The organism is Sediminivirga luteola (assembly GCF_014639315.1).
GTDB lineage: Bacteria > Actinomycetota > Actinomycetes > Actinomycetales > Brevibacteriaceae > Sediminivirga > Sediminivirga luteola.
On record NZ_BMFY01000005.1, the window covers coordinates 1 to 115,343 of the forward strand.

Sequence of the window (115,343 nt, forward strand, 5' to 3'; positions counted from 1 at the left end):
GCGACTTTGTCGCGGTGGGCGGCGGTGATCAGGGGTCCGAGGTCGGGCTCATGCTTGTTGGTGCCGTCACCGATCCGTAGTTGTTGGATGCGGTCTTTGATTTTCGCGGTGAGGTCATCGGCGATGGTCTCCACGGCGAGGATGACGGAGATGGCCATGCAGCGTTCTCCGGCGGAGCCGTAGCCGGCGTTGATGGCTTGGTCGGCGGCGTGGTCGAGGTCGGCGTCGGGCAGGACGAGCATGTGGTTTTTCGCTCCGCCGAGGGCTTGGACGCGTTTGCCGGTTTTGGCGGCGGTTTCGTAGATGTATTTGGCGATGGGGGTGGATCCGACGAAGGAGATCGACTGCACGACGGGGGAGTTCAGGAGGCCGTCGACGGCGGTTTTGTCGCCGTGGAGGACGTTGAAGACTCCGTCGGGTAGGCCGGCTTCTTTCCATAGGGCGGCGAGCCAGTTCGCGGCGGAGGGGTCTTTCTCGCTGGGTTTGAGGATGACGGTGTTTCCGGCGGCGATGGCCAGGGGGAAGAACCACATGGGGACCATGGCGGGGAAGTTGAAGGGGGAGATGATCCCGACGACGCCGAGGGGTTGTTTGAGGGAGTGGACGTCGATGCCGGTGGAGGCGTTGATGGTGTGGTCGCCTTTGAGGAAGTGGGGGAACCCGCAGGCGAGGTCGACGATTTCTAGGCCGCGGCCGATTTCTCCTGCAGCGTCTGAGAGGACTTTGCCGTGTTCGTGGGTGATGATGTGGGCGAGTTCGTTTTTGCGGGTGGTGAGGAGTTCGCGGAAGCGGAAGATGATGGCTTGGCGTCGGGCCAGGGAGGTGTCGCGCCAGGTGGGGAACGCGGTGGCGGCGGCGGTGATGGCGGTGTTGATGTCGCTTTCGGTGGCGAGGGTGACGTTGCGGGTGTGTTCGCCGGTGGCGGGGTTGTAGACGGGTGCGGTGTTGGTGCCGGTGGTGTGGTGTTCGGTTCCGTTGATCCAGTGCGGGATGAGCGGCAAATCAGACATGAGAGGCCTTTCTCGTCGATGTGTGCCCCTCATGCTAGGAAGCTCACGGCCCGAAGATAACCCGACATGTGTCCACCGGCCACGCCGGAATGCTCCATCTGGCTAGCCGGCGGAGGAGTGAGGGTCGCCGATCAGGCCGGGTCGCGCCCGGCGGCCATGCTCTGCTGAAGCCGTTCCTTGGCGCCGACCAGATGCGTGGTGAGGAGGGCTCGCCAGGCGTCGTCGTCGCCGGAGTCCTTGATGGCGTGGAAGATGCGGTCGTGATCCTCGGCAGCGTTCTGCAGGTCGTCGGCGGGGTGCGGATTGATCTCCGCGAGGGCCGCCAGCGTCGGCTCGAACAGCGTCCACATCGTGCGCAGCCGTTTGCCTCCGCCGGCCTGGTAGAAGAAGCTGTGGAATCGCAGGTCCCACTGCGCGAAGCGTGACTGCGAGTTCTCCGCGGCGGCATCGTGCAGGCCGGCGACGATCCGCTCCAGCTCAGACCAGTCCGCCGCCTTCGCCCGGGCGCGCTCCACGGCGAGCGTCTCCAGAGCGAGCCGGAGCATGTACAGCTCGTCGATGTCCTCGGCGGTCACCTCCGACACCCGGTAGCCCTGGCGGACGGAGTCGGCGAGGCCGTCGACCTCGAGCTGTTTCAGGGCTTCGCGCACGGGGCCGCGGCTGACGTCGTAGCGTTCGGCCAGCACGTGCTCGACCAAGTGATGGCCGGGTTCCAGCTCCCCGCCGAGAATCTTCCGCCGAAGGTCCCGGGCCAGCTGGTCCCCCAGTCGTTCCTGCCGGATCATTCCCCTCTTCCTCACGTCTGCGTGCGCTCTGCTGCTCCGGGGCTCTTGACGGCGTTCCGGGGAGCTGCTTCACTGTACCAAGCGGATAACGGTTAACCGTTTACCGTCATCCGCGTGGACAGTGTCGTCTACTTTCCGAAACGAGGCTCTCAATGGCGAGCGTGGCACAGAGAGGCGCGCGGCCCAGCCGCCGCAGCGTGCTGTCGGCTCTCGGCATCGGCGCCGGCTTCATGACGTTGAGCGGATGCGGGGCGCTGGGCGCCGATGGCGCAGAGTTCAGCATCACCGCCGGGCATGCCACGAGCACCGACCATTTCCATCACAGGTCCTTCCTGAAGTTCAAGGAACTCGTCGAAGAGCGCTCCTCGGGACGGATCGCGGTCAGCGTCTACCCGAACGAGGTGTTCGGCGGGGACCGGGAGCTCATCGAAGCGGTCCAGCTCGGCAACCTCGAGCTCGCGGCGCCGTCCTCCTCCCCGCTGGCGGCGTTCGCGCCGGAGATGAACGTCTGGGATCTTCCCTATCTGTTCGACGACCGGGACCACGCCTATCGCGTCCTCGACGGCGAGTACGGCACGCGCCTGCTCGACGATCTCACCAGGTTCCGGATCAAGGGGCTCGGATACTGGGAGAACGGCTTCCGCAACCTGACGACCAGCGGCCGCACGATCGAGAGCCCCGAGGATCTGCGGGGACTGAGCCTGCGCACCCTGGAGAACGCGGTCCAGATGCGGGCCTGGAACGCGACCGGCGCCAACCCGACGCCGATGGCGTTCGGGGAGGTCTACATCGGCCTGCAGCAGGGCACCATCGACGCCCAGGAGAACCCGCTGCCGCTCATCGAGTCGCAGCGGTTCTACGAGGTGCAGCGCGAACTGGTCATCTCCGAGCACGTCTACACGCCGACGCCGCTGATCCTCAGCAGCACCTTCTTCGACCAGCTTCCCGCCGACCTCCAGGACGTCGTCGAGCAGGCTGGCGCAGACTCCGTGACGTACTGCCGCGAGCAGGCCGTGGTCGACAACGAACGGGCCCGGGAGACCATCGAGGCCGCCGGCGTGAACGTCAGCGAACTGGACGAGGAGACCAGGGGGGAACTCGGGGCCCTCATGCAGGAGGCCGCCGAGCCCTTCGTGCGCAGCATCGTCGGCGATGCCTCGGTGGATGAGCTGCTGGAGACCGTGGAGGCGGAACGATGAGCTCACTCGAATACGCCGCCGGGGACCGAGCCCCCGCACGCAGCCGGCTGAGCGTGGAAGAGTACGTGATCGCCGGAGTGCTGGCGGTGATGGTCGGCATCCTGTTCCTGCAGGTGGTGGCCAGGTTCGTCTTCTCCGATTCGATCTCCTGGAGCGAGGAGCTCGCTAGGTACCTGTTCATCTGGCTCATCTTCATCGGCCTGGGCGCCGTCGTGCTGCGTGCCGAGCACGTCGCCATCGACGCGCTCGTGGTGCGTCTGCCGCAGGTCGCCCGCCGGGTGCTGGCCCAGCTGTGCCATCTGGTGATGCTGGCGGTGAACATCGCGCTGGTGATCAAGGGCGTGGAACTCGCCTACATCATCGGCGATCTCGGGCAGACGTCACCGGCGCTCTCGCTCGACATGTGGGTGGTCTACACCGCGCTCCCGGCCGGGATGGCCGTCGCCAGCATCCGGACCGTGCAGAGCAGCATCCGCCTGTGGCGCGGCGCGGGGAGCCCCGCGTCCGGAGCCGAGCGGAACGAAGGAGGCCGCTGACGATGGAGATCCTCACCCTCACCGGCATCCTCGTGCTCGGTCTCCTGGCCGGGCTGCCGATCGCGTACTCACTCCTGGCAGCCTGCCTGGTGACCATCCTGCTCTTCGACCCGGGTGTCTCCTTCGGCATGCTCACCCAGGCGATGACCACGGTCAACGATTCCTTCCCGATCATGGCCGTGCCGTTCTTCATCCTCGCCGGCATGCTGATGGGCCGCGGCGGGATATCCCGCCGGCTGTTCTCCGTGGCGGTCTCGTTCGTCGGCCACCTGCCCGGTGGCATCGGGGTCGCGGCGGTGATCACGGCGATGTTCTTCTCCGCCATCTCCGGATCGGGCCCGGCGACGGTCGCGGCGGTCGGCGGCATCATGATCCCGGAGATGATCAAGCTCGGGTACTCCCGGCGGTTCTCCGCGGCACTCATCGCCGCGGCAGGCACCATGGGCGTCGTCATCCCGCCCAGCATCCCGCTCGTCGTCTTCGGCGTCACGACCGGCACGAGCATCGGCGACCTCTTCCGGGCGGCCATCCTGCCGGGCGTCCTGATGGCGCTGGTCCTCATCCTGTGGGCGGTGTACTACGCCAGGAGCAAAGGCGTCGCCGGGGCGCAGAAGGCGTCCTGGCGCGAGCGCCTGGGCTCGCTCAACAGCGCCAAGGGCGCGCTGCTGCTGCCGGTGATCATCCTCGGCGGCATCTACGGCGGCGTGTTCACCCCGACGGAGGCCGCGGTGGTCTCGGTGGTGTACGGACTCGTCATCGCTGCCGTGTTCTACCGGGAGATGCCGCTGCGCGGCTACCTCGACTCCTTCGTCTCCGCCGCGATCACCACGAGCGCCCTGATGGTCATCGTCGCCGCGGCTGCCGTGTTCGGCAGGTTCCTGGCGGTGGCGCAGGTGCCGGAGATGATGCTGGCCTTCCTGACCGGGATCTCCACCAATATGGTGGTGATCGTCCTGCTCGTCGTGTTCATGCTGATCCTGCTGGGGACCTTTATGGAGACCATCGCCGCGGTCACCATCACCGCGCCGATCCTGCTGCCGGTCCTGGAGGCCGTCGGCATGGACCCGGTCCACATCGGCGTGGTGATCATCATGGTGCTCGCGATCGGCTTCATCACGCCGCCGCTGGGGGTGAACCTGTTCATCGCCTCGCGTACCGCGAAGGTCTCCGCGGACGAAGCCGTCATGGCGGTGGTACCGGGCTTCACCCTCCTGGTCGCCGCGAGCCTGCTCGTCGCCTTCGTGCCCTTCCTGTCCATGGCCTTCATCACAGGCTGAATCCACCTTCAAGAGAGGACCCGTCATGCCCCACACGACTGCCGCGCCGTTGGAACGGCTGCGCTCCGGCGACACCGTTCACGGGATGTGGATGATGTCCAGCAGCGCCGATCTGGCGAGGATCTCCTCGTCCCTCGGCTACGACTACGTCTGCCTGGACATGCAGCATGGCCTGGCGCGGGCCGAGCACATCATGCCGTTGTCCGACGCCGTCCGCGCCGGCGGCGATGCGATGGTGGTCGCGCGGGTGCCGGACAACCGCTTCACCGAGATCGGCATGCTCGCCGATGCGGGCGTGGACGCGATCATCGTGCCCTTGGTCTCCTCCGCGGCGGAGGCCCGTGCCGCGGCGGAGGCGCTGGACTATCCGCCGCGGGGGCGCCGCTCCTGGGGGCCGACGAACGCGCTCATGCTGGGACACGACCCCGCGCCCGAGCGTGCCGGTGCGCCGCTGCTGTTCGTCATGATCGAGAACACCGCCGGCCTGTCCGAGGTGGCCGAGATCTGCCGCGTGGACGGCGTGGACGGGGTGTACATCGGTCCCTCGGACCTCGCGCTGTCCCTTGGTTCCCTCCCGGGGCCCGAGGAACCCGCGACCACGGAGGCCATCGCGACCATCCTGGCGACCGCCCAGGAGGCCGGCGTGATCCCGGGCATTCACTGCGGCACCGGCGAGGAGGCCGCGGCCCGGCGCGCCCAGGGGTTCCGGTTCATCACCTCGTCCAGCGACATCGGCGCGGCCCGTGCCGCCTACGCCGCGGACCTGGCGGAGGCGGCCGGGGGCGTGGCGCAGGTTCCTGGCGGCGCTGCGCAGGTTCTTGGCGGCGCCGCGCAGGGAGGGGTGCGGTACTGATGCCGAAGGTCGTCATCACCGATCATGAGTTCCCCCACCTGGAAGCCGAGGAGAAGGCGGCGGCGGAGGCCGGGGCGGAGCTCGTCGTGGACCAGGTGACGGATGAGGCCTCCGTCATCGCCCTCACGCGGGGCGCCGATGTGGTCATGCTCTGCTACGCGCCGATCACAGAGGCGGTGCTGGCGGGGCTGAACCCGGGTGCCGTCGTGATCCGTTACGGCATCGGCTACGACACCATCGACGTGGAGGCGGCGACCCGGCTGGGCGTGCGCGTGTGCAACGTCCCCGATTACGGCGCCGCCACTGTCGCGGACCACACGGTCATGCTGATGCTCAGCGTGCTCCGCCGGGTCACCGAGTTCGATGCAGCCATCCGGCAGGCACCGGACGGCTGGGCCGTCGCGGCCCGCTCGGCTTCCATCCCCGCGCTCAGCGACATCACGGTCGGCCTGGTCGGCACCGGCCAGATCGGCCGGCTCGTGGCCGCGCGCGTGCAGGCGTTCGGGTCCCGGGTGGTCGCCCATGACCCTTACGCCGATGCCGGGGTGCTCGCGGGCGAGGGCATCCGGCTGGCGCCGCTGGCGGAGGTGCTGGAGAGCGCGGACGTGCTCTCGCTGCACGCGCCGCTCAACGCCTCGACGCATCACCTGCTGGATGCCGAGGCCCTCCGGCGGACGAAGCCCGGGACGATCGTGGTCAATACCGCTCGCGGCGGGCTGATGGACACGCGGGCCGCTGCTGAGCTGGTCACGGAGGGGCATCTGGGCGGGCTCGGACTGGATGTCTTCGAGACGGAACCGCTGGAAGCCGGTCATCCGCTGCGGACCGCGCCGAGGACTCTGCTGACGCCGCACGCGGCCTTCTATTCGGAGCGTTCGCTGATCAACCTCCAGCAGTATGCTGCTGACGAGATGAAGCGGGCGTGCCTGGGCGAGACGCTGCGATGCCAGGTCAACCGGTAGCGAGGCGGGTTGCCGGCGGAGCTGGGGCGCGCCGTTCCCGTAGCGGAGATATCGCTCCCGCGGTGGAGACGGGGAAGTGCGTCCCCGTTGCGGAGCCGGGGGTGCGTCTCCATCGCGGAATCGGAGGACGCCTCCCCGTCGTGAAGTTGCAGGAATGCGTCCCCGCTGCGGAGACAGAGAAGACGGCGTCGGAGGGGCGCGTCGCCACTGCGGAGCCAGTGGAGCGCGTTCCCGCTGTGGCGCCGGGGGCGCTTGGCTCTATCGCGGTGCCGGGGAAACGGGTCCCTGCTGCGGAGTGGGCGGAACGCGTTTCTACTGTGGAGGCAGAGGATACAGAGAAGGAAGGGGAATCAGGTGACGCTGCTGGTGTTCGGGTCGATCAACGCCGATGTCACCGTGCGAGTCCCCGAGTTCCCCGCTCCCGGTGAGACCATCGCCGGATCGGAGCTGGAGACGGCTACCGGGGGCAAAAGCGCGAATCAGGCGGTGGCGGCGGCGCTCGCGGGCGTCCAGACCGTGTTCATCGGGCGCACCGGCGCCGATGCCCCGGGCAGGGCGGCTCGCCAGGCGCTCGCCGCAGAGGGCGTGGATGTTTCCGCGATGGTCGAAGGCAGTCGTCCCACTGGCACCGCGCTGATCACGGTCCGGCAGGACGGGGAGAACACCATCGTGATCGCACCGGGCGCCAATGCCCAGCTGGGCGCCGATGACTGCCCGCCTGAGCTGCTGGAACGCGCTGAGTGGGTATTGCTCGGGCTGGAGGTGCCGCTGGGGGAGGTCGCCGAACTCGCCCGGCGGGCTCGCGCCGCCGGAGCCCGGGTGGCGCTCAATCTCTCACCCGTGCCGGCGCAGCCGTTCCCGCTGGATGATGTGGATCTGGTGATCGTCAACGAGCACGAAGCGGCGCTGTTGCTGGCGTCGGCGGCTGGCACATCGGGCTCAGTCGGTGCGAGCGGGGGGAGCGAGGCGCGTGATGCGTCGGACTGCGCCAGCAGGTCCGGGGTGATCGGTGCGTCGGACGCGGCCGGTACAAACGGCGCGAGTGGGGTGCCTGGGGTGACCGGCGCGAGCGGGGTGCCTGGGGTGAGCGGAGTGCCTGGGGTGACTGGCGCGAGTGGGACAACCGGGACAACGGTCCCGAAGAGGGCGGACGGCGGCGCCGGGACTGCGCGCAGTGCGCGGTCGGACGACGTTGGACGGTCCTCCGAGCGGGCCGCCGCGATGTCTTCCGAGGCGCGAGCACTGGGCGTGAGCACGCTCGTCGTGACGAGTGGTGCTGAGGGAGCGGTGATCGTCCAGGAATCCGGGGAACGTGGCCACGTCCCGGCTGTTGCCGTCGAGGTCGTCGATACGACGGGTTGCGGGGACGCTTTCGCGGGCGTGCTGGTGGGGCGCCTGGCTGAGGGTGACGACCTGATCCGGGCAGCCGAGCAGGCCAGCCGATTCGCGGCCCATGCCGCTACCGGTGCCGGGGCGCAGTCGTCCTATCCGCGGGACTTCCAGGTGTGAAACCTGTGGTCCCTCGGCCGCGAAACCTGGTGGGTGCGGAGCGTGAAGTCTGCGGGAGTCTGGATGCGAAACTTGCTGGATCTCGGATGCGAGGTCCGCGGGGTTCCGGGCGTGGTGTCTGCGTGATTCCCGGCGTGGGTCTGCTCGTGGACGCCCCTATGTGACGGCCTGGGTCTGAGCGGCGGGCGCTCAGGAAATGGCTGCGTCGATGCCCGTTCACGCATGCATCTGTGCGGGTGCGGGTGTACCGGTGACGGTAGCGCTGCCCGGGACCGTGGCGGTGATGCACGCTACGGGGACAGGCGGGAGAACATCGAGGTCCCTTGGAGGCGGCGGACCGTCTTCCCACGAGCCTTCGTCCCAGAAGTCTTCATCCAACGGCATACCGTGGCGCCCTGACGCCGGACCACGCGGCGGGAAGGCGTCCGGGAACTCACCCAGGACCTCCCCGGCCAGGCCCACCGGCAGTGAATCGATTCCGGTGTAGGTGCTGGGTGGCGTTTCGGCGATGGGACGGTGGTCCACCGGCTCGACCCGGACGACCCTGCCAGAGGGCAGCACCCACCCCCACCGGACGGGGTTGCTGGTGCTGTGACTGTCACTGCTGCCGTCGTCGCTGGTGCGGACCGGTTCGATGATCCCGAGGGTCTTCCATCGATGATGCCGTCGGCACAGACTCCACAAGTTCGAAGCACGGGTCGGCCCGGCCGGCCACGCAGTGCGGTGGTCGGTGTCGCAGTCAGCGGCCGGCACCCGGCACCCGGGCACACTGCAGGTGCCGTCCCGGAACCGGAGCGCAGCCTGGAGGACTCTGGGCGGGAACCTCCCGGCATAGGTGTGGGAGAGCACCTCGCCGCCACCGTCATCGCTGTCGTCGATGAGGAGGCGGTGCCAGAACACCTGACCGCCAGCAGGACTGAGAGCGAGTTCCCGCACCTGGTCTGCCGGGAGCGTCCAGGACCCGTCTGGTGCGGTACCGGGCGCCTGGGCTGTCCCGGCCAGGGTGCCGATGGGGATGGTGATGCCGATATCGACTCGGACGTCCCGCAGGGCTTCGAGTCCCGCTCCGGGCTCGTAGGCCACTCCGGGGCCCTCACCGGTGTGGGTGGCCGGGGCATCGCCTTCGTGGCCGGTGCTACCGGGGCCGGACTGGACACGGAAGCCGGTGCTCCCACCACCGGCATCGACACCACCGGCATCGACGGTGGCGGTGGCGTCCAGGGCGCGGGGCAGCTTTCCCCCGGTCAAGACATCAGCGAGGACATCGGCGCGGGCCTGCTCCAACGTGACACGCGGGAGGGCGGGACGAGGCGCTGTGCCATCGTTCCCGGCCGCGCCGCCGTTGTTGTCCCCGGTCGTGTCGTCGTTCCCGGCCGCACTATCGTTCCCGGCCGTGCTGCCGCGATTGTGCAGGCCACCTGCCTGCTGACCGTGGCGACACTGTTGCAGGAGCCGCTTTCCTGCCCTCGTCAGTGCCTGATCAATCGCGACCGCGTGCATCGTGGGCAGCACGGCCCACAACTCGCTGACCCCGTCATCGCGGTGGTCGATGCATACCCGCCGGCCCTGCAGCGCCTCAGCGGTGCGGTGGGCCTGCGCGTCCGGTTCCCACGACGCGATCCGCCGCTTGATCCAGGCTCGTAGCTGCGCCACGGTCCGGCCGGCAGCGTACGTGGCCGCCTGCGCATCAAGCCTATGCAGGGACTCGGCCCGGGTGAGGGCATTGGCGGCCTCGGCGAGAACATGAACCCGCGCGGCGTCCAGGACGCCGGCCTGGAAGGCCTGCCAGGAGGCTGGTAGCGCCTCACGGACACGGGCCGCCCGGGCCAGCCGGAGGGACGCCTGGCCCTCACTGAGGCCCAGCGCCTGGCCGATCTCATAGATCGCGGCGCCGCGTGCAGCCTGAACCTGCTGTACAGAACCGGAGTGTCCTGTCCCGGCGGCCTGGGCGGCGCTGGCGGCATGTGCGTCGCCGGCGGCCTGGAGGCGGTTGAGGTGACGGTCGTGATTGGCGTAGTCGGCCTCAGCCTGGGCGGCCACGCGATCGAGGTAGTCCAGGGCGTGGGTGAGGATCTGCGCTTCCATCCGAGCCGACGCCCGCTGAAGACGGGCAAGCGTATCCAGCGCATCACCACCGGCGGTGTTGCGGGACGGACTTCGGTTCCCGCGGGCATCGCCGCAGGTCGGACGGTGTTCTCCGCCGGGGCCGCCGTCGGGCCATGCAGCGCCACCCTGGCCGCCATCGTGCCGTGCACCGCCACCCCGGCCGGCACCGGCGCCGGCTGCAGGCACCGCACGAAGCTCCTCGTGCCGGTAGCGATGCGGGGTGTTCGTCATGGTCTTACTGTATGACCCGGCACGGACACTCCCGCGTGCAAGCGGGGTTGTGCCCAGTGATGTCAAGGCTGGTGGTATACAGAACAACGCTCGCGCGTGCAGGCGGGACTGTGCCCGCAACCCCGGCGGAGTCAACCAATCAGAACGTCCAACGGGGAAGAATCTCTCACGGGCAGAGTCTCCAATGGGCAGAATCTCCAGCACGCCAGAATCTCCGTCAGGTTAAAACGTCCAGCACGTCAGAACGTTCATCACACCAGAACGCTCAGGCTGCCAGAACACCGTGCGACCGCAGTAGGCTTGTCGTTCATGACCGGACATGCACCCCTTCCCGACACCGGCGGCAGCGAAGCCGCGCCCAGGGCAGAACGCACCCCCACCGAGCTGGACCGGCTCGCCGAGCAGTGGATGGACGCCCTGCTGGAACTCGAGCCCGAACTCCACGTGGAACTCGGCCGGCCCGGCCGTGAGGGCCAGTACGCCGATCTTTCGCCCGACGGCCACGCCGGCCACGCCGGCGCCGCCCGCCGGATGCTCGCCCAGGTGCGCGCCACCGAACCGGCCGACGAGGTGGACCGGGTCACCCGCGCCGAGCTGATCCGCACCCTGGACCTGGCAGTGGAGCAGCACGAGGCCGGGTTCTGGCAGCGGGACCTCAACGTCATCGCCTCACCGGCGCAGGGGCTGCGAGACATCTTCGACCTGATGTCCACGGACACCCCGGAGGACTGGGAGCACATCGCGCTGCGAATGCAGAACCTCCCGGACGCGATGGACGGCTACCTCGCCTCCCTGCGCGCCGGCATCGAGGCCGGGAACACGCCAGCCATCCGCCAGGTCACCGAGGTACTCGCCCAGGCCCGCAAGCAGAGCGGAGCCGGCAGCTTCTTCGCCGCCCTGGCCGCCCGCGCACCCGAACCGCAGCGGCCCGCGCTGGAGACCGCGGCCGGAGCCGCCATCGGCGCCTATGAGCGACTCGCGGATTTCCTGGAGCACGAGCTCAGCCAGAAGGCGACACCCGCCGATGCCGTGGGCCGGGAGATCTACCAGCTGGCCTCGCGGCACTTCACCGGCGTGGAGGTCGACCTGGAGGAGACCTATGCCTGGGGCGTGGAGGAACTGACCAGGATGGTCGAGGAGCAGGAACGGATCGCCCAGGAAATCCTCCCCGGCGCAGGCGTGGGGGAGGCGATCGCCTACCTGGAATCGGACTCCTCCATGCAGCTGGAGGGCACCGAAGCGCTGCGCGCCTGGATGCAGGAGGTGAGCGACCGCGCCATCGCGGAACTCGGCGCCACGCATTTCGACATCCCCGAGCCGCTGCGCCGGATCGAATGCATGATCGCGCCCACGGACGAGGGCGGCATCTACTACACGCCGCCCAGCGAGGACTTCGCCCGGGCCGGGCGCATGTGGTGGTCCGTGCCCGCCGGAGTCACCCGCTTCGACACCTGGCGCGAACTGACCACCGTCTACCACGAGGGCGTTCCCGGCCATCACCTCCAGACCGGCCTGGCGCTGTACCAGCGGGGCCGGCTGAACGCCTGGCGCAGGTTCAACTGGAACTCCGGCCACGGCGAGGGCTGGGCGCTCTACGCCGAGCGGCTGATGGACGAGCTCGGCTACCTGGGCACGCCCGCCGAGCGGCTGGGGATGCTCGACGGCCAGCGGATGCGCGCCGCCCGCGTCGTGCTCGACATCGGCGTCCACCTGGGGCTGCCCAAGCCCGACGGCACCGGCACCTGGACCGGTGATGACGCCTTCCCGTTCCTGGCGCAGCACGTGAACATGAACGAGGGCTTCGTCCGGTTCGAGGCCAACCGCTACCTCGGCTGGCCGGGCCAGGCGCCCTCCTACAAGGTCGGCCAGCGCGAATGGGAACGGCTGCGCGACGACTGGATCGCACGCAACGGCCGCGACCTCAAGCGCTTCCACGCTGAAGCGCTCGCCCTCGGAAGCGTCGGCCTGGGCACGCTACGGCAGGCGCTGCTGGGTTCCTGAGGGCAGGGCCGGTCTGGCCGCCACGGGCCCTGGTATCGCCCGGTGCTCACTGGTCGACGCCCCGGTATCCGCGCGGCCCGAGCGCTGGCAGGGCTGGTCCGGCCGTCATCGTGCTCGGCTCCTGAGGGCGGGCCCGGTCTGGCCGCTCCCGGTACCCACGGGACGGCCGGAGCGCAGTTCGCCCGGAGCGCCGAGGCGGCGTGGGTCTCTTGCTGCGCGCCTTCCGGACGGTATGCCAGGCTGGAGCCATGGAGATCCAGCAGGCACAGGCCGATGTACGACGGGTCTACTACGGCGGCTCGGTGGGGCCATGGGTGTCATCGGTGCTCTGGTGCGCCGCGGCGGCGGCCGGAACCTGGGGCAGCGACCAGGCGGCGATGGTGACGCTGTTCTTCGGCGGGATGCTCATCATGCCGGTGTCCTTGCTGATCATGAGGCTGGGACCGGGAGAGAACGCCCTGCCCAAAGGGCACCCGATGAACGCGCTGGCCACCCAGACGGCGATGACGGTGCCGATCGGGCTGCTCGTGGCGCTGGCACTGGGCATCTCCGCTCCTCATCTGTTCTTCCCGGCGGCTCTGGCGATCGTCGGTGCGCACTACCTGCCCTTCGTCTTCCTCTACGGCCAGAAGCTCTTCGCCGTGCTGGGCATCCTGATGGTCCTTGCCGGTGTCGTCCTGACGCTCGGGTTTCCCGAGTACGGGATCGCCGGCGGCTGGATCGGTGCCGCCCTGTTGCTGATCTTCGGATTCGTCCTCCACCGCGCGCCCCGCTGAGACGTGAACCGCCCCGCTGAGACGTGAGCCGCAGTCCCGGGCGCCCGGTTCACCGCCCCCGCCGTAGACGTGGCCGGGTTTCTGCGGCCGGAATCCCGGCTCGGCCGTGTGGCCTGCTGTTTTCGCGGTAGGCCCTGCCTGCTTTCTGGGGGTCCCCGCTCGGCTACGTGGCTCGCTGTTTCAGTACTAGAGGTGGCCGGGTTTCTGCGGCCGGACCCCACCTGGCCGCGCGGCTCGCCGTTCCCAGCGGTCGGCGTCGCCGGGCTCCTGAGCGCCGGACTTCCGCCCCTGCTGTCGGAAGCCGAAGCGCCCCGGCGCCATGTGCTGGAGACAAGGCACCTAGACTTCATCCATGAGCACTCATGATCCGCAGCTCGATGAAGCGCTGCGCACGGTGCGGCAGAGCACCGAGTTCTTCGACGCGGCACTGGCACGGCTCGAACGCGCCGAGCACGAAGGCGGGCGCGTTTCCGGGGACGACGTCTACGATCAGCCCAGCCTCCTGCCCGGCTGGCGCCGCCGGCACGTCATCGCCCACGTGGCCGCCAATGCGAGGGCGTTCCTCCGGCTGGCCGAATGGGCTCGGACCGGCACTGAGCACCCCATGTACCCCTCCCGCGAAGCACGCGACGCCGAGATCGAATCCCTCGCCGCGCGGCCCGCTCTCGAACTGCGCTGCCTGCACCGGCAGGGTGCCGCGGAACTGGACGGATGCTGGCGGGACGCCACCCGGCCGGTGTGGGAGGCGCGCGTCCGCACCGCCCAGGGCGCCGACATCCCGTTCTCCGAGACGGTCTGGATGCGGGCCCGTGAACTCTGGCTGCACGCCGTCGACCTCGACGCCGGCCTCGGATTCGAGGATGTTCCGCCGGAGGTCCTTGCCAGGCTTCTTCGCGATATCACCGGCCACTGGAGCAGCCAGGGCGCCGATGACGGCCCCGCGGTCCGCCTGGAGGTGACGGATCACCCTGAGCTGGCTCCCGAGGTCCCCCTCCCGGCCACCGGTGGCGAGCCTGCGCTCGTGCGGGGGACGCTCGCGGCGGTGGTCGGCTGGGCCTCCGGCCGCGATGCCAGTGGCCTCGATGCTGGCGCGGAGGTGCCTGCGCCGCGCTGGCTGTGACGGGGCGCGGCCGCGGCGTCGAAGTGTGCGTGGGTCGCTCGTCCCGGCCCGCATGCTCAGCCGTACGTGTTCTCCCCGAACCGCCGCGGCGCGCTCGGTTCATGAACCCTAAAGCCCTGGTTGAGGAATCCGGGCGGCCTGACTCCCGTGCCGCTCTTGTGCCGTGCGTCGCATCCGCCGATGCTTCTATAGAGGTCCGCGGGCAGCAGGGGAGCCCGCGCAGGGGACGGGAGCACGATGATCGAGAGCGTGGACGAGCATCTTCGCAGGCAGCTGACCGCCTGGGAGGAGGACGACGAGGCCCGTCGCAGCTGGCTCGCCCGGTACACGCCGGCGCATGACTCGCAGCCCGTGCGCAGCTCGCCCCCGGGTGTCGTCCCGACCGGGAAAGGACCCGTTCCGGCGCGCCGGCCGGATGCGCCCATCGCCACGGACTTGCTGCAGGAGTACTTCGACGCGCAGGCCCGCAGCCGCCACCTCGACCTGGCCGCGCGCAGCCTGCAGTCCCAGGGCGAGGGCTTCTACACGATCGGTTCTGCCGGGCACGAAAGCAACGCCGCCGTCGCCCTGGCGCTCCGCCCCACCGATCCGGCGCTGCTGCACTACCGCTCGGGCGGCTTCTACTGCGCCCGCGCCGCGCAGGTCCCAGGCGGCACCCCGGTCGAAGACGTGCTGCACAGCCTCACCGCCTCCACCCGCGACCCGATCTCCGGCGGACGCCACAAGGTCTTCGGCCACGCCGGGCTGTCTATCATCCCGCAGACCTCCACCATCGGCTCCCATCTGCCCCGCGCCGTCGGCCTCGCCTTCTCCCTCGGCCGCGCGAAGGCACTCGGCCGTTCCACGTCCTGGCCGGACGACGCGGTGGTGGTGACCAGCTTCGGCGACGCCTCGATGAACCATTCGACCACCATCGGCGCCCTCAACGCCGCCGGGTACTGCTCCCACCAGGGCGTGCCGCTGCCGCTGCTGCTGGTGTGCGAGGACAACGGCATCGGCATCAGCACCACGACGCCTCCCGGCTGGACGGAGGCCGTGCTGGGAGGCCTCCCCGGCATCGGCTACCTCGCGGCCGACGGCGCCGACCCGGCCCAGGCGCTGACCATCGCCGCAGCGGCCGCCGCCCGGGTCCGCCGGGAGCGCCGCCCGCTGGTGCTGCACCTGAAGACGGTGCGGTTCATGGGTCATGCCGGCTCCGATGCGGAGATCGGCTACCGGTCCACCCGCGACATCCTGGGGGACTACGCCCGCGACCCGCTGCTACGCACCGCCGCCGCGTTGATCGAGGACGGCGCCTCCGCCGGCGACGTGCTCTCCCGCTACGAGGAGATCGGGTCCGCGGTCCGGAAGTCGGCCGAGGCCGTGCACGGAACACCGCGCCTGCGGACCGCCCGCGAGGTCATGTCTCCGCTGACCGCACGGGACCCCGATGCCGAACGCGAGACCGCCGCGACCCGGGCGCCGTCGCGGGAAACGATCTTCGCCGGAAAGCTCCCGGAGGACGGACCCGCGCTGACCCTGGCGGGAAGCATCAATGCAGCCCTCATCGATCTGCTGGCCGCCCATCCCGGTGCGCTCGTCTTCGGCGAGGACGTCGCCAAGAAGGGAGGGGTCTACGGCGTCACCCGGGGCCTGCGGAAACGGTTCGGCGCCCAGCGGGTCTTCGACACGCTCCTGGACGAGCAGACCATCCTCGGCACGGCCCTCGGTGCCTCCCTGGCCGGCCTGCTGCCGATCCCGGAGATCCAGTACCTCGCCTACGTCCACAACGCCGAGGACCAGCTGCGCGGGGAAGCCGGATCGCTCGCGTTCTTCTCGAACGGCCAGTACCGCAACGGCATGGTGGTGCGGATCGCCGGCCTGGCCTACCAGCGGGGCTTCGGCGGGCACTTCCACAACGACAACTCCGTCGCGGCGCTGCGGGACATCCCGGGCCTGGTGCTCGCGGTGCCCAGCCACCCAGCCGAGGCGCCCGGCCTGCTGCGCGCCTGCGCCGGACTGGCCGCGGGCTCAGGCAAGGTGTGCGTCTTCCTGGAGCCCATCGCGCTCTACCACACGCGGGACCGGCAGGAGGGGGACGGCCGATGGCTCGCGCCCTACCGGCCGCCCTCGGCGGACGCCGACGAGTTCTGCCGGGCCCGCCTGCACGGTGACGGCGAGGACCTACTGATCCTCACCTATGGCAACGGCGTGCGGATGTCCTCCCGCGTCGCCGCGGACCTGCGGGCCGAGGGCATCAGCGCCCGGCTGCTCGACCTACGCTGGCTGAACCCCCTCCCGGAGGAGGACATCCTGGCGCAGGCGCGCACCGCCTCCCGCATCCTCATCGTCGACGAGGGCCGGCGCACCGGAGGCATCGCCGAACCTCTCATGGCGCTACTGACCGACCACAGGGTGCAGACGCCGGTGGCCAGGGTGTGCGGAGAGGACTCGTATATCCCGCTGGGCCCGGCGGCCAGCACGGTACTGGTCACCGAGGAACGGATCGCGCAGGCCGCCCGGGATCTGTGCCAGGCGGGCTGAGCGGGCGCTTCAGCGGCGCATCGCTGAGGTGGCGCAGCCACTCGACCGTGGCGTCGGTGACCGGATGCCGGGCGCCGAGCTCCGCGAGATAGCCAACCGCCGCTTCCATCTCGTGGACGCGGCGCGAGGCATGCTGACGGGTGCCGCGCACGAGACGGTCGACGAGGGCCTCGCCGTCCTCCCCCAGCTCCGAGGCGATCTGCCCGCGGATCTCCTCTTCCGCGCCGGCCTCCCGGGCGGCCTCCAGGGACTCGATGATGAGCGCCGCAAGGCCCTTCATGAACACGCTGCGCAGGAGCTTGCGACCGGCCGCGTCCCCCGCGTCGCCGGACACCGCGGTCGCGGGCGTACCCAGTGGCGTCACCGCCCGGACGAACGTCTCTGCGCCGGACCCGGAGGCCAGCAGCGGCGTGCGGCTGCCGGCGCGGGGCACGGGTGCCATCACGGCGACGTCGGCGAAGAGCCCCCGTCCCTCGAATTCGTGCGCGATCGCCCGCTTCTCCTCCGGGGACAGCGTGTTGAAGTCGGCGTAGACGCAGGCGCGTCCGATGACGGCGCAGGCTTCCCGGGCGACCGCGGCGGCCGCGCGGGGGCCCACCAGGCTGATGACGACGTCAGCGCCCTCCAGCGCCTCCGGCAGCGTGGCGCTCTGTTCGACGCCATCCTCCCCGGCGGTGACGAACGGGTCATAGCCGCGCACGCGGGCGCCGGCACGGGAATATCCCGCTGCGAAGAGGCGCCCTGCCTCGCCGAGGCCGAGTATGGCAATCCTGGTCATCCTTGACCTCCCCAATCATGTGTGAACAACATTGTTTACAATAATGCTTGCCGTCGATCGAAAGGAAGAGCATGGCCCAGGAAGCTGTCAGCGAGAAGGCGGGCGCGCCGGTCAGCGATGCGGACCGTGTCGCTGACCGGCTGCGTCAGGCGATCGTCGCGGGAGAGTTCGCTCCGCGGCAGCGGCTCATCGAATCCGATCTCATTGAGATGTTCGGCGCCAGCCGGGGTGCCGTCCGTTCCGCCCTGGCGGTCCTCGCGGTGGAGGGACTCGTCGAGCGGATCAGGAACCGCGGCGCCAGGGTCCGCGCGGTCGATCTGGAGGAGGCGCTAGAGATCGTGGAGATCAGGGCAGCGCTGGAGTCGCTGTGCGCCCGCCGGGCCGCCGAACGCGTGGATGAGGAGGGCGCGAGCCGCCTGCGCGGCATCGCCGAGGTGATGCGCCGTGCCGTCGGCGAGCATGACGCCGAGGGCTATTCGGAGGCCAACCGGGCACTTCACCAGGCGGTACTGGACATCAGTGGGGCAAGGGTGGCCCCGGACATCGTCTCCCGCCTGCGGGCGCAGAATGTCCGCTATCGCATCCGGCTGGCCATGCAGCCCCACCGGCCGGCCGAATCGCTGCCTGAGCACCTTGAGATCGTCGAGGCCATCTGCGCGCAGGATCCCGGCCGCGCCGCGGAGGCGATGCAGGCGCACCTGCGCAGCGTGCACCGCGCGACGAAGGAGTACTTCACCGAAGCGCGCGGGTGAGGGCGCAGGCGGTGCATCCATATTCTGATGCGCATGGGTATTGACGTTCGTTTCCAAGATCGTTAACAATGTTGGTGACCAACTTGTTCGCAAAGGAGCGGCATGTCGAATCACCCCGTACCCAGCACCCGTGCACTCGACCTCGTCAGGGGCGCCTACGACCTCCACGTGCACATCGCCCCGGACGTGATGAAACGCAGGGTGAGCGACCTCGAACTCGCGCCGCGCTTCAAGGAGCGCGGGATGGCTGGTTTCGTACTGAAGTCCCACTACGTCCCCACCGCTGAACGCGCGGCCGTCGTCCGCGCCGTGCATCCAGAGGTCGATGTCCGCGGTGCGATCACGCTCAACGCCTCCGTCGGAGGGCTCAACCCAGTGGCGGTCGAGATCGCCGGCCGGAGCGGGGCCCAGTTCGTCTGGCTTCCCACCGTGGACAGCGACAACCAGCGCAGCTGCCTGGCGGAAGAACCCGAAGGCGCCACACCGCCGATGTGGGCGCAGCTTCAGGAAGACCTCAGATCGGCTGGGATCCAGAGCCCGACGGTCGACGTGCTCGATCAGGACGGAGCCGTCTCGGAGGCGACCCTCCAGGTGCTGACGGTGATCGCCGCGCACGACATGACGCTGGCGACCGGTCACCTCCACGGCGACGAGTCGGCCAAGGTGATCGCGGCCGCTCGTGAACGCGGCGTACGGCGCCTCGTCGTGACGCATCCCGAGTTCACCTCGCAGCGGATACCGGCCGCCGGACAGAAAGAGCTCACCGCTCACGGGGCGTATCTGGAACGCTGCCTGACCACACCGCTGACCGGGAAGGTGGACTGGGACGTGTGGCTGGGGGACATCCGCGCCGCCGGACCCGAGTTCTCGGTGGTGAGCTCCGACCTCGGCCAGCCCTTCAACCCGCCCGTGGAAGACGGGCTGGGAATCGCCGCCGACATCCTGCTGGAGGCGGGATTCTCCGAGGAGGAGGTCCGCCTGATGGTGGTCCACAACTCACGCTGGCTGGCCGGCGCCGCCCCGCTTGAGGACGCCCCGGAATCGCATCGTACGGCTCAGGAGCTCGCATCATGACCGCCGTGCTGGAGATCGAGCACCTCACCAAGGAGTTCCAGCGCGGCGATGTCGCCACCGTCGCGCTGCGGGACTTCAGCCTGACCATCGAACAGGGCACCTTCGTCACCGTGCTGGGCCGCTCCGGCTGCGGGAAGTCCACCATGCTCAATCTGCTCTCCGGCCTGTCCAAGCCGACGAACGGCCGGGTCCTGCATCGCGGAAGCCCGCACACCGGACCCACGCCCGGCATCGGCTACCTCACCCAGAGCGACACCCTCATGCCGTGGCGGACGGTGCAGCGCAACGTCGAGATGCCCATGGAGATCGCCGGCCGGCCCAAGCCGGAGCGACAGGCCGCGGCGGCGGAACTCATCGCGACGGTAGGGCTGGCGGACTTCGCCGACAGCTACCCCCGGGAGCTGTCCGGCGGTATGCGACGTCGGGCGAGCCTGGCCCGGATGCTCGCCAACGGCGCCGAGACCATCCTGATGGACGAACCGTTCGGTGCCCTCGACGCCCAGCTGCGCTCGGAACTGCAACGCGAGCTGCTCCGGTTGTGGACGGCCACGGGTCACACCATCGTCTTCGTCACGCACGATGTGGAGGAAGCGCTGCTCCTCGGCGACCGCGTCGTCGTCCTGGGGCCGCTCGGTGCCATCCTGCTGGACCAGGAGATCGACCTCCCCCGCCCCCGCGACCCGGACGAGACCAAGATCCATCCACGTTTCGTGGAGCTGCACGCCACGCTGGTGCGGGCGCTGAAAGAGGGAGCGCGGCGATGAGCGGCCAGGCGGAGACCCGCGCGGCCCCGGTGCAGGTCAGCGCCAGCGGGCCGGTGAAGGAAGCCCGCCGTCGCAGCTGGTGGGGCAAGCACGGCAGGACCACGACGGTGTGGTCGCTGCGGGTCGCGGCGCTGCTGGCGTTCCTCGTGCTGTGGCAGCTGGCCGGGAACGTCGTCGCCAACCCCATGTTCGTGTCCAGTCCCGTCGCGGTCTGGGAACAGCTCTGGGCGTGGGTGACCGACGGCACCCTGAGCACTCACACCTGGATCACCATCCAGGAAGTGGCCCTCGGCTATGTCATCGGCGTCCTCACTGGGGCGCTCGCCGGTTTTGCGCTGGCCTCGGTACGGCTGATCTACGACGTGTTCGAACCCTTCATGATGGCGCTCTACTCGATCCCGAAAGTGGCCCTGGCGCCGCTGTTCATCGTCTGGTTCGGCATCGGCATCGACATGAAGGTCATCCTGGCCGCGGTGAGCGTCTTCTTCCTGGTCTTCCTGAACACCGCTGCGGGCGTGCGTGACGTGGACCGCGGCCTGATCGACGCGGTACGGCTGATGGGCGGGAGCACCCGCGACATCGCCCTGAAGGTCGTTCTCCCGGCCTCGATGTCCGGCCTCATGACCGGGCTGAAGGTGTCGATCCCCTACGCGCTCATCGGCGCCGTCATCGGCGAGCTCGTGGCCTCGAACCGAGGGCTGGGATACCTCATCAACGACGCCGCCGCCCAGTTCAACACCGCGGGAGTGTTCGCCGCCGTCGTCGTCCTCACCGCTCTGGCCATGGTGCTCAATGCCGTGGTGGGCGCGATCGCCTCCCGGGCCAACAGATGGAAGCCGCTGGACGCCTGAGGGGCCCGCGCGGCCGACAGCACCGCTGATCGGCATCACACCCTGATCCGCTACCACCTCGTACGACCTGATCACGTTTTGTTCACGACTCGATTTCACGACTCGATGGGGAGTTGCACGATGAAACTCAGGACATCCATACGGACCGCGGCCGCAGTCGCCACAGCCATCGGCCTGGCCGCCGCGAGCGGCTGCGCGGGACAGGCGTCTTCCGATTCCGATGTGCTCAATGTGGGGCAGATCAGCGATTCGGTGGCGTTCTTCCCGCTCTACGTCGCCGAGCAGGAGGGATTCTTCGAGGAGGAGGGCGTCACGCTCGGGGAACGTCCCAGGCTGGGCACCGGCGCCAAGCTGGCTGCGGCCCTCACCTCGGGATCCATCGACATCGGCGCGGGCGTCATCACCGATGCGCTCAACCTCGCCGAGAACACCGACGACACCCAGATCACCGGCTCCCTGGTCACCGAGTACTACGTCGACGTCATCACCGCGGACGGCTTCGACGGGCCGCCGGCGGATGCCCCGCTGGAGGAGCGCATCCGCGCGCTCGAAGGCAAGAACATCGGGATCACCGACCCGGGCTCCGGCACGGAGGCGCTGCTGATCTATCTGTTCGACCAGGTGGGGCTGGACGCCAAGACGGACGCGACGCTGGTCAACCTCGGCGCGGTGACGTCCTCGGCCATCGGCGCTATGTCCAGCGGTCAGGTCGACGCGCTGGCGTTCTTCCAGCCCGCCGGGCAGATGGCGGAGGTCGAGGGTGTCGGGGAGATCTACATCTCCCCGCAGCGCGGCGACGTCCCCGATATGGCCGGTGCGCTGCATGGCGTGCTGTTCAGCACGGGCACCGCCATCGAGGGCAAGGGCGAGCAGATCGAGGCCTTCAACCGCGGGATCGACCGCGCCCTCGAGTTCATCGAGACGAACCCGGAAGAGAGCGCGGAACTGCTGTCCTCGTATCTGGAGGGCACGGATCCGGCGGCGGTGGAGGCCTTGGTCGAGATCCTCCCGCAGGAGATGGCCACCTCCGCGGTGGTGGCGCAGGACGCCTTCGACACCGCGATCAGCTTCCACCTGGATTCGGCCCTGATCGCCGAGGCACCGGACTACAGCAGCATCGTCTGGGCCGGGGTCCAGGAGTGACCGCGAACGAGGGGCCGGTCGGGACCGTACGGACCGTGCCGGGGCAGGGAAGCGCCGATGACAGCGATCGAGGAGGACAGATGCCGGAGCGCACGCTTCTGGTGGTGGGCGCGCACAGCGCGGACTTCGTCTGGCGCGCCGCCGGGGCGGTGGCCACGTTCGTCCGGAACGGGGGCCGGGCACATGTGGTGGCGATGTCCTACGGGGAGCGCGGCGAATCCGGCGAGCTCTGGAAGCAGCCGGATCAGACGGAGGAGAACGTCAAGCGGATCCGGCACGCGGAAGCGACGGCCGCGGCCGAGCATCTGGGAGCGTCCTTCGAGGGACTGGATCTCGGGGACTATCCGCTGCGGGCCGATGAGGACGCAGTCGGCAGGCTGGTCGAGGTGATCCGCGAGCTGCAGCCGCGCGTGATCCTGACCCACCCCGACAAAGACCCGTTCAACCCGGACCACCCGGTGGCACGGCAGGCGGTGGACCGTGCCCGGCTGCTGACCTCCGGGGCCGGGGTGGACTCGGCCTTCCGGACGGTCCCGCCAACCGAGTACCTGGCGTTCGAGCCCCATCAGCCGGAGCTGTGCGGCTTCCTCCCGAGCGTCTTCGTGGACATCACCCCGGTGTTCGAGCAGAAGCTCAGCGCCATGGCGGAGATGAAGGCGCAGCGCTATCTGCAGGAGTACTACGCGCAGCGGGCCGAGCACCGGGGCAACCACGCCCGGAAGGTGACCGGCGACAAGTCCATCCGCCAGGCCGAAGCCTTCCAGCGGCTGGTCCCGAACGTGGTGGGCGCACTGTGAACGAGGACGCGGTGAACGCCGATGCCGCTCTGCGCGAACGATTCGCGGGAGTCTCGGTCAGCCACCTCGGCGATGTGATGGACCGGTTGAACGTGGTGGACGGTCGCATCAGGCCGATCTGGCCCGGGTGCCGGCTCGCCGGCCGGGCCGTGACGGTCCTCACCGCCGGCGGCGACAACCGTGCCATCCACGAGATCATCCCGGCACTGAAGGACGGCGACGTCCTGGTGGTGAACGGCCAGGGCGTGACGCATCGGGCACTGATCGGCGAACTGATCGCCGAACGGGCCCAGCGGCGGGGCTGCGCCGGGTTCGTCCTCGACGCCGCGGTCAGGGACGCCGATGAGATCGCCGGGCTCCGCTTCCCGGTGTACGCCCGCGGCGTCATCCCCGCGGGCCCGTACCGCAACGGCCCGGGCCGCAGCGGAGTCCCGGTGGCACTGGGCGGAGTCGTCGTCCGGCCGGGTGACTGGGTGATCGGCGATTCCGACGGGCTCGCCGTGGTGCCCCAGGAAGAGGCCGAGGACATCGTCGCGAAGGCCGAATCGAAACGGGACACCGAGCTTCAGCAGCAAGACGACATCCGCGCCGGGCGGATCGTCTGAGCGCGCTTCAGCGGCCGGACTGGTCACTCGCCCGGGTGGACGAGCCCGGATTCGTACGCGGCGACCACGATCTGCGTACGATCGCGCAGGCCCAGCTTGCTTAAGACACGGGAGACGTGGGTCTTCACCGTCTGCTCCGAGAGGTACAGCTCGGTGGCGACCTCGGCATTGGAACCGCCCCGGGCGATGAGCCGCATCACCTCCAGCTCGCGTTCCGTCAACTGCCCCAGCACGGCGGTGTCCCGTCGCCTGGCCGGTCGGCGGGCGTAGTCGGCGATCAGCGTCCGGGTGACTGAGGGGGCCAGCAGCGCCCCGCCGTCGGCGACCACCCGGACGGCATGGACGAGTTCCTGCGCGGTGGCGTCCTTGAGCAGGAAGCCGCTCGCGCCGGCCTGCAGCGCGGCGAAGACGTACTCGTCCGAGTCGAAGGTCGTGAGCATCACGATGCGCGGATGCTCCCCGGGCATGGCGAACACGGCACGGGCCGCGTCCAGGCCGTTGAGCCGCGGCATCCGGATGTCCATCAGGATCACGTCCGGGTGCGTCCGCCGCACCAGGTCCACGGCATCCGCGCCATCGGCGGCGCTCCCGACGACGCTCAGATCCGGCTGCGCGTCCAGCAGGGCGCCGAACCCCTCGCGGACCATGGCGTGATCGTCGATGATCGCCACGCGCACCGCCGCGCCGGGCGCACCCGCTGTCTCCGTCATGTCCTCACCGTAACCCGCTCGCGCCCGGACCGCGGACCGGCCGCGGGCAGATCACCCGAAGGTCGTACCCGGGTTCACTCCTGCGGGTGATGCGGCGGCGGAGAACCGGTCCCTAGCGTCACGGGCATGTACCTCACTGCGATATCCCTGGCCGTGTTCGCGGCCCTCTTCCTGGCCCTCGGCACGCATCTGCAGCACCACGCCGTCGCCACCGCTCCGCGTGCCGACGGTGCCTCCGTGGGTGCCCGCATGCGGGGGCTGCTGCTCGCCGCACGCAGCCCCCTCTGGCTGCTCGGCCTGGCGCTCATCGGCGCGGAGATCGTGCTGAACGTGCTGGCACTGGGCCTGGGCCCGGTGGCGCTGGTACAGCCCTTGGGTATGCTGTCCCTCGTCGCCGCGGTCGTGATCAGCGCGTTCGTGCTGCGGCGCCGCCTCGGTCTGGCGCCGCTGGCGGCCCTCGCCGGCACCGTGCTCGCCGTAGGGCTGTTCGTCGGCCTCTCCTCCGGCTATGCGCGCCCGCTCGTCCTGGAAGGCGATACGGCCACCCGGCTGGGCGGTCTCATCCTGGTCTTCACCCTGCTCGGTGCCGGCATCGCCGTGAGCTCCGCCCGGCACGTGATGCGCGTGGTCACGGCGGGCGTGCTCTTCGGCTCCGTGGCCAGCGGCGCGCATGTGCTCGCCCACTCCTTCCTGCACGGCGGGCCCTCCGCCCTGCCCGTCGCGGCCTGGTGGACGCTGCTGGCAGGGGTGGCGCTCGGTTCGGCCGCCGGGACCTGGGTGGTGCAGACCGCCTACGCCTCCGGGCCGCCCGAAACCGTGCTGGCGGGCCTCACGGTCGTCGATCCCATCGTGGCCGTCACCATCGGTGCGGGCGTGCTCGGCGAGTACGCCGGCGCGACCCCGGCCGGAAGCGTGGCGCTGCTGGGCACGGCGGCGGCGGCCATCGCCGGCGTCTTCGCCCTGGCCCGGCTGCACCCGTCCGTGCAGGCCGGCCCATCGCCGGGCGGCGCCGCGCTCGCGGCACCGGCGGCACCGGTCTTGGCAAGCGCCGGTACCGGCAAGTCCACGGATGGGGGACGATGATGACGATGACCTCCGACGAAGCCCGGGCGGGCTCCTCCCCGTCCTTCCTCCAGCAGCTCGGCCGTGATTACGCCTACGTCCTGCCCGGCTTCCTCACCTCCCTGCTGGCCTTCGTGGTGCTGATCCCGATGTTCGCCCTCGGCGCCGGCACGCTCGTCATCTGGCTCGGTGCCGTGCTGCTGCCCCTGACCCTGCTCATCGGCTCCGGTTTCGCCGGGCTCTCCCGCGCCCGGCTGCGCATCTGGGGCCGGGCGCTGCCGGCCCCGCGGTACCGGGAGCGTTCGCCCGGTGTGAGCGGCCTGCTCGGTCTGCTGGCCGATCCGCGCCGCTGGCTCGACCTGCTCTTCGAGAGCCTCATCGCCTTCCCGCTGCGCACGGCGGCCTTCACCCTGGCGGTCTCCTGGACTGCCGTGGCGCTGGGCGGCGTGACGTACTGGCTGTGGGGCCACGCCATCCCCGGCGACGAGTACCGGGGGCTGGGCCACCTGCTCCTCGGCGCCCTCCACGCGCTCGGCCTCTTGCCCGGTATGGAATCGAACTACCTGGCGGAGTCCCTGGTGAACCTCATGACGGGATCGGTCTTCCTGGTCACGCTGCCGTTCGTCATGCGGGGACTGGCACTGCTCGACGCGACGGTCACGACGGCAGCCCTCGGGGCGCCCGCCCACGGGTCAGGCCCAGGCGGCGAGCCGGTCGCCACCTGGCCGCAGCGTGCGGGAAGCACCGGCGATACCGCGCCGCGGGAGTGGTCCGCCGATGCCTGGACCTGGCTCGCGGCGGCGGTCGTCGCCGTCGTGCTGCTGGCGGTGGGATGGCCGGTGCTGGCTGCCGTCTACGCGGTGCCGGTGGCAGTGGCGATGCTGCTGGCCCTCGCGCACAGCGGCGCCCTGCTGCTCGCCGTCCGGCAGCCGATGGCCGCCGTGGCCCTCGGCACCGCCGCGGGGCTCGGCGGGGCACTGGCGAGCTACCCCGTCACGGGTCTGCCGTGGCCCTGGCCGGTGCCGGCGATGCTCGCCCAGCTGGTGGTGATGGTGCTCGTGGCGCTGCGGGCGCCCTGGGGCCTCGCACTGGCGGCGTGGGCGCTCCCGGCCGCGGGATCGTTCATGTTCATGCCGTTCCTGCCCGGCTCCCGCGTCGACGGCGCCCTGGCCAACGTCATCGTGCTCGCTTCCGTCGGCGCCGCCGTCGCGCTCGTCGGGGCGCTGCTGCGGCTGTGGCTTCTCAGCCGCGGCGCCTTGGTCGCCGAACGCCGGGTCGGCGCGGTGCAGGAGGCCAAACGGCGGGAACTCGAGGAACGCAACCGGATCGCCCGCGAGCTGCACGATGTGGTGGCCCACAGCATGTCCGTCATCAGCGTCCAGGCCGCCACCGCCCAGTACCGGCTGCCGGGCGTGGACGCGCGGATCGCCCGGGAGTTCGACTCGATCGCCGGGTCGGCGCGGCAGGCACTGGGCGAGATGCGTGCGCTGCTGGCGCTGCTGCGCGGCGCGGACCGTGCACCGCTCGCCCCGCAGCCGCATCTGGGCGATCTTGCCGGGCTCATCGAATCGACGCGGCAGTCGGGCGCACGGATCGAGTTCACCGAGACGGCGGCGCCGGGACAAGACCCGGCGGCGATCCCGCCCGCCACGGGCGTGACCGCCTATCGGATCGTGCAGGAGGGGCTCAGCAACGCCCTGCGGCACGCGCCGGGCGCCGCCGTGCGCGTCCGGGTGGACCTGGACGGCGAGTATCTGAGGATCACGGTGACCAACGGGCCCGTCCGCGCCGAGGACTCGGCCCGTGCCGGCACCGCCGGCGGCGCCGGGCTGGGACTCGCCGGATTGCGGGAACGCGCGGAGGCGCTGGGCGGCAGCCTGGACGCCGGACCCGAGCCCGACGGTAGTTTCACGCTGCGCGCGCAGCTGCCGGCGGGTTGAGGCTAGCTGGGCGCGGGATCAGAGACGCGCGGGGAGGCCGTCGAGCCCGGGCCGACGCTCAGTTCCCAACGTCCCTCCGAGGGTCGCAGCCAGACGACCGCGCCGTTGGCGAGCTTGGGCAGCAGCGTCCCGGTCAGCTGCGCCGTCACGAGCCGGATGAGCGTGCCGTGACAGACCACGGCGATGCCCTCGGCCGGGCCTGACGACATGTCCGGCCCGGGCGGTGTGGACGCCGCATGGCCCGCATCGGCGGCCGTTCCGTGTTCCTGCAGCACTTCCGCCAGGAAGTCCGCGCCGCGGCGGCCACAGGCCTCGGCGTCCTCCAGGCCCGGCACGGAACCAGGCTGGAGCAGATCGTTGAGCGAGTCCCGCTCGGTCCATCCCGTCGACGCGGCGACCTCGCGGATGCCGGGCCAGCGGGCGAAGAGCTCCTCCACCCGCAGCCCCTCGGCCTGGCCGAAGGAGCGCTCGCGCAACCGGGCGCTCAGCTGCGGCTCGGGGCCCAGGGGCGGGCCGGCGGCACGCAGCCGCTGCACGATCAGCCTGGCCGTCTCCTCGGCGCGGCTCAGGTCCGAGGAGAAGCAGGCGCTCCAGCGGACCGGCAGGGCGGCCAGTTCCTCCCCGCGTGCCCGTGCTTCCGCCCGGCCGGTGTCATTCAGCGGGACGTCGGTGCTGCCCTGCATCCGGCTCTCCAGGTTCCACGCGGTCTGGCCGTGCCGGATGAGAGCGACGAGGGGAGTGGTCATGCGGCGTGCTCGCCTTCCTGTCGTGCGGCTGGTGTGCTGCCGGCCGCGGACAGGGGGTAGAAGGTCCCCGCGGTCACGTCCACGCGCACGGCCTGGCCGGGCTGGGGCCGCCAGAGCGCGGTCTCGCAGCTGAACTCCAGCCCGGACCACTCTATCCGCGCCGAGCAGGAGTGCCGGCCGTACAGGCTGGACAGGACCCGGGCGGGGGCGCTCGCTGGGATGAGCGCCGGCGGCGGGTCGTCATCGCCGCTCGTGACGCGGGCTCCGGGACCGGTGGCAGTGCTGGCGTCGCGGCTGGACGGGGCGTTCGTGAGGTGATCGGCTGCGTTGCCGCCTGACGGGGTGTTGCCGGCACCGCCGTTCACGGGGGAGGTGCCGGCCGGAGTTTCGCCGGCGGCATCGTCCGCCGGGGAACCCTCGACGGCGGTGAGGCGGAACTGCTCGGGGCGGACCGCGAGCAGACCGGTCAATGGCGCATTCCGGTTTACCGGACCGTCCGCCGCCGAGCTGCTTGACGCTGGACCGCGTGACGCCGGGCCGCTCGCGGACGTGACGTCCATGCTGGCTTGAGTGCTGTCCGGCGCTCCCGGTGTGATTCGTGCGGCGGGCACCGCGAGGGGCACCTGCTCCGCGTGGAAAAGCCCGTTCTCCAGGCGGCCGCGCAGCAGCGTCGCATCGCCGAGGAACCGGGCCACGAACGGTGAGGCGGGCCGTTCGATCAGCTCGTCCGGCGCGCCGATCTGCTGCAGCCGCCCGCCGTCCAGGACCGCGATCCGGTCGGCGATCGCGAGGGCCTCGCTGCGGTCGTGCGTCACATGCACCACCGTCAGGCCCAGCTGCTTGCTCATCGCCTGCAGCTGCGCGCGCAGATCGGCGCGCAACGGCTCGTCCAGGGCGGAGAGCGCCTCGTCCAGCAGGAGCACCCGGGGCTTCCTGACGATGGCCCGGGCCAGGGCGACCCGCTGCCGCTGGCCTCCCGAGAGCTGCGAGGGCCGCCGGGAACCGAAGCCGCCAAGGCCCACCAGCTCCAGGACCTCCGCGACCCGAGCCCGGCGCTCCGCCCGTCCGGCCCCGGCGAGCTTGAGCGGGTAGGCGATGTTCTGCTCGACGCTCATATGCGGCCACACCGCGTGCTGCTGGAACACCATTCCCAGGCCGCGCCGCTCCACCGGCACGCTGCGTCCGGGGGCCGCGACGACCTCATCGCCGATGAGCACCTCGCCCTGAGACGGCGTGATGAACCCCGCCAGGGTCCGCAGCAGCGTCGTCTTCCCGGAACCGGAGGGCCCGATCAGGGCCATGAACTCCCCCTCCCGGACCTCTAAGCCGATATCGGCCAGGCCCAGGGAGCCATCGGGGTAGGTGACGCTGGTGTGGCGGAAGGTCACGGAAGCCATCGATGCTGCCTTTCGGAGAGAACTGGAGACGGAGCGGGGACAGCACGCCCGTGGGCGATCTCAGCCATGGCGCAGCCCCCGGGTGGCCAGGCCCATACCGCACAGGCCCACCACCGTGACGATGACGGACAGCGCCGCGGCGGTGCCGTAGGCACCGGACTGCTGAAGGTTGAAGATGACCACGCCCAGGGTCTGGACGTTCGGTGCCAGGAGCAGCGCGGAGATGGTCAGCTCGCGCACCGCCGTGAGCAGCACCAGGATGGCACCGGCCCGGGCCGCCGGCAGCGCCATTCGCATCGAGACGTCCACGAAGGAGCGCAACGCGCCGGCGCCGCTGATCCGCGCGGCCTCCTCCAGCGCAGCCGGCGTGGAACGCAACGGCGCCTCGACTGCCTGGACCACGAGCGCCAGGAACGCCATCACATAGGCGCACAGGATCAGCCAGGGACTGTTGAACAGGCCCAGCGACGGCGCGAGGATCAGCCAGCCGACCGCCACGATGATCCCCGGCACCGCCTGGGGCAGCAGCGCGATCTGCCGCAGCGGACCGCTGCCCGGGGTGCGGGCGCGCGTGGCGAGGGTGCCGATCAGCAGGCCGGCGGTGCCGGTGATGAGGGCAGCCCCAGCGGCCAGGGTGATCGAGGTGCGGGCGCCGTCGACGGTCCAGGGGCTCTCCAGGACGCGCTCGAAGTTCGCCAGCGTGACGGTCTCCAGGCTCAGCGGCACCCCCGGAGCCGGGATCAGGGCCTGCTGCAGGAGCGCTGCCAGCGGCAGCACGGTCAGCCCGAGGACCACGAGCCAGACCACCGGCGAGACCAGCCAGGGGGCGGCCAGGGACAGCGGCGCCGGAGCGCTCGCGGACTCGCCCGCTTCCAGATCGGCGCGGCGGCCGGTCCGCTGCATCGCGAACAGGCCGGCGGCGACGAGCAGCAGGAGCAGCACGCCGATGCACGCCACCAGCTGCAGGGGCCGTTCCACCGTCCCCGACTGCACATAGCGGTAGGCGAGGGTCGCCAGCGTCTCGTAGCGCTCCGGGGTGCCGATGAGCGCCGGGATGCCGAAATCGGCGAGGTTCGACACCGCGGTCAGGACGAACGCCGAGAGCAGCGCGGGGCGGATCAGCGGCAGGGTGACGTCACCGAGCACCCGCCGGGTGCCGGCCCCGCTGACACGGGCGGCCTGCTCCATATCGGCGGGGACGCGCGCGGCCGCCGCGGCGATGATGAGATAGGCGACGGGATAGGAGTGCACCGTCAGCAGGAAGATCACGCCGTCGCCGCCGTAGATGTTCCACAGCGGCCGGTCCAGCACCTCGGCCGCGGCGCGGTTGAGCGGGCTCATCGGACCGAACACCCCGGACCAGCTGATGGCGCCGATGAACGGCGGCACCAGCAGCGGGCTCAGGGCCAGGACGCGCAGCACGCGGCGGCCGGGCAGCTCGGTGTGCTCGATCAGCACGACCAGCACGGTGGCCAGCGCCACCGCCGCGAGTCCGCTGGTCAGCGAGGAGACGAGGCTGTTGACGGTGGCGCGGACGACATCGGCGGCGGCCAGCTCCGGTAGCCGTCCCGAGCCGACGCCGATCACCACGACGGTGCCCAGCGGCAGGACGATGAAGAACAGGCAGAACAGCCACAGCAGCAGCGTCAGCCAGCTCGGTCCTCCGCCGTGCCCGCGAGACGAACCGAGCGTGGAGCCGAGCACCGAGCCGAACGACCGGCCGGAGGAACGGCCCGCAGGCCCACCCGGGACCGGGTGAGCCTGCGGGTGCGACCGGAGAGGGATCTCAGCCGATCGTGTTGGTGAAGACATCCAGCGCATCCTCCCGGACGGCGGTGACCTCGTCCAGATCGGGGCTCAGCAGGGACAGTTCGCTCAGCGCCGGCGCGCCCTCCGGGGTGGGAGCGTCCTCGCGGACCGGCAGGTAGTTCTGCTCGGCGGCCAGGGCCTGGCCGCGTTCGCCGACGAGGTAGTCCACGAACGCCTGCGCCGCCTCCTGGTTCTCGCTGGACTCGAAGATGCCCACCGGCTGGTAGACGTAGGGCACGCCCTCGCTCGGGTAGGACACCTCGATGGGGGAGCCGGCATCGCGCAGATCGCGCACCAGGTAGTCCACCACGATCCCGATCGGCTGCTGGCCGGAGGCCACCGCCTGGGACACGGGACCGTTGGATTCGGCGATCACGGGCTCGTTGGCGCCCAGCGCCTCGAACCACTCCTCGCCGAGCCGGTCGTCCAGGTACCAGACGGCCGCGTTGAACGCCGCCGCGCCGGAGACCGCCGGGTTGGGCAGGGTGATCTGCCCCTGGAGCGCGGGATCGGTGAGGTCCTGCCAGGAGGCGGGCGGCGTATCGATCTCACCGGTGTTGTAGGCGATCACGGTCGGGATGATCCGGGTGCCGGTGTAGTAGCCTTCCGGGTCGCGCAGGTGCTCGCCGATGGCGTCCGAGCCGGCCGGCTCGTACTGGGCCAGCAGGCCGTCGGCCTTGTACCCCTCGAAGGTGGGGGCGTCGGCCGCGAGCAGCACATCGGCCTGGATGCCGCCACTGGTCTGCTCGGACTCCAGCCGCGCGGTGAGGTCGCCGGTGCCGGCGCGGAAGGCGTTGACCTCGATGTCCGGCTCGACCTCGTTGAAATCGGCGATGAGCTCGTCCAGCTTCTCCTGCGGCTCGGAGGTGTAGACGGTGATGGACCCGGTCAGGCCGTCGCCGCCTTCGCCTTCGGCGGCGTCGTCGCCGGAGGCGGGCGTGCAGGCGGCGAGCAGGCCGGCCAGGCCCAGGACGGTGCCGCCGGACAGGAGGGTCCGGCGCAGGCTGCGGGAGCGGATGGGACGTGTCATGATGCGTTCCTCTTCGTCAGTAGGTGCTGGCTGGGTGATGTGGGTGTGGCGGTGCGGGTGGACCGGGTTGAGCTTCCGGCCGGGACGGTGAACAACGGCGGTCCGGGGGTGAGGGCGCAGGGCGTGGCGGAGACCCCGTGGGGCCCCAGCTCCACGAAGGAGACCATCCCGGCATCGGCGCCCTGGACCGTCCCGGGCCGGGGGTTCATGATCTGCTGGTAGGACAGTGCCGGCGAGGTCCAGACCGGGATGCCGTGGAAGAGCGCCGATTGCGGGTGGTGGTAGTGGCCGGTGGCGATCAGCCGCACATCGGTGCCGGCGACCGCCCGGGCGAGATCCGGCGGGTTTGCCAGGCCCTGCCCCTTCATGCCCGGCAACGGCGAGGGCACCGGGCTGTGGTGCAGCGCCAGGATCGTGCCGTGGCCGGCCGGGCGCCGCAGTTCCTCGGCGAGCCAGTCGAGCTGGGCGGCGCCGAGCCGTCCCTCGGAGGAGTCCAGGGCGACGATGCGCCAGCCGCGGATCTCCTCGACCGAGTAGTCCCGTCCGGCGTGCCCGGGCAGCAGCCGTGCGGCCTGGCGGTCGTCGTGGTTGCCGAGCACGGTCACGACGGGCGCGTCCAGGGCGCCGGAGAGCCGGGCCAGGCCGGCGGCTACTTCCGGGTACGAGGCCGCCTGGCCCCGGTGGGCGAGGTCGCCGGTCACCAGGATCAGGTCCGGCGCGAGGGCTGCATCCAGGGCGAAGGCGGCGACGCGCTCCAAGCGGGCCGCGGTGTCGATCCGGCCGAACAGGAGCTCCCCGCCCGCCATGGCGTGCAGATCGCTCAGGTGCAGGATGCGCAGGCTGACTGTGCCTGCGTCTGTGGCTGTGGCCGGTGCGGGTGAGGTGCTCATCGGCGGCCCGCCTTGGCGTGCAGGTGTGCCAGGGCCCCGGCGGTGAGACCGGAGGCGCGCAGATAGGCGCCGATGCCGCCGTGCTGCTCCTCGAGTTCGCCGATGACCTCCGCGAGCTGTTCCCGCGGGCTGGCCAGGTGCAGCTCCAGGCTCGCCCGTGCGGTCTGCTCGTCGACGCCCTCGCGGGCGAGTTCCGCCAGGACCTCGGTGCGCCGTTCGGCGGGCATCTGGGCGGCGGACTCCGCGTAGTCGTCCAGGACGGCGTCCTTCGGCGCTCCCGAGGCCAGGAGCGTGAGGGCCACGATCAGGCCGGTGCGGTCCTTGCCGAATGCGCAGTGCACCAGGGCGGGGCCCTCGGCGTTGGCGACCGCCTCGACCGCCCGGGCCAGGGCCCCGGCGCGCTCCCGGGTCAGGAACCGGTAGACGGAGCCGATGGCGCCGACGGTGGGCGGCCCGCCAGGCAGCTGGTAGAGCGGGACGGACACGACGTCGATGCCGTGCCGGGGCGCCTCATCGCCGCGTTCGGCCGGCTCGCGCAGATCCACGATCCGCGTCAGCCCGAGTCCGGCGAGCGTGTCCAGGCCCTCGGGGGTGAGCGCATCCAGCGCGGCGGAGCGTAGCAGCCAGGGGCGGCCATCGGCGTCCGCCCCGGCGATGCGGGTGTTGAAGGTCCCGGGGACTTCGAGTGTCAGCAGCACGTGTGTTTCACCGTTTCATGGAGTATGAAATGCGCGTTCGTGATCATCGTGGGAGCCGATGTTGACGCGCGGGTGAACAGCATCCGGCGTTCCGGTGACGTCTTGGCGAAGGCGCGGGTACTGTGCTCGCCCGGTTGCCTGAGCCGCGCTTAGTTTCACGGTTGTGCACTATTTCCCGGTGAGCTCACGCGGAGTTAGTACACAACCCCGGAGCCATCCCGCTGAAGTCTCGGCCGGGCCCGCATGCGGATGGAAGCTGCCGGGCCCGTGCGAGCGCGAGGTTACCGGGACGGTAGGAGACCGGGTCCTGGAGAGCGCCAGAGGCCCGTCCGTTCATTCCTCGGTGAGGGAGTCCGCGACGACGCTGCGCATCTGCGGCACGGTGCTGTCCCCGCCCTCGACCAGCATGCACAGCGCCTGCAGCGCCGCCATATGGGCCAGCCGGGACTGGAACGGGTCGATCGCGTGGGGTTTGCGCACCGATCCGGTGACCAGCGCGATGTCCGTCAGCCGCATCAGCGGGCTCTGCGTGAAGCTCGTCACCGAGATCATCGTGGCACCCTGCTCCCGGGCGGTGCCGCAGGTGGCCAGGGTGTTGCGGTTGGCGCCGGAGTAGCTCACGGCGAGGCAGACATCGGCGGCACCCAGACCCCTGGCGGTGAACTGCTGGGCCTGGACGTCCGCCGGGGCGTGCACGTTGACGCCCTGCGTGAGCAGGCGCAGCGCCGCGTCCTGCAGCGGGGGCGCGGAGAAGCCGTTGCCCACCATGAGCACGGTGCCCGCCGCGGCGATGGCGCCGGCAGCCTGCTCCAGCGCCCGCCGGTCGAGCATCCTGGCGGCCACGGCGAGGGAATCCTGCGCGGCACTGAAGACCCCGGCGACCGGATCCTCCGCGCCGCCCCCGGCCTCGGCCGGTTCCTGCCGGGCGATCTCCAGGCGGAGATGCTGGAAACCGCTGAACCCCATGTTCTTGCAGGCCCGGACCACCGTCGCGGGCGAGGTGCCGGCCAGCTGGGCCACATCGGCCGTGGACAGCGCGGCGGCCTGGCCGGCGTGCGCGATCAGCACATCGGCGACCCGCTGCTCACTGCTGCCCAGCATGGGCAGCGCGGCGCGGATCTGGGCGAGCACGCCCTCGGCGGGGCCGGCGGCGGGAGCCACCGCGGGAGCGGCCACGGTCGTCTCCGCGGCGGAGTCCGGCTGGGTCATTCCCCGGATTGTAGACCCCGCGGCGAACCGGCAGGTGAACAGCCGGTGACGCGGCCCTCCCGTGAGTGTCCGGGCGGGCCCCTCGTCAGGGGTTGAACGTGGCCGGATGGTCCCCGGTGCGCAGCCCCTGGTCGAGCGCGTCGATCCGCGCCAGTTCCTCGCCGGAGAGCTCGAAGCCGAAGACGTCGATGTTCGCCCGGATGCGCTCCGGAGTGACGGACTTGGGGATCACCACGCGGCCCTGCTGCAGATGCCAGCGCAGGATGATCTGCGCCGGGCTCCTGCCGTGGCGGCCGGCCAGCTCGCCGATGACGGGGTCGGCCAGGACGGCGCCGCGGGCCAGCGGGCTCCAGGCTTCGGTGACGATGCCCCGCGCCGTGTTGGCCTCCTCGGTCTCGCGGTTGCGCAGCGCGGGATGCAGCTCCACCTGGTTCACCACCGGGACCGAGCCGCCCAGGCCGATGACGCGGTCCAGATGCTCGGGCAGGAAGTTGGACACGCCGATGGACCGCACCCAGCCCTGTTCCCTCAGTTCCTCCAGGACCTCCCAGGACTCCAGGTAGGCATCGGTGGCCGGGGCCGGCCAGTGGATCAGGTACAGGTCCACGTAGTCCAGGCCGAGCTTCTCCCGCGAAGCGTGGAACGCCTCCACCGTACGCGCGGCGCCCATGTCGGTGGCCCACAGCTTGGTGGTGACGTAGAGCTCCTCGCGCGGCAGGCCGGTGGCTGCCAGGGCACGGCCCACGCCGTCCTCGTTGCGGTAGATGGAGGCGGTGTCGATGCTGCGGTAGCCGGCTTCGAGCGCGGACTCGACGGCGGACTGGATCTCCTCGTCGGAGACCAGGCAGACGCCGTAGCCCAGCTGCGGGATGGCGGTGCCGTCGCTCAGCTCAATGGTGTCCATAGGACCTCAAAGGTACCGTAGAGCCGTGACCACCGTCTTCCTCGTCCTCCACGTCCTGGCCGCGATCATCGCCATCGGCCCCATCGCGGTGGCGGGGAGCCTGTTCCCGCGTGCCGTCCGGCAGCTCGCCGCGGCCGGGCCGTCCGGTGCCGCGGGGGAGGCTGATGCCGAGGTCCCGGCTGGAACGCTCGGCCGGGCGGAGGCGCTGGCCAATGCCAGGCTGCTGCACCGGATCACGAAGATCTACGCCGTCGTCGGTGCGGCGATCCCCGCCATGGGGTTGATCGTGGCGATCCGGATGAACATCCTGGGGCATGGCTGGCTGCTGACCTCCATCGCGCTGACCCTGGCAGCGGCCCTCGTGCTGGCGTTCCTGGTCCTGCCGCATCAGGCGCGGGTGGTCGAATCCGCCGAGCTGGGGCAGGACGTGGACGCCTCCTCCGCCGGGAGGCTCGCCATGCTGACCGGCATCTTCAATCTGCTCTGGTTCCTCGTCGCGGTGCTCATGGTGGCGCAGCCGCGGCTCCCCAGTCTCTGAACGCCACGAGCCGGGCTCAGCCGTCGATGACGGCGGCCAGCTCGTCCAGGAACGAGGGGAAGTCCGTGCCCCGGCGGACGATGCGCTGCACCGAGTCCCGTTCGCTGAAGACCTCCACGAACTGCTCGAACACGGTCTGGAACGCGTCCCGCTCCTCCGCGGAGAACGCCGCCAGCGCCACCACCTGCACCCGCGACTCGCCCCAGGGAATGGACCCGTCGGCGATGCCGATCGCGATCGCCGTGCGGCTGGCGGTCATCCGCAGCGCATGCGGGACGGCCAGGGCCTCCGTGAACGCGGTCGATGACAGCCGCTCGCGCTCGATGGTGTTCTCGATGTACTCCTCGCCGATCACCCCCTGCTCCACCAGGGAGGCGCCGAGTAGCCGGATGATGCCCTCCTCATCCAGCGCCGGCAGCGGGCGGATGAACGCGCGCCCGTCCAGATAGCGCTCCAGTTCCGCCCGCAGCCTCGCCAGCCGGCGGCCGCGGCGCAACCGGCTCGCCGCCGCCGTGATGCGCTCGACATCGGCGTCGGTCAGGAACGGCGGCACCCGCACCGTCCGCTCGTCCGGCGCCGGCGGATCGATCGTGGTCAGCACCAGATCCGTGCCGATGCTCTTCCAGTCCACGTCGACGCGGGTCTCCACCCCCGTCACCTCGATGGAGGCGCCCAGGGACCGGTCGATCCGGGAACGCAGCAGCTCATGCAGCTCGTAGTAGCCCGGGCAGACGATGGTCGCGGTCAGGACGCTCTCCGCCCGGCGGCTGCGTTCGAGCCGTCCCCCGACGTGCATCGCGATATAGGCGATCTCGTCGTCGTGGATCGAGATCCCCAGCCGTTCGCCGATGTCGCTGGAGATCGACACGGCGACCTCGAAGATCATCGGATACGCGGACTTCAGCGAGCGGGTCAGCGGATTGCGGGAGAACCCGTGCTCCCGGGCCCGGTGCACCAGGTTCTGCACGTGCAGCGCCAGCCGCTGGACGAAATCGGCCTGGTCCAGATCCACCGCGTAGCCACGCGCAGCCCGCGAGACCGCCGCCGCCACCGCGGCCTGGACTTCCCGGTCCAGCGGCACCTGACTTCCCTGGGCCTGCCCCGGTGCGATCACCCGGGTGAGCACGAGCGAGGCCAGATGCCGCAGATCGCCCTGGCCCAGGGCCACCCGCAGATGCCGCTGGGCCAGCCGGTCGATGGTTTCCGCCAGGCGCTGCTGCTCCGGGGCCGGCTCGCCGTGGGTGCGTTCCAGTGCCCGCCCCTGCGCCACGCGATCGGCGGCGATGGCCACGTGCAGCACCGCATCGGCGGAGGCGAACTCGTTCACGTAGTAGCCCAGCTCGCCCAGCTCCGCGACCAGATCCCGCTTGAACGGACCCAATGCCTCCTCCGGCACCGTGCCGGAACCGACCGCCTTGCGCAGCACCTCCAAGTCGAAGGCGCCCTGCTCCATCTCCTCGTGCGCGAGCCGGGACACCAGGCGCCGCTGCGCCAGCTCGTCGCCGGCCAGGCGCGCCCGCGAGCCACTGCGCTCCAGCCTCAGCTCAGCGCCCGCCAGCAGGGACCTCACCCGGGACAGATCCGCCTCGACCGTGGCGTCGCTGACCCCCAGCCGGTCGGCGGTCTCGTAGACGTCGATGCCGTCCCGTGCGCGCAGCAGCTCCCGCACCAGGCCGTGCAGACGGTCCCGCGGCGTCGCGACGGGATCCGCGCGCAGGCCGGCCAGCACAGCGCGGTTGGCCCGGTAACCCGCCGGCCCGGACTCGATGGCGTCGCCACCGGCGGCCCGGGCGTTGATCTGGGCGATATAGGAGCGGACGCTGCGCGGGGTGACCCCCAGCACATCGGCCAGCGCGGCGGCAGTGATCCAGCCCTCGTCCCGCAGCAGGATGCCGATGAGGCGTTCCTGGCGCCGCTTGCTCATCCGGTGTCCCTCCCACATCAGGCACGTCCACCATACCTGTGCGCAGCCGCGCGGACTCTCCCGGCGGCGCGCGGGCTTTCCCACTCCGGAATGGAGATTCCTGCTCGGCGGGGCACTCTCCCGGTGGTGTGTGGGCTTGCGTCGTTCGGAGTGGGGATGCGTGCTTACTGGGGCGCTCTCCCGGCGGCGTGCGGGCTTTCCGCCCGGGCGGAAAGAACCCTGGTTGTCCCATCGGCGTGCCCTGCGGAGAATCTGGGAGGAACAGGAGGAGAACAGATCGATGAGGATCCTAGTCGTGTGCGGCGCGGGAGCGTCCAGTACGTTCGTCGCCCAGCGCATCCGGCGAGCGGCCGCCGAGGCAGCTCTGCCGTACTCCGTCGTCGCAGGCCATGAGGCATCGCTGCCCGCGGACCTCGCCTCGGCCGATCTGGTCCTCCTCGGCCCCCACCTGGCGCAGCGCCTCGACGACGTACGCGCGCAAGCGCGCCCGTTCGGCGCGACGGTGGCACTGCTCCCGGACGGCATCTTCACGGACCAGGACGGCAGCCGCGCCCTGGCCGTGGTCCGGGACGCGGTGACCGGCGCCCAGGTGGAACAGCCAGCAGCACCGAACCGAGCACCGACCCGAAGGGATCTCCCATGACCGCCTCCCGTACCGTGACCGTCGCCTCCTCGCACGGTCTGCACGCCCGTCCGGCCCAGCTCTTCGTCCAGGCCGCCCAGGAGGCAGGGATCCCCGTCACCATCGCCAAGGGCGAGAAGAGCGTCGACGCCGCCAGCATCCTCGGCGTGCTCTCCCTGGGCGTCGACCACGGCGACGAGGTCGTCCTCACCGCCGAGGGCGAGGGGGCCGACGACGTCCTCGACGCCCTCACGGCGCTGCTGTCCACCGACCACGACGAGGCCGCCTGATGACGGACCAGGCAGTGCTCACCGGCATCGGGATCGGCACCGGCCTGGCGTACGGCCCGGTGGCCCGCATGGCCCCCGCCCCGGCCGCACCCGCCGATGAGCCCAGCGAGCTCGGCGCCGAACGGGAGAACGCCCGCGTGGCAGAGGCGATCAAAGCGGTCGCAGCGGATCTGACCGCGCGCGGCGAGGCGGCCGGGGGCTCCGCTCAGGAGGTGCTCAAAGCACAGGCGATGATGGCCGAGGACCCCTCGCTGGCCAAGGCCGTCGCCGCCCGGCTCGACGCCGGGAAGACCGCCGAATGGGCCGTGCATGACGCGTTCGGGGAGTTCATGCGCCAGCTGCAGCAGCTCGGCGGATACCTCGGCGAGCGCGCGGCGGACCTGGCCGATGTGTCCCAGCGGGTCGTCGCGCATCTGCGCGGGCTGCCCGCTCCCGGCGTACCGGACCCGGGCCATCCCTTCGTGCTGGTCGCCGACGACCTCGCCCCGGCCGATACGGCGCTGCTGGACCTGGACAAGGTCCTCGCCCTGGTCACCGTCGAGGGCGGGCCCACCTCGCACACTGCGATCCTGGCCAGGGAGAAGTCCATCACCGCCGTGGTCGGCGTCGCCGGTGCCGGCGATCTGCCCGACGGCACCACCGTCATCGTCGACGCCGCCGCCGGGCAGATCGTGACCGAACCGGACGAGGCGCAGCTGGCGCAGGCGGAGGAACGCATCCGTGAACGCGCCGAGGCCCAGGCCGCGCCCCTGACTCCCGGGGCGCTCGCCGACGGCACCGAGGTGCCGCTGCTGGCGAACCTCGGCTCGCCCGATGGCGCCGAGGAAGCCGTGGCGCTCGGCGCCGAGGGCGTCGGGCTGTTCCGCACCGAGTTCCTGTTCCTCAGCGCGGAGCAGGCGCCCAGCGTCGCCGAGCAGCGGGAGGCCTACCAGCGCCTGCTGGCCGCGTTCCCCGGCAAGAAGGTGGTCGTCCGCGCCCTGGACGCCGGCGCCGACAAGCCGCTGCCGTTCTTAAGCAGCAGCGAGGAGGAGAACCCCGCACTGGGACGCCGCGGCCTGCGCGCGCTCCTGGCCCACGAGGAGATCCTGCGTGACCAGCTGACCGCCCTGGCCGAGGCCGGCGCCGCCACGGAGGCCGAGCTGTGGGTGATGGCGCCGATGGTCTCCACCGTCGAGGAGACCCAGCAGTTCACCGCCCTGACCAGGGAACACGGCCTACGCACCGCCGGCGTCATGGTGGAGGTGCCTTCCAGCGCGCTGCTGGCCGACCGGCTGCTGCCGCACACCGACTTCGCCTCCATCGGCACCAACGACCTCACCCAGTACACGATGGCCGCCGACCGGCTGCTCGGCTCCGTCGCCGCGCTGCAGGACCCCTGGCATCCGGCCGTGCTCCGGCTGATCGCTGAGGTCGGAGCCGCCGGCCGCGCCACCGGCAAGCCCGTCGGGGTGTGCGGTGAGGCCGCCGCCGATCCGCTGCTGGCGGTGGTGCTCGTCGGCCTGGGCGCCACCACCCTGTCCATGACGCCCGCGGCCCTGGCCGACGTCCGGGCCGAACTGAGCCGTCACACCCGCCAGCAGGCGGAGGCCATCGCGCAGGCTGCGCTGGCCGCCGCCACCGCAGCCGAAGCCCGCGAAGCAGCCCGGGCCGCCGCCTGATCCCAGGCCACGGTCCGGTGTCATCGTCATCCCTCACAGCCGAAAGAGAAAGGCACACATCATGACAGCGACGTCAGCCGATGCGAAGGCCCCCGGGTCCTTCCGCATCGGCGTCCAGAAGGTCGGGTCGTTCATGTCGGGCATGATCATGCCCAATATCCCCGCGCTCATCGCCTGGGGCATTCTCACCGCGTTCTTCATCGAGGTCGGCTGGACGCCGAACCCGGCGCTGGAGTCCATGGTCGGCCCGATGATCCACTATCTGCTGCCGATCCTCATCGCCGCGCAGGGCGGCCGCATGATCTACGACGCCCGCGGCGCCGTGGTGGCCGCCATCGCGACCTTCGGCGTGATCGCCGGATCCGACTGGCTCGTCGACCAGTTCAACGCCTCCCTGCCGGAGGGCGCCGACGAGATGGGCCAGGTGCACATGTTCATCGGCGCCATGATCATGGGCCCGCTCGCGGCCTGGATCATGAAGAAGCTGGACGCGCTGTGGGACGGCAAGATCCGCGCCGGCTTCGAGATGCTGGTGAACATGTTCTCCGCCGGCATCGCGGGCTTCGGCATGGCCGTCGCCGGCTTCTTCCTGCTGGCCCCGGTGATCAACTGGATCATGGACGTCCTGGGCAGCGCGGTGGGCTGGCTGGTGCAGAACAACCTGCTGCCGCTGACCAGCCTGCTGATCGAGCCGGCCAAGGTCTTCTTCCTCAACAACGCGTTCAACCACGGCGTGCTCACGCCGCTGGGCATCGCCGACGCCGCCGAGCACGGCAAGTCCGTGCTGTTCCTGCTGGAGGCCAATCCGGGACCCGGCCTGGGCCTGCTGCTGGCGTTCACCTTCTTCGGCGTGGGCGCCGCCCGCGCCACCGCGCCGGGAGCGGCGATCATCCACTTCTTCGGCGGCATCCACGAGGTGTACTTCCCCTACGTCCTAATGAAGCCGGCGCTGCTGCTGGCCGTCATCGCCGGCGGCGCCACGGGCGTGGCGACCAATGTGTTCTTCGACGCCGGCCTGCGTGCCCCGGCCGCGCCCGGCTCGATCTTCGCGGTGATGGCGCAGACCGCCTCGGGCAGCTACCTGGGCGTCATCCTCTCCGTGGTCCTCTCCGCAGCGGTCACCTTCGCCGTCGCGGCGCTGATCCTGGCCGCCAGCCGCAAGCGCGACCTCGCCGGCGAGGACGAGTTCACCGAGGCCGTCGCGAAGACCCAGTCGAACAAGGGCAAGGAGTCCAGCGTGCTCGCCGGCCTGGCCGGCGGCCAGGGCACTGATGCCGGCACGGCCACCGCCACCGCGATCCGGCCCATCGAGACGATCATCTTCGCCTGCGACGCCGGCATGGGCTCCTCGGCGATGGGCGCCAGCGTGCTGCGCAACAAGATCAAGAAGGCCGGCATCGAGGACGTGACCGTCACCAACAAGGCGATCTCGAACCTGGACGGCTCCGCGGACCTGGTCGTCACCCAGGTCCAGCTGACCGACCGGGCCCGGGAGAAGGAGCCGGAGGCGGTGCACGTCTCGGTGGACAACTTCATGAACTCGCCCAAGTACGACGAGGTCGTGGAGATGGTGCGGCAGCAGCGCGAGCAGCAGCAGGACGGCTGAGCGCATCGCGTGAAGTCCGCCGCTGCCCGGCGCGGGACCAGGCAGCGGCGGACGCATGCGGTAAGGAAGTAGGTACGACCGCGGGTGCCCGCGGGCACCGACGACGACAGCCCGCGAGGGCACGTGATAGGGGAGAGACATCATGGCAGGCGAGATCCTCGGCATCGAGCAGGTACGGATCCATCCCGGTTCGGCCACCCAGGAAGAGGCCATGGCGGAGGCCGCCGGGCTGCTGCAGGCGGCCGGCGCCGTCACCGGCGACTACCTGGAGGCGATGCGTCAGCGGGAGGTCACCGCGCCGACCTATATGGGCAACGAGCTGGCCATCCCGCACGGCACGAACGAGGCGAAGGAGGCGATCCTGTCCTCGGCGCTCTCCGTGGTCCGCTACGACGGCGGCGTGGACTGGGGCGGCAACCCGGTCACCTTCGTCGTGGGCATCGCCGGGGTCGGGGACGAGCACCTGGAGATCCTCTCCCGGATCGCCCTGCTGTTCTCCGAGGAGGACGAGGTCGCCAAGCTCAAGGCCGCCGGCTCCGCGGAGGAACTGCTGCAGCTGCTCTCCGCGGTCAACGAGGGCTGAGCGCTTTCGCTTGAGGCGGCGCACCAAGGCGGGGCATGCGCGCCGCCAGGGGAGAGGTCAAGGCGGGGCATGCGCGCTGCCGGGTGAGGAATCGAGACGGGTGTGGCCCCGGCGAGGGAGATGAGGAGAGAGATGAAGGCGGTTCATTTCGGCGCCGGGAACATCGGCCGCGGCTTCGTGGGGCTGCTGCTGCACGAGGGCGGCTACGAGGTGGTGTTCTCCGATGTCGCGGCCGGGCTCGTGGACGCGCTCGCAGCGGCGGAGTCCTACACGGTGCACGAGGTCGGGGCCGGCGGCCGCGACCGCGTCGTGACCGGTTTCCGGGCGGTCAACAGCGCCTCCGACCCGGAACTGGTAGCCGCCGAGGTGGCCAGCGCCGACGTGGTCACCACCGCGGTGGGGCCTACCGTGCTGAAGTTCATCGCACCCCATGTGGTCGCCGGGCTGCGTCAGCGCCCCGCCGATGAGGCCCCGCTGCAGGTGATGGCCTGCGAGAACGCGATCGGGGCCACCGATCTGCTCCGCCGGGAGATGGCCACCGCCGCAGGCGAGGACTGGTCCTCGCTGGAGGGCCGTGCCGTCTTCGCCAACACCGCGGTGGACCGGATCGTCCCGGGCCAGCCGGAAGGCGGCGGCATCGACGTGACGGTCGAGCCGTTCTACGAGTGGGCCATCGAGCGGGCACCCTTCGGTGAAACGCCGCCGTCGATTCCCGGCGCGCACTTCGTCGGCGATCTGGGGCCGTACATCGAGCGGAAGCTCTTCACCGTCAACACCGGCCACGCCAGCACCGCGTACCTCGGTGCCCGGGGCGGTGCGGCGACCATCGCCGAGGCTCTCACCGACGAGCGGATCGCCGCCGGCGTCGCGCGGGCGCTGGAGGAGACCTCCGCGCTGCTGAGCGCCAAGCACGGGTTCCCGGCCGAGGAGATGACCCGCTACCGGGAGACCATCCTGGAGCGGTTCCGCAATCCGGCGCTGCCGGACACCGTCCAGCGGGTCGGCCGCCAGCCGCTGCGCAAGCTCTCCCGGCATGAGCGCTTCATCGGCCCGGCCGCCGAGGCCGCCGAACGCGGCCTGGCCGTCGACGGCCTGCTGACCGCCATCGGCGCCGCCCTGGCCTTCCGGGACCCCGAGGACGAGCAGGCGGTGGAACTCGAAGGCCTGCTGGCCCGGCTCTCGCCGGACGAGTTCGTCGCGCAGGTGACCGGCCTGGACGCCGCGCACCCGCTGTACCCGCGGCTGGTCGAGGTGGTCGGGAGGGCGACTGCGGCCGGGTGAATAGGGCGGGGGCCTCGTCCCGCTGAAGGACCCTGGCCTTCTGCATCGGGCGGCGCACGTGCCAAGCTTGGGGAAAGTGCTCACCGCCACACGAAGGAGTGCCGCCCATGGCGACGACCGCCCCCGCATTCACCGGCCATTCGCTCATCGCCGGACAGCCCGCGCCCGGTGAGGAGGGGACCGTCACGGGCTTCGACCCGGCCACCGACGAGGCATTGGAACCGGCCTTCTCCCTGCTCAGCGATGACCAGCTGCGTGCCGCGACCGCAGCCGCCGAGGAGGCGCTCGAGTCATTCAGCGCCCTCGCCCCGGAACCGCACGCCGCATTCATCGAGTCCATCGCCGCCAATATGGAGGCGGCCGGCGAGCAGATCGTCGAGCGTGCGATGGCCGAGAGCGGCCTCACCCGGGCCCGGCTCACCGGCGAGCTGGCACGCACGACGGGTCAGCTGAGGCTGTTCGCCTCAGTCGTCCGGCAGGGCGACCACCGCGGAGTCCGCATCGATCCCGCCCTGCCGGAGCGCACGCCGCTGCCCAGGCCGGACATCCGCCAGCGGATGGTCCCGCTCGGACCGGTCGCCGTCTTCGGCGCCAGCAACTTCCCGCTCGCCTTCTCCACCGCGGGCGGCGACACCGCCAGCGCCTTCGCCGCCGGCTGCCCCGTCGTGGTGAAAGCCCACAACGCGCATCCCGGTACGAGCGATCTGGTCGCCCAGGCCATCACCGCCGCCGTGCAGCAGCACGACCTTCACCCCGGGGTGTTCTCACATGTCTACGGGCCCGGCGCCAAGATCGGCCAGGCGCTCGTCGCCGACCCCGCCATCAAGGCGGTCGGGTTCACCGGCTCCCGCGGCGGCGGCCTCGCCCTCGCCCAGGTAGCGGCATCCCGCCCCGAGCCGATCCCGGTGTACGCGGAGATGAGCTCCATCAACCCGGTCATCCTCCTTCCCGGTGCGCTGGCCGGCGGGGACGCCATCGACGCGCTGGCCCAGGGCTACGCCGGATCCCTCACCGGGTCCAGCGGGCAACTGTGCACCGCCCCCGGCCTCGTGTTCGTCCCTGCAGGCGAACAGGGGGACGCGTTCGAGCAGGCCCTCGCCCGCATCCTCTCCGAAGCCGCGGGGCAGACCATGCTCACGAAGGGGATCGCGGAGGCGTGGACGGCCGGTGCCACGACCCTGGGCGAGCAGGCGCACGTGGAGCGCATCGCACAGGGCACGGACGGGGCCACCTGCAATGCCCCGGCCCCGGTCGTGTTCCGGGCCGGCGCGCAGGAACTGATCGGCAACCCCGTCCTGCACCGCGAGATCTTCGGCTCGGCCTCTCTCGTCGTGCGCTACTCCTCCACCGAGGAACTCGCCCGCGCGCTGAGCGGGCTCGAAGGCCAGCTCACGGCCACCCTGCATCTGGAGAGCGTCGATCACGAGGCCGCCCGGGAGCTGCTGCCCCTGCTGGAGCGCAAGGCCGGGCGGATCATCGTCGGCGGCTGGCCCACGGGCGTCGACGTCGGTCACGCCATCGTCCACGGCGGCCCGTTCCCGGCCACCTCCGATGCCAGGACCACCTCCGTCGGCTCGCTGGCCATCGACCGGTTCCTCCGGCCCGTGGCGTACCAGAACGTCCCCGACGCACTGTTGCCGGAGCCGCTGAAGGAGGGCAACCCGTGGGGGCTGAGCCGCCGCATCGACGGCCGCCTCACGCCACCGGAAGGCTGAGCCGCCCCGGGAGGCCCCGGGTGGTGCTCATGACCCCAGACGCACCCGGGGTCGTCCACCCCGGCCGGGGCCGTCGCGCTCAGCACGGGCGGGAATGATCGGCGCAGCCCGGCATGTTGTCCTCGGTGACCGGCGATTTTCGATGAGAGGGCGGCAATGGCACGTAGCGTGGAGTTCGGGCTCAACACCTTCGGGGCGGTGAGCGTCGATGAGTCGGGAGCCTCGATCGGGCACGCCCAGTCCCTCCGGAACGTCGTCGAGCAGGCGGTGCGCGCCGACGAACTCGGCATCGACGTCATCGGCCTGGGCGAGCACCACCGCGACGACTTCGCCATCTCGGCTCCCGAAGTGGTCCTGGCCGCCATCGCCGCGCGCACCGGACGCATCCGGCTCGCCAGCGCCGTGACCGTGCTCTCCAGCGACGACCCGGTCCGGGTCTTCCAGCGTTTCGCCACCGTCGACGCCCTCTCCGGGGGCCGCGCCGAGGTGATCATGGGCCGCGGCTCGTTCACCGAGTCGTTCCCGCTGTTCGGATACGAGCTCGCCGACTACGAGCGGCTCTTCGAAGAGAAGCTGCAGCTGTGGGCCGAGGTGGTCAAAGAAGGCCCGGTGACCTGGAGCGGCACCGTCCGCGCTCCGCTCGACGGCCAGCATATCTACCCCAAGACCGGGCGACCCGCCGGCGAGCCGATCCCCACCTGGGTGGGCGTGGGCGGCAGCCCCGAGTCCGTGATCCGCACCGCCCGGCACGGCTTCGGCCTGATGCTCGCGGTCATCGGCGGCGAACCCTCCCGGTTCGCGCCCTTCGCCGGGCTCTTCAAGCGCGCCCTGCGGGAGTTCGGGCAGCCGGCCCGCCCCGTCGGCGTGCACTCGCCCGGCCATATCGCCGCCACCGATGCCCAGGCGCGCGAGGAGCTGTGGCCGCACTACTACGAGCAGATGTCCCGCATCGGCGCCGAACGCGGCTGGCCGCCGCCCAGCCGCGCGCAGTTCGAATCCGAAGCCGATGCCGGTGCGCTGTTCGCCGGCAGCCCGGAGACCGTCGCCGCCCGGATCGCTCAGACCATCCGGGACCTGGACCTGGACCGGTTCGATCTGAAGTACGAGACCGGCCGGATGCCGCACTCCCAGCTGATGTCCTCCATCGAGCTCTACGGCACCGAGGTGATCCCGCGGGTGCGAGAGCTGCTGGACGAGAGCGACCGGCGCCGATGATTCCGGGCTTGCGCCCAAATTCCCGGTGAGTTCACCCGGAATTTGCGCGCAAGCCCGGCGGCAACGCTGGCGATGGAGGCGCGGGAACCGGCTGCAAGGGGCTGTTCACGCGCTGTTCGCCGCGGGCATGTCCGCGGCAGGTGCTGGGCTTCGATAGGCTTGGCTCCGTGATCGATCTTCAGCTTCTCAAGGCAGACCCGGACAGGTTCCGCGCCTCGCAGCGCGCCCGAGGCGGCGATGAGGCACTCATCGACGAGGTGCTTCAGGCCGATGTCTCCCGCCGCGCCGCCATCCAGGCGTTCGAGGACGCCCGCGCCGAGCAGAAGTCCTTCAGCAAGCAGATCGGCAAAGCCACGCCGGAAGAGCGTGAGCGGCTCCTCGCTGAGGCCAAGACGCTCTCGGAGCGGGTCAAGGCTCTCTCCGTAGAGGCCGACGAGGCCGAGACCGCCTTCGGCCGCGCCATCGCCCGCGTGCCCAACCTCGTCATCGACGGCGTCCCGGCCGGCGGCGAGGAGAACTTCGCGACTCTCAGGACGGTCGGCCAGCCGCGCGACTTCGCCACCGAGGGGTTCGAGCCGCAGGATCACCTGGCGCTCGGGGAAGCGCTCGGCGCCATCGACACCGCCCGCGGCGCCAAGGTCTCCGGCAGCCGCTTCCACTACCTGGTGGGCTACGGCGCCCAGCTGGAGCTCGGCCTGCTGAACCTCGCCCGCGACGTCGCCATGCGCAACGGCTTCGTCCCCGTCATCACCCCCACCCTGGTCAAGCCCGAGGTGATGGGCGGCACCGGGTTCTTAGGCGAGCACGCCGACGAGGTCTACCGGCTGGAGGCCGACGACCTCTTTCTGGTGGGCACCTCCGAGGTGCCGCTGGCCGGTTTCCACATGGACGAGATCATCGACCTCTCCGAGGGGCCCAAACGCTACGGCGGCTGGTCCTCCTGCTACCGCCGTGAGGCCGGATCGCACGGCAAGGACACCCGCGGGATCTTCCGGGTGCACCAGTTCCAGAAGGTGGAGATGTTCTCCTACGTCCATCAGGACGACGCTGAGGCCGAGCACGAGCGCATGCTCGCCCTGCAGGAGGAGATGCTGCAGCTGTGCGAGCTGCCCTACCGCGTCATCGACGTGGCGGCCGGCGACCTGGGCGACTCCGCGGCCCGGAAGTTCGACTGCGAGGCCTGGGTCCCGTCCCAGGAACGCTACCGCGAGCTGACCTCCACCTCGAACTGCACCACCTTCCAGTCCCGGCGGCTGAAGATCCGCGAGCGGACCGAGAAGGGCACCGTGCCGGTGGCCACCCTCAACGGCACCATGGCCAACACCCGGTGGCTGGTGCCCATCCTGGAGAACCACCAGCAGGCCGACGGCTCCGTGCGGGTGCCCGAGGCGCTGCGTCCCTACCTCGGTGGTCTGGAGGTGCTCCGCTAAGTGACCAGCACACAGGAGAACACCGGGCGGACCGGGACCGGAGTGCCGCCGGTCAGCGCTCCGCACATCATCGCGCTCGACGTCGACGGCACCATCGTCGATTACGACGACCGCCTCTCCGAGCCCGTCCGGGAGGCGGTCCAGGCCGCCGATGCCGCAGGTCACCACGTCACCATCGCCACCGGCCGCGCCGTCAACGGAGCCCTGGACACCGCCAACCGGCTGGGTCTGACCCGGGGCTTCGTGGTCGCCTCCAACGGTTCGGTCATCGTCCGCCTGGACCAGGAGTCCGACACCGGCTGGCGGCTGCACCACGTCGAGTCCTTCGACCCGGCGCCGGCACTGGAGCGGATGCGTGAGGTCGTGCCGACCGCGCTGTGGCTGGTCGAGGACACCGAGCTGGAGCGCTGGACCTCCGGCGCGTTCCCGGAGGGCGAGCTGATGGGGGAGGAAGAACCCCATATGGTCTCCTTCAAGGAACTGCTCACCAAGCGGGCCACCCGCATCGTGATGCGCGCCCCCGAGCTGACCGCCGACGAGTTCCGGCACGCCGTCTCCGAGATCGGCATGCACGGCGTCACCTACGCCGTGGGGTGGAGCAACTGGCTCGATATCGCCCCGGAGGGCATCTCCAAGGCCAGCGGCCTGGAGATCGTCCGGCAGGAACTCGGAGTGCCGATCGAGCACACGGTCTGCGCCGGGGACGGGCTCAACGACATGGAGATGATGGGCTGGGCCAAACGTGCCGTGGCGATGGGACAGTCGCTCGACGTGCTCAAGGCCGAGGCCACCGAGGTGACCGGTACGGTCGAGGAGGACGGGCTGGCCGAGGCGCTGCGCCCCTACGCTGCGCCGCTGGGCTGACGGACGGGCGGCTTTTCGCAGCCGCCCTGCCCGTGCCGTCGCTTGCCCGCCGCCGTGCCGGTGAGATGGCGGGAGTTGCCGGGGTGCCCGCGACTTCACGATCAACCTGACACCTGCGAGTCAACCGTGCAATGGCCGATGCGTGGCCCGGCGCCTACCGGGTGGCGCGGTCTGGCAGCGCGCGGCCGGGGGACGCCCCGCCGCCGCGGTGAAGCGCGAGGAGCTCCTCGAGCACGACGGCGACGCCGTCCTCGTCCACGGCGGGTGCGGTGAAATCCGCCGCCGCCACGGCTTCGGGGTGACCGTCCGCCATCGCGTAGCCGCGGCCCGCCCAGCTGAGCATTTCCAGGTCATTGGGCATATCGCCGAAGGCGACCACATCGGCGGGGCCGACGCCGAGCCGCTCGCAGTGCCGCGCCAGCGTCACCGCCTTGCTCAGACCGGTCGCGGCGATCTCCAGCAGCCCGCTACGGCTGCCCGAATGGCTCGGCTGGGCGATGCCGCGCAGCGACAGGCGGGCGGCGCCGAGCAGATCGTCGGCGGCCCAGCCCTCCGCGCGGCACAGGATCTTCAGCACGGTCGGCCGCTGGGCCAGCACCGGACTCAGCGGGCCGGGCACGGCCTGAGCGGGGGAGCGGGTGCGGAACCCCGGCTCGACGAACAGGCCTTCGAGGGTTTCCAGGCCGAAGAGCATTCCCGGCCAGACGCGGCGCAGCGTGGCGATCGTCTCCGCGGCGTCCTCGGGATCGATGGCATGCACCTCAAGCACGGAGTCCTCGCGGCAGTCGTACACCACCGCGCCGTTGGCGCAGATGACGGTGCCGAGGTCCGGGATCTGCCGGCGGATCGGCTCCAGCCACCGGATCGGCCGGCCGGTCACGGCGATGAACTCGACACCCTCGTCGCGGCAGGCGCGCACCGCCCGCAGCACCCGCTCCGCGATCGGACGGAAGTCGCGGAGCAAGGTGCCGTCGATATCGCTGGCGATCACCCGCATAGAGCTATTATCCGCCTTCTCGTCTCAGCATGCGGTCAGCCTCGCCGAGGCATTCCGCGGCCGAATCGACGTACCGCACGGCGGCCCTCGCCGTTCCGAGCGGGTCCTCTCGCCCAGTGCGGGCCATGGTGGCCGCCTGGGCCGCCGTCGCGACCTGCGTGGCGGCGCGGGAGAGCAGCCGCGGCACATCCGGGATCGCTCTGGCGGCCTTACCGCTCAGCGTCGGTCCCGAGGAGGGGTAACGGTCCTGCGCCTCGCCGCACAGCTCCCGCACCTGGTCGGCCAGGGCGCCCAGGCGGTGGGTCTGGCGCGCCAGGAGCTCACTGGCAGGCGTTCCGGGCTGCGCCTCATGCATCGCCAGCGAGGCCTCGTAGAAACGGTCCACGGCGCGGGTGAACCGGTCGTGCGCCTGCCGCCATAGGCCCTCGCCAAGGGAGGCGGGGCCGGCAGCCGCGGGCGCGCCGGATCCGGCGGAACGGCCGAAAAGCCGTGAGAGCAGGCTCACAGGTAGTGGCCGGTGCCTTCCTCCGGCCCGGCGGGCTGGGGACCGGGCTGCCCGGGCCGCTGCTGCACCATCGTCGGCGGGAGCGCGCCGCGCATCTGCTGGAGCTGCTTCTGGGCGGCCATCTGCTGTGCCATCAGTGCGGTCTGGATGCCGTGGAAGAGTCCTTCGAGCCAGCCGACCAGCTGCGCCTGGGCGATGCGCAGTTCGGCCTCGCTCGGCGGGGCGCCGTCGTCGGAGAACGGCAGGGACAGCCGCTCCAGCTCGTCGATCAGCTCCTGTGAGAGTCCTTCCTGCAGTTCCGTGATGGACCGGCGGTACACCTCGGCCAGACGGGTGCGGCTTGCCTCGTCCAGCGGCGCGGCCTTGACCTCGTCGAGGAGCTGCTTGACCATCGTGCCGATCCGCATCACCTTCGCCGGGGAGGACACCGCGGGTTCATGATGATCGCCGTGACCGCCCTCGGCGCCGTCGTGCCCTGACTGCTGGCCGCCGGCGCCGGGCGCCGTGTCCCCGCCGTCCTCCGCGCCGCCTGCGGGCATGCCCTCCAACGGCAGGTCCGCGGCGTCCTCGTCGTGCTGGCCCGTCATCGGGTTCTCAGACATCCTCGTTCCTTTCTGGCCTCTCCGGCACGCTGAGCAAGACCTTGCCGATGTTCTCCCCGGATTCCAGGATCTGGTGCGCCCGGGCCGCCTGGGCCAGCGGCAGGACCTCATGGATGACCGGGCGGATCGCGCCGGACTCCAGGAACGGCCACACCTGCTCGCGCACGCCGGCGACGATGCGCGCCTTCTGCTCCGGCGGCCGTGCCCGCAGGGTGGTGCCGGAGACGGTGAGCCGCCCGGACATCACGGTGCGCAGATCGATCTCGGTCCGGGTGCCGCCCTGCAGCCCGATGATCGCCAGCCGGCCGTCGGCGGCCAGAGCGGCCAGGTTCCGGGCCAGGTATTTCGCGCCGATCACGTCCAGGATCACATCGGCGCCGTGGCCGTCCGTGATCCGGCGGACCTCCTCGACGAAGTCCTGCTCCCGGTAGTTGATCGCCGCCTCCGCGCCCAGTTCCCGGCAGGCCTGCAGCTTGGCCTCGGAACCGGCGGTGACGATGGGCCGGGCGCCGATGGCCCTGGCGAGCTGGATCACGGCGGTGCCGATGCCGGAGCCGCCGCCGTGCACCAGCAGCCATTCACCGGGCTGCAACCGGGCCTGCTGGACGACATTGGAGAACACCGTGGCGTGCACCTCCGGCAGCGCGGCGGCCTCCAGCAGCCCGATGCCGTGCGGCACCGGGAGGAGCTGACCGGCCGGCACCGCGACCAGTTCCGCCAGCCCGCCGCCGGACAGCAGGGCGCACACCTCGTCGCCCAGCTGCCAGGGAGCACCCGTCGAGGTCAGGGCCTCATCGGCGCCGGGACCGAGGGCCGCGACGGTGCCGGACACCTCCAGGCCGGGGATCTCGCTGGTGCCCGGCGGAGGATCGTAGAAGCCCTGCCGTTGCAGAAGATCGGCGCGGTTCACACCGCAGGCGCGCACGCGGATGAGGACTTCGCCCGGCCCGGGCTGGACATCGGGCACCTCACCGAGCACGAGTTCCTCGGGGCCGCCTGGCTTCCGGATGGTGATCGCCTTCATCGTGCCCATTCTACGGCGGTGCCCTGACAGCCAGCCTCAGCGGCGCCGCACGCGGTGCGCGGCGTAATCGCCGGGGGTGTCGATGTCCGCCAGGAGTTCCGGCGCGACCGGCACCGCCTGGATGCGGGCGTGGTCGAGCAGGGCCCGCACGGGGCGTCCCGCGAGCGGGGCCCCGGCCAGCCGGAGTGCCCGGGCGAGGCTTTCCGGCCGCCATGCGGCGCACAGCGGCTGCCAGCGTTCCCCGTCGGAGGCGAGCACGGCGTCGATCTCCAGCGGTGCTTGCCCGAGCGCGGAGGCCACCGCGGCGAGCGCTTCCCCGGCCCGGGGCATGTCCCCGGCGCAGACGAGCACCGCATCGAGGGCCGGGATCTCGTCCGTGAGCGCTCCCACGCCAGCGGCGATGCCCGGGGCCGGCCCGCCGCCGGCGGGTTCCTCGCGGCACCAGCGCACCTGAGGGGAGTCACTCTTGCGCATCTGACCGGAGGCGCTCCTGGAAGGCGCGTTCGTGCCCGGTACGGACAGGCCGCCGGCGTGCGGGGCGGCTCCTGTGTCGAGGGCCGGGTGGTCGCTGGCGCCTCGCCCGGTGCCATGCGGCCGTGTGTCGTGCGGCTGTGTGCTGTGCGGCTGTGCGTCGTGCGGAGCGCTGTGCGGTGACGTGCTGTGTGCTGGCGTGCCTGGCGGCGGTGCGCTCTGCTGAGTGTCCTGCCGTGCAGCGGGCCTGCGGGGGATGGGCAGCCTCAGGGGTACTGGTCCTCCCGCGGCTGCCGGGATCGGAGGAGAAGGGGGAGTCCTGAGGGTGAGCGCGGAGGGACGCTCCGGCCCGGCGACCGCGATCACCGCCTGCGGGAACGCCTCGCGCACCGAGGCGAGGCATCCGCCCAGCAGCGTGCGGCTGCCCAGGGAGAGCTCCAGCTTGTCCGCGCCGCCCATCCGGCGGGACCGCCCTCCGGCCAGCACGATCACGGCGTACGACGGCGCGCTCATGGGAGTCTCACCGGCCTGTTCTTGGCTCATGGTCTCTTCGCTCACTGTCCCGATGCGCTCAGGCCCCGATGCGCCCCGGCCGATGCGCCGCTGTGCCCAGGCCGATGCGCCCATGGTCATACGCCCGCCCCGATCTGGCGATCCCGGTCCGCCGCCCGGGCCTCGTCAGGCGAACATCCGGAACAGCGGCGAATCCGGGGTCACCCGCTCGATCTCCAGCGGCGAGGCCTCCATCCGGCGCAGCAGCGCATCCAGATCCTCGGCCCGTCCCAGCGTGACGCCCACGAAGGCGGGCCCGGTCTCCGCGCCGTTGCGCTTGACGTAGTCGAACAGGGCGATGTCGTCCTCCGGCCCGAGCACCTCGTCCAGGAACCGCCGCAGCGCGCCGGGCGCCTGCGGGAAGTCCACGATGAAGTAGTGCTTGAGCCCCTCGTGGACGAGCGAGCGCTCCAGCACCTCGCCGTAGCGTGCGATGTCGTTGTTCCCGCCGCTGACCAGGCACACCACCGTCTCACCCGGCTGGATGACCACGGGCCGGCCCGAGCCGGGCCCGCCGATGGCGGCGCTCGCCAGGGCGCCGGAGGGCTCCGCGATGATCCCCTCGGTCTGGTACAGCTCCAGCATCTCGCTGGCCGCGGCGCCCTCGGCGACCGGGCGCACCTCCACGCCCAGGTCGCGGATCAGGCCATAGGTGACGTCGCCGGCGCGGCGCACCGCGGTGCCATCGGCGAAGGGGTCCACATTGTCCAGCTCGACGGGCTTGCCCGCCTCCAGGGCCGCCAGCATGCAGGCCGCGCCCTCCGGCTCCACGCCCACCACCCGCGTGGCCGGCGACTTCTCCGCCAGATAGGCGGCCACACCGGCCAGCAGCCCGCCGCCGCCGACCGGGACCACCACGACATCGGGTGCATAGCCGAGCTGTTCCAGGAGCTCCGCGGCGACCGTGCCCTGTCCCGCGATGGTGCGCGGATCGTCGAAGGCGGAGACCACCATCGCCCCGGTCTGCCGGGCGTACTCGCGAGCCAGCTTGGAGGCGTCGTCATAGGTGGACCCGGCGACCTCCAGATCCACCCACTCGCCGCCGAAGTGCTTGATCCGGCTCTGCTTCTGCCCCGGGGTGGTGCGCGGCACGAAGATCCGCCCGTGGATGGACAGCTCATTGCAGGCCCGGGCGATGCCCTGGGCGTGATTGCCCGCCGAAGCGCACACCACGCCCCGGGAGCGCTCCGACTCGGACATCTGCAACATGAAGTTGAAGGCGCCGCGAATCTTGTACGAGCGCACCGGCTGCAGATCCTCGCGCTTGAGGTACACATGCGCGCCGGACGAGGCCGAGAGCCGGTCCGAGATCTGCAGCGGGGTCAGCGTCACGCAGGAGGCCAGTCGTTCTGCCGCCTGCTGCACATCGCCCGCCGTCACGGCAAGGCTCTGCGTCCGGTCATCCGTTTCGGTTGCTGCATCCATCGCTGCCACCCCTCAATTGTGGCCCCGTCTCCTCCCCGGTCAAGCCGATGAGTCGTTAGAGTCGGGAATATGAACGACGCGGCCGCTCCCGTCCAGCACTTCCAGCGCATCCCCATCGTCGATCCCGAACCCCTCGTCTCCTGCGGCGCCTTCCCCGCCACGGCGGTTCCCGGGGAGGACGTTCCGGTCTCCGCCACCGTGTTCCGGGAAGGCCACGACCTCATCGGCGTGGCGGCCCGGCTGCGGGACGCGCATGGCGCCATCGTCGAGCGCGTGCCGATGTTCCGCACCACCGAGGACGTCGACCGCTACCACGGCGTGCTGCGTCCGGTGTCCGAGGGCATGCACTCGATCGTGATCGAGGCCTGGGCCGATGAGTTCGCCACCTGGCGGCATCGCGCCCGGCTCAAGCTCGCCGCCGGGGTGGACGTGGAACTCATGCTGGCCGAGGGCGTGGACCTCCTGAGCCGGCACCAGGCCGCCACGCCGCTGGAGCCCCGTCAGCGGGAGGCGATCCGCGCCGCCATCGCGGCGCTGGAGGGCAGCGCACCGGCCGAGCCACTGGACCGGCTGGAAGCGGCGCTGAGCGAGGAGTTGCTGGCGGTCCTCGCTGCCCATCCGATCCGCAGCCTGCTCTCCACCTCGCGGGTGCTGCGGCTCCAGGTGCACCGCCGGGCGGCGGGGCACGGCGCGTGGTACGAGTTCTTCCCCCGCAGCGAGGGCGCGCACCTCGACGAGACCACCGGCACCTGGGTGTCCGGCACCTTCGCCACGGCGCGGAAAGCACTCGAGCGCGCCGCGGGGATGGGCTTCGAGGTGGTCTATCTGCCGCCCATCCATCCGATCGGCGAGGTGGGCCGCAAGGGCCGCAACAACACCCTGAACGCCGCGCCCGGGGATCCCGGATCCCCCTGGGCCATCGGATCCAAGGACGGCGGCCACGACGCCATCCACCCGGACCTGGGCGATTTCGCGGACTTCGACGCCTTCGTGGCGCGTGCCGGTGAGCTGGGCCTGGAGGTGGCGCTGGATCTCGCGCTGCAGGCCGCCCCCGACCACCCCTGGGTGCGCGAGCACCCGGAGTTCTTCACCACCCAGCTGGACGGGTCCATCGCCTACGCGGAGAACCCGCCCAAGAAGTACCAGGACATCTACCCGCTCAACTTCGACAACGACTACGAGGCACTGCGGGCCGAGGTCCTGCGGATCGTGGAGCTGTGGATCTCCCACGGGATCCGGATCTTCCGCGTCGACAACCCGCACACCAAACCGGTCCGGTTCTGGGAGTGGCTCATCGCCACCGTGCACGCCACCCACCCGGACGTGGTGTTCCTGGCCGAGGCGTTCACCCGCCCGGCGATGATGCACGCCCTGGCCAAGGCCGGCTTCCAGCAGTCCTACTCCTACTTCACCTGGCGCAATACGAGGGAGGAGATCGAGGAGTACCTGACCGAGCTGCGCGACGAGTCCGGTGCGTTCCTGCGGCCGAACTTCTTCGTCAACACCCCCGACATCCTCACCGAGTACCTGCAGTTCGGCGGGCCTGCCGCCTTCAGGATCCGCGCGGCGCTCGCGGCGACCAGCTCGCCGCTGTGGGGCGTCTACGCCGGCTTCGAGCTCTGCGAGCACGTGGCCCGGCCCGGCGCGGAGGAGTACATCGACAACGAGAAGTACGAGTACCGTCCCCGTGACTTCGAGACCGCGCTGGCCGAGGACCGCTCCCTGGCGCCGTACCTGACCAGGCTGAACGAGATCCGCCGGGCCCATCCGGCGCTGGGGGAACTGCGCAACATCCGCTTCCATGCCAGCGAGGACGACGCCGTGCTGGTCTTCTCCAAACGGAAGGACGACGACGTGATCGTGGTCGTCCTCAACGTCGATCCGCACAGCACCCGCGAGACGATGGTGGATCTGGACCTGGACGCGCTGCGGCCCTATGACCGCCGCCGGGAGCCGGCGCCGGAGCTGCGCGCGGTCGACGCCGCCGGCTCCCCGCTCGGCCAGCCCGGGTTGCCGGAGACTTTCACCGCGCGCGATCTGCTCACCGGGCAGTCCTGGGAGTGGGGCGCCCGCAACTACGTCCGGCTGGACCCGAAAGCGGAGCCGGCCCACATCCTGCATGTCCGCTGGCCACAGCCGTGACCCGGCCGCGGACGTCCGCCGGCCACTGGCGTGGTCGCCGTGGCGCGCACCCCCAGGTGCGGATCGGTAGAGTGACCGGGTAGACGCCGGGAATCGCGGGCGCGGCGACGAGCCCGCACACCCGGCAGCATGCCCGAGCGGAAGGGAGGACTGGAGCAGTGGCGATCAGCGTGGAGCTCGAACGTCTGCTGAGCGGCTGGCTGGCCCGCGCCCCGTGGCGCCCCCAGGACGCCGAAGGGCCGGTGGACGTCGAGGACGCGCTGCCGGTGTCAGCGGCGCCGCTGTTCCTGCGCTCCCTGGACGACGAGCCCGGCGCCGGGCTCCCCGGGACGCAGCAGCCGGCCCGGGTGCAGGGCCTCATCGTCGTCTTCAGCCTGGGGGAGGCCGACGACACCCGGCGCCTGACCGTGCCGCTCACCCTGCGCACGCGGGAAGCCTATGAGCTCCGCCCCCACCTCATCGGCGAGGTGGACGATCTGACGCTCGGCCACTGCTTCGTCTACGACGGTGTCGCCGACCCCGAATTCGTCCGCACCGTGGTCGAACTGGTCGAGGCAGGCGGCCCGGTGCGCCCCGGCGAGATCGCCGGACCGGTCCCCGGCGGCCAGTTCACCGCGGTGACGCTCGACGATCCCGACGCCTTCGCCGAGGCTCCCGCCCGCCCGGCGGCCCAGGCGCCCGGTACGGGCGCCGGTGCCGAGACTGAAGACGAGCTGGACGCCGACGCCTCCGGGAGCGTCCCGATCCCCGCGCCGCCCCAGGCCCCGCCGCGCATCGGCCGGGACACCCCTGAGGAGACGCACGACGAGGGCCTGCGCCTGGAACTGCGCGGCGGCCAGCGGGCCAACTCCAGCGCCGTCCTGCATCGCACCGGCCGCCCTCCGGTGATCGTGAAGGTCTTCCGGACCGTCGAGCCGGGCCGGAACCCCGCCGTCACGGTGCCGGCCGCCCTCTCCGGCCGCGGCAGTGCTGTCGTCCCGGAAGTCCTCGGCTGGCTGCAGGGCTTCTGGTACGACACCGAGTTGCTGCAGGAGACCTTCGGCCAGCTCATCCTCGTCTCCCGGTTCCTGACTGGCAGCACCGACGCCTGGACCGCGGCACTGACCGCCGCCCGGGCCGCCGCACCCGGGCAGGGGAGCAGCGAAGAGAGCGAGGAAACGCCTGGGACCGGCGGCTTCACCGAGCAGGCACGGCACATCGGCGCCGTGGTGGCACGGATGCACCGTGACCTGGCCCAGGAGTTCGGCGCCACCGTGCACACCCCCGAGCATCTGCGCGAGGCGATCGCCGGATGGCGATCCCGGGTCGAATGGGCCCTCGCCCGCGTGCCGGTGGCCCTGGCACCCCTGGCAGCGCCGCTGCGGAAGCACCTGGCCGCGCTGGAGGAACTTCAGCCCGGGACGTTGCAGCGCGTGCACGGCGGACTCGACTTGAGCGCGCTGCTGTTCGCCGGGGAGGACACCTCCGTGGTGAACTTCTCCGCCGACGCCTCCGGCCCCCAGCTCCCGGCCGAGGACCTCGTCGGGCTGCTGCGCAGCATCGACCGGGCCGCGGGACTGGCCCGCCTGGAACGCACCGGGGCGCTCGGCGGTGACGCCGATGCGGCAGCCCTGGGTCTCGTCGGCGCGCACGAACTCGACGCCCTGGCCCGCAGGGTCGCCGCCAGCCCCGAGCACGCCTGGTCCGCCGCGACGCAGGAGGCGCTGCTGGGCGGATACCTGCAGGAGGCCGCCGGCACAGAGGATCCGCTCGGCGTGGAGCCGGGCCATCCGCTGCTGCGGGCCGTGCTCGTCGACCGCCTGCTGAGCGAGGTGGTGGACGAACTCCGCAACCGGCCCGCCGGCCTGGAGATCCCGCTCGCCGCCCTGGCCCTGCTGCTCCAGCCCGAACGGTTGGAGGACACGCCGGACACGACCGGGGACGGTGAGGCGGAGGCAGCCGGAGACGGCGTGAACGAGGACGCCGGCGAGGCGTCTGGTGATCCCGGCGAGGCCGGAGACGACGTCCGGGAGGGATGACAGCATGAGCGAGCACGCCACGGATGGACCGGAACCGGCCGGCAGGGTGGACAGCGGGCTGCTGAGCACCGTGGCCGCGGGAACGCACTGGGCGCCGCATGATGTGCTCGGCGCCCATCCCGCCGCCGACGGCTCCGTCACCATCCGCGTGCTCCGGCACCTGGCCCAGGCCGTGGAGATCGTCATCGGCGACGGCGACGGCGACGGCGGCGAGGGCAGGGCCGTGCCCTTGCGGCACGAGCAGGACGGCATCTGGACTGTGACGCTCCCGGCGGTGGAGGCCGCTGGGATGCCGCCGGCCACCGCGGTCGTGCCGCCTTACCGGATCCGCGCCGCCTACCCGGACGGCTCCGTCCGGCTCGACGACGACGCCTACCGGCACCTGCCCACGGTCAGTGAGCACGATCTGCACCTGTTCGGCGAAGGCTCCCTGGAACGGCTCTGGGAGGCACTGGGCGCCCGTCCGATGGTTCACGGCGGCGCGGAGGGCACAGCCTTCTCGGTCTGGGCGCCCAATGCCCGGGCCGTGCGCGTGATCGGCGATTTCAACGCCTGGGACGGCCGGGAGACGGCGATGCGCAGCCTCGGATCCTCCGGCGTCTGGGAGCTGTTCGTCCCCGGCGTCGGCGACGGCGCCGTCTACAAGTTCGAGATCCTCCCCGCTGAGGGCGCCTGGCTGCAGAAGGCCGATCCGATGGCCCGCCGGACCGAGGTGCCCCCGCGCACCGGGAGCATCGTCACCGCCTCGCAGTACGAGTTCCGGGACGAAGCCTGGCTGCGGCAGCGCGCGCAGCACGATCCCGCCCACGGGCCGATGTCCGTCTACGAGGTGCACCTGGGCTCCTGGCGGCCGGGCCTGGGATACCGCGAACTCGCCGATGAACTGGCCGCCTATGTGACCGGACTGGGCTTCACCCATGTGGAGTTCCTGCCGGTCGCCGAGCACCCCTTCGGCGGTTCCTGGGGGTATCAGGTGACGTCCTACTACGCCCCCACCAGCCGCTTCGGCCACCCCGACGACTTCAAGGCGCTGGTCGACGCCCTCCACGCGGCAGGCATCGGCGTCCTCCTGGACTGGGTGCCGGCGCATTTCCCCAAGGACGAGTGGGCGCTGGCCCGGTTCGACGGGCAGCCCCTGTACGAGCACCCCGACCCCAGGCGCGGCGAGCACCCGGACTGGGGCACGCTGATCTTCGACTACGGCCGCCGCGAGGTGCGTAACTTCCTCACCTCCAACGCGCTGTACTGGCTCGAGGAGTTCCACATCGACGGGCTGCGGGTGGACGCCGTGGCCTCCATGCTCTACCTGGACTACTCCCGCGAGGACGGGCAGTGGCTGCCCAATGAGCACGGCGGCCGGGAGAACCTGGAGGCGATCGACTTCCTGCGGCACGTCAACGGCCTCGTCGCCGCCCGGCATCCGGGCACCGCGATGATCGCGGAGGAGTCCACCGCGTTCCCGGGCGTCACGGCGCCGGGTGAGCACGGCGGGCTCGGATTCACGCTGAAGTGGAACATGGGCTGGATGAACGACTCCCTCAGATACGTCTCCCGGGATCCCATCCACCGCGCGCATCACCACCACGATCTGACGTTCTCCCTGGTGTACGCGTTCTCCGAGCGCTATCTGCTGCCCATCAGCCACGACGAGGTGGTGCACGGCAAGGGCTCCCTGCTGCGCAAGCTCCCGGGCGACCGCTGGCAGCAGCTGGCCGGGCTGAGGGGCTTCCTGGCCTACCAGTGGGCGCATCCGGGCAAGCAGCTGATCTTCATGGGCACGGAGTTCGGGCAGGAGGCCGAGTGGTCCGAGCAGCACGGCCTGGACTGGTGGCTCACGGACGATCCGCGGCACTCCGGGGTGCAGCGGCTGGTGCGTGACCTCAACGCGCTCTACACCCGGTGCCCGGCGCTGTACGAACGCGATGCGGATCCGCTGGGCTTCCAGTGGCTGGAGGGCGCCGATGCGGAAGCGAACGTGATCTCCTTTGTCCGCTGGGACCTAGGCGGACGCCCGCTGGTGTGCGTGGTGAACTTCTCGGGGATCACCCGGGAGGGCCATGCGATCCCGATGCCGGCCACAGGCAGCTGGGCCGAACGCGTCAACACCGATGCCGAGATCTACGGCGGTGCCGGAGCGGGGAACCTCGGCCGGGTGCACGCCGTCGACGGCGGCTTCAACGGGTTCCCCGCCCACGCGCGCCTCACACTGCCCGCCTTCGGCGCCTTGCTGCTGGAGCCGCTCGTCCCCGGGGAGCGAAACGCCCGGCGGCCGAGCCGTCGTAGTGAGTTGGCAGCCGACGGCTCGCGGCTGACGGCGGTCAGCTGACGGCTGGCCGGAAAACCCCCGCTGTTTCGAATTCCCACGGCTGATCAGCGGGGGTGTCAGCGGGGGATTTTGGATGTGGGTTTTCGAAACAGCCGTGGGAATTCTGCTCAGCGGCAGGGGCTAGGGATCCGGCGTCGTGGCGAGGACGTCCAGCGACCCGGAACGCACCCGCTCCACCGGCACCCCGAGCTCCCGGGCCAGAGCCCGCCATAGCCCGGCCGTCGTCGTATAGCCGATCTGCCGCGCCACTTGGGCGGCCGGAACGCCCGCGAGCAGCTGGGGGACCGCCTCGTTCAGACGGGCGCGGGTGCGCCAGGAGACGAAGGAGAGGCCAGTCTCCTCCCGGAACAGCCGCTGCGCTTGGCGGGCGCTGATGTACTGGCCTGCCGCCAGGGCGCCGAGTGGCAGCGGGGAGTCCACGCATGCCTCGGCGATGCCCCGGGCGGCGGGACTCGTGGGTACGGGCACGGGGAAGCGGACGCCCTGGGAGCGGCGCACGGCGCGGCTGAGCTCCAGGCGGCAGGCCGCCAGTTGCTCTTCGGTGCGCGGCCCGGCCACCAGGACCGAGTTGACCACGGCGGTGATCGTCTCACGCCGGCCGAGCGGTACGACTGCGGTACAGGGCCGGCACGCGGGCACCAGCATCGGCCCGAAGACCGCAGTGCCTTCTTCCTCGACGCGCATGGCGTGCGGCACCGCGAGATCGAGCCAGAGGCTCTCCCGTTCGCGCAGCGGGAACTCCCGGCCCGCTGCCGTGACGACCGCCGCGCCGCTGACCACGTGAATGAGGTGGGGAACGTCGTGGGAGTGCTCGGCATGGCCCAGGAACCGCTCGGCGTTCTCCTGGACCACGGCGGCCAGGGAGTGGTGTGCCATTCTCGGCCCTCCCGTGTGCTCCGGGACGGGCCCGGCTGTTCGTTCGTCTCATCTGCGTCGTCGCCCGTCCGTCGGGCGGTCTTGCTCGGCTTTCCCGCCGCCGGGGCGGCCATGTTCGCCCGGTAGTGCCGAAAACCTGTCGCACTGGGCACGGTCCCTGTCCGTTCCGTCCGCGCCGGGATGCCTCTTGGAAGATTAGCCTCGCCTTAAGAGATGCGAAAGCCCCGGTCCTGCGATAGCCGCTGCCGGGCCGAGTGGCGGGCGCTCCGCGTGCCGCTCTCACTGCCAGGAGGATGACGATTCACGTGACCAGACAGCTCCTCGCCGCCCTCGCGGCCACAGCGCTCCTGCTCTCCGGCTGCGGCCAGGCGGGCGGTTCCGGCGCGGGCGGATCCGCCGAATCCGCGCGGGCGGGAGCCGGGGACGCATCGGCGGCCGGGACGCGCACGGTGAGCACCGCGGAAGGCGAGGTGGCGGTGCCGGCCGATCCCCAGCGGGTCGTCCTGCTGAACTACGCGCTCGCCGGCTACCTGTACGACCTCGACGTCCCGGTCGTCGCGATGACGCCGGAGGTCGCAGATCAGGCCGAGGGCGAGTTCTCGGAGTTCTGGGCCGATGACGCCCGCGCGCAGGGCACGGAGTTCATGGCGTGGAGCAGCGACGGATTCGATCTGGAGGCGATCCTCGCGGCGGAGCCGGACCTGATCGTCGGCGGCGGCATCGGCTTCCCGCTCATGCATGCGCAGCAGGCCTACGACGACCTCTCGGAGATCGCCCCGACGGTGCTGGTCGCCGGTGAGCACCACGACTGGCACGGGCAGTTCTCCTTCCTGGCGGAGGACGTCTTCGGCAAGCCTGAGACGTACCAGGCGGCGGTGGACCGGTACGAGGAGCGGATCGACGAGGTCCGGGAAGCGATCACCCTGCCGCCCCTGCCGGCGGTGTTCCTGGCCATCACGAGCGACGAGACCCCGTACGCGCTGGTGGAGAGCGTCGGGCAGCCCACCGTCTTGGAGGCGGTCGGCATCACGCCTGCCCCGATCTTCGAGGAGAACGACGTCGAGGTCTACGGGGGCGGCGGCGATATGTTCGAGCTGTCCAGGGAGACCGTGGGGGAGATGGCCGACTACCCGACGGTGTTCGTGCAGGGGTTCAACGGCGATTTCGCCAGCGTCGAGGAGCTCTCCGCCGACCCGGTCTACGCCTCGCTGGAGGCGTTCCGGAACGGGCACGCCTATGACCTGCCCTACTGGACCCTGCGCGGGGACTACGACGAGACCATGGCTCTGCTGGACATCGTCGAGGACACCTTCGCCTGATGGCGGACAGGACGACCGCGCCGCGCGCTGCCAGGACGTTCACGCTTCCCCTCGTCGTGCGCCAGGCGACGGTGGTGAGCACGGCGCCGGTGACGCCCCGCATGCTGCGGGTGACCCTGGACGGGGAGGAACTGGCGGCGCTCACCCGGCACGGCATCGCCCATCCGCGCTGGCAGACGCCCGGGTTCGACGACCACATCAAGCTCATCCTGCACGCCTCCGGGGATCCGAGGCGAGCCGCCGAGGTGCTCCCGGAGCAGACGCCGCACGGGATCGTCTGGCACGCCGATGACGCCCGCATCACCCGGGACTACACACCCCGGCGGTGGTCGGACGGGACATTCGACCTGGATTTCGTGCTGCACGGGGACGGCCCGGCAGAACGGTGGGCCCGCAACGCGGAACCGGGTACGCCGCTGTGGTTCGTGGGGCCCAAGCAGAGCACCCTGCTGCCGCAGGACCTGGACTGGATCCTGCTGGCCGGGGACGAGACCGCCCTGCCGGCGCTCGGCCGGTTCTTCGAGGAGCGGCCGAGCCGGGCCCGGGCCGTCGTCGTGGCGTCGGTCTCCGACCCGGCGGCGCGGCAGGAGTTCGCGCTGGGTCCGGATGACCGCGTGGTCTGGCTGAGCGCTGCACCCGGGGACCGCGCGGTGCTGGCGGAAGCCGTCCGACGTGAGGCGCCGCGAGAAGGGGCGGGATACCTCTGGGCGGCCGCTGAGGCGCGCCAGCTCATCCCGGTCCGGCGCCTGGCCAAACGTGAGCTCGGCCTCGGCAAGGACCGCAGTGACATCGTGGGGTACTGGCACGCGCGGACGCTTGCGGGCGCCGAGGCTCCGGAGGAGGCCGCCACGCCGGGTGGGCCTGCGGGACCTGCTGAGGCGGCAGCCGGCCCGGCCGCGTCCGCCACGGAGCCGGAGAGGGTACCCTCGCCGCTGCCCTGGCTGGCGGTGCGCGCAGCCGTGCGCAGCGGCCTGCTCGATGTGCTCGCCGATTCGCCGGGACTCCGGCCGGCGGAGGCGGCCGACCGGGCCGGCGCGGATCCGGGCACCGTGCGTGCGCTGCTGCCGGCACTCCGCCGGCTCGGGGTGGTCGATGGTGCTGGCGAATCGCTGCGGCTTGCCGAGTACGGTGAGGAGATCGTCGCGGACGAGCACGTCCGCGAGCGTTTCGACGGCTACCAGGGCGAGCTGCTCGCGGCGCTGGTGGACGCGGGCTCCGTGCCGGAAGCACCTTCGCCCTGGCAGCGCAGGAGCGGCCGCACGCTGGCCGCGCAGGCTGCCGCCGATGCCGGTCTTGCCGCCGAACTCGCGGAGGGCGGCGAGGTACTGGCCCATGTGGCGGCGCGGCACGTGCGGGGCGTGGTGACGGGCGGCGCTCGTGCTGACAGGGCGGACCGGGTTGACGCGATGGCGCCTGGAACTGACTCGGACGGCGACTCGCGGCGTGAGGTGGTGCCTGCTCCCGCCTCGGCGGGTGACACGGCGCTGGCCTGCCAGGCTGTGCTGGCGATGAGCGGACCCGGCACGGCCGGGCTCCTGGCGGTGCTGCCGTCCGGGTGGCCCGCCGTCGTCGTCGCGTCAGGTGCCCTGGCCGAGATACTCGCCCAGCAGGCCGGTGAGGGGACGGAGATCACGTGGACGGGAGACTGGCGGGATGTCCCCGCAGGGATACCGGCCGTCCTGGCACTGGAGGGCGTTATGCGCACCGACGCGGAGCTGGCGGCGGTGCTGCGGTCCGTTCCGGGTGATACCGCGGTGCTCTACGAGCGCACCGAGCCGGACAGCCTGGGCCCGGCCGAAGGCACGGCGGACCTCCATGCGCTCGCGGCCACAGGCACGGGGGTGCGGGACGCCGGGACGCTGACCGGCATCGCCGAGTCCGTCGGCTGGACGGTTCAGCGGGTCGAACCGCTCGCCTGGGGCGTCTCCGCTCTGACGTTGAAGCGGACGTAGGCGGCGGCGTCCATCGTCATGGGACGTGTAAGAGAATCGGTGTTTTCTTCACCTATGCCGCGGATGTGGCAAACGACTTGTCACGTCCTGCTTCACGAGCCTCGGTCTGGGTTCCCCGCCGTCGCCTCATCGAGAGATGGTCTTGAACTCACAGTGCGCTGCTATCATATGTGATAGCAGTTGAGGGGGGCGAGTGATCATGGCGTCAATCGTTGTGCGTGGGCTCGATGAATCCGTGAAGCGGCGACTAGCTGCCCGTGCGAAGGAACACGGCCGATCCATGGAAGCCGAGGTCCGGGAGATCCTGACCCGGGCCGCCCACCAGCCTCACATCGGGATCGCGCTGATGCATGCGGCTCAAGAAACCGGCGGCATTGACGAGCTTCCTGTCCCGGACCGTTCGGACACCGCACGGGCCGTGGACTTCGGATGATCGTCCTCGACACCAGCGTCATCTCGGAGATATTCAGTTCCCGGCCCGAGCCCAAGGTCGTGGCCTGGCTGGAATCTCTGACCGGTGAGGTTGCCATCACAGCGGTCACACTCGCTGAGCTGCTCGCCGGAGTGCGCCGGCTTCCAGACGGCCACCGAAAATCCAGCTTGCGGTCCCAGCTCAATGCTGCGCTGGAGCCGTACCGCGACGCGAGGTCTATTCTTCCCTTCGATCACACGGCCTCGGAGCAGTACGCGGAAGTGCTTGCACTGCGCGAGGCGGCAGGTGCGCCCATCAGCACTGCGGGTGCGCAGATCGCCGCGATCTGCCGAGCGCACAATGCGGCATGCGCCACCCGGAACAGCAGGGATTTCGCCGGGACGGGCGTGGAAATCATCGACCCCTGGCGAGACTGAACTCGCAGGAGCGGCGGACATCGGCAGAGCCCGGACCAGACCGGCCAGCCGTCCCCGCCGACGTGAATACCCCGCAGGGCTCAGTGGCCGAAGGGGTCCGGGTCGGTGCCCGGCAGCCAGGAATGCCCCGGCTCGTTCCAGCCGAGGGTCTTCTGGGCCTTCTTCCACTTGCGCGCCCAGCGGTCGTCCAGGCGGTCCACGTACAGCTTGCCCAGCAGGTGATCGTACTCGTGCTGCATGACCCGGGCGAACCAGCCGCGCGCCTCGAACTCGACCGGTTGACCGAACTCGTCGACGCCCGTCACCTTGGCCCAGTCCGCCCGCGCGATGGGATAGTTCAGCCCCGGCACGGACAGGCACCCCTCGGCGTCCTCATCCGGATCCGGGCGGGTCCCCGGGACCTTGGAGGTCACCAGCGTCGGATTCACGACGGTGCCGCTGCGCTGGACGCCCTCGTCGTCCGGGGCGTCGTAGAGGAAGATCCGCAGGCCGACCCCGATCTGCGGCGCGGCCAGTCCCACGCCGTTGGACGCGGCGAGGGTCTCGCGCATATCGGCGATCAGGCTGCGCAGATCATCGTCGAAGGTCTCCACGGTCTGCGCGCGCCGGTGCAGGACGGGTTCGCCGTAGACGACGATGGGTCGGATGCTCATGGGCTCCAAGTCTAATGAACTCCGCGGGCCCGGTGCCTCAGGGCAACGAGGCGAGGAACGCGTCCGGGTCCACCGCCAGCAGGCGTTCCAGCGCGCCGCGGGAACGCGCTGAGCGGTCCCGGGCATAACCGGCGCGCGGCCCGTCGGCGCGAGCGGCCCAGACAGCGGCGTTGACGCCGATCCGCGCGGTGGCGGCCGGGAGCAGCACGCGGCGCTCCGCTTCCGTCAGCGGCGCCAGCCCGGTCCAGGCACGGGTCACGACCCGCAGCGCATGTGCCGGATCCTCGTAGTGGCGGGACGCGTACGCCGCTGGCACCACCAGATCGGCGATGCGCAGGCCCTCGACCATATCGCCGAAGTCCAGCACTCCCGTCACCCGCGGCTCCCGGCCGGAAGCGCCCTCGGCGGTGATGCCGGGGGCGACGAGGACATTCGAATCGTGCAGATCGTGATGGACCACGGCGCGCGGCAGCACGGGCAGGACGGGCTCCACCTCGGCGGCGAAGCGGGCGGCGGCCTCCCGCACGAGCGCGGCGACCGCGGGATCGCCGATGCCCGGCAGCGCCTCCTCGATGGAACGGCGAGACCGGCTCAGCTCCCAGGTGTGGCTCACCCGGACCGGGGCCGGGGGCACTTCGTCGAGCGCCAGCCGCATCCGCGCCGCCGTCCGCCCCAGCTCAGCGAGCAGCCTCTCGTCCGGCAGACCCTCGGACAGCGGTGCCCCCTCCAGCCACGAGGACACCTGGACCAGGATCTCCTGGCCCCCGTGCGCCCCGGCGCGGCAGCGGGCGGTCAGCGAACCGGAGGACCGGGTGGGCAGCATCGCCGCGACCGGCAGTCCCCGCTCGGCCAGGGCCGCCTGCACCTCCCCCTGCCAGATGAACGACTCAGGCGAGACCGCCGAAGCCGCCACGGCCTTGAACACCAGCGGCGCCCGCCCCGTCTCCACCCGGCACACGGTGCTCAGCTCGCCGTCCAGGTAACGCAGCCGGATCGCGGAACTGGCGGAGTCAGCGGAACCGGCGGAGTCAGCGGTGCCTGCGGCGATGCCGTACTCCTGGCCCAGGATGCGGCGCACCTCGGCCTCGTCGAGCGTCAGCGGTTCCGGGCCCGAGGCGTCCGGGGATGCCTCCAGAGCGGCGCGCGGCCTCCCGGGTTCGTGGAGTATCACTGCCACTCCTTTTCGTCCGCTCAGCCGACCCGTACGCTCAGCCGACCCGTACGCTCCGCCGAGGGGGCGTCCGTTCCGTCTTTCGGTCATCTTCTGTCCGCCGGGGCCCGACGGTGGCATGCTCCAGGGCGCGCTCCGAGGCGCCAGCGTTCTGAACACCGTGCCCCGCCCCAAGCGCTGGTCCTTGTGTTCTCCAGGACGCTACCAGGCGCTTACGTTCGCCTGACGTGCCTGAGCCTGCCCGGCGATGCAGCACGCGCCCGGCTCGCCGCGCGCCCAGGGTTCATCCCGCGCCCAGCCCGGCACCTGAGCCCCGGCACCCGAGCCCCTGAACCCCGGCCTGGCGCCGTCCCCGGCTAGGCTGCATAGTGCAGCCGACCGCCGATGCGAGGAACCCGCCGATGTCCCAGCCGTCGCCCCAGCACACCATGCACATGGTCAACAGCTACGTGCCCGGAAGCGGCGCAGACCTCGGCCCGGAGGAAACGGCGCTGCTGGAACGCCGCGAGCGCGTGCTCGGCGCCCCGTACCGTCTGTTCTACCAGCGCCCCGTCCATCTGGTGCGCGGCGAGGGAACCGTGCTCTACGGCGCCGATGGCACCGAGTACCTGGACGCCTACAACAACGTCCCGGTCGTGGGCCACTCCAATCCGCGGGTGCGGGCCGCCGTCGACGCCCAGCTGGGCCGCCTCAACACTCACACCCGGTACCTCACCGAGGAGGTCGTCTCCTACGCCGAGCGGCTCACCGCGCTCTTCCCGGCTGGCCTGGACCAGGCGATCTTCGCCTGCACCGGGAGCGAAGCGATCGACCTCGCCCTGCGCATCGCCGCGCACGCCACCGGGCGCAGCGGCATCCTGGTCACGCGTCACGCCTACCACGGCACCACTCGCGCCGCCGCGGAGATCTCACCCAGCCTCGGCCCGAACAACCCGGTGCCCGGGAACGTCGCCCTCATCGACGCGCCGGACGCCCTGAAGGACGACCCGGCCGACGCGCAGGACGCTTTCGCCGACCGGATCGAGGACGCCATCGAGCAGTTGCGCAGCCGCGGCCACGAGCCCGCGGCCCTGGTGGTGGACTCCATCATGTCCAGCGACGGACTCCGGCCGGCCCCGTCGGCGCACCTGAGCCGCGCGGCGGAGACCATCCGTGCCCACGGCGGCCTCTACATCGCCGATGAGGTCCAGCCGGGATTCGGCCGCACCGGCGACTGGTGGGGCTTCGAGGCTTACGGGCTGCGCCCCGATCTGGCGGTGCTGGGCAAGCCGATGGGCAATGGACTGCCGATCTCCGCGGTCATCGGCGGCCCGGATCTGTTCGAGCCCTTCGGCCGTCAGGTGCGCTACTTCAACACCTTCGGCGGCAATCCGGTCAGCATCGCCGCGGCCACGGCCGTGCTGGACGAATTGGAGGACCGCGCGCTCCCGGCCCATGCGGACCGTCTGGGCGGCTGGCTGCGCGACGAGCTGCAGCGGCAGACGGCCGCCGATGACGGGGTCGCCCAGGTGCGCGGCGCCGGCCTGTTCCTCGCCGTGGAGCTGGTGACGGCGGCGAGCCGGAGCGGGGGCGCTCCCGATGCCGGCCGGGCGGCGCGGGCGGTGAACCACCTGCGGGAGAACCGGATCCTGATCAGCGCCTCCGGCGCGCACGGCAACGTCCTGAAGATCCGGCCACCGCTCGTGCTCGGCGAATCACAGGCCGAGCGGCTCGCCGAGGGCGTCGCGGAGGCGTTGCGGGCGACCCGCCGCTGAAGGCGGCGAGGCGGCATCGGCGGTATGCGCCACGAAAACCGCCCGCCGTGAACGGCCCAACGTTACGATTCGGATCAATTCCTGCGTTATCGCCTCCATCCTGACGACATCCGCCCGCGGGCTTCCTAGACTCGGGTACGCAAGTTCTCCCGTCTCCTCAAGGACAGTGTTGGCAGACCACCGGCTCATCCTGCACGCCGTCGTCAAGGACGACGGCTCTCTGTCGTATGAGCACGACGGGCAGACGCGCCTCGCTGCGACGGTCGCCGACGGCATCCAGGCCATGCGCGCCCTGGCCCAGGCCGAGGGCGTGGAGGTCGAGGCGATCCTCGCCCAGACCGGCCGCCAGCCCCAGCACATCGTCCTCAAGCCCGGCGGGCAGCTGCGCAGCATCAGCGAGCGCCCGCCCGCGGCCAGCGCCGGCAGCGCCGGCAGCACGGGCGAGAACGCGGCCGGGAACCCCGAGCGCGGCACCGGCGTCCTGGCACCGCCCGCCGCCCCGGCACGGACCGGGGAGGACCCGCAGTCCGGAGACTCCCCCGATGGCGGGGACGCCGGGGCGGAGGATCAGTCCCAGCGGGGCCCGGTCGTCGGTGGCCCCTACTCCGGTCCTGCCCGCGGCGTGCCGGTCTCCCGCCGGGCGCAGAAGGAAGCGCGGAAGGAAGCACAGCGCGAGGCGCAGCGCCAGGGGCAGCAGGACGGACAGCCGCGCCGCGGCAAGAGACTGCTGATCCTGCTGGCCGCCATCAGCGCCACCATCGTCGCGGTGGCCGGCGCCTCGCTGCTGCTTCCCGGCGGGCTGGCGGAGGACTCCCTGGTGAGCGTGAGTGGCTCCGGCCAGGCCTCGGCGCAGAACCAGCTCTCCTACCAGGACAGCCCCACAGCCGTGCCCGGATACGCCGACGATGTGCAGTGGACCGTGCCGGTGGACGGGCAGGCGCTGACCACCGCCACCGCCCAGGGGCTCCTGGTGGTGGAGGAGGACAGCCTGCGGGTGCACGATATCGCCACCGGCGCCGAGCGGTTCGAGACGGATCTCGACGGCAGCGTGGACTACGTGGTGGAGACCACGGTCCAGGGCCGGCATGCCCTGCTGTGGCGCATCGGCGACCGTGCCTACGCCCTGCCGGAGGGCAGCACCGAGCCGGTCGCGTACACGCTGCCCGCCGGAGCGCGGCTGTCATCGGCCGGCAGTTCCGTCCTGGTCCGGGACGGCGAGGATCTGTACGCGTTCGGCCTGAGCGGGCTGGTGGACATCGCGGCACCGGACGAAGACCTCACCCCGATGGCCCTGGAGGGCAGCAGGCTGGTCTCGGCCCGGTTCGAGGGTCCGCTCGTCATCACCGACTACTCCGGCAGGGAGATCGCCTCCGTGGACCTGGAGCGGCCCTCCGAGGAGATGCATCTGATCCGCTGGGTCTCCGCCGGGCACGGCCTCGTCATCACGATCTGGGGCGAGGAGGGCGCCACTGTCAGCAGCGGGCACCGGGTCGAGCTGGTCACCCACTCGATCAGCGACGGCAGCATCCTGTCCACCACCTCCACCACGACCGACAGCATCGGCGAGGCGGACTGGGTGCGCGGGCAGGGATACGAGCTGGCGTACATCGGGCCCTATCTGTACAGCATGCGCTCGGGGCTGCTGGTGCTCGACGGCTCCGCGCAGCAGCTGGACTTCCAGCTCCCGGTCGGGCAATTCGCCCCCGCCGAATCGCCGGAGGGCCGGGTCCTGGTGCAGGGCACCACCGCCTACCGCACGGACGTCCAGGTCCTGGCTGCGCTGGAGGGCACGGCGATCGTGCGCAGCACACCCACCCTGGTCGAGGCCCACCCGCTCGAACCATGAGGACGGGCCGGCAGGTGACGGACGTGACGCTTCCGGCACCAGCCGAATACCAGTCCAGCCCCGTACGTCCACCTATAGTTGGCACTAGCGTCCGGACCGCCGCCGATTGGGAACCATGCACCACTACGCCAGAGCACTGAGCAGCTCGGGCGCGACGATGCTCGCGCTTGTGCTGGCTGCGGTCCTTGCCCTGGCCGGGCGAGCCTACGGGCAGGACGAGGGATTCCTGAGCCAGCAGCCGGCATACAGCGACAGCGCGCAGGAGGCTTCCCCGGACGACGGCATCGCCGCCGAGCCGGCCCCGCCGGAATCCGCAGACGAGGGCGGCGTGCCCGGCGGCGATGACGCGGTGGCGCCCGCGGACCCCTCCGCGCCGGACCAGGACGAGCTGGCGCCCGCACCGTCGTCGCCCGATGAGGGCGCGGACGAGCCCGAACAGGACGAGGAACTGACGCCGGGCACTCCGCCCGAGCCGAGCCCCTCGGTCACGGAGGGCGAACCGGAGCCCACGGCGGACCCGTCCGAAGAGACGAGCGAAACGCCCGGCGGGGAACCGACGGAAACGCCCACCGAGCCGGCAGAACCGACGGAACCGGCTGAACCGACGGAACCGACGGAGCCGACTGAGCCGACCTTCCCGACCGTGGAGCCGACTGAGCCCACTGGGCCGACCGAGCAGACGGAGCCGACCGGCCCCCCGCCGACGACCGTTCCCACCGGGCCGACCACGCCATCGCCGGACCCGACGGATCCGCCGGACCCGACGGCCACCACGGACCCGGAACCGAGTCCCGAGCCAGTGCCCACCGAGACCTCCCCGGGCGGCGTGCCCACGCAGACGCCACCTGAGCCGTCCGAGCCGACGGGCCCGGGCGAGGGTGAGACCGGCGCCCCCGACGAGAATCTGGTGCGCCCGCCCGCGGGCCCGCCCACCTGGGACTTCCCCCGCCAGCTTCCGCCGGAGCGTGACTACTCCGATCCGGTACCCACCAGCCCCTATGCGCCGGGCGGCGCCGCCTCGGCGGGGCCGGGAGAGCCCGGGACGACGAGCCCGGAGGCTGAAGGCGCTCCGGAGGCGCAGGCCACGGGCGGGCTCGGCGCGCACACCTGGCTGTGGCTGCTCCTGGGGGGCGTGGCCGTGATCTGCGCGGGACTCATCCTCTGGCTGGTCCGCGGCGGCGTGTTCGGCGGCCGGCAGAGCTAGCCATACCGACCTGACAGATTGGTCCATCGGGTGACGGGAACTGCACGACTAGCCCGGGGCTGCGAGTCAGGCACCCGGCGAGATGCGGTCCCGGCGGGACGCGACCGCATCCCGGGGCTGCGAGTCGGGACGGTGCGCGGTCAGTTGTGGGTGTCGGCGGCGGTCGGCGCGAACGCCCGCTGGCCGGGGCAGGCGGCGAGCACCTCGGACAGGGTGCTCTTCTCCCCGGCGGTCACCCATAGGCGGTGATGCTGTTTGACGCTGATCTGCCGCGCCGCATAGGTGCAGTGATAGCTCTGCCACAGCGGCAGCCAGGCCTGCGCGTCCTTGCCTGCCTTCTCGCGGTAGGCGGCGCGGGAGGTGGCCTGCAGGTTCAGCGGATCCCGGGCCAGTGCTTCACGCTGTTCCGGGCGGAGTTCCTGCGCTCCGGTCATCCAGGCCTGCCGCAGCGAGACGATTCGGTCGATGGCGATGGGCGCCGGTTCATCGGGGTCGTCCGCGTAGCCGATGACCTCGCCGGTATAGGGGTCGTAGAGGTCGCCACCGGTCACCCGGCAGCGGTCGGCCTCGTCCGTGCGCGGGTCGGTCAGATCGCGCAGCAGGATCCGGTGCCGTGTGCCGCAGCCGGGACCGCCGGCCTCGTCCTCGCCGAAAGCCGCCGGCTCGTAGCCGGCGTCGTCTTCCGCCGGCAGCACCGGAAGGGAGTCCAGCACGTCCAGCGCCCGCTCGCCGGAATACGGCGAGCCCGGGACCAGATAGCCGGAGTCGTCCGTCTCCGCGGCGGGATCCTCGGGATCCGCTCCGGCGGGCACCGGCACCGGATCGGCTTCGGCCGCCTGCTCGGGTTCGGCCGGGTCCAGGTACCCCGGCGTCGCGGGAATCGCGCTGGCCGTGCAGCCCGAGAGCAGCACCAGCAGCGCCGAGACGCCGGAGAGCGCCATGACGGTGCGAGCTGTTCGGGGCATGACGCGCTTTCCTGGATCGCGGCCGGGTGGTATCGAGGCACCCGGATACGGCAGCGGGCGGCTTGAAGCCGCCCGGACGGGCGCCACGCCAAGTGTAGCGACCGGGGAGCCGTACCGCAGCTTCCCGGCGTCCCGGTGCCGGGAAACCGCGAAAACCGTGGCCGCGGGAACGAAGTCGCGACGGGAAGGGATGGGAACGGGAACAGCCCCGTAGACTTGCGGACATGACGCGAGCCACTCTTCCCGTGCTGTCCGCCGCGCTCCTCCTGGCCCTGACCGGGTGCGCCGGCGGCGGCGATGAGACCCCCGAACCCGCAGCCTCGGCGCCAGCGCAGCAGGACGCCGCTCAGGAACCCGGCGGCTGCGGCTACGAGGAGGCGCCCGGTGGCGTCCGCGAGGTGGAGATGCCTCCGGAAGAGCCTGAGGTCGCCGGCGCCGTGGACGCGGTCATCGCCACCGACCGCGGAGAGATCGGCCTGACGCTGGACGCCGATGGCGCGCCCTGCACCGTCGGCTCCTTCGCCCATCTGGCCGGCAGCGGCTATTTCGACGACACCGAGTGCCACCGCCTCACCACCGAGGGCATTTTCGTCCTGCAGTGCGGCGACCCCTCCGCCACCGGAACCGGCGGGCCGGGCTACCGCTTCGCGGACGAGCTCACCGGCCAGGAGATCTACGACGCAGGCACTCTCGCCATGGCGAACGCCGGCCCGGACACGAACGGCTCCCAGTTCTTCCTTGTCTACGAGGACGCGCCCCTGCCGCCGGACTACACGGTGTTCGGGCAGATCGACGAGGCCGGGCTCCAGGTGCTCCGCACCATCGCCGAAGCCGGCACCGAGGACGGCGGCGCCGACGGCCGTCCCAGCGGCGGCGTCGTGATCGAGGGCGTCTCGATCGGCTGAGCGGCGCCGTGGCATCAGCACCTCTGTGCCACGCAGATGCCGGCCCCGGTGATGCGCCGGGCCGGTGTGGCGCAGCCCGCGGGCTCTGGCGCATATCCTTGGACAAAGATGCCTGTACAAGGGAGTTCGGGACGTGACCACACCCCATCTGGATCAGATCTGGGAACGCACCGTGACGGGCCTCAAGGCCCAGGCGGGAGCGCCGATGGTGTTCGGCGGCCCGGTGCGCGCCGGCGGCCTAGAGCTGCGCTACTTCTCCGGCGCGCGCACCTCCGCCCTGCGTGATCTGAACGTCGCCCGCGGTGCGGGCCTGGGCGGCAAGGTCTGGCGCGAGCGCCGTCCCGCGGAGGTGGACGAGTACAGCGCGGCCACCAGCATCACCCACCACTATGACGAGCCCGTCGGCCGTGAGGGCCTGCGTGCCATCGTGGCGGTCCCCGTGCTCCAGGGCGGCCAGGTCCGCGGCGTGCTCTATGCCGGCAGCCGGGAGGCAGGCGCCTGCGGCGACCGGCTGCGCAGCCTCACCTGGGGTATGGCGCGCAGGCTGTCGGCGGATCTGGCGACCGAGGCGGAGATCGAACGGCGGCTGGCCGCCCGGGTGGCGGAGTCGGCGGCCCTGCGCGAGCGGATCCGCCGTATCCACGCGGAGCTTCGCGTCCTGAAGGGCGAGGCGAAGGATCCCGCACTGCGCCGGAAGCTCGCGGCCCTGGCGGAAGACGTCACGGGCGGCGCCCGCCCGGCTCAGCGGCACGAGCAGACCGCGCTCAGCCCCCGGGAACGGGACATCCTGGCCCTCGTCGCGGAGGGGTTGAGCTACCGCTACGTCGGGGAGCGTCTCGGCCTGGCGCAGCAGACGGTCAAGTCCTATATGCGGGACATCATCGCCCGGCTGGGCGTGCATTCCCGGCACGAAGCCGTGGTGGAGGCCCGACGGCAGGGCATCCTCCCCTGAGCGGACGCCATGCAGCAGCCGGACGATCCCCATGCGGGGGTGCAGCCGGGTGGAGCGGACAGGGAGACTCGAAGTCACCAGCGAGCGACACGAGGAAGTGGAATGACGAGCACTCAGAATCTCCGCGCGGCACGGGACCGGCTCCTGTCGCTGCGCACCGACTACGCGGCAGCCGTCGAGGGCTTCGACTGGCCGGACGTGGGACCGAACTTCAACTTCGCGCATGACTGGTTCGACCCGATGGCCAGGGGGAACGACGCGCCCGGGCTGGTGGTGATGGGCGCCGAGGGCTCCCGCGAGGCCTACAGCTTCGACGACCTGGCCCGCCGCTCCGACCAGGTCGCCCGGTTCCTGGCTGATCTGGGCGTCGGCCGCGGCGACAGCGTCGTGATCATGCTCGGCAATCAGGTCGAGCTGTGGGAGTCCATGCTCGCGGTGATCAAGCTCGGTGCGGTCCTGGTGCCCACCACGACCGCGGCCGGTCCCGCCGAACTGCGCGACCGCCTGGCTCGCGCGGAGGCCAAGGCGGTCATCGCCGGGGCCGCCGACGCTGCCAAGTTCGACGAGGTCCCCGGTGAGTACCTGCGGATCGGACTGGCCGCAGACCAGCCGCTGCCGCACGGCTGGCACGACTACGCCGGGTCGCGCGGGCAGCTGCCGGAACCGGTGGAGCACCCCGGCAACGCCACCGGCGATCCGCTCCTGTTCTACTTCACCTCCGGGACCACGAGCCGGCCCAAACTGGTCGAGCACACGCATTACAGTTACCCGGTCGGGCATCTGAGCACCATGTACTGGCTCGGATTGCAGCCCGGTGACGTCCACCTGAACATCTCCAGCCCCGGCTGGGCCAAGCACGCCTGGTCCAATTTCTTCGCGCCGTTCCTGGCCGGCGCCACGGTGCTGGTCCTGGGCTACAGCCGCTTCGACCCCGCCATGCTGCTGCAGACCCTGCGGCGCGAGCGGGTCACCAGCCTGTGCGCTCCGCCCACCGTGTGGCGGATGCTGATCAACACCGACTTGAGCGAGGGATCCGGTGAGCTGCGCGAGGCCATCAGCGCAGGGGAGCCGCTCAACCCGGAGGTCATCGCCCAGGTGGAGAAGGCCTGGGGCCTGACGATCCGCGACGGATTCGGGCAGACCGAGATGAGCGCCGCCATCGGGAACACGCCCGGGCAGCCCGTGCTGCCGGGGTCGATGGGACGGCCCCTTCCCGGGATGCCGGTGCTGCTGGTCGACCCGCTTACGGGCAAGCGGATCGAAGGTGAGGGCGAAGGCGAGATCTGCCTGGACCTGGAGGCGGGCGCACGGAGCGTGATGACCGGCTATCGCGGCGATCCCGAGCGCACCGCCGAGACGATGGAGGAGGGCGTCTTCCATACCGGCGATGTCGCCCGCCGGGACGCGGACGGCGCCATCACCTACATCGGCCGCACCGACGACGTGTTCAAGGCCTCGGACTACAAGGTGTCCCCGTTCGAACTGGAATCGGTGCTGATCGAGCATCCCGCCGTCGCCGAGGCCGCCGTCGTCCCCGCCCCGGACCCGGTGCGGCTGGCGGTGCCCAAGGCATACGTCTCGCTGGTGGCCGGGCATGACGCCGATGCCGGCACCGCCCGGGACATCCTGCTCTTCGCCCGGGAGAACCTGCCGCCGTACCTGCGCATCCGCCGGCTGGAGTTCGCTGAGCTGCCCAAGACCATCTCCGGGAAGATCCGGCGGGTGGAGCTGCGGCAGCGCGAGGACGAGGCGGCCGATCACCGGCCGCCGGGGGAGTACCGGCTCGACGATTTCGTCTGACCGGACCTGGCCGCCGGAACCTGCGCCGCGCGGGTCGTCGGAACCTGCCGGCTCATCCTGGAGGATGACGCGCCGCCGTGGGGCGGCTCATTACAGTGGGGTGCATGTCCACGTCGGTGTCCGAGGTTCCCTGGTACATGCGGCTGCCGCGGTACCTGGACCGTCGTCCCTGGATCATGGACACGCTCGTCTGGGCGGTGCCGTTAGCGCTGATCGGCGTGCTCAGCTTCGGGGCGGGCCAGGCGGACCAGACGGTCTGGGGGCGGCCGAGCCCGCCGGCGCTGCTCTTGGCGCTGGAACTGCTGACCACGCTGCCGCTGGCATTGCGCCGCACCCGGCCCGCCGTCAGCGCCGGGCTGATCGCCACCGGCGCCGCGCTCCAGGTGCTGCTGCTCACCGGGCCGGCCTCGACCTGCGTGACCGTGCCGGCGGCCGTGTACGCCACCGCCAAGTACGGCTCCCGCCGCGTCTCGCTCGGCTACCTGCTGCTGGCACTGGCCGGCGCTCTGCTGCTCGGTGCCTTCTTCGCCGTCCAGGTGCTCTATCTGGGACCGGCCGTCCCGTTCCGGTGGGAGTTCGTCATCGTCGTCGTGATGGTGGTGGGATTCGCCGCCTCGGTCGTGGTCGCCTGCTGGCTCCTGGGCGCCATGTCCGGCCGGAAACGGCGGGAAATCCAGGCGATCTCGGAACGGAACCGGCTGCTGGAGCGCGAGCGGGAGCAGGAAGCCCGGCTGGCCGCCGACGCCGAACGGATGCGCATCGCGCGTGAGATGCACGATGTCATCTCCCATTCGATGTCCGTGATGATCGCGCAGGCCGACGGCGGCCGCTACGTCCTCAATTCCGCCTCGGGCTCCGGAACGCGCGAAACGCCCACCGGCACGGCTCAGGCCGCCGGGCACGTCGCGTCTGCCGGCGCTGTTCACGCCGCTGAGGGCGCCTTCGGCACGATCGCGGAGACCGGACGCGAGGCGCTGGCGCAGATGCGGCGCATGCTCGGCGTGCTGCGCGAAGAGGGCGAGGCACTGCAGATGCGTCCCGCGCCGGGCCTGAGCGACCTTCCCCGGCTGATCGCCGACGTCCGCGCCACCGGGCTGCCGGTCGTGCTGGAGGGGGACCCGGCCGTGCTGCCGCCTCTGCCGGAGGGCGCTGGCCTGGCGATGTACCGGATCGTGCAGGAGGCCCTCACGAACGTGATGAAACACGCCGGGCCGGAGGCGTCCGCGACGGTGAGCGTCCAGGCGAGGCGCTGGCCGGCGCCAGAGCTCGTGGTCTGCGTCCGCGATGACGGCCTCGGCTCGGCCGCCGCCGGCGACGGCCAGGGTTCCGGGCTGCTGGGCATGCGGGAGCGCGCGGCGCTCTACGGTGGGGTCGTGGAGACCTACGCCGACGCCAGGGGCTTCCAGGTGCTCGCACGCTTCCCGCTGCCCGGCGGGATGAAAGAGGAGGATCCATGACGGTATCGGTGCTGCTGGTCGACGATCAGGCGCTGCTGCGCGCCGGATTCGCGATGGTGATCGGCTCGCAGCCGGATATGCGGGTCGCCGCTCAGGCCGGGAACGGCAGGGAGGCGGTCGAGGCGGTGCGCGCCCACCGGCCCGATGTGGTGCTGATGGACGTGCGGATGCCGGAGCTGGACGGGCTGGCCGCCACCCGGGAGATCACCGCCCTGGCCGACTCCGGCCGCGTCCCGGACACCAAGATCATCGTGCTGACCACGTTCGACACCGATGAGTACGCGGTCGAGGCGCTGCGCGCCGGCGCCGCAGGATTCCTGCTCAAGGACGTCCAGCCGGAAGTGCTGCTCGACTCCATCAGGACCGTCACCAGGGGCGGTGCGGTGATCGCGCCGAGCACCACCCGCCGCCTGCTCGACGCCACCCTGCTGGCCGCTCCGGAGCGGCGCAGCGATCCGGCGCATCAGGCGCGCCTGGCCACCCTCACCGAGCGGGAACGGGAGATCCTGCTGGAAGTCGCCACGGGCGACTCGAACGCGGAGATCGCCGCCAGGATGTACTTGTCCGAGGCCACGGTGAAGACCCATGTGGGCCGCATCCTCGCCAAGCTCGACCTGCGCGACCGGGTGCAGGCCGTCGTCTTCGCCTACGAGGCCGGCCTCGTAGGCGGCTCCTCCTGATCTCCCGCCCCGCCGCATGCCCCGCGGGCGGCTGCTGGGGCGACCCGCTTGATTCCGGCCTGCTGCATTATTTCCGGGTGAGGAAACGCGGAATTTGCGCACAACCCCGGAGCCAACAGGCCAAGACCTGCGCCCCTACTCCTGGAGGATGACGCCCGGCCGTCCGGATGCGCCCGCAGGCCGATGTGCCGGCGCGCGCCCGCCCCCTAGCGTGTGACGGGTTCGCACCCGGATGCACGCCCTCAAGGAGGCGCCAGATGACCACGACGACCACAGGGAGCCGCGCGCTCACGGCCCCGGCCGTGCGCGCCGTCGCGCTGGAGAAGAGCTACGGCGACGGCGATGCCGCCGTACGCCCGCTGCGCGGCCTGTCCATCGACTTCGACGCGGGCCGGTTCACGGCCGTGATGGGGCCGTCCGGCTCGGGGAAGTCCACCCTGATGCACGTCCTGGCCGGCCTGGACGCCCCCGACGCCGGGCAGGCGTTCATCGGCCGCCGGGAAATCACCGGCCTGCCGGAGAAGCAGCTCACCCGGATCCGACGCGACCACATCGGCTTCATCTTCCAGGCCTACAACCTGGTGCCCTCGATGACGGCCGAGGAGAACATCCTGCTGCCCGGCCGGCTCGGCGGGGCCCGCGCCGACCGCGGCCTGTTCCGCGAGATCACCGGGCGCCTGGGCCTGTCGGCCCGGCTGGGTCACCGGCCCTTCGAGCTTTCGGGAGGTCAGCAGCAGCGCGTCGCCGTGGCTCGCGCGCTCGTCTCCCGCCCGGACGTCATCTTCGCCGATGAGCCCACCGGGAACCTGGACCAGGCGACCGGAGCCGAGGTGCTGGGACTGCTGCGCGCCGCCGTCGACGAATACGATCAGACCGTCATCATGGTCACCCACGATGTGCAGGCGGCCTCGCTGGCCGACCGCGCGGTCCTCCTGGCCGATGGCGCGCTGGCCGGTGACCTGCAGGCGCCGGACGCCGGCCGGCTGGCGGCGGCCATGCTGGAGGTGACCCGGTGAACCCCATCGCCACGGCGAACCTGCGTTCCGGGGGCCGGCGGCTCTTCGCCGCCGGAGCGGCGGTGGCGGTGGCGGTCGCCTTCGTGGTGGCTGCCCTGCTGATGGTCGATTCCTTCTCCCGCACCATGCGCGTCCAGGCGCAGGCCGAGACGGCCGGGGCCGATCTCGTCGTCTCGCTGCAGGACGGTGCCGATCCCGCCGGGGATCCGGTGCCCGATGAGGCCCTCGCGCAGCGGCTTCAGGACCAGCCGGGCGTCGCCTCTGCCCAGGCCCTCCGCAACGCCTACGCGGAGGGTGAGCTGGGCGGCCAGCCGGCGATGCTCAGACTGAGCGAGCACCCCGGGCACAGCACGTCGCCGCTGGTCTCCGGCGCTCTTCCGCACGCCGCCGGCGAGGCGGTCCTGACGGAGGACACCGCCCGGGTCTACGGCATCGGCCCCGGCGACGAGATCGTCGTCGAGGCGGCCGATCCCGCGGTGACCGGGCAGCCCGTGGCGCCGGAGACGCAGCAGGACGATCCCGGTCCGGCCCGCTACATCGTTTCCGGCATCGTCGAGGGCTCATCCCCCTATGCCCGCGCCTATCTCACCCCGGCGGGCATGGACCGGCTGCCGGTCGAGGCCTGGCCGGAGTCCATCCGCATCGTCCTGGACGGCGAGGCGCACGGCGATCCGGCGGCGCAGACGGCCGTACAGCAGGACGTCGCCGCTGTGCTCGCGGCGGCCACCGGCCAGGAGATCGCCGCCATGGGCGTCCAGGGCACCGGGATCGGCGAGCAGCTGCGCGTCCAGACCGGCGAGCAGATCGTCGAGGCCCGGATGCAGGACCTCACCGGCCAGGCAAATGTGCTGGCCGGCGTGCTGGCGGCCTTCGGTGCGGTGGCGCTGTTCGTCGCGGCGCTCGTGATCGCGAACACCTTCCAGGTGCTGGTCGCCTCCCGGACCCGCACGCTCGCGCTGCTGCGCGCGATCGGAGCCGCCCGCCGTCAGCTGCGCTCCGCGATGCTCCTGGAAGGGCTCGTGCTGGGAGCGCTCGGCTCCATCGCCGGTGCCCTGCTCGGATATCTCGCCGCGCTCGGGCTCGGGCTGGCGGCGGGCCGCTTCTGGCAGTTCGAGCTCGAACCGGTCGCCCCGACGTTCGCGGCCTTCGTGGCGGGACCGGCGGTGGGCGTCCTGATGACCGTCGCCGCCTGCCTGCTGCCGGCGCACCGGGCCACCACGGTCACGCCGATGGCGGCGCTGCGGCCGGCGGACGTCGAGCCGGCGCGCCGGCGGGTGTCGTGGCTGCGGCTGAGCGCCGGCGTGCTGCTGACGGCGGGCGGGTTCGCCGCGACGGTCCTCGGCGGCATGCGTCATGAGATGCTTCCCGCCGCCGGAGGCGCCATCGCCGGGTTCCTGGGCGTCCTGGTGCTGGGGCGGCTCTTCATCCCGCCGATGGTGCGCGCCCTGGGCCTGCTGCTGGCCGGACCCGGGAGGTTCTCCCGGCGGGGTGCGCTGCCGCGGCTGGTGGCGCAGAACGCCCGTCAGGTGCCGGGCCGGACGACCGCCACCACCTCGGCGCTGCTGATCGGGGTGACCCTGGTGAGCACGATGACCATCGGCGCCGCCAGCGCCCAGGCGTCCCTGGAGCGGGAGCTCGCGCAACGGTTGCCACTGGACATGGCCGTCGGATTCGCCGGCGCGGATGCCGGGGACGTGAGCCGTGTCCTGGACGGCAGCGGCCTGGTCACGGCGGAGGTCCTGCTGCCCGGCGCGGCGGAGGAGGCCCGTTCCGGTGAGACGCAGGTCCCGGTCACGGTGCTGGCACCGGAGCCAGGAGCGGCGGAGACGGCGCAGGTGATGCGCCGCACGACGGCGCTGCCGGACCCGGGGACCGCGCTGGTGGCACCGGCCACCCTGCAGGAGGGGGACGAGGTGGAACTGGCCGGTCGCGTCCTGGACGTCGAACCAGCCGGCTGGCTCCCGGCGGGGACCATCGTGCTGAACCCCGCCGATGCGGCAGGTCTTTCCTTCAGCGAGGACGCAGGCCAGTTGTGGGTGCGGGTGCCCGATGACGCCGGCAGCGGCGAGCTCGGCCGGCTGACGGCGCAGCTGGGTGAGCACACCGAGGTTGTCGTCGCGGAGGCGACGCTGCTGCGGGCGAGCTATGCGCCCCTCATCGACACGGTGCTGCTGGTGGTCCTGGCACTGCTGGGCGCAGCGGTCGTCGTCGCGGTGATCGGCATCGGCAACACGCTGTCCCTGTCGGTGTTCGAGCGCCGCCGCGAGGCGGCGCTGCTGCGGGCCGTGGGCATGAGCCGGGGCGGCGTGGGAGGTCTCATCACCCTGGAGGCGGTTCTGATGGCGGTGGTGGCTCTGGTCCTGGGGCTGGCCGCCGGGGCATTGTTCGGCTGGGCGGGTATCTCCTCCGTCTTCCAGGCCGAGGCGGTGCCGGTCGTGCTGGCCGTGCCCTGGGACCGGGTGGCGATGATCGGCGTGGCGGCTCTCGGTGCCGCGGCGCTGGCCTCACTGCTGCCGGCGCGGGCGCTGTCGCGGACCTCACCGGCAGCGGGCCTCAGCGTGGACTGAGGCACCCGTGGCGAGCTGCGCTGCCGGCACGCCAGGCAGAGACGCCGCCGAGCACGCCGGCGCCGCTCTGCTGCGGCTACTGTGCCGGGGCGACCGCGCCGGCGTCAGCCGGCTGTGCTGCCGCTGCCTGCGTCGTCGGCGCTGCTGGTCGCGCTACTGGTGCTGGCCGCCGCGCCGGCGCCGAGCACGCGCGCGGCTGCGGCCTTGGCGTCTTCCGAGCTGGGCCCGGGCTGCGCGGGGAAGAGCGCCTCGCGGTAGTACCGCAGTTCTCGGATGGAGTCCTTGATGTCCCCCAGGGCACGGTGCCCGCCGGTCTTGTCCGGGGAGTTGAAGTAGACCCGCGGGTACCAGCGGCGCGCGAGTTCCTTGATGGAGGAGACGTCGATGATCCGGTAGTGCAGGTGCTCCACCAGGCCTGGCATCTCCTGGAGCAGGAACGCCTTGTCCGTGCCCACCGAGTTGCCGCCCAGCGGTGCCTTGCGGGGCTCCGGGACGTAGGTGCGGACGTAGTCGAGCACCTGGGCCTCGGCATCGGCGGCGCTGACGCCCTCGTCCAGGACGTCCAGCAGACCGGAGTCGGCGTGCATCTTCCGCACGAAGTCGTTCATCTGCTCCAGGGCGGCCGGCTCCGGCCTGATCACCACGTCCACGCCGGGTCCGAGCACATTGAGTTCGGAGTCCGTGACCAGAGCGGCCACCTCGATGAGGCGGTCCCGTTCAAGGTCGAGGCCGGTCATCTCGCAATCGATCCAGACGATCTTGTCATTCGCTGCCACGAAAGCCACCCTACCCGGCGCCGGGGACAGTGCGGCGGTGCGAATCCTGGCGGCGGGCCGCATCGGCGGGGGCCTGCGACGGCGCATGGATGGAACTGCCAGGTAGGGTCCCATATCATGGAGGGTCGGCCGGGCAATCAGCCACCTGAACGGAAGGAACCAGCCACGTGCGTTTGGCATTCGGCGTCATCACCGCCGTCGTGGGCGCGCTCCTCGCAGTCCTGGGGACGCTCCAACTGACACTCTGGGCGCCGGAGGAGAACGTCGTGGTCACGGCGGATCCCGGTGAAGCGCCCCTGGTAGTGATCCAGCCGGGAGTGCTCAACCTCTACGACACCCCGGCGGAGCTGACCGTCCAGGGCGAGGGCCAGATCACCATCGCGCAGGCCTCCAAGGAACACGTCGACGCCTGGGTGGGAGACACCACGCACGCCTCCGTGCCGGGGCTTGCCAGCGAGACTCAGCTGCGCGTGGACCAGGTGGAAGGGGAGGCCGAGACGGCACCAGATCCGGCCGGAGCCGATCTGTGGACCAGCGAGGTCACCGGCGAAGGCACCGCGGAACTGCGCTGGGACGCCGAGCCGGGCCGCACCGCGTTCCTGGTCGCCTCCGACGGCGAGAGCCCGGCGGCGCAGTCCATCACGGTCGCTTGGCCCAACGACGAGGGAACGCCCTGGGCCATCCCGCTCATCGTCATCGGCGGCCTGATCTTCCTGGCCTCCGGCTGGTTCTTCTACACGCACATCCGTCGTGCCCGCGAGGCCGCACGCCGCCGCGCCGAACGGCAGCAGCGCCGCCGGCGGCTGGCCGAGACCGGCACCGCGCTCATGGTCGTCGGCACGCTCGCCCTGGCCGGATGCGGCGGCGAGCCCGAGCTTCCCGTCCCCTCGCCGGAGCCAGAGCCCACCGAGGCGCAGCCGGCCCTCAGCCCGGAGCAGGCCGAGCGGATCGTCGCCGCCATCGCCGAGGACGTCGCCCGGGCCGATGAGGAACTCGACGCAGGCGCGCTCGACGCCCGTGTGTCCGGGCCCGCCCGCGCCGTCCGCGAGGCGGCCTACCAGGCCCGTGAGACGACCGAGGAGGTCTCTCTCCCGCCGGCCGTGGCCGCCGATGAGATCGCGATCAACCACGTCACCGCCACCGACTCCTGGCCGCGGGTCACGACCGTCGTGACCAACTCCGAGGACCCGGCCCAGACCCAGTACCTCAACCTGATCCAGGAGACGCCGAGGGACGACTACCGGCTGTGGTCCCAGACCGTCCTGTTCGGCGGCGCCACCGTGCCCGAGACCCAGGACCCCGCCATCGGCGCCCCGCTGCTGGCCGCCGATCAGCCCGGCCTGGTGCAGACCCCGGAGGAGGCGGCCCGGAACTACGCCGCCGCGCTGGGCGATGAGGAGGCCGAGGAGGCACAGGGCTTCGAGGAGGACGACTTCCGCAACGCCGTGCTGCGCAACTCGGCCGAGACCGCTGAGGCGCTCCAGGAGGGCAACGCGGACTTCTCCCGCAGCTACGAGGCGCAGGAAGGCGATCTGGTCGCCACCGGAACGCTGGACAGCGGCGCGCTCGTCACGGCATACCTGACCTCCACCACGCGGCTCTCGCCCGAGGAGGAGGACGGCCGCACCGGTTCCCTGACGCTGGGCAGCCCCATCTCCGATCTGCTCGGCGAGGACGAGGTGTCCAGCCCGGTCGAGACCACCACCGGTGTCACGGTGACGTTCCTGGTGCCCCCCGCCGGCTCGGAGGACAGGATCACCGTGCTGGGTGCCACCGAGGTGCTGACCGGTGCCCGCGAAGTGGACGACGCGGACGATACTTAAACAGTGACGCACCGGCGCGACGCCGGTGGGGTAAGAACCACACGCTGACCGAGGAGACGAGTATGACGAGCCCCTTCGCCCCGGAGCCGGAGCAGCCGCGCACCGAGGGCATCGATCTGTCCGCTGCCCGCTCCGTCCCGCGCGAGCCCGGCGCCGATGCTGCCGTGCCGGGAACGGCCGCCGCCCAGCCCGGGCCCGGCGAGGTCGCGGTCCCGGCCCTCGTGATGGACGTGACCGAGGAGACCTTCAACGCCGTGGTGGAGCTCTCCGCCGAGGTGCCGGTCGTGATCGACCTGTGGGCCGACTGGTGCGCCCCGTGCAAGCAGCTCAGCCCCATCCTGGAGCGGGTCGTGGAATCCCACGGCGGCAAGGTGATCCTGGCCAAGGTCGACATCGAGGCGAATCCGCGGCTGCAACAGCTGTTCCAGGCCCAGTCCATCCCGACGGTCGTGGCGATCGTGAAGGGCCAGCCGGTACCGCTGTTCCAGGGCGCGCTTCCCGAGCCGCAGGTGAAGCAGTACTTCGACGAGCTGCTGAAGCTCGCCGCCGCCAATGGCGTCAACGGCCGCGCGGTCGTCGCCGGCGGCCAGGAGCAGGGCGAGCCGGCCCAGACCGTCAAGCATCCGGAAGCCCTCGACGCGCTGGAGCGCGGTGACCTGGACGCCGCCGAGGCCGCCTACTCTGCCGCCCTGAAGGAGGCTCCGGCCGACGAGGAGGCACGCGTCGGGCTGGCCCGCACCGGTCTGCTCAAGCGCGTCCGCGGCCTGAGCCTGGACGAGGCCCGCAAGGCCGCCGCCGACGACCCCGGCAGCGTGGACGCCCAGCTCGCCGTCGCGGATCTGGACGTGGCCGGCGGGCATGTCGAGGACGCCTACGCCCGCCTGATCGAGTTGATCCGGCGCACCGCCGGCGAGGAACGGGACCGGGTGCGGCTGCGCCTGCTGGATCTGTTCGAGGTGGTCGGCAGCGAAGACCCCCGCACGGTCCGCGCCCGCTCCCAGCTGATGCGTGCCCTGTTCTGACAGGGGTGCATGAGAACCGGTGAACTCCACGCTGCTGAAACTCGTCCCGGCCGCCGTGGCCCTGGTGCTGGGCGCGGTGGTCCTGACCCTGGCGCTGCGCGCTGGGCTGACGGCCGGGGCGGACGACACGCTGCGCTCGGAACCGCTGGTCGTGGGGGAGGTGCACGCGCTGACCCTCAATGAGGGCATCGTGCCCTTCCGCAACACCACGGCCACCGTCTCGGTGGAGTCGGAGGAGCCGGTGTTCCTGGGCGTGGCGAACCCCGTCGACGTCGCCAGCTACCTGGGCGGCGTGGCGGTGGAGGAGATCACCGAGGTGCAGGTGCCGGGTGAGCTGAGTCACCGGCAGGTGCCCGGCGAGAACGAACCGCCGGCGCCGCCCGGCGACCTGGACTGGTGGGCCGGCTCCCAGACCGGCACGAGCGTGGCCCACAGCTTCGACGTCGACGCCGAGCCGGGCATGGTCGTCCTGCTCGGAGCCGAGGGGCAGCCGATCGAGGACGCGCGCGTGACGGTCACGGTGGAGACCGATGGCGTCTTCGGCCTGAGCCTGATGGGCGTGGCGCTCGCCTCGCTGCTCTTCGGCGTCGCCGCGTTCCTCGCGCTGACCTGGTGGTACGACCGCATCCGCCTGGCGCCCCGGCGATCTGCCGGTGAGAGGCGCTTCCCTCGTCGTCCCGCCGAACGCGGCGCGCCGTCTCGGCTGGACCGGCGAGGACGCGACCGTTCCAGCGGAGCTGCCGGTGTTCTCGGGGGCCTGCGGAATCGCGTCGCGGGTGCCGGGCGTGCCGTCCGCCCCGGAGCATCCCGTCGCTCGTCCGGCTCCAGGAGGCGCCGATGATGTCTCAGCTGCCTCAGCCTTTCCGTCCGGGCCGCCCTGCCGGCCTAGCTGGCCCCGCCCGCCTCGCCGACCCGCGCCGCTTATCCCGTCGCCGCGGGTTCGCCGCCGCCGTGGCCGCGGCTGGGGCGCTGGCGCTCACTGGCTGCGACGCGCTGCAGGTGGCGCAGCCGGAGGCCCCGGAAGTGCCGCCGCCTTCGAAGGTCGCCGCCCAGCCCGACCAGGCCGCCGAGTTCCTGGCCGGGTACTCCGATCGTCTCGGTGAGGCGCTTGGCCAGGACGGCGAGGGCCTGGAGGATCTGCAGGCGGCGCCGCTGCTGGAGCGCACCCAGGCCGAGCTGCTCATCGCCGAGGCCTCCGACGAGACACTCGCGTCCATGTCCTACGTCGACATCATCCCGGCGGCCCCCATGCTCAGCGAGTACCCGCTGTGGTTCATCGCCGTCGCCACCCCGTACAACGCCGAGGAATCCCGGCAGATCATGCTGGTGAGCCGGGAGAACGCCGCGGGCTCCTGGCGGGTCAACCAGACCGCGTTCCTCCAGGCGGACGCGGTGCCGGTCTTCCTGGGCGACGGGGAAGGCGCGGTCGAGCCGGCCGAGCCCGGGTTCACCGAACGGGCGCGGCAGGCGGAGGAGCAGCTGGCGGGGTTCCTGGCCGGCGGCGATGAACCGTCGGCGGCCGCCGTGGATTCGCAGGCTTTCCAGGATTACCGCGACTACCAGGGCGAACTCAGTGATCCGGAGAACGGCTTCGACGACGTGTCCGCCGAATGCGCGCCCTACTCATCCTCTCAGGAGCCGCTCCTGGAACGGGCGCTGAGCACCCAGGACGGCGCCATCGCGCTGGGAGAGGTGCGCTGCACCCTGCAGATCTCCGTGGGCGAGGAGTTCGCCTTGAACCTCGGGCCCGCCGTGGAAGCCGTCATGACCGGCGACGGCACCGGCAACACGGTGCAGGTGTCGACCTCGCATCCCTACGTGGTGACCGAGACCGACGGCGAACTCACCCTGCGCGCCACCGACTGGTACCTGCTGGAAGCGGTCACGGACTAAAGCGCGCCCCGGCCGCCGCAGAACAGGCGGCGGGGGAGGAGCGTCTCCGCGGCGATGCCCGCGCGGACGATCGACGCGATATGGCGCGAAGCGCCGATACGGGGCAGCGCGGCCAGGGCCCCGGGATCGGCGGCGAACGCGCGATGCCTGCCCTCACCCGCGGCGCTCACAGCGGCCAGCGCCGCCAGGCCGTGCGTATCCAGCGCGCTGTGGCCGGTCGCCGGCACCGGCACGAGAACGCCGTCGGGGACGGCCGCGGCGATGCGCTCGGCCACTGGCCGCGGCGTGCGCAGATCGCGTTCGCCGCTGAGCACGATGACAGGCCACTCGAATCGGCGCCAGTGCGCCGCCAGGTCCAGCGGCGCGCCTTCGAAAGGGCCGAATGCCCGTGCCGCGCGGCCCAGGCTGGCCGCCGGATCGAACGGTCCGCCGTCCGGTTCGGGCGCGTAGTTCAGCTCCCGGTGGGCGATCCTTCCCACCAGGTCGAACTCCATCACGAACGGGGAACCCTCCTCGGTCTCTCGGCTCCCCAGGGACGCCAGCCAGCGCCAGGTACGGTGCACGCGTCCGGCGGTGCGCTCGCGCAGCAGCCGCTCCAGGGTGTCCAGTCCGGCGAACTCGTAGACGATCCGGGCGACCTCGCAGGCCTCCTGCAGCGTGGCGGTGCCCGAATGCACCAGGCCGCGCAGAAGCTTGGCGGCGATGACGGTCCGCGGGTCGTCGCCGTCCCAGAGCAGCCGGCGGGCGTAGACGCGCACATGCTGATGGTCGTCCGGCCCGGACATGGCCGAATCCAGCACCATCGCCGCGACGCGGTCCGGATGCCAGGCCGCGAACGCCTGCGCGAGGTAACTGCCGTACGAGGACCCGTAGACCACCGCCTGCGGGACCTGCTCGGCGTCCAGGACCGCGGCGAGGTCATCGGCGGCCGCGCGCAGGGTCATCGCGGTGCGGGGCAGGTCCTCTCCCGTCGTGCCGGTCCGGGACAGGCCGACGCCGCGATGCTCCGCCATGATCACGTCGAGACCCTGCGCGGCGGCACGCCGGCGCAAGCCGTGGTACGGCAGCACGGAAGCCAGGCCGGGTCCGCCCGGCACGATGAGCGCGGGTGCCCTGGAAGCCGGTCCGGTCCTGACGTAACCGAGGTCGAACGCCGGTGAGGTGTCGTCTGCCGGCCGGCGGACGAACCTGACGCCCGGCATGCGCGCGGCACGTGCGCGGAGCCGGTTGCGGGTCTTGTCAGCCATGGAGGGGTCCTTTCGCCTGGGGGTGCGGGGGAGCCTGCGATGCCTGCGCCGTGCGTGCCCGGTCCGCGTTCCCGGCGAGCGCGCGGGCGGCACGCTCTGCGATGCGGCGGGCATCGGCGGTCGTCACCGGGGAGGCGGGGGTGAGGGCTTCCAGCATGAGGCCGTTGAGCAGGGCGATCAGACCCGCGGAGGCGTCCTCGACATCACCGGCGTCGAGCAGGCCGTCTTCGGCGAGGACGCCGAGCCAGCGGCGCATCCGCTCGTGCGCCGCCGTCACGGCACCGCTCAGGACCAGGCGGGTGTGCTCGGGCGAGGAGGACAACGCCGCGGTGTAGAAGGCGAACCACCGGTCCAGGCCTCCGGTCTCGTCAAGCGAATCGGGAAGGAACTGCAGCACGCCGTGGACCAGCCTGTCACCCGGCGGGACCGCGCGGTCCAGGACGACCGACTCGTCGAGTTCCTCGGTGACCAGCTGGGCTACGACCGCGCCGACGAGCTCGCGCTGCGTGGGGAAGTGGTGCCGCAGGGTCCCGACGCCGATGCCGGCCTCGGTGCTCACGGCACGGACGGTCAGGGCGCTGACGCCTTCGCGCAGGGCCAGGGCGCGGGCTGCGGCGAGGATCTGCGCGCGGCGGCCGGGAGGAGCTGGCATGAGGCCACGCTAGCACGCTGTACTAGTACGCTGTGCCGGCGCCGGCTCGCTCGCGGCAGATGGACGGCGCCCGGGGAAGGGCAGGCTAAAATGCTGCGGGTGATCCCGTTCCTGACCGTCGTCCTGTTCGCCGCCTCCGGCCTGCTGTTCCTGTGGGGCCTGGTGCAGGCGATCCGCAACCGGCCGGCGGGCAAGCCGATCCTGATCTACACCGGCGTCCTGGAAGTGCTGCTGCTGATCCAGCTCATCGTCAGTGCCGTGCTGTTCCCCACGCATCCGGGCACCGACGGCGTGCTCTTCTTCGGCTACCTGCTCACCGCGATCGTGATGATCCCGCTGGCATGGTTCTGGGCGTTCGCCGAGCTGAGCCGGTGGGGGCCGGCGGTGCTGGCGGCGGCGGGCATCACGGTGGTGGTCATGATCGAGAGGATGGTCCAGCTATGGGTGTGAACCCCTATTCCGCGATGCACTCCGGCCCCGGACGCGGTCTCGCGGCGGTGTACGGGATCTTCGCGCTCGCGGCCTCCGCGCGGGCGGGCGTGCAGATCATCCGGGACTTCTCCGAGGCGCCGCTGGCCTACTCGCTCTCCGGCGTCGCCGCCGCCGTCTACATCCTGGCCACCGTCTGCCTCGTCGTCGGCAACCGCGTCACGCACCGGATCGCGCTGCTCTCCTGCGTCTTCGAGTTCGCCGGCGTGGTGGTCGTCGGCACCCTGAGTCTGATGCTGCCGGACGTCTTCCGGGTCCACTCGGTCTGGTCGCTGTACGGGATCGACTACGGCTTCTTCCCCCTCATCCTCCCCGTGATCGGGCTGCTCTGGCTCCGGCACGTCGAACGCCGCATCCGGCAGGCGGCCTGAGGCCCCCTCCCCGGGGTGCCCGGCCGCGGGATCCGCGGCAACGGGATCCGCAGCCCTCGTGTGGCCCGGCAGCACAGCAGAAAATCTTCCTGGGGGGAGGAGACTGTTTCGGTTCGGTCACGAATGCGCTGCTGAGCTGCGCGAAATGACCGTGTAACGGAGAACAGGGTAGGTTTCTCCTATGATTCAGCACACATCCGAGCAGCGGCCGCTGGTGCAGATGCGCCAGGTGCAGAAGTTCTTCGGGGACTTCCAGGCCCTCAAGGACATCGATCTGGACATCCAGGCAGGCGAGGTCGTCGTCGTCATCGGGCCCTCGGGATCGGGCAAGTCGACCCTGTGCCGGACCATCAACCGGCTCGAGACCATCGACTCCGGCGAGATCCTCATCGACGGGGAGAAGCTCCCTGAGGAGGGCGCCCGGCTGGCCAAGCTCCGCTCGGATGTCGGCATGGTCTTCCAGTCCTTCAACCTCTTCGCGCACAAGACCATCCTGGAGAACGTCACCCTCGGCCCGATGAAGGTCCGCCGGCTCCCGGCCGCCAAGGCCAAGGAGGAGGCGATGGCGCTGCTGGAACGCGTCGGCGTGGCCCACCAGGCCCAGAAATACCCCGCGCAGCTCTCCGGCGGGCAGCAGCAGCGCGTGGCGATCGCCCGGGCGCTGGCGATGAAGCCGAAGGTGATGCTGTTCGACGAGCCCACCAGCGCGCTGGACCCGGAGATGATCAACGAGGTCCTGGACGTCATGGTCACCCTGGCCAAAGAGGGCATGACGATGGTGGTCGTCACCCACGAGATGGGCTTCGCCCGGAAGGCCGCCAACCGCGTGGTGTTCATGGCCGACGGGCAGATCGTCGAGGTCGCGGAGCCGGAGGAGTTCTTCACCAACCCCCAGTCCGCCCGCGCCAAGGACTTCCTCTCCAAGATCCTCACCCACTAACACGGCGGGCGTCCCCGCGGACGTCCGCCAGGCGCCCCCTCACGCAGTCCCCCGAACCGAAGGAGAAACACATGAAGAAGATCACCTTCCTCACCGCGGCACTCGCCGCGGGCGCGCTCACCCTGTCCGCGTGCGGCCAGGAGGGCACCCCCGACGCCGGCGGCGGCGAAGGGGCGGCCGCCGGCGACGCGCCCGTCTACGAGGTGGCCGAGGACGCCGACTTCTCCGAGAGCGACACCTGGGAGGCGGCCCAGAGCAACGGCACCCTGACCATCGGCGTCCGCTTCGACCAGCCCGGCCTGGGCAACCGCCCGGCCGGTGCCGACGTCCCCGAGGGCTTCGACATCGAGATCGCCAAGCTCGTGGCGGCCCACCTGGGCTTCGCCCCGGAGGAGATCGAGTGGGTCGAGACCGTCTCGGCCAACCGCGAGCCGTTCCTGCAGAACGGCACCGTGGACCTCGTCGTGGCCACCTACACCATCAACGACGAGCGCAAGCAGGTCGTCGACTTTGCCGGGCCGTACTACGTCGCCGGGCAGGATCTGCTCGTGGCCGAGGACTCGGACATCGCGGGCCCGGAGGATCTGGCAGGCACGTCAGTGTGCTCGGTCGACGGCTCCACCCCGGCCCAGCGCATCGCCGAGGAGTACCCCGAGGCGGATCTGGTCACCTACGACGTCTACTCCAAGTGCGTCACCGACCTGCAGAGCGGCTCCGTCGACGCGGTCACCACGGACGACGCCATCCTCCGCGGTTACGCCGCCCAGAGCGACGGCGCGCTGAAGGTGGTCGGCAACCCGTTCTCCGATGAGCCCTACGGCGTCGGCCTGCCCAAGGACGACCAGGTGCTCCGCGACGCCGTGAACGACGCCCTCGACGAGGCGCGCGACAACGGCTACTGGACCGAGGCGTTCGAGTACACACTCGGCGACTCCTCCGGCGTCGAGCAGCCCGAGGTCGACCGCTACTGATCCCTCAAGCGACCGCGTGCCGGGGCCGGGCCGGCCGATGCCGCACTCGCGTGCATCAGCCGGCCCGGCCCGTGGCCGGGTCGCCCGGCCTGTCGCCCACGGGCCGGCCCTCACGTCCCGCACAACGAAAGATCGACGACTGTGGACATATTCGACCTCAGCGGGCTGTTCCTCAGCGGCGCCTGGGGAACGCTGCGGCTGTTCCTCCTGGCGCTCGTCGGGTCGCTCGCCCTGGGCACGCTGCTGGCGGCCATGCGGGTTTCGCCGACGCCGGTGCTGCGCGGCGCCGCCGCCACCTACGTCACGGTGGTGCGGAACACCCCGCTGACCCTGGTGATGTTCTTCTGCGCCTTCGGGCTTCCCATCCTGGACATCCAGTTCGCCAGTGACCGCGGTCTGAACTCGTTCTTCTACGCCTCCCTCGCCCTGAGCGCGTACACCGCCTGTTTCGTCGCCGAGACGCTGCGCTCCGGCATCGCCGCCATCCCGGTCGGTCAGGCCGAGGCGGCTCGGGCCATCGGGCTCAGCTTCCGCCAGACCCTGAGCCTGATCGTGCTTCCGCAGGCGTTCCGCACCGTGATCCCGCCGCTGGGCAGCGTGGTGATCGCGATGCTCAAGAACACGTCCATCGCCTCGGCGTTCAACAACCGGGAGCTCATCTCGGCCATGCGCTCGGGCATCGAGATCCGCGGCGACATGGTGATCACGATCCTGATCGCCACCGCCCTCATTTACCTGGTCCTGGCGCTCGGCCTGGGTCGGATCTTCGACCTCCTGGAGCGGAAGCTGGTGATCCTGCGATGAGCGCCCCCACTCAGGTCCTCTTCGACGCGCCCGGGCCCAAGGCCAGACGGAACAACGTCCTCATCTCGATCGCCTCGGCGCTGCTGCTGGCGGCGCTGGTGGCGTACATCGTCTGGAAGTTCTACGACGCCGGCCAGCTGGAGGCCGACAAGTGGACTCCGTTCACCTACACCATCATCCAGAACGTGCTGCTCCGCGGCCTGCTGGCCACGCTGCAGGTGGCGGCGGTCGCGACCGTGCTGGCGCTCATCGTCGGCGTCGTCTTCGCGCTGCTGCGGCTGTCCTCGCGCCGGTACATCTCCATTCCGGCCACCATCGTCCTGGAGTTCTTCCGGGGCATCCCGGTGCTGCTGCTCATCTTCGCGGTGTTCTACATCGGCGGTCGCGGGGTGGGTCCGTTCTGGGCGGTCGTGATCGGCCTGACGCTCTACAACGGGATGGTCATCGCGGAGATCATCCGCGCCGGCGTCCTCTCCGTGCCCAAGGGGCAGAAGGAAGCCGCGATGGCCATCGGGCTCCGTCCGGGCCAGGTGATGAGCATCGTGCTGATGCCGCAGGCCCTGCGGGTGATGATGCCGACGATCGTGGCGCAGCTGGTGGTCCTGCTGAAGGACTCCGCCCTGGGCTACCTGGTCACGTACCGGGACCTGCTCGCGGAGGTCAACAACATCGGGCGCGACTACCAGAACCTGCTGCCGACGTTCATCATCGGCGCCGCGATCTACATCCTGGTCAACATGCTCGTCGCCGGCTTCGCCCGGTACCTGGAGCGCCGCCTCCAGCGCACCCGCGCCTGAGTCGCACCCGGGCCCGCGCCGGGCGTAGGCGGCACTGGTGATTCCGGGGTTGTGTACTAATTCCTGGTGCACTCACGCGGAAATAGCGCACAAGCCCGGAACCAAGTGCATGCCGGTGGGCAGACCAGCAATGGGCGAGGCGATATGACTGGCGAGTTGCCGGACCGGTCTGCCGGGCTCACCCGCCGGGCCGGCTCGTGCCCGCCGGGCCGGCCTCTGTTCCGGCAGTGCCTGGCCGCCAGGCGTAAAATCGACTGCGTGCGGGCCTACTTCGACCATGCTGCCACCTCGCCGATGACGCCCGGCGTGCTGGCGACCTACACCGAGGAGCTGCAGCGCGTGGGAAATCCCTCCTCGCTGCATGCTTCCGGTCAGGCTGCCCGGATGCGGTTGGAGGAGGCCCGGGAGACCATCGCCCGGGCCGTCGGCGCCGCCACTCCGGCCGAAGTCGTGCTCACCTCCGGCGGCACGGAGGCCGACAACCTCGCCCTCAAGGGCCTCTACTGGGCGCGCCGCGCCGCGGACCCCGCCCGGCGGCGCGTGCTGCTCTCCGCCATCGAGCACCACGCGGTGATGGAGACCGCCGAGTGGCTCGAAGCCCATGAGGGCGCCGAGCTGCACTGGCTGGAGGTCGACGCGCAGGGACGTGTCCGCCTGGACGCCTATCAGGAGACCCTGGAGCGGTACGCCGGCCAGATCGCGCTGGTGTCCGTCATGCTCGCCAACAACGAGATCGGCACCATCCAGCCGGTTCCCCGCATCGCGGAGCTCGCCCGCGCCCACGGCATCCCGGTGCACACCGACGCGGTTCAGGCGCTCGGCCAGATCCCGGTGGACATGTCCGAGCTGGGCGTGGACGCGCTGAGCCTGTCGGCGCACAAGGTCGGCGGACCCGTCGGCGTCGGCGCCCTCGTCCTGGCCCGCAGTCTCAGCCCGGTCCCGGTGCTGCACGGCGGCGGGCAGGAACGCGGCGTGCGTTCCGGCACGCTCGACGTCGCCGGCGCGGTCGCCTTCGCCCGCGCCGTCCAGGACGCCACCGCCGATCTTCCCGCCCGCGCCGCCGCGATGCGCGAGTTGCGCGAGACGCTCATCGCGGGCATCCTCGAATCCGTCCCCGGCGCCGAGATTACCGGCTCCCAGGGAATGGAACGGCTGCCGGGGAACGTGCACATGATCGTTCCCGGATGCGAGGGCGACTCGCTGCTGTTCCTCCTGGACAGCCACGGGTTCGACACCTCGACGGGCTCGGCCTGCCAGGCGGGCGTCTCGCGGCCCTCGCATGTGGTCCTGGCTCTCGGCCGGACCGAGGACGAGGCCCGCGCGACGCAGCGGTTCAGCCTGGGTCCGGAGACCACGGCCGAAGAGGTGCAGCGGCTGCTGTCCGTGCTGCCTGGCATCGTGGAACGTGCCCGGGCGGCGGGAATGGTCTCCGCGACCCCCTCCTGGGCCGTGTCATGAAGGTTCCGGCGACTGCAAGGGCCGTGCGGGCACTACGAAACGCCTGCACCAATGAGATGAGAGGAGAACGCCGCCGATGAAGGTACTCGCCGCGATGAGCGGCGGAGTCGATTCCGCCGTGGCCGCCGCGCGGGCGGTCGAGGCCGGTCACGAGGTCGTCGGCGTCCACCTGGCGCTCTCCCGCATGCCCGGAACCCTGCGCACGGGCTCCCGCGGCTGCTGCACCATCGAGGACTCCCGCGACGCGCATCGTGCCGCCGGCGTCCTGGGCATCCCGTTCTACGTCTGGGACTTCTCGGAGCGGTTCAAGGAGGATATCGTCGACGACTTCATCGCCGAGTACGCTTCCGGCCGCACGCCCAATCCGTGCATGCGCTGCAATGAGCGGATCAAGTTCGCGGCACTGCTCGACCGGGCGCTGGCGCTGGGCTTCGACGCCGTGGCCACCGGCCACTACGCCGAGGTCCGCTACACCGCCGACGGCCATCCGGAACTGCATCGCGGCGCTGACCTGAACAAGGACCAGTCCTATGTGCTGGGCGTCCTGACGGAGGAACAGCTGCGGCACTCCTACTTCCCGATCGGCGCCACCGCCTCCAAGGCGGAGGTCCGCGCCGAGGCCGCCGAGCGCGGTTTGAGCGTGGCGAACAAGCCGGACTCCTACGACATCTGCTTCATCCCCGACGGCGACACCAAGGCCTGGCTGGCGGACAAGATTCCCATGCGCCCGGGACTGATCAAGGACCGTTCGGGCGAGGAGCTGGGCACCCACGACGGCGCGATGACCTTCACGATCGGCCAGCGTAAGGGCCTGAAGGTCGACCGGCCGGCGCCCGATGGCGGGCCCCGGTACGTGGTCGGCATCGACGCGGCGGCCAACACGGTCACCGTCGGCCCGCGCGAGGCGTTGCGCGTCGGCGAGCTGGAAGGCATCCGGGCCACCTGGTGCGGGCAGCCCCCGGAGGGAATCGGGCACAGCCGCGAGGACGGCATCGACTGCGAGGTGCAAGTCCGTGCGCACGGCAACACCGTGCCGGCCCGTGCCTGGCTCGGCCGCCGGGACGAGACGCCCGGCGCGGACGGAACCCGCCCGGCCGGTCAGCATGTGCACGTCGCGCTGGAGGAACCTTTCACCGGAGTAGCGCCGGGGCAGACGATGGTGCTCTACGCCGGCACGCGTGTGCTGGGCCAGGCCACCATCGACCGGACCCGCAGCCTGGATCCCGCGGCATGACCCAGCCGCCCGGTCCCGGATCCGATCCCGCGCCGGGACCACCGGCCGGCGAGCCTCCCCTGGGCCCCGCCGCTCCCGGGGAATCCCCGCTCATCGCCCCGCACGGATCCTGGGACTCGCCACTGAGTGCGGAGCAGGTCGCCCGCGGCACGCATGTGACGGCGGCGCACTTCGTCGATGACGAGATCTGGTACTCCGCGCGGCTGCCGGACCAGGACGGGCGCACCTCGGTGCAGCGCCGCCGCCCGGACGGCACGGTCGGCACGGTCCTCGGCGGGCGCTGGAACGTGCACTCACTGGTCCACGAGTACGGCGGCGGCGCATGGACGGTCCATGAAACCGCGGACGGTCCCGTGCTGTACTTCGTGCACCTTGACGATCAGCGCCTCTACCGCCTCTCGCCCGGCGCCGACGGCAGGGACAGCGGGAAGCCGGAACCGCTGACGCCCCCGTCTGGCGGGCGGGTGCGCTACGGGGACCTCACCATCACCGGCGGCACCCTCTGGGCGGTCGAGGAGACCCATGTGGAGGCGCGCCGGGTGGCCGGCGCCCACGGCGAGCCCCACGATCCCGCCGCCGCGGTCTCCCGGCGGCTGGTGGCCCTCACCGCTGAGGGAATGCGTCCCGTGGTGGAGGGCACGCACTTCCTCGCCTGGCCGCGCGTCTGCCCGGACGGCACCCGCCTGGCATGGATCGGCTGGGATCACCCGTCCATGCCCTGGGACGGCACGCGCCTGTACACCGCCCGGATCGCCGATGACGGCTCAGGCCCCCGAATCCAGGGCGACCCCCTCGTGCTGGCCGGCTCGGACGCCGAATCCGTGCTGCAGCCCGAATGGGCGTCCTCCCGCCGGCTGATGTTCAGCTCCGACCGGTCCGGCTACTGGAATCTCTACGCCGTGGACCCTGAGCTGGCGGAGGCCCGGGCCGGCCTGGTCCCGGAACTGATCGAGGTGCTCACGCCACCGCGGGACATCGGCGGGCCGCTGTGGACGCTCGGCGCACGCTGGTACGGCTTCGCCGGGCCGGGCGGCGCGCTGCTGGCCGAATCACGGCACGGGACTTCGCAGCTGCACTGGCTCAGCCCCTCCGGCGAAGCACGCGAGCTGGAGACCCCGTTCGACTCCCTCGTGCTCGCCGATGTGCATCCGGCCGGCCGGCACGCGCTCGTCATCGGCGCCGGCCGTCACATGCTCACCGGTCTCTACGTGCTCGATCTCCTGAGCGGGGAGGCCGAAGCCGTCCGCCTGCACGCCCCTGAGGCGGCCATGGACGCGGGATACCTGCCAGAGCCCTACGAGGAGACGTTCGCCGATCCGGAGACCGGCCGCGAGGTGCACGCCGTCGTGTATCCGCCGCGCAACCCGCGCCACCGGGGCCTCCAGGGAGAACTTCCGCCGTACCTGGCCCTCGTCCACGGCGGCCCCACCGCGCAGGCGACGGTCGGCCTGCACCCGCACCACGCGTTCTTCACCTCCCGCGGCATCGGCGTCGTGGACGTCAACTACGGCGGCTCCAGCGGCTACGGGCGCGAGTACCGCGAGCGGCTGCGCGGTCAGTGGGGTGTGGTCGACGTCGCCGATGCGGTGACCGCGGTACGGGGTCTGGTCGCCCAGGGGCTCGCCGACCCGGAACGCCTGCTCATCTCGGGCGGCTCGGCCGGCGGCTGGACCGTGCTCTCGGCGCTGACGTCCACCGATGTGTTCGCCGCGGGCGCTTCCTACTACGGCGTGGCGGAACTGTCCGCCTTCGTCACGGAGACGCACGACTTCGAGTCCCGGTACATCGACGGCCTGGTCGGGCCGCTGCCCCAGGCGCGGGAACTCTACGAACGCCGCGCCCCGCTGAACAACCTCCAGCGTCTGGCCACCCCGGTGATCGTCTTCCAGGGCATGCGCGACCCGATCGTGCCGCCCAGCCAGGCGGAACGGCTGCGCGCCGGTCTGGAGGAAGCGGGCGTGCCGTACGCGTACCTGACCTTCGAGAACGAGTCGCACGGCTTCCAGCGGCCCGCGAGTATCGTGGAGTCCCTCCAGGCTGAACTGGCGTTCTACGGCCGAGTGCTCGGGTTCGAGACACCCTGGAACCACCTGATCCGGCTGCGAGGACGAGGCCGGTGAGGCGCCGGCGAGGGTGCGCGAACGCCCGCACGGCTTTCAGAGCGGTCCGCAGTGACGGAATCAGCTGATTCCGCACTCACCGCGCAGCGCCGGGGTGCGGGGACGGTTTCAGTGACAGTTTCAGTGGCAGCGTGAGAGACGGTTTCAGTGACGGGAAGGGGAGGGATATCCGATGACCCAGCGACCGGGCGGCTCTGACACGGTCGACGCCCTCATCGACGGTGCCGGCGACGAGCGCCGTCCGGCGACCGCTGAGTCCACCGCTGAGCCTGCTCCCGGACCTGAGGAAGAGCGGCTGAAGGCGAGCGGGCGGGGGCACTGGCCGGGCACGGACGTGCTCGCGGCGGTCCACGGCATCGTCGCCGATGCCGGCTCCGAGGCGTTCCCGTTCCTGCCGGTGATGCCCGCGCGCGCTCCCGGCGGCGAGCTCGCCGGGTACGCCGCGGCCCTCCTGGTGGAGTTGCACGCGGACCTGCGACCACACGGCTGGCAGATCGCCCGGGCAGCCGCGGCCGGCACCGGCGGGCGGGATGCCCGCCGGGCGCTGTCCCTGCACGGGCAGGACCGCGACGCCCTTGCCGAGGCATTCCACGCGCCCGGGCGCTCGCCGCGCGGGCCGCTGATGATCTCCCTGCCGGGGCCGGTCACCCTCGCCGCGGTGCTCTACGGCCCCGGCGAGGAGCGGATGATCGCCGATGCCGGTGCCCGCCGCGATCTGCTGGACTCCTATGCCGAAGGGGCGGCGGCCCACGTGCGGAGCCTGCGCGCGCTGCTGCCGGACGTCTCTCCCGTCGTGCGGCTCGAAGAGCCCGAGCTCGTGCGCGCCCTGTCCGGGCGCATCCGCTCCGCCTCGGGGTTCAAGGCCATCGGGCCGTTCCCGGAGCATGAGGCCGGCCAGCGGCTGCGGCAGCTGCGCGAGGCGCTGCTCACCGCCGGGGCCGCCGAGGTGACGGTGCAGCTGCCGGGCCGCGCGCCGCTGCACTGGGATCTGGGCGAGGGGCCGCGCCCGCTGCTGCCGCTGCTGCGCCAGGCCGGCGTCACGGAGATCGGGGCGGACCTCGGGGCGCTGGGCGTGCGGGAATGGGAGATCCTGGCCGAGGCATTCGAGTCCGGCCTGCGGCCATGGCTGAACCTGCCCTCGGCTCCCAGCGTCAAGGACGCCCTGGAGCGGATCCTCGCCCCCTGGCGACGGCTCGGCATGCCGGTGAAGGACGTGCCCGAGCTGGGGCTCCAGCTCGGCCGTGCACCCGCCGTCACCCCCGCCGATGCGCTGGCCCTCACCCGGCCCGCCCAGCCGGCCCCCGGTCGCCTGGCCCCGTCTGATCCCCGCGCGGACCTGAACGCCGCGCTCTCTCTGGCCGACGCCCTGCGCGAGGAAGCGAGAAGGTGACATGAGCGAGCAGCACGAGACCTCCGGGGCGCCCACCGAGGAAGCCCGGGCGCAGGCGGCCTCCGCCGGCGAGGACCTGGCCCGTGACCGCGAGCGCGCCCATGAGCTGGCGCTGCAGATCGAGGAGCACCGGGAGGCCTACTATCAGCACGATGCGCCGCTCATCTCGGACGCCGAGTTCGACGCTCTCATGCGGGAGCTGGAGGACATCGAGCGCCGGCATCCGGAGCTGGCCACCCCCGATTCGCCCACGCAGAAGGTCGGCGGCCGGGCGGACACGACCGCCTTCGCGCCGGTGGACCACCTGGAACGCATGTACAGCCTGGACAACGCCTTCTCCCTGGAGGAACTGCAGGCCTGGAACGTCCGCGTGGTCAAGGAGATCGGCACGGACGTGGCGTATCTGTGTGAGCTGAAGATCGACGGCCTGGCGGTCAATCTCCGCTACGAGAAGGGGCGGCTGGCGCAGGCGGCGACCCGCGGCGACGGCCGTACCGGCGAGGACATCACCGCGAACGTGCGCACCCTGCGGCAGGTCCCGCACGTCCTGGCCGGCGGCGGTCACCCGGATGTGGTGGAGATCCGCGGCGAGGTGTTCTTCCCGGTCGAGGATTTCTCCGATCTGAACGCCTCGCTGGTCGAGCAGGGGAAGGCGCCGTTCGCGAACCCCCGCAACGCCGCCGCCGGTTCCCTGCGGCAGAAGGACCCCCAGATCACCGCCGGCCGGCCGCTGGAGATGCTGGTGCACGGCATCGGCGCCTGGCGCACCGGCACAGCCGCGGACGCCGCCCGTCCCGAGACGCAGTCGCAGGTGTACGAGCTGCTGGGCGAATGGGGCCTGCCGATCAGCGAGGAGACCCGCGTCCTGCACAGCATCGACGAGGTGATCGAGTACATCGAGCACTCCGGCGAGCGGAGGCACTCGGTCCGGCACGAGATCGACGGCGTGGTCGTCAAAGTGGACCGCCGCGCGCAGCAGAGCGTGCTCGGCTACACCTCCCGCGCACCCCGCTGGGCCATCGCATACAAGTACCCGCCGGAGGAGGTCACCACCGAGCTGCTGGACATCCAGGTGCAGGTGGGGCGGACCGGACGGGCCACGCCGTTCGCGGTGATGAAGCCGGTGCTCGTCGCCGGTTCGACGGTGGAGAAGGCCACGCTGCACAACGCCCATGAGGTCAAGCGCAAGGGCGTTCTGATCGGGGACACGGTGGTCATCCGCAAGGCCGGCGATGTGATCCCCGAGGTGCTCGGCCCCGTGGTGGCGGCCCGGGACGGCAGCGAGCGGGAGTTCGTGATGCCCTCGCACTGCCCGTCCTGCGGCACCGAGCTGGGGGAGCAGAAGGAAGGCGACAAGGACCTGCGCTGTCCCAATGCGCGTTCCTGCCCGGCGCAGCTGAAGAACCGGGTGTTCTACCTGGCTTCGCGTGCGGCGCTGGACATCGAGGCGCTGGGGGAGGAAGCGGCGCTCGCGCTGGTCGATCCCGAGGAGCCGGCCGTGGCGGACCGCCGGCCCGAGGACCTGCTGCCCCTGCGCACGGAGGCGGATCTGTTCCTGCTGGCGGCCCAGGGCGAGCAGCAGGGCGAGCGGCAGTCTGGCGAGCAGCGGGGCGACGAGGGAGCCCCCGCGGCGGACCCCGGCCTGCCGGCCGATCCGCGTGTTCTCGACGAGCTCGCCCGCATCCGCATCCGCCGTGAGAAGCGCGGGAAGGATGCCGCGCCGGGGGAAACCGAGCTGGTGCCGTACTTCTTCACCAAGGACGGCGCCAAGCCCACGGCCAATACCCGCAAGCTGTTCGAGGAACTGCAGAAGGCCAAGGAACAGCCGCTGTGGCGTGTGCTCGTGGCCCTCTCGATCCGGCATGTGGGGCCGATCGCAGCACGTGCCCTGGCGGCGGAGTTCGGTTCGATGGAGGCCATCAGGAACGCCGATGCCGAGACGCTCGCCGCGGTCGAGGGCGTCGGCCCGGTGATCGCCGAGAGCGTCATCGAGTGGTTCGGCGTGGACTGGCACCGCGAGATCGTGGACCGCTGGGCGGCGGCCGGCGTGCGGATGGAGGACGAGCGCGACGATTCGGTGCCGCAGGTCCTTGAGGGGCTGACCGTCGTGGTCACCGGTTCGCTGGAGAACTACAGCCGCGACGGTGCCAAGGAGGCGATCATGGCCCGCGGCGGGAAGGCGGCCGGCTCGGTGTCGAAGAAGACCTCCTATGTGGTGGCCGGCGAAGCTGCGGGATCGAAATACGACAAGGCCCTCGCCCTGGGTCTGCCCATCCTGGACGAGGCCGGCTTCGAGAAGCTCCTGGCCGGCGGCCCGGACGCGGTGGCGGACCTGGTCGGCGCCGGGGAGGATGAGGGCGCGGACGAGAACGCCGCCCAGGAGAACGACTAGACTCGGTTCTCGGTCCGGTGCGCAGCGCACGGGCCGAAGGACGCATACGAACGAGGAGAGGGTGACCATGCCCGGGGAGATCACCACCGAGCAGGTGGCGCATCTGGCGCAGCTGGCTCGCATCGCCGCCGATGAGCAGGAGCTGGCCCAGCTCAGCCAGGATCTGGGGAAGATCCTGGGGGCCGTGGCCCGCGTCCAGGAGATCGCCACGGACGAGGTGCCGGCCACCAGCCATCCGATTCCGCTGAGCAACGTTTACCGCGAGGACGTCCCGGTGCCGACCCTCACCCAGGAGGAGGCCCTCTCGGGTGCCCCGGAGGCCGCCGAGGGCAAGTTCGCCGTCCCGCAGATCCTCGGGGAGGAGTGAGATGGGCGAGATCACCAGGCTCACAGCGGCCGAACTCGCCTCCCGCCTCAGCTCCGGCGAGGTCTCCAGCGTAGAAGCGGTGCAGGCGCATCTGGACCAGATCGAACGCGCGGAACCGCTGGTGAACTCCTTCATCACCGTGACCGCCGATGATGCGCTCGCCACCGCGCGCCAGATCGACGAGCGGCGGGCCCGCGGCGAAGAGCTCCATCCGCTCGCCGGCGTCCCGGTCGCCGTGAAGGACCTGATCGTCACGAAGGGCACCCGCACGACCGCCGGCTCGAAGATGCTCCAGGAGTGGGTGCCGCCCTATGACGCCACCGTGACGGCCAAGGTGCGTGAGGCCGGCCTGCCGATCCTGGGCAAGACGAACATGGACGAGTTCGCGATGGGCTCGACCACCGAGCATTCGGCGTTCGGCCGGACGTACAACCCCTGGCACACCGGCCGCGTGCCCGGCGGCTCATCCGGCGGCTCCGCGGCGGCGGTGGCCGCCTGGGAGGCGCCGCTGGCGATCGGCACCGACACCGGCGGCTCCATCCGCCAGCCGGCCGCGCTGACCGGCACCGTCGGCGTGAAGCCGACCTACGGCTCGGTCTCCCGGTACGGCGTCATCGCGATGGCCTCCTCCCTGGACCAGGTGGGCCCGATGACCCGCACGGTCGCCGATGCCGCCGCTCTGCACGAGCTGCTGGCCGGGCACGATGCGCAGGACTCGACCTCGTTGCCGCAGGCGGTGCCCGGCTTCCGGGCCGCGGCGGCGAACAGGGACGTGAAGGGCCTGAAGGTCGGCGTGCTGGCCCAGTCCTACGGCGCGGGCGTCTCCGCCGGCGTGCGGGGGAGCTTCCAGGCGGCACTGGATCTGCTGGCCGAGGCCGGCGCTGAGATCGTGGAGTTGCAGCTGCCCGCGCTGGACTACGCCCTGGACGCCTACTACCTGATCATGCCCAGCGAGGTCTCCTCCAATCTGGCGCGGTTCGACGGGATGCGCTACGGGTTGCGCGCCGAACCGCAGGACGGTCCCGTCACGGCGGAACGCGTCATGGCCGAGACCCGGCGCCAGGGGTTCGGCTGGGAGGCCAAGCGCCGCATCATCCTGGGCACCTACGCGCTCTCGGCCGGGTATTACGACGCCTATTACGGCTCCGCGCAGAAGGTCCGCACCCTGGTCAAGCGGGACTTCGCCCGGGCGTTCGAGCAGGTGGACGTGCTGGCCTCCCCGACGGCGCCCACCACGGCATTCGGCTTCGGGCAGGACGCCGAGGACCCCATGACGATGTACCTGAACGACGTCTTCACCATCCCGGCGAACCTGGCCGGCCTGCCGGGCCTGTCGCTGCCGTCCGGGATCGCCGGCGACGGTCTGCCGGTGGGCTTCCAGCTGCTGGCCCCCGAACTCGCCGACGAGCGGCTCTACTCGGCCGGCGGGGCACTGGAGGCGCTGCTGGAGGAACGGCGGGGCGGCCGCTTCGCCGATCAGCTGACGGAGATCGGAATGGCCGGCTCGGCCGCTGACTCGACTGGAGGGATCTGACGATGGCGCGCCTGCTGTCCTATGAGGAGGCCGTGTCCCGCTTCGACCCGGTGCTCGGCATCGAGGTCCACGTCGAGCTCGGCACCAGGACCAAGATGTTCGACGGCGCCCCGAACTCCTTCGGCGCGGACTCGAACGAGAACGTCACCCCGGTGTCGCTGGGCCTGCCCGGAGTGCTGCCGGTGCTGAACGAGAAGGCCGTGGAGTACGCGGTGAAGATCGGACTGGCCCTCGGTTGCGAGATCGCCGAATCGTGCCGGTTCGCCCGGAAGAACTACTTCTACCCGGACGTGCCGAAGAACTTCCAGACCTCTCAGTACGACGAGCCGATCGCCTTCGACGGCGTGCTGCCGGTGGAGCTGGAGGACGGCGAACAGCTCGAGGTGCTCATCGAGCGGGCCCATATGGAGGAAGACGCGGGGAAGAACACCCACGTCGGCGGCGCCACGGGCCGCATCCACGGCGCGGAGTACTCCCTGGTGGACTACAACCGGGCCGGCGTGCCGCTGGTGGAGATCGTCACCCGGCCGATCACCGGTACCGGCGCCAGGGCACCGGAGGTCGCGCGGGCCTATGTGCAGACGCTGCGGGACATCTTCCGCGCCCTGGGCGTCTCCGAGGCGCGCATGGAGCAGGGCAATGTGCGGGCCGATATCAACGTCTCTCTCCGTGAGTCGCCCGACGCTCCGCTGGGCACCCGGACCGAGACGAAGAATGTCAACTCGTTCCGCTCCATCGAACGGGCCGTGCGCTATGAGATCCAGCGGCAGGCGACGGTGCTCTCCCAGGGCGAGAAGATCATCCAGGAGACCCGTCACTTCCACGAGGACGACGGCACGACCTCCGCGGGGAGGGTGAAATCCGACGCCGACGACTACCGGTACTTCCCGGAGCCGGACCTGGTGCCGGTCGAGCCGTCCCGTGAATGGGTCGATCAGCTGCGCGCCTCGCTGCCGGAGCTCCCGGCGGCGCGCCGGCGCCGGCTGCGCCAGGAGTGGGGATTCTCCGAGCTGGAGATGCGCGATGTCGTGAACGCCAATCTGCTCGACGCCGTCGAGGCCACGGTGACCGCCGGGGCCTCGCCCGCAGCGGCGCGGAAGTGGTGGACCGGTGAGCTCACGCGGCAGGCGAACGCCGCGGAGAAGGACGTCGCCGAGCTTGGCGTGACTCCGGAGCACGTGGCCGAGCTCGCCGGGCTGGTGGACGCGGGCAAGCTGAACGACAAGCTCGCCCGTCAGGTCCTCGCCGGCGTCATCGAGGGTGAGGGCGGCCCGGGCGAGGTCATGGCCGCCCGTGGCCTGGAGCTGGTGCGCGACGACGGCGCCCTGGAGGCGGCCGTGGAGGAGGCCATCGCAGGCAACCCGGACGTGGTGGAGAAGATCAAGGGCGGGAAGATGCAGGCGATCGGCGCCCTCATCGGTCCGATCATGAAGGCCACCCGTGGCCAGGCCGATGCGGGACGAGCCCGTGAGCTGATCATCGCCAAGCTCGGCCTCGGCTGAGGAACACGGCGGCGACGCCGATCAGGCAGACGGCGAAGCCCAGCAGCGCGGTCCAGCGGATCGGGTCACCGAACATCAGCCACGCCCAGATCGCCGTGGTGGGCGCGCTCAGGTACATCAGCGTGCCCACCCGGGTGGCGTCCGTGTGGCGCAATGTGAGCCAGTAGAAGCCGTAGCCGCCGAAGGTGGACAGCACGATCACCCAGGCGACCGCGAGCCAGAACGTTCCCTCGGCCAGGAACGGGCCCGTGAGAGTGCCGGTGGCGCCCGCCGCGGCGGTGAAGACTACCGCGCTGGCCAGGCACTGCACCCCTAGTCCTTCGACGATCGGGGCCCGGCTGGGGGAGGCCGCTTCCATCAGGGTCGCGGCCGTGAGCCCGAGCATGCCGGCGAACGGCAGGAGATAGGCCCAGGGCGGCGCGGACCCGGTGCTCAGATCGCCGCCGACGACGACCGCGACACCGGCGAAGCCGATCCCCAGGCCGGTCCATCGGCGGGCGCTGGTCCGCTGTCCGAGCAACGGCCCGGTGAGCGCGCCGGTCAGGAGCGGCTGCAGGGCGGCCACGAGCGCGGAGGTGCCGGCGCCGACGCCGAGCTCGATGGCGCCGATCACGCCGCCGAGGTAGACCACCTGGCTGAGCACTCCGAGCAGCGCGTGCCGCGGCCAGGCGCGCACGGTCAGGCTCCGGGTGCGGGCGAGCACCAGCAGCACGGCGGCCACCAGGGGAGCCAGGACGAGGAAACGCCAGGACAGCAGGCTCAGCGTGCTGGCGTCCTGGGTACCGAGCCGGCCACCGACGAAGCCGGAACTCCACATGACGACCAGGCCCGCGCTCAACCCCGCCACGACCCAGCCGCCGGCACCGGGCCGGTGGCTCGCCGCTGCTCCCGGCTGAATGCCCGTGGCGTCGGTGGTCGGCTCGGTTCTCACGTGAAGCTCCTTCAGTAAACGGACCGGTATAGTTACTACTATACTGACCGGTATGGCTGCTGAACATCACGTGCAGACGCTGACACCCGGGGGCCGGGCGGTGCTCGACGCGGCGAGTCGGCTGTTCTACGAGCGCGGCATCGCCGCGGTAGGGGTCGACGCGGTCGCCGCGGAGGCGGGGGTGACCAAGAAGACGATCTACGACCGGTTCCGCTCCAAGAGCGCGCTGGTGCGGATGTACCTGGCCGAGCGGGATGAGCGGTACCGGCGCTGGGTCGACGCATGGATCGCCGAGCACCCGGAGGCCGATCCCGCACTGGCGGTATTCGACGCGCTGGAGTCCTGGCGGGGGTCCCAGGGCGCGAAGGGGTGCGCCTTCGTCCACGCGCACGCCGAGCTCCTGGCCGAACCGGACCACCCCGCGCACGAGGTGATCCGGGCGCAGAAGCTCTGGCTGCACGAGCGTTTCCGGGTGCTCGTGGAGGAAGCCGGGCACGCCCGTGCCAAGGAGCTGGCGACGGAGCTGCTCGCCCTGCACGAGGGGGCCACCGTGCTCTATTCCCTCACAGAGACCGGCGATGCGGTGGCGGCGGCCAGGCGCGCCGCCCAGGCCTTGCTGCGCACCGGCTGAGCGGCCCGGTCGGCCTCATGGCGGGTCGCTACCTATCTGTACACGCTGTTCTGGCGGCGACCGGGGGTGGCTGTGCTCAGCTTCTCGCCGCCGGCCTCGGGCTGTCCTCCGCCTTGCGGTAGGCGTGGATGACCGTGATGGGGATGCGGCCTCGGTTGCGGACGGCGTAGCCGTTCGCCCGCGCCCAGGCCCGGACCGCCTGACCGTGCCCGTCACCCTGCGCCGACCCGGTTCCGGTGCCCGTCTTGCGCCGCCCGCCCACGCGCCGCCCGTATTTCGTCCATCGGCGGATCAGCGCACGGAGTTCGTCTGCGTGCACATGAGTGAGGTCGAGTTCATAGACGTTGTCGTCCAGCATGAACTGCAGGGTCTCGTCGGCGGGGCTTCCGTCCAAATCATCGATCTTCTTCGTGATGACCTTCTTCACCGTACTGAGTTGTCTCCGTATCGAGCGGTCTGTGGTTTACCCGGGGTTATTCGGGCTGGAGCGAATGCGGTGTGGAATCGGGTGGAGCGAGAAGATCGAGTGGATCGATATCCAAATGTCCGGCCATGCTCTCGACCGTCTGCAGAGTCAAATTGCGCTCCCCGCGCTCAACACTTCCCATATAGGTACGGTGAACTCCAAGCTGGGTCGCGAAAGCCTCCTGGGAGACTCCCCGCTCCAATCGGTAGAGGCGCAGGTTCCGCCCCACACGCCGCTGAAGATCGCCTATTGTCACGCAATACATCGTTCGTGGTCCGCAGTGTTGGGGTCTACACACTCATGAGTAGCAAGACGCCTGCCGTTACCTGATGGGGTGAGATCGCCGTGGAATGATCCGGTCGTGGGAAAACGGAGGCGTTGTCGCTGTGATTGCATCATCCGGACCGGCGCCTATCGGCCCGCTTTGACGATAACGTCTTCCGGGCCATCTTACGGCAGAAAGACATATACCTCCGCTTTATAGCCGCGGGCCGCCCGTGAGGACAATACCGTTGATTTGTCCTGTCCGGCGCGGTGTTCCTGACTGAGTACTGGGGAAATGCCGCGCGGGGCACGTGACGGGCCGCCGGGGTCGTCGCTGTGAACTGACGCCTGGCCGCGTCCCCACGGGGCTCCACGCCGTAGGATTGGAAGCCATACGGAGGAGAACCATGTGGACGTCCAAGCCCGACGGGCACGGCAAGTGGCGCGCATTGCACAAGCGGTACGTGGGTGCCGCGCGCCCGCGGTACCGCATCCTGGTCAACGACTCCGTCACCGAAGAGGTGCGCCGCCGCTGGGCAGCGCGCGGTGTCACCAATATCGCGATGCTGGGTCCGGGGCTCCCACCGCGGTCCGCCCCCGGCCTGCTGCGCCGTAACCTCCTCGGCAGCAAGGCCCTCTTCCTGGGCACCGGCGCCGTGGCGACCAGCGCCACCGTGAGCACCGGCGGCATCGCCTGGCTGGCCGGTGCGCTCACCTTCGTCGAACCGACTACCGGGCTGCTGTGGACCGGAGGCGTCGCCGCCGTGACCGGTGCGGGTACCGCCTGGACCGGCGTGCGGTACTCCCGCGACCCGCGACGGCTGCGCCGCAACGAACGCGCCGCGGCCCGGGACGCCGTCTGGATCACCCCCGAGGCGCTCCGCGTTCCCGGCCCCAGGGGCGGGATGAAGGAGACCGACGAGCAACGGCTCTTCCACCTGCTGTGCGCCCTCGCCCAGCGGATCGTCGCCACGCGTGCCTGGACGCACGAGTCCCTGCAGGGGCACATGTCCAAGCTCGACCTGGACCACTTGGTCTCCGGCATCGGCGCGCGCCTCCTGGAACTGACACAGCTCCGGCGCGAGATGGAGCGCATCAGGTCACCGCACTCGGAGCGGCAGCTCCGCGCTGTCGAGCGCCGTCTGCAGGAGGCTTTCGACTCGGCCGCTGCGAGGGTGGAGGGCCTGGAGGGATATCTTCAGCGGCTGCTCGCGCTCGATGAGCTGCTGCTGAAGCTGGACCATCTCGAACGCTCGCGTGAGCTCGGGGCGCGGGTACTCGACGTACTGGCGAAGACGGCCGACGACGAGGACGCGGACTGGCGACTGCAAGACCTCAACCTCGAGGCCGAATCCCACGCCGAGGTGATCCAGCGGCTGCTTGAGGAACTCGAGGAGTCCGCCGACGAACTCAGCTTCCCGGACCCGCAGCCGTCCCGGCTGCCGCGGACCTCGCGCGGTGACGGGACGCACGGCTCCAATCGGCCGGGTCCTGCAGCAAGCGACATGCAGCCTGGCGCATCGACGGAACATCCGGTGCCCGCGGATGATCGGACGGCCGGCGCTGCTGGAGGCGCCGACGCCGCCGGAGACGCGGACGCCAGCCGAGACGCCGATGCTGCCACAGGCGCGGCGGCCGCAGACGTGGGCCCGGCTACGGATTCCGTTGCGCGGGCAGCGCAAGCCGCCAGCAAAGACCGCGCCATCAGGGAGGACGCCGATGAGGGTGCTCCGCCGTCCACCGGCCCCGCCGCGGAGGCAGGGGTCGCTGAGCAGGACCCGCTGGGCACCGCCGCCGATGTGCTGAAAGCGCAGAGCGACGCCATTCTGGACGAGCTGAACCGTCACCGCCGTCCAAAGCGCTGAGTTCGTACCTTAAGGAACAGTGACAGTTGACGCGGAAAGTATCCACGGTTTGTTTTGCGTCATCGAACGGTTAACGTCGCCCGGCGAGCCTTCGGGAGAGTCGACTGGTCGGGTTCGCGTCTCTCACCAGCAGTGTTGTCTGGTTCCGTGCGTGTCGTGCGAATGGCCTGCCCCTGGCGAAGAAGTTGTCACCGCGACCGTTGCGGACGATAGCGAATTGGAAACGCCTGTCCCCAAACTGGACGATCTCTGAGAGCCTGAGAACGGTGCGCGTTCCGCACCGGGACGATGCACGCACAAGGTGGCAACACGACGGGGGTCGTAGGATGCGGCACAGCAACTGGGCACGAGGACGACGAGGAAACCTGAGGCGCTGGGGAATACTCGGCACACTGTTCGTCCTCGTCTTCGGCACGATGCAGTTCCTTCCCGTGCTCAACGACGAACCCGCCCAGGCGTCCACCGTCGACGGCACCGTGAGCAACACCCAGATCCGCGCCTCCGCGGCGACCGGCCTGTGCTGGACGGTGCCGAACACCGATATCCAGGCGCTCATCACGCTCCAGCCCTGCAACCCGGACAATCCCCTGCAGCGCTGGGTCGTGACCGAGGACAACCGCATCTTCCTCAACGGCTACCAGACCGGCACCGTGCGCTGCGTGGACAACTACGGCAACCGCAGCGCGGACCAGCAGCTGCGGCTGACGGCCACCTGCCGGACCCAGGACCCCAACGCCATCTGGGACTACTGGCGCAACAACGCCTCCGGCCGTTCCGCCGGCGGCTTCTACAACCCCAACGCCAACCTCTGCGCCAATATCTCGACCACCGGAGGCGTCATCCGCGCCGGCGACCGGATCGTGAACTGGGGCTGCTCCGCGGGCGCGACCGGAATCAACGACTACCAGTCGTTCTCCATCGGCGCCGCTGACATGAGCGTCAGCTCCAGCGCCTCCGTCGCAGGCGGCGCGGCCAGCCAGAACGTCACCGCCCAGCCGGGACAATCCGTCAGCGTGACGTACACGGTCAACGCCGCCGGCCCCCAGTCCGCCTACTACAACCGCTTCGAGGTGCGGGCCAACACCACCTCCGGAAGCGGTACGTTCGCGCTCAGCGCTACCGCCACGCGCAGCGGCACCGCCGCGCAGGCCTACCAGAACGCCACCCTCTCCGGAACCACCCTGACCTTCCCGACCAACGGCAATGCGGGCGACAACACCATCTGGCGGCCGGGCAACACCGGCACCGTCCAGGTGAGCGGCACGGTCCCGGCGAACGCGCAACCGGGCACGGTCTACCAGATCTGCGGCACCCAGACCAGCCAGCTCACCTTCGATCCGGCCACGGCCAACAACCAGGCGTGTACCACCGTGACGGTCGCGGCGTTCCAGACGGATCTGGCCATGACCACGTCCGGCTCGGCGGAGCTCACGCGCCTGGTGAACTCGGGCCAGCAGTTCAGCCTGCCCTACATTCTCACCAACAACGGCCCGAGCGCCGCCGGGTCTCCGCGAGTGTCCTTCTCGGTTCCCTCCGGAGTGACCGTCAGCAGCATCACCGGCCCGAATGGCTGGACCTGTGACACGAGCGGCCGGACATGCACGGGACCGTCCAGTTTCGACAGCGGCGCGACGGCAGAGTTCCGGCTGGTAGGTACAGTTCCGGCCAATCAGACCGCCGGCTCATCCGTCGGCGCGATCACCGCGACGGCTTCCGTCACAGGCCAGTACGCCGACCCTACTCCGGGCAACAACACCGCGACCAATAACCTCCAGATCCGCAGCGAGGTCACCGTCAGCGTGGACAAGGCCCGGCCGGTCGGCGGGGACGTCAACCCCGGGGACCAGGTCACGTTCACGGTCACCGTGACCAATGACGGGCAGAACCGCGTCCAGGGCGCCACCTTCACCGACGACGTGCCGACATCGCTCACCGACGTCACCTGGTCCTGCGCCAGCACAGGCGCCGCCACCTGCGGCGGCTCGGAAGGCACCGGCAACAACATCAGCCAGACGATCTCGCTCTCGCCAGGCGCCACGATCACCTACACCATCACCGGCACGGTCGCGGACTCGGCCGCTGGTACGACTATCACCAATACAGCCACCGTCACAATGCCCTCGGGCACCACGAACGCGGGTACGGCCTCGGACTCCGAGTCCGTCAACGTGCGTGCGTTGTCCGATCTGGCGATCAGCGCCGAGCCGGTGGACCTCGCTCCGGGCGAGTCCGGCACGCTGAACGTCGTGGTCGCCAACAACGGCCCGGCCGCGATCACCCAGAACGCGACTGTCGTGCTGACTCCGCCTGAGGGCGTCACCTTCGGTGAGGGTCCCGGCGCCTGTGAGCCCGGAAGCGGCACCAGCATCGTCTGCACCATCTCCACGCTTGCCAACGGATCCAGCACGACGTTCCAGATTCAGGCGACGGCCGCCCCCGACGCGGCGCCGAACACAACGCTCACCGGCACCGGTGTGGTGAACTACAGCCTGGACACCGCCCCGGCGAACAACACCACCGATCTGGTCTTCGAGATCGGGGATGTCGCCAGCAACTTCGCCGTCTCATCGGTGAGCACCACCCCGAACGTCGTGCCCGGCCAGACGGGTACGATCACGGCCACGGTCGTCAATCACGGCCCGTCCGCCTCGACTGCCGCTACTAGCGTCACGGTCCTGGTCACCCCGGCGCAGAACGCCGTCCTGACCGACGCGGACATGCCCGAGGGCTGCACCCTTGAGTCCGAGACCGAGATCATCTGCGAGGTCCCCGCCGGCGTCGCTGTAGGAGAGGAACTCACCTACGAGTTCACCTACCAGGTCCCGGCCTCGGCGTCTGAGAACGCCACCTACGGCGGCGGTACCGTGACGGTGATCAACGAAGACGACCCGATCGCCTCCGATGACACTCAGAACTGGTCCCTGACCACCGGCGCGCGCCAGGCGGACATGGCGATCAGCAAGACGCCCTCCAGCGATCCCGTCGTGCCGGGCACCACCTTCGAGTACACCCTCGAGGTCACCAACGCCGGTCCCTCCTACGCCACCGGCCCGGTCACCGTCACCGATGCTCTCCCCGCGACGCTGACCTACGTCTCCTATACGCATTCCGGAGCCGGGGACAAGACCTGTAGCGCGGACGAGCAGTTGGTCACCTGCTCCATCGGCGGTGACTTCGCCGTCGATCAGGTCTCGCAGATCGTGCTGACCGTGCGGCTCGATCCCGCCTACACCGGTGACGGCACGGACATCCAGAACTCCGCCTCCGTGGCCTCCACCTCGACCGATCCGGACGAGTCCAACAACAGCACGACCGCCGAGCCCATCGTCACGGGTGACTCCGAGGCCAATCTGGCGCTCACGAAGACTGTCACCTCGGAGCAGGCGATCCCGCCGGGAGGTACCTTCTCCTATGAGCTGGTCGTCACCAACAACGGCCCGTCCGCCGCGCAGAACGTCGTGGTGAGCGATCCGCTTCCGGACGAGCTGAGTTTCGTCTCCTCCGGCACCGACTGCGTCGGCACGGAAGGCGACTACGGGGGCACTGTCACCTGCCCCACCATCGGCTCCCTGGCGCCGAACGCCAGCCAGGTCTTCCAGATCA

General features: G+C 71.1%; 97 protein-coding genes and 1 pseudogene (1 of these 98 running past the window's edge). 68 read left to right on the top strand and 30 right to left on the bottom strand.

Annotated features, from left to right (window positions below):
• Both IEW13_RS06690 and IEW13_RS06695 read right to left on the bottom strand, forming a co-directional pair.
• Nucleotides 1-1,010 (bottom strand): aldehyde dehydrogenase family protein (locus IEW13_RS06690; protein WP_188550179.1); only part of this gene is annotated, 1,010 nt, incomplete at its 3' end.
• Between the two features lie 131 nt (nt 1,011-1,141).
• Entirely contained in the window at nt 1,142-1,795 is a 654-nt protein-coding gene (locus IEW13_RS06695; protein ID WP_188550180.1) for a GntR family transcriptional regulator, read from the bottom strand.
• A gap of 161 nt (nt 1,796-1,956) precedes the next feature.
• Here IEW13_RS06695 and IEW13_RS06700 point away from each other — a divergent pair, with 161 nt between their 5' ends.
• The 6 genes from IEW13_RS06700 (at nt 1,957) to IEW13_RS06725 (ending at nt 8,131) form a co-directional block, all read left to right on the top strand.
• Complete coding sequence (locus tag IEW13_RS06700) at nt 1,957-2,994, top strand: TRAP transporter substrate-binding protein (RefSeq protein WP_188550181.1); 1,038 nt, start codon at nt 1,957-1,959, stop codon at nt 2,992-2,994.
• Complete coding sequence (locus IEW13_RS06705; protein ID WP_188550182.1) at nt 2,991-3,530, top strand: TRAP transporter small permease; 540 nt, start codon at nt 2,991-2,993, stop codon at nt 3,528-3,530. Before IEW13_RS06700 ends, IEW13_RS06705 begins: the two co-directional genes overlap by 4 nt.
• A gap of 2 nt (nt 3,531-3,532) precedes the next feature.
• On the top strand, nt 3,533-4,807 hold the full coding sequence (locus IEW13_RS06710; RefSeq protein ID WP_188550183.1) for a TRAP transporter large permease: 1,275 nt from the start codon (nt 3,533-3,535) through the stop codon (nt 4,805-4,807).
• A 25-nt stretch (nt 4,808-4,832) separates the two neighbouring features.
• The gene (locus IEW13_RS06715; RefSeq protein WP_188550184.1) at nt 4,833-5,660 is read left to right on the top strand and encodes an HpcH/HpaI aldolase family protein; all 828 of its coding nucleotides are present in this window, start codon (nt 4,833-4,835) and stop codon (nt 5,658-5,660) included.
• Complete coding sequence (locus IEW13_RS06720; protein ID WP_188550185.1) at nt 5,660-6,622, top strand: C-terminal binding protein; 963 nt, start codon at nt 5,660-5,662, stop codon at nt 6,620-6,622. Before IEW13_RS06715 ends, IEW13_RS06720 begins: the two co-directional genes overlap by 1 nt.
• A gap of 354 nt (nt 6,623-6,976) precedes the next feature.
• Complete coding sequence (locus IEW13_RS06725) at nt 6,977-8,131, top strand: PfkB family carbohydrate kinase (RefSeq protein WP_188550186.1); 1,155 nt, start codon at nt 6,977-6,979, stop codon at nt 8,129-8,131.
• A 216-nt stretch (nt 8,132-8,347) separates the two neighbouring features.
• On the opposite strand, the gene IEW13_RS06730 is transcribed toward IEW13_RS06725, so the two are convergent.
• Nucleotides 8,348-10,468: an HNH endonuclease signature motif containing protein gene (locus IEW13_RS06730; RefSeq protein ID WP_188550187.1), complete on the bottom strand. Its 2,121-nt coding sequence runs from the start codon at nt 10,466-10,468 to the stop codon at nt 8,348-8,350.
• 309 nt (nt 10,469-10,777) lie between these two features.
• On the opposite strand from IEW13_RS06730, the gene IEW13_RS06735 reads away from it, so the two are divergent.
• From IEW13_RS06735 to IEW13_RS06750, 4 genes are all read left to right on the top strand, one after another.
• Nucleotides 10,778-12,469, top strand: a complete 1,692-nt coding sequence (locus IEW13_RS06735) for a DUF885 domain-containing protein (protein ID WP_188550188.1) — start codon at nt 10,778-10,780, stop codon at nt 12,467-12,469.
• Between the two features lie 248 nt (nt 12,470-12,717).
• The gene (locus IEW13_RS06740) at nt 12,718-13,245 is read left to right on the top strand and encodes a DUF7010 family protein (RefSeq protein ID WP_188550189.1); all 528 of its coding nucleotides are present in this window, start codon (nt 12,718-12,720) and stop codon (nt 13,243-13,245) included.
• 352 nt (nt 13,246-13,597) lie between these two features.
• The gene (locus tag IEW13_RS06745; RefSeq protein ID WP_188550190.1) at nt 13,598-14,365 is read left to right on the top strand and encodes a maleylpyruvate isomerase family mycothiol-dependent enzyme; all 768 of its coding nucleotides are present in this window, start codon (nt 13,598-13,600) and stop codon (nt 14,363-14,365) included.
• A 237-nt stretch (nt 14,366-14,602) separates the two neighbouring features.
• Complete coding sequence (locus IEW13_RS06750) at nt 14,603-16,888, top strand: thiamine pyrophosphate-dependent enzyme (RefSeq protein ID WP_188550191.1); 2,286 nt, start codon at nt 14,603-14,605, stop codon at nt 16,886-16,888.
• On the opposite strand, the gene IEW13_RS06755 is transcribed toward IEW13_RS06750, so the two are convergent.
• Nucleotides 16,836-17,666 carry an NAD(P)-dependent oxidoreductase gene (locus IEW13_RS06755; protein ID WP_188550192.1) on the bottom strand — a complete coding sequence of 277 codons (831 nt, stop codon included), beginning with the start codon at nt 17,664-17,666 and terminating at the stop codon, nt 16,836-16,838. The two genes, IEW13_RS06750 and IEW13_RS06755, sit on opposite strands and share 53 nt — an antisense overlap.
• A gap of 71 nt (nt 17,667-17,737) precedes the next feature.
• On the opposite strand from IEW13_RS06755, the gene IEW13_RS06760 reads away from it, so the two are divergent.
• The 7 genes from IEW13_RS06760 to IEW13_RS06790 all read left to right on the top strand — a co-directional run bounded on the left by IEW13_RS06760 (nt 17,738) and on the right by IEW13_RS06790 (nt 23,652).
• Nucleotides 17,738-18,418 (top strand): GntR family transcriptional regulator, encoded by a 681-nt coding sequence (locus IEW13_RS06760; protein ID WP_188550193.1) that lies wholly within the window; start codon nt 17,738-17,740, stop codon nt 18,416-18,418.
• Nucleotides 18,419-18,520: 102 nt separating this feature from the next.
• Nucleotides 18,521-19,492, top strand: a complete 972-nt coding sequence (locus IEW13_RS06765) for a DUF6282 family protein (RefSeq protein WP_188550194.1) — start codon at nt 18,521-18,523, stop codon at nt 19,490-19,492.
• Nucleotides 19,489-20,256 (top strand): ABC transporter ATP-binding protein, encoded by a 768-nt coding sequence (locus IEW13_RS06770; protein WP_188550195.1) that lies wholly within the window; start codon nt 19,489-19,491, stop codon nt 20,254-20,256. Before IEW13_RS06765 ends, IEW13_RS06770 begins: the two co-directional genes overlap by 4 nt.
• Nucleotides 20,253-21,107 (top strand): ABC transporter permease, encoded by an 855-nt coding sequence (locus IEW13_RS06775; protein WP_188550196.1) that lies wholly within the window; start codon nt 20,253-20,255, stop codon nt 21,105-21,107. Before IEW13_RS06770 ends, IEW13_RS06775 begins: the two co-directional genes overlap by 4 nt.
• A 120-nt stretch (nt 21,108-21,227) precedes the next feature.
• Nucleotides 21,228-22,250, top strand: coding sequence for an ABC transporter substrate-binding protein (locus tag IEW13_RS06780; RefSeq protein WP_188550197.1), 1,023 nt, complete (start codon nt 21,228-21,230; stop codon nt 22,248-22,250).
• A gap of 80 nt (nt 22,251-22,330) precedes the next feature.
• Nucleotides 22,331-23,047 carry a PIG-L deacetylase family protein gene (locus tag IEW13_RS06785; protein WP_188550198.1) on the top strand — a complete coding sequence of 239 codons (717 nt, stop codon included), beginning with the start codon at nt 22,331-22,333 and terminating at the stop codon, nt 23,045-23,047.
• Nucleotides 23,044-23,652, top strand: coding sequence for an RraA family protein (locus IEW13_RS06790; protein WP_229744980.1), 609 nt, complete (start codon nt 23,044-23,046; stop codon nt 23,650-23,652). The genes IEW13_RS06785 and IEW13_RS06790 overlap by 4 nt, the downstream gene beginning before the upstream one ends.
• A gap of 23 nt (nt 23,653-23,675) precedes the next feature.
• Here the strand turns inward: IEW13_RS06790 and IEW13_RS06795 are convergent, their stop codons facing one another.
• Nucleotides 23,676-24,362, bottom strand: a complete 687-nt coding sequence (locus IEW13_RS06795; protein WP_188550199.1) for a response regulator — start codon at nt 24,360-24,362, stop codon at nt 23,676-23,678.
• Nucleotides 24,363-24,488: 126 nt separating this feature from the next.
• On the opposite strand from IEW13_RS06795, the gene IEW13_RS06800 reads away from it, so the two are divergent.
• Together IEW13_RS06800 and IEW13_RS06805 are read left to right on the top strand one after the other, a co-directional pair.
• Complete coding sequence (locus IEW13_RS06800) at nt 24,489-25,445, top strand: DMT family transporter (RefSeq protein ID WP_188550200.1); 957 nt, start codon at nt 24,489-24,491, stop codon at nt 25,443-25,445.
• A gap of 5 nt (nt 25,446-25,450) precedes the next feature.
• Complete coding sequence (locus IEW13_RS06805; protein WP_188550201.1) at nt 25,451-27,364, top strand: sensor histidine kinase; 1,914 nt, start codon at nt 25,451-25,453, stop codon at nt 27,362-27,364.
• 2 nt (nt 27,365-27,366) lie between these two features.
• Here the strand turns inward: IEW13_RS06805 and IEW13_RS06810 are convergent, their stop codons facing one another.
• The 8 genes from IEW13_RS06810 to IEW13_RS06845 all read right to left on the bottom strand — a co-directional run bounded on the left by IEW13_RS06810 (nt 27,367) and on the right by IEW13_RS06845 (nt 36,047).
• Complete coding sequence (locus tag IEW13_RS06810) at nt 27,367-28,110, bottom strand: histidine phosphatase family protein (protein WP_188550202.1); 744 nt, start codon at nt 28,108-28,110, stop codon at nt 27,367-27,369.
• Nucleotides 28,107-29,507, bottom strand: coding sequence for an ABC transporter ATP-binding protein (locus IEW13_RS06815; protein ID WP_188550203.1), 1,401 nt, complete (start codon nt 29,505-29,507; stop codon nt 28,107-28,109). Before IEW13_RS06815 ends, IEW13_RS06810 begins: the two co-directional genes overlap by 4 nt.
• A 60-nt stretch (nt 29,508-29,567) precedes the next feature.
• Nucleotides 29,568-31,319, bottom strand: a complete 1,752-nt coding sequence (locus IEW13_RS06820) for an ABC transporter permease (protein WP_188550204.1) — start codon at nt 31,317-31,319, stop codon at nt 29,568-29,570.
• The gene (locus IEW13_RS06825; protein WP_188550205.1) at nt 31,294-32,346 is read right to left on the bottom strand and encodes an ABC transporter substrate-binding protein; all 1,053 of its coding nucleotides are present in this window, start codon (nt 32,344-32,346) and stop codon (nt 31,294-31,296) included. The genes IEW13_RS06820 and IEW13_RS06825 overlap by 26 nt, the downstream gene beginning before the upstream one ends.
• Complete coding sequence (locus IEW13_RS06830; RefSeq protein ID WP_188550206.1) at nt 32,343-33,236, bottom strand: metallophosphoesterase; 894 nt, start codon at nt 33,234-33,236, stop codon at nt 32,343-32,345. The genes IEW13_RS06825 and IEW13_RS06830 overlap by 4 nt, the downstream gene beginning before the upstream one ends.
• Nucleotides 33,233-33,934, bottom strand: coding sequence for a tyrosine-protein phosphatase (locus IEW13_RS06835; RefSeq protein WP_188550207.1), 702 nt, complete (start codon nt 33,932-33,934; stop codon nt 33,233-33,235). Before IEW13_RS06835 ends, IEW13_RS06830 begins: the two co-directional genes overlap by 4 nt.
• A gap of 333 nt (nt 33,935-34,267) precedes the next feature.
• Nucleotides 34,268-35,143 carry a MurR/RpiR family transcriptional regulator gene (locus IEW13_RS06840; RefSeq protein WP_188550208.1) on the bottom strand — a complete coding sequence of 292 codons (876 nt, stop codon included), beginning with the start codon at nt 35,141-35,143 and terminating at the stop codon, nt 34,268-34,270.
• An 85-nt stretch (nt 35,144-35,228) separates the two neighbouring features.
• Nucleotides 35,229-36,047: an aldo/keto reductase gene (locus IEW13_RS06845; protein ID WP_188550209.1), complete on the bottom strand. Its 819-nt coding sequence runs from the start codon at nt 36,045-36,047 to the stop codon at nt 35,229-35,231.
• Between the two features lie 25 nt (nt 36,048-36,072).
• Between IEW13_RS06845 and IEW13_RS06850 the strand changes: the two genes are divergently transcribed.
• The gene (locus IEW13_RS06850; RefSeq protein WP_188550210.1) at nt 36,073-36,585 is read left to right on the top strand and encodes a hypothetical protein; all 513 of its coding nucleotides are present in this window, start codon (nt 36,073-36,075) and stop codon (nt 36,583-36,585) included.
• A 16-nt stretch (nt 36,586-36,601) separates the two neighbouring features.
• On the opposite strand, the gene IEW13_RS06855 is transcribed toward IEW13_RS06850, so the two are convergent.
• Nucleotides 36,602-38,509 carry a BglG family transcription antiterminator gene (locus IEW13_RS06855; RefSeq protein WP_188550211.1) on the bottom strand — a complete coding sequence of 636 codons (1,908 nt, stop codon included), beginning with the start codon at nt 38,507-38,509 and terminating at the stop codon, nt 36,602-36,604.
• A gap of 280 nt (nt 38,510-38,789) precedes the next feature.
• On the opposite strand from IEW13_RS06855, the gene IEW13_RS06860 reads away from it, so the two are divergent.
• The 10 genes from IEW13_RS06860 (at nt 38,790) to IEW13_RS06905 (ending at nt 49,773) form a co-directional block, all read left to right on the top strand.
• The gene (locus IEW13_RS06860) at nt 38,790-39,152 is read left to right on the top strand and encodes a PTS sugar transporter subunit IIB (protein ID WP_188550212.1); all 363 of its coding nucleotides are present in this window, start codon (nt 38,790-38,792) and stop codon (nt 39,150-39,152) included.
• Nucleotides 39,149-39,421: an HPr family phosphocarrier protein gene (locus tag IEW13_RS06865; RefSeq protein WP_188550213.1), complete on the top strand. Its 273-nt coding sequence runs from the start codon at nt 39,149-39,151 to the stop codon at nt 39,419-39,421. Before IEW13_RS06860 ends, IEW13_RS06865 begins: the two co-directional genes overlap by 4 nt.
• Nucleotides 39,421-41,079: a phosphoenolpyruvate--protein phosphotransferase gene (ptsP, locus tag IEW13_RS06870; protein ID WP_188550214.1), complete on the top strand. Its 1,659-nt coding sequence runs from the start codon at nt 39,421-39,423 to the stop codon at nt 41,077-41,079. The genes IEW13_RS06865 and ptsP overlap by 1 nt, the downstream gene beginning before the upstream one ends.
• A gap of 61 nt (nt 41,080-41,140) precedes the next feature.
• Nucleotides 41,141-42,685 (top strand): PTS mannitol transporter subunit IIBC, encoded by a 1,545-nt coding sequence (locus IEW13_RS06875; protein ID WP_188550215.1) that lies wholly within the window; start codon nt 41,141-41,143, stop codon nt 42,683-42,685.
• A gap of 142 nt (nt 42,686-42,827) precedes the next feature.
• Entirely contained in the window at nt 42,828-43,268 is a 441-nt protein-coding gene (locus IEW13_RS06880) for a PTS mannitol transporter subunit IIA (protein WP_188550216.1), read from the top strand.
• Between the two features lie 132 nt (nt 43,269-43,400).
• The gene (locus tag IEW13_RS06885) at nt 43,401-44,549 is read left to right on the top strand and encodes a mannitol-1-phosphate 5-dehydrogenase (RefSeq protein WP_188550217.1); all 1,149 of its coding nucleotides are present in this window, start codon (nt 43,401-43,403) and stop codon (nt 44,547-44,549) included.
• Between the two features lie 107 nt (nt 44,550-44,656).
• The gene (locus tag IEW13_RS06890; protein WP_188550218.1) at nt 44,657-46,264 is read left to right on the top strand and encodes an aldehyde dehydrogenase (NADP(+)); all 1,608 of its coding nucleotides are present in this window, start codon (nt 44,657-44,659) and stop codon (nt 46,262-46,264) included.
• Nucleotides 46,265-46,420: 156 nt separating this feature from the next.
• Nucleotides 46,421-47,479 (top strand): LLM class flavin-dependent oxidoreductase, encoded by a 1,059-nt coding sequence (locus IEW13_RS06895; protein ID WP_188550219.1) that lies wholly within the window; start codon nt 46,421-46,423, stop codon nt 47,477-47,479.
• A gap of 167 nt (nt 47,480-47,646) precedes the next feature.
• The gene (gene serS, locus IEW13_RS06900) at nt 47,647-48,909 is read left to right on the top strand and encodes a serine--tRNA ligase (protein ID WP_188550220.1); all 1,263 of its coding nucleotides are present in this window, start codon (nt 47,647-47,649) and stop codon (nt 48,907-48,909) included.
• Nucleotides 48,910-49,773, top strand: coding sequence for an HAD family hydrolase (locus IEW13_RS06905; RefSeq protein ID WP_229744981.1), 864 nt, complete (start codon nt 48,910-48,912; stop codon nt 49,771-49,773).
• A gap of 154 nt (nt 49,774-49,927) precedes the next feature.
• Here IEW13_RS06905 and IEW13_RS06910 read toward each other — a convergent pair whose 3' ends face one another.
• From IEW13_RS06910 to ilvA, 6 genes are all read right to left on the bottom strand, one after another.
• A complete protein-coding gene (locus tag IEW13_RS06910; RefSeq protein ID WP_188550221.1) occupies nt 49,928-50,770 on the bottom strand; it encodes an HAD family hydrolase in 843 nt (280 codons plus the stop codon).
• 7 nt (nt 50,771-50,777) lie between these two features.
• Entirely contained in the window at nt 50,778-51,275 is a 498-nt protein-coding gene (locus tag IEW13_RS06915) for a hypothetical protein (protein WP_188550222.1), read from the bottom strand.
• Nucleotides 51,272-51,877, bottom strand: coding sequence for a bacterial proteasome activator family protein (locus IEW13_RS06920; protein WP_272905446.1), 606 nt, complete (start codon nt 51,875-51,877; stop codon nt 51,272-51,274). The genes IEW13_RS06915 and IEW13_RS06920 overlap by 4 nt, the downstream gene beginning before the upstream one ends.
• A complete protein-coding gene (locus IEW13_RS06925; protein ID WP_188550223.1) occupies nt 51,870-52,901 on the bottom strand; it encodes an NAD(P)H-quinone oxidoreductase in 1,032 nt (343 codons plus the stop codon). The genes IEW13_RS06920 and IEW13_RS06925 overlap by 8 nt, the downstream gene beginning before the upstream one ends.
• A gap of 36 nt (nt 52,902-52,937) precedes the next feature.
• Nucleotides 52,938-53,885, bottom strand: a complete 948-nt coding sequence (mobA, locus tag IEW13_RS06930; protein ID WP_188550224.1) for an NTP transferase domain-containing protein — start codon at nt 53,883-53,885, stop codon at nt 52,938-52,940.
• A gap of 165 nt (nt 53,886-54,050) precedes the next feature.
• The gene (ilvA, locus tag IEW13_RS06935; protein ID WP_188550370.1) at nt 54,051-55,349 is read right to left on the bottom strand and encodes a threonine ammonia-lyase IlvA; all 1,299 of its coding nucleotides are present in this window, start codon (nt 55,347-55,349) and stop codon (nt 54,051-54,053) included.
• Between the two features lie 69 nt (nt 55,350-55,418).
• On the opposite strand from ilvA, the gene IEW13_RS06940 reads away from it, so the two are divergent.
• The 3 genes and pseudogenes from IEW13_RS06940 to glgB all read left to right on the top strand — a co-directional run.
• The gene (locus IEW13_RS06940; protein WP_188550225.1) at nt 55,419-57,491 is read left to right on the top strand and encodes an alpha-1,4-glucan--maltose-1-phosphate maltosyltransferase; all 2,073 of its coding nucleotides are present in this window, start codon (nt 55,419-55,421) and stop codon (nt 57,489-57,491) included.
• A gap of 158 nt (nt 57,492-57,649) precedes the next feature.
• Entirely contained in the window at nt 57,650-59,509 is a 1,860-nt protein-coding gene (locus tag IEW13_RS06945; protein ID WP_188550226.1) for a maltokinase N-terminal cap-like domain-containing protein, read from the top strand.
• A gap of 19 nt (nt 59,510-59,528) precedes the next feature.
• Nucleotides 59,529-61,835 (top strand): annotated as a pseudogene (glgB, locus tag IEW13_RS06950) (1,4-alpha-glucan branching protein GlgB); the annotation flags it as partial.
• 120 nt (nt 61,836-61,955) lie between these two features.
• Here the strand turns inward: glgB and IEW13_RS06955 are convergent.
• Nucleotides 61,956-62,711 carry an AraC family transcriptional regulator gene (locus tag IEW13_RS06955; RefSeq protein ID WP_188550228.1) on the bottom strand — a complete coding sequence of 252 codons (756 nt, stop codon included), beginning with the start codon at nt 62,709-62,711 and terminating at the stop codon, nt 61,956-61,958.
• 305 nt (nt 62,712-63,016) lie between these two features.
• Here IEW13_RS06955 and IEW13_RS06960 point away from each other — a divergent pair, with 305 nt between their 5' ends.
• From IEW13_RS06960 to IEW13_RS06975, 4 genes are all read left to right on the top strand, one after another.
• Nucleotides 63,017-64,030 carry an ABC transporter substrate-binding protein gene (locus IEW13_RS06960; protein ID WP_229744982.1) on the top strand — a complete coding sequence of 338 codons (1,014 nt, stop codon included), beginning with the start codon at nt 63,017-63,019 and terminating at the stop codon, nt 64,028-64,030.
• Entirely contained in the window at nt 64,030-65,982 is a 1,953-nt protein-coding gene (locus IEW13_RS06965) for an SIP domain-containing protein (RefSeq protein WP_188550230.1), read from the top strand. Before IEW13_RS06960 ends, IEW13_RS06965 begins: the two co-directional genes overlap by 1 nt.
• 199 nt (nt 65,983-66,181) lie before the next feature.
• Nucleotides 66,182-66,415 (top strand): FitA-like ribbon-helix-helix domain-containing protein, encoded by a 234-nt coding sequence (locus IEW13_RS06970; protein WP_188550371.1) that lies wholly within the window; start codon nt 66,182-66,184, stop codon nt 66,413-66,415.
• Nucleotides 66,412-66,831 (top strand): type II toxin-antitoxin system VapC family toxin, encoded by a 420-nt coding sequence (locus IEW13_RS06975; protein WP_188550231.1) that lies wholly within the window; start codon nt 66,412-66,414, stop codon nt 66,829-66,831. The genes IEW13_RS06970 and IEW13_RS06975 overlap by 4 nt, the downstream gene beginning before the upstream one ends.
• Nucleotides 66,832-66,911: 80 nt before the next feature.
• Here IEW13_RS06975 and def read toward each other — a convergent pair whose 3' ends face one another.
• Complete coding sequence (def, locus tag IEW13_RS06980) at nt 66,912-67,484, bottom strand: peptide deformylase (protein ID WP_188550232.1); 573 nt, start codon at nt 67,482-67,484, stop codon at nt 66,912-66,914.
• A gap of 37 nt (nt 67,485-67,521) precedes the next feature.
• Nucleotides 67,522-68,655: a phosphotransferase gene (locus IEW13_RS06985; RefSeq protein WP_188550233.1), complete on the bottom strand. Its 1,134-nt coding sequence runs from the start codon at nt 68,653-68,655 to the stop codon at nt 67,522-67,524.
• 401 nt (nt 68,656-69,056) lie between these two features.
• Here IEW13_RS06985 and IEW13_RS06990 point away from each other — a divergent pair, with 401 nt between their 5' ends.
• From IEW13_RS06990 to IEW13_RS07000, 3 genes are all read left to right on the top strand, one after another.
• On the top strand, nt 69,057-70,409 hold the full coding sequence (locus tag IEW13_RS06990) for an aspartate aminotransferase family protein (RefSeq protein ID WP_229744983.1): 1,353 nt from the start codon (nt 69,057-69,059) through the stop codon (nt 70,407-70,409).
• Nucleotides 70,410-70,578: 169 nt separating this feature from the next.
• Complete coding sequence (locus IEW13_RS06995) at nt 70,579-72,255, top strand: hypothetical protein (protein WP_188550234.1); 1,677 nt, start codon at nt 70,579-70,581, stop codon at nt 72,253-72,255.
• 115 nt (nt 72,256-72,370) lie between these two features.
• The gene (locus tag IEW13_RS07000; protein WP_188550235.1) at nt 72,371-73,459 is read left to right on the top strand and encodes a hypothetical protein; all 1,089 of its coding nucleotides are present in this window, start codon (nt 72,371-72,373) and stop codon (nt 73,457-73,459) included.
• A gap of 140 nt (nt 73,460-73,599) precedes the next feature.
• On the opposite strand, the gene IEW13_RS07005 is transcribed toward IEW13_RS07000, so the two are convergent.
• The gene (locus IEW13_RS07005; RefSeq protein ID WP_188550236.1) at nt 73,600-74,424 is read right to left on the bottom strand and encodes a GmrSD restriction endonuclease domain-containing protein; all 825 of its coding nucleotides are present in this window, start codon (nt 74,422-74,424) and stop codon (nt 73,600-73,602) included.
• Between the two features lie 224 nt (nt 74,425-74,648).
• Between IEW13_RS07005 and IEW13_RS07010 the strand changes: the two genes are divergently transcribed.
• The 7 genes from IEW13_RS07010 (at nt 74,649) to IEW13_RS07040 (ending at nt 83,801) form a co-directional block, all read left to right on the top strand.
• Nucleotides 74,649-75,329 carry a peptidylprolyl isomerase gene (locus tag IEW13_RS07010; protein ID WP_188550237.1) on the top strand — a complete coding sequence of 227 codons (681 nt, stop codon included), beginning with the start codon at nt 74,649-74,651 and terminating at the stop codon, nt 75,327-75,329.
• Nucleotides 75,330-75,462: 133 nt separating this feature from the next.
• A complete protein-coding gene (locus tag IEW13_RS07015) occupies nt 75,463-76,281 on the top strand; it encodes a LuxR C-terminal-related transcriptional regulator (protein WP_188550238.1) in 819 nt (272 codons plus the stop codon).
• A 102-nt stretch (nt 76,282-76,383) separates the two neighbouring features.
• Nucleotides 76,384-78,081, top strand: coding sequence for an AMP-binding protein (locus IEW13_RS07020; protein ID WP_188550239.1), 1,698 nt, complete (start codon nt 76,384-76,386; stop codon nt 78,079-78,081).
• Between the two features lie 104 nt (nt 78,082-78,185).
• Nucleotides 78,186-79,538: a sensor histidine kinase gene (locus tag IEW13_RS07025; protein ID WP_188550240.1), complete on the top strand. Its 1,353-nt coding sequence runs from the start codon at nt 78,186-78,188 to the stop codon at nt 79,536-79,538.
• Nucleotides 79,535-80,218, top strand: a complete 684-nt coding sequence (locus tag IEW13_RS07030) for a response regulator (RefSeq protein ID WP_188550241.1) — start codon at nt 79,535-79,537, stop codon at nt 80,216-80,218. The genes IEW13_RS07025 and IEW13_RS07030 overlap by 4 nt, the downstream gene beginning before the upstream one ends.
• 257 nt (nt 80,219-80,475) lie before the next feature.
• On the top strand, nt 80,476-81,234 hold the full coding sequence (locus IEW13_RS07035) for an ABC transporter ATP-binding protein (protein WP_188550242.1): 759 nt from the start codon (nt 80,476-80,478) through the stop codon (nt 81,232-81,234).
• Nucleotides 81,231-83,801, top strand: a complete 2,571-nt coding sequence (locus tag IEW13_RS07040; RefSeq protein ID WP_188550243.1) for an FtsX-like permease family protein — start codon at nt 81,231-81,233, stop codon at nt 83,799-83,801. Before IEW13_RS07035 ends, IEW13_RS07040 begins: the two co-directional genes overlap by 4 nt.
• Nucleotides 83,802-83,905: 104 nt before the next feature.
• Here the strand turns inward: IEW13_RS07040 and orn are convergent, their stop codons facing one another.
• Nucleotides 83,906-84,538 (bottom strand): oligoribonuclease, encoded by a 633-nt coding sequence (gene orn / locus IEW13_RS07045; protein ID WP_229744996.1) that lies wholly within the window; start codon nt 84,536-84,538, stop codon nt 83,906-83,908.
• A 206-nt stretch (nt 84,539-84,744) separates the two neighbouring features.
• Here orn and IEW13_RS07050 point away from each other — a divergent pair, with 206 nt between their 5' ends.
• The 4 genes from IEW13_RS07050 (at nt 84,745) to IEW13_RS07065 (ending at nt 89,315) form a co-directional block, all read left to right on the top strand.
• On the top strand, nt 84,745-86,400 hold the full coding sequence (locus tag IEW13_RS07050; protein ID WP_188550244.1) for a hypothetical protein: 1,656 nt from the start codon (nt 84,745-84,747) through the stop codon (nt 86,398-86,400).
• Nucleotides 86,401-86,462: 62 nt separating this feature from the next.
• Complete coding sequence (locus IEW13_RS07055) at nt 86,463-87,422, top strand: tetratricopeptide repeat protein (protein WP_188550245.1); 960 nt, start codon at nt 86,463-86,465, stop codon at nt 87,420-87,422.
• Nucleotides 87,423-87,441: 19 nt separating this feature from the next.
• Nucleotides 87,442-88,263 carry a hypothetical protein gene (locus tag IEW13_RS07060; protein ID WP_188550246.1) on the top strand — a complete coding sequence of 274 codons (822 nt, stop codon included), beginning with the start codon at nt 87,442-87,444 and terminating at the stop codon, nt 88,261-88,263.
• A complete protein-coding gene (locus tag IEW13_RS07065; protein WP_188550247.1) occupies nt 88,260-89,315 on the top strand; it encodes a DUF8094 domain-containing protein in 1,056 nt (351 codons plus the stop codon). Before IEW13_RS07060 ends, IEW13_RS07065 begins: the two co-directional genes overlap by 4 nt.
• Here the strand turns inward: IEW13_RS07065 and IEW13_RS07070 are convergent.
• Together IEW13_RS07070 and IEW13_RS07075 are read right to left on the bottom strand one after the other, a co-directional pair.
• Complete coding sequence (locus IEW13_RS07070) at nt 89,312-90,562, bottom strand: alpha/beta fold hydrolase (RefSeq protein WP_188550248.1); 1,251 nt, start codon at nt 90,560-90,562, stop codon at nt 89,312-89,314. The two genes, IEW13_RS07065 and IEW13_RS07070, sit on opposite strands and share 4 nt — an antisense overlap.
• Nucleotides 90,555-91,214, bottom strand: a complete 660-nt coding sequence (locus IEW13_RS07075; RefSeq protein WP_188550249.1) for a TetR/AcrR family transcriptional regulator — start codon at nt 91,212-91,214, stop codon at nt 90,555-90,557. Before IEW13_RS07075 ends, IEW13_RS07070 begins: the two co-directional genes overlap by 8 nt.
• A 90-nt stretch (nt 91,215-91,304) precedes the next feature.
• On the opposite strand from IEW13_RS07075, the gene IEW13_RS07080 reads away from it, so the two are divergent.
• The 14 genes from IEW13_RS07080 (at nt 91,305) to gatB (ending at nt 107,583) form a co-directional block, all read left to right on the top strand.
• Nucleotides 91,305-91,664 carry a hypothetical protein gene (locus IEW13_RS07080; RefSeq protein WP_229744984.1) on the top strand — a complete coding sequence of 120 codons (360 nt, stop codon included), beginning with the start codon at nt 91,305-91,307 and terminating at the stop codon, nt 91,662-91,664.
• Complete coding sequence (locus tag IEW13_RS07085; RefSeq protein ID WP_188550251.1) at nt 91,655-92,074, top strand: hypothetical protein; 420 nt, start codon at nt 91,655-91,657, stop codon at nt 92,072-92,074. The genes IEW13_RS07080 and IEW13_RS07085 overlap by 10 nt, the downstream gene beginning before the upstream one ends.
• Nucleotides 92,075-92,294: 220 nt before the next feature.
• Nucleotides 92,295-93,014, top strand: a complete 720-nt coding sequence (locus IEW13_RS07090) for an amino acid ABC transporter ATP-binding protein (RefSeq protein ID WP_373283559.1) — start codon at nt 92,295-92,297, stop codon at nt 93,012-93,014.
• 71 nt (nt 93,015-93,085) lie between these two features.
• Nucleotides 93,086-93,985 carry a glutamate ABC transporter substrate-binding protein gene (locus IEW13_RS07095; protein ID WP_188550252.1) on the top strand — a complete coding sequence of 300 codons (900 nt, stop codon included), beginning with the start codon at nt 93,086-93,088 and terminating at the stop codon, nt 93,983-93,985.
• A gap of 141 nt (nt 93,986-94,126) precedes the next feature.
• Nucleotides 94,127-94,789: an amino acid ABC transporter permease gene (locus tag IEW13_RS07100; protein WP_188550253.1), complete on the top strand. Its 663-nt coding sequence runs from the start codon at nt 94,127-94,129 to the stop codon at nt 94,787-94,789.
• A complete protein-coding gene (locus tag IEW13_RS07105) occupies nt 94,786-95,586 on the top strand; it encodes an amino acid ABC transporter permease (protein ID WP_188550254.1) in 801 nt (266 codons plus the stop codon). The genes IEW13_RS07100 and IEW13_RS07105 overlap by 4 nt, the downstream gene beginning before the upstream one ends.
• A 258-nt stretch (nt 95,587-95,844) precedes the next feature.
• Nucleotides 95,845-97,044 carry a cysteine desulfurase family protein gene (locus IEW13_RS07110; RefSeq protein ID WP_188550255.1) on the top strand — a complete coding sequence of 400 codons (1,200 nt, stop codon included), beginning with the start codon at nt 95,845-95,847 and terminating at the stop codon, nt 97,042-97,044.
• A gap of 76 nt (nt 97,045-97,120) precedes the next feature.
• The gene (gene mnmA, locus IEW13_RS07115; RefSeq protein WP_188550256.1) at nt 97,121-98,278 is read left to right on the top strand and encodes a tRNA 2-thiouridine(34) synthase MnmA; all 1,158 of its coding nucleotides are present in this window, start codon (nt 97,121-97,123) and stop codon (nt 98,276-98,278) included.
• Complete coding sequence (locus tag IEW13_RS07120; RefSeq protein ID WP_188550257.1) at nt 98,275-100,398, top strand: LpqB family beta-propeller domain-containing protein; 2,124 nt, start codon at nt 98,275-98,277, stop codon at nt 100,396-100,398. Before mnmA ends, IEW13_RS07120 begins: the two co-directional genes overlap by 4 nt.
• Before the next feature lie 172 nt (nt 100,399-100,570).
• Nucleotides 100,571-101,788, top strand: coding sequence for a uroporphyrinogen decarboxylase/cobalamine-independent methonine synthase family protein (locus IEW13_RS07125; RefSeq protein WP_188550258.1), 1,218 nt, complete (start codon nt 100,571-100,573; stop codon nt 101,786-101,788).
• Nucleotide 101,789: 1 nt separating this feature from the next.
• Nucleotides 101,790-104,180, top strand: a complete 2,391-nt coding sequence (gene ligA, locus IEW13_RS07130; protein ID WP_188550259.1) for an NAD-dependent DNA ligase LigA — start codon at nt 101,790-101,792, stop codon at nt 104,178-104,180.
• Nucleotides 104,181-104,247: 67 nt separating this feature from the next.
• The gene (gatC, locus tag IEW13_RS07135) at nt 104,248-104,547 is read left to right on the top strand and encodes an Asp-tRNA(Asn)/Glu-tRNA(Gln) amidotransferase subunit GatC (RefSeq protein WP_188550260.1); all 300 of its coding nucleotides are present in this window, start codon (nt 104,248-104,250) and stop codon (nt 104,545-104,547) included.
• 1 nt (nt 104,548) lies between these two features.
• Nucleotides 104,549-106,081, top strand: a complete 1,533-nt coding sequence (gatA, locus tag IEW13_RS07140) for an Asp-tRNA(Asn)/Glu-tRNA(Gln) amidotransferase subunit GatA (RefSeq protein ID WP_188550261.1) — start codon at nt 104,549-104,551, stop codon at nt 106,079-106,081.
• A 2-nt stretch (nt 106,082-106,083) separates the two neighbouring features.
• Nucleotides 106,084-107,583, top strand: coding sequence for an Asp-tRNA(Asn)/Glu-tRNA(Gln) amidotransferase subunit GatB (gene gatB, locus IEW13_RS07145; RefSeq protein ID WP_229744985.1), 1,500 nt, complete (start codon nt 106,084-106,086; stop codon nt 107,581-107,583).
• Here the strand turns inward: gatB and IEW13_RS07150 are convergent.
• Nucleotides 107,558-108,514, bottom strand: a complete 957-nt coding sequence (locus IEW13_RS07150) for a DMT family transporter (protein WP_188550262.1) — start codon at nt 108,512-108,514, stop codon at nt 107,558-107,560. The genes gatB and IEW13_RS07150 overlap by 26 nt on opposite strands.
• A 52-nt stretch (nt 108,515-108,566) precedes the next feature.
• Here IEW13_RS07150 and IEW13_RS07155 point away from each other — a divergent pair, with 52 nt between their 5' ends.
• Entirely contained in the window at nt 108,567-109,145 is a 579-nt protein-coding gene (locus IEW13_RS07155) for a TetR/AcrR family transcriptional regulator (RefSeq protein ID WP_188550263.1), read from the top strand.
• 76 nt (nt 109,146-109,221) lie between these two features.
• Here IEW13_RS07155 and IEW13_RS07160 read toward each other — a convergent pair whose 3' ends face one another.
• Together IEW13_RS07160 and IEW13_RS07165 are read right to left on the bottom strand one after the other, a co-directional pair.
• A complete protein-coding gene (locus IEW13_RS07160; RefSeq protein WP_188550264.1) occupies nt 109,222-109,572 on the bottom strand; it encodes a histone-like nucleoid-structuring protein Lsr2 in 351 nt (116 codons plus the stop codon).
• A 46-nt stretch (nt 109,573-109,618) separates the two neighbouring features.
• Nucleotides 109,619-109,876: a helix-turn-helix domain-containing protein gene (locus tag IEW13_RS07165; protein WP_188550265.1), complete on the bottom strand. Its 258-nt coding sequence runs from the start codon at nt 109,874-109,876 to the stop codon at nt 109,619-109,621.
• Between the two features lie 406 nt (nt 109,877-110,282).
• Here IEW13_RS07165 and IEW13_RS07170 point away from each other — a divergent pair, with 406 nt between their 5' ends.
• Nucleotides 110,283-111,740, top strand: a complete 1,458-nt coding sequence (locus tag IEW13_RS07170; protein WP_188550266.1) for a hypothetical protein — start codon at nt 110,283-110,285, stop codon at nt 111,738-111,740.
• 416 nt (nt 111,741-112,156) lie between these two features.
• Nucleotides 112,157-115,343 carry the beginning of a ricin-type beta-trefoil lectin domain protein gene (locus tag IEW13_RS07175; RefSeq protein ID WP_188550267.1) on the top strand. The gene runs 11,201 nt beyond the window's last position, so only the first 3,187 of its 14,388 coding nucleotides appear in the window; it begins with the start codon at nt 112,157-112,159; its stop codon lies beyond the right edge, outside the window.

Bases quoted from the DNA above. Each gene is read 5' to 3' on its own strand.
- IEW13_RS06695 (WP_188550180.1), bottom strand. From the start codon at position 1,795: ATGATCCGGCAGGAACGACTGGGGGACCAGCTGGCCCGGGACCTTCGG.
- IEW13_RS06705 (WP_188550182.1), top strand. From the start codon at position 2,991: ATGAGCTCACTCGAATACGCCGCCGGGGACCGAGCCCCCGCACGCAGC.
- IEW13_RS06710 (WP_188550183.1), top strand. From the start codon at position 3,533: ATGGAGATCCTCACCCTCACCGGCATCCTCGTGCTCGGTCTCCTGGCC.
- IEW13_RS06715 (WP_188550184.1), top strand. From the start codon at position 4,833: ATGCCCCACACGACTGCCGCGCCGTTGGAACGGCTGCGCTCCGGCGAC.
- IEW13_RS06720 (WP_188550185.1), top strand. From the start codon at position 5,660: ATGCCGAAGGTCGTCATCACCGATCATGAGTTCCCCCACCTGGAAGCC.
- IEW13_RS06730 (WP_188550187.1), bottom strand. From the start codon at position 10,468: ATGACGAACACCCCGCATCGCTACCGGCACGAGGAGCTTCGTGCGGTG.
- IEW13_RS06735 (WP_188550188.1), top strand. From the start codon at position 10,778: ATGACCGGACATGCACCCCTTCCCGACACCGGCGGCAGCGAAGCCGCG.
- IEW13_RS06740 (WP_188550189.1), top strand. From the start codon at position 12,718: ATGGAGATCCAGCAGGCACAGGCCGATGTACGACGGGTCTACTACGGC.
- IEW13_RS06745 (WP_188550190.1), top strand. From the start codon at position 13,598: ATGAGCACTCATGATCCGCAGCTCGATGAAGCGCTGCGCACGGTGCGG.
- IEW13_RS06750 (WP_188550191.1), top strand. From the start codon at position 14,603: ATGATCGAGAGCGTGGACGAGCATCTTCGCAGGCAGCTGACCGCCTGG.
- IEW13_RS06755 (WP_188550192.1), bottom strand. From the start codon at position 17,666: ATGACCAGGATTGCCATACTCGGCCTCGGCGAGGCAGGGCGCCTCTTC.
- IEW13_RS06760 (WP_188550193.1), top strand. From the start codon at position 17,738: ATGGCCCAGGAAGCTGTCAGCGAGAAGGCGGGCGCGCCGGTCAGCGAT.
- IEW13_RS06765 (WP_188550194.1), top strand. From the start codon at position 18,521: ATGTCGAATCACCCCGTACCCAGCACCCGTGCACTCGACCTCGTCAGG.
- IEW13_RS06770 (WP_188550195.1), top strand. From the start codon at position 19,489: ATGACCGCCGTGCTGGAGATCGAGCACCTCACCAAGGAGTTCCAGCGC.
- IEW13_RS06775 (WP_188550196.1), top strand. From the start codon at position 20,253: ATGAGCGGCCAGGCGGAGACCCGCGCGGCCCCGGTGCAGGTCAGCGCC.
- IEW13_RS06780 (WP_188550197.1), top strand. From the start codon at position 21,228: ATGAAACTCAGGACATCCATACGGACCGCGGCCGCAGTCGCCACAGCC.
- IEW13_RS06785 (WP_188550198.1), top strand. From the start codon at position 22,331: ATGCCGGAGCGCACGCTTCTGGTGGTGGGCGCGCACAGCGCGGACTTC.
- IEW13_RS06795 (WP_188550199.1), bottom strand. From the start codon at position 24,362: ATGACGGAGACAGCGGGTGCGCCCGGCGCGGCGGTGCGCGTGGCGATC.
- IEW13_RS06800 (WP_188550200.1), top strand. From the start codon at position 24,489: ATGTACCTCACTGCGATATCCCTGGCCGTGTTCGCGGCCCTCTTCCTG.
- IEW13_RS06805 (WP_188550201.1), top strand. From the start codon at position 25,451: ATGACCTCCGACGAAGCCCGGGCGGGCTCCTCCCCGTCCTTCCTCCAG.
- IEW13_RS06810 (WP_188550202.1), bottom strand. From the start codon at position 28,110: ATGACCACTCCCCTCGTCGCTCTCATCCGGCACGGCCAGACCGCGTGG.
- IEW13_RS06815 (WP_188550203.1), bottom strand. From the start codon at position 29,507: ATGGCTTCCGTGACCTTCCGCCACACCAGCGTCACCTACCCCGATGGC.
- IEW13_RS06820 (WP_188550204.1), bottom strand. From the start codon at position 31,319: ATGTCTTCACCAACACGATCGGCTGAGATCCCTCTCCGGTCGCACCCG.
- IEW13_RS06825 (WP_188550205.1), bottom strand. From the start codon at position 32,346: ATGACACGTCCCATCCGCTCCCGCAGCCTGCGCCGGACCCTCCTGTCC.
- IEW13_RS06830 (WP_188550206.1), bottom strand. From the start codon at position 33,236: ATGAGCACCTCACCCGCACCGGCCACAGCCACAGACGCAGGCACAGTC.
- IEW13_RS06840 (WP_188550208.1), bottom strand. From the start codon at position 35,143: ATGACCCAGCCGGACTCCGCCGCGGAGACGACCGTGGCCGCTCCCGCG.
- IEW13_RS06845 (WP_188550209.1), bottom strand. From the start codon at position 36,047: ATGGACACCATTGAGCTGAGCGACGGCACCGCCATCCCGCAGCTGGGC.
- IEW13_RS06855 (WP_188550211.1), bottom strand. From the start codon at position 38,509: ATGAGCAAGCGGCGCCAGGAACGCCTCATCGGCATCCTGCTGCGGGAC.
- IEW13_RS06860 (WP_188550212.1), top strand. From the start codon at position 38,790: ATGAGGATCCTAGTCGTGTGCGGCGCGGGAGCGTCCAGTACGTTCGTC.
- IEW13_RS06865 (WP_188550213.1), top strand. From the start codon at position 39,149: ATGACCGCCTCCCGTACCGTGACCGTCGCCTCCTCGCACGGTCTGCAC.
- ptsP (WP_188550214.1), top strand. From the start codon at position 39,421: ATGACGGACCAGGCAGTGCTCACCGGCATCGGGATCGGCACCGGCCTG.
- IEW13_RS06875 (WP_188550215.1), top strand. From the start codon at position 41,141: ATGACAGCGACGTCAGCCGATGCGAAGGCCCCCGGGTCCTTCCGCATC.
- IEW13_RS06880 (WP_188550216.1), top strand. From the start codon at position 42,828: ATGGCAGGCGAGATCCTCGGCATCGAGCAGGTACGGATCCATCCCGGT.
- IEW13_RS06885 (WP_188550217.1), top strand. From the start codon at position 43,401: ATGAAGGCGGTTCATTTCGGCGCCGGGAACATCGGCCGCGGCTTCGTG.
- IEW13_RS06890 (WP_188550218.1), top strand. From the start codon at position 44,657: ATGGCGACGACCGCCCCCGCATTCACCGGCCATTCGCTCATCGCCGGA.
- IEW13_RS06895 (WP_188550219.1), top strand. From the start codon at position 46,421: ATGGCACGTAGCGTGGAGTTCGGGCTCAACACCTTCGGGGCGGTGAGC.
- IEW13_RS06910 (WP_188550221.1), bottom strand. From the start codon at position 50,770: ATGCGGGTGATCGCCAGCGATATCGACGGCACCTTGCTCCGCGACTTC.
- IEW13_RS06920 (WP_272905446.1), bottom strand. From the start codon at position 51,877: ATGTCTGAGAACCCGATGACGGGCCAGCACGACGAGGACGCCGCGGAC.
- IEW13_RS06925 (WP_188550223.1), bottom strand. From the start codon at position 52,901: ATGAAGGCGATCACCATCCGGAAGCCAGGCGGCCCCGAGGAACTCGTG.
- mobA (WP_188550224.1), bottom strand. From the start codon at position 53,885: ATGAGCGCGCCGTCGTACGCCGTGATCGTGCTGGCCGGAGGGCGGTCC.
- ilvA (WP_188550370.1), bottom strand. From the start codon at position 55,349: ATGGATGCAGCAACCGAAACGGATGACCGGACGCAGAGCCTTGCCGTG.
- IEW13_RS06940 (WP_188550225.1), top strand. From the start codon at position 55,419: ATGAACGACGCGGCCGCTCCCGTCCAGCACTTCCAGCGCATCCCCATC.
- IEW13_RS06955 (WP_188550228.1), bottom strand. From the start codon at position 62,711: ATGGCACACCACTCCCTGGCCGCCGTGGTCCAGGAGAACGCCGAGCGG.
- IEW13_RS06965 (WP_188550230.1), top strand. From the start codon at position 64,030: ATGGCGGACAGGACGACCGCGCCGCGCGCTGCCAGGACGTTCACGCTT.
- IEW13_RS06970 (WP_188550371.1), top strand. From the start codon at position 66,182: ATGGCGTCAATCGTTGTGCGTGGGCTCGATGAATCCGTGAAGCGGCGA.
- IEW13_RS06975 (WP_188550231.1), top strand. From the start codon at position 66,412: ATGATCGTCCTCGACACCAGCGTCATCTCGGAGATATTCAGTTCCCGG.
- def (WP_188550232.1), bottom strand. From the start codon at position 67,484: ATGAGCATCCGACCCATCGTCGTCTACGGCGAACCCGTCCTGCACCGG.
- IEW13_RS06990 (WP_229744983.1), top strand. From the start codon at position 69,057: ATGTCCCAGCCGTCGCCCCAGCACACCATGCACATGGTCAACAGCTAC.
- IEW13_RS07000 (WP_188550235.1), top strand. From the start codon at position 72,371: ATGCACCACTACGCCAGAGCACTGAGCAGCTCGGGCGCGACGATGCTC.
- IEW13_RS07005 (WP_188550236.1), bottom strand. From the start codon at position 74,424: ATGCCCCGAACAGCTCGCACCGTCATGGCGCTCTCCGGCGTCTCGGCG.
- IEW13_RS07010 (WP_188550237.1), top strand. From the start codon at position 74,649: ATGACGCGAGCCACTCTTCCCGTGCTGTCCGCCGCGCTCCTCCTGGCC.
- IEW13_RS07020 (WP_188550239.1), top strand. From the start codon at position 76,384: ATGACGAGCACTCAGAATCTCCGCGCGGCACGGGACCGGCTCCTGTCG.
- IEW13_RS07025 (WP_188550240.1), top strand. From the start codon at position 78,186: ATGTCCACGTCGGTGTCCGAGGTTCCCTGGTACATGCGGCTGCCGCGG.
- IEW13_RS07030 (WP_188550241.1), top strand. From the start codon at position 79,535: ATGACGGTATCGGTGCTGCTGGTCGACGATCAGGCGCTGCTGCGCGCC.
- IEW13_RS07035 (WP_188550242.1), top strand. From the start codon at position 80,476: ATGACCACGACGACCACAGGGAGCCGCGCGCTCACGGCCCCGGCCGTG.
- orn (WP_229744996.1), bottom strand. From the start codon at position 84,538: ATGACCGGCCTCGACCTTGAACGGGACCGCCTCATCGAGGTGGCCGCT.
- IEW13_RS07055 (WP_188550245.1), top strand. From the start codon at position 86,463: ATGACGAGCCCCTTCGCCCCGGAGCCGGAGCAGCCGCGCACCGAGGGC.
- IEW13_RS07065 (WP_188550247.1), top strand. From the start codon at position 88,260: ATGATGTCTCAGCTGCCTCAGCCTTTCCGTCCGGGCCGCCCTGCCGGC.
- IEW13_RS07070 (WP_188550248.1), bottom strand. From the start codon at position 90,562: ATGGCTGACAAGACCCGCAACCGGCTCCGCGCACGTGCCGCGCGCATG.
- IEW13_RS07075 (WP_188550249.1), bottom strand. From the start codon at position 91,214: ATGCCAGCTCCTCCCGGCCGCCGCGCGCAGATCCTCGCCGCAGCCCGC.
- IEW13_RS07080 (WP_229744984.1), top strand. From the start codon at position 91,305: ATGCTGCGGGTGATCCCGTTCCTGACCGTCGTCCTGTTCGCCGCCTCC.
- IEW13_RS07085 (WP_188550251.1), top strand. From the start codon at position 91,655: ATGGGTGTGAACCCCTATTCCGCGATGCACTCCGGCCCCGGACGCGGT.
- IEW13_RS07090 (WP_373283559.1), top strand. From the start codon at position 92,295: ATGCGCCAGGTGCAGAAGTTCTTCGGGGACTTCCAGGCCCTCAAGGAC.
- IEW13_RS07095 (WP_188550252.1), top strand. From the start codon at position 93,086: ATGAAGAAGATCACCTTCCTCACCGCGGCACTCGCCGCGGGCGCGCTC.
- IEW13_RS07105 (WP_188550254.1), top strand. From the start codon at position 94,786: ATGAGCGCCCCCACTCAGGTCCTCTTCGACGCGCCCGGGCCCAAGGCC.
- mnmA (WP_188550256.1), top strand. From the start codon at position 97,121: ATGAAGGTACTCGCCGCGATGAGCGGCGGAGTCGATTCCGCCGTGGCC.
- IEW13_RS07120 (WP_188550257.1), top strand. From the start codon at position 98,275: ATGACCCAGCCGCCCGGTCCCGGATCCGATCCCGCGCCGGGACCACCG.
- IEW13_RS07125 (WP_188550258.1), top strand. From the start codon at position 100,571: ATGACCCAGCGACCGGGCGGCTCTGACACGGTCGACGCCCTCATCGAC.
- ligA (WP_188550259.1), top strand. From the start codon at position 101,790: ATGAGCGAGCAGCACGAGACCTCCGGGGCGCCCACCGAGGAAGCCCGG.
- gatC (WP_188550260.1), top strand. From the start codon at position 104,248: ATGCCCGGGGAGATCACCACCGAGCAGGTGGCGCATCTGGCGCAGCTG.
- gatA (WP_188550261.1), top strand. From the start codon at position 104,549: ATGGGCGAGATCACCAGGCTCACAGCGGCCGAACTCGCCTCCCGCCTC.
- gatB (WP_229744985.1), top strand. From the start codon at position 106,084: ATGGCGCGCCTGCTGTCCTATGAGGAGGCCGTGTCCCGCTTCGACCCG.
- IEW13_RS07155 (WP_188550263.1), top strand. From the start codon at position 108,567: ATGGCTGCTGAACATCACGTGCAGACGCTGACACCCGGGGGCCGGGCG.
- IEW13_RS07165 (WP_188550265.1), bottom strand. From the start codon at position 109,876: ATGTATTGCGTGACAATAGGCGATCTTCAGCGGCGTGTGGGGCGGAAC.
- IEW13_RS07170 (WP_188550266.1), top strand. From the start codon at position 110,283: ATGTGGACGTCCAAGCCCGACGGGCACGGCAAGTGGCGCGCATTGCAC.